General features: G+C 67.0%; 95 protein-coding genes and 3 tRNA genes (2 of these 98 running past the window's edge). 47 read left to right on the top strand and 51 right to left on the bottom strand.

The features are described 5' to 3' along the window. Positions 1–939: the 5' portion of an RsmB/NOP family class I SAM-dependent RNA methyltransferase gene (locus tag ACSJJU_RS04635; RefSeq protein ID WP_435914030.1), read on the bottom strand. 336 nt of this gene lie to the left of the window's left edge; the window shows 939 of its 1,275 coding nt (coding positions 1–939); it begins with the start codon at positions 937–939; its stop codon lies off the left edge, out of view. Between the two features lie 292 nt (positions 940–1,231). Then, a complete protein-coding gene (gene htpX / locus ACSJJU_RS04630; protein WP_435914029.1) occupies positions 1,232–2,197 on the bottom strand; it encodes a zinc metalloprotease HtpX in 966 nt (321 codons plus the stop codon). A gap of 172 nt (positions 2,198–2,369) precedes the next feature. Here htpX and ACSJJU_RS04625 point away from each other — a divergent pair, with 172 nt between their 5' ends. After that, positions 2,370–2,540, top strand: coding sequence for a DUF1674 domain-containing protein (locus ACSJJU_RS04625; RefSeq protein ID WP_435914028.1), 171 nt, complete (start codon positions 2,370–2,372; stop codon positions 2,538–2,540). An 80-nt stretch (positions 2,541–2,620) separates the two neighbouring features. On the opposite strand, the gene ACSJJU_RS04620 is transcribed toward ACSJJU_RS04625, so the two are convergent. Beyond that, entirely contained in the window at positions 2,621–3,787 is a 1,167-nt protein-coding gene (locus ACSJJU_RS04620; protein WP_435914027.1) for a trypsin-like serine protease, read from the bottom strand. 323 nt (positions 3,788–4,110) lie between these two features. Between ACSJJU_RS04620 and ACSJJU_RS04615 the strand changes: the two genes are divergently transcribed. Beyond that, positions 4,111–4,221: a DUF1674 domain-containing protein gene (locus tag ACSJJU_RS04615; protein WP_435914379.1), complete on the top strand. Its 111-nt coding sequence runs from the start codon at positions 4,111–4,113 to the stop codon at positions 4,219–4,221. Positions 4,222–4,301: 80 nt separating this feature from the next. Here the strand turns inward: ACSJJU_RS04615 and ACSJJU_RS04610 are convergent, their stop codons facing one another. Both ACSJJU_RS04610 and acs read right to left on the bottom strand, forming a co-directional pair. Further along, positions 4,302–5,468 (bottom strand): trypsin-like serine protease, encoded by a 1,167-nt coding sequence (locus tag ACSJJU_RS04610; protein WP_435914025.1) that lies wholly within the window; start codon positions 5,466–5,468, stop codon positions 4,302–4,304. 306 nt (positions 5,469–5,774) lie between these two features. Beyond that, on the bottom strand, positions 5,775–7,721 hold the full coding sequence (gene acs / locus ACSJJU_RS04605) for an acetate--CoA ligase (protein WP_435914024.1): 1,947 nt from the start codon (positions 7,719–7,721) through the stop codon (positions 5,775–5,777). Between the two features lie 260 nt (positions 7,722–7,981). Here acs and ACSJJU_RS04600 point away from each other — a divergent pair, with 260 nt between their 5' ends. Then, positions 7,982–8,929: a DMT family transporter gene (locus ACSJJU_RS04600; protein WP_435914023.1), complete on the top strand. Its 948-nt coding sequence runs from the start codon at positions 7,982–7,984 to the stop codon at positions 8,927–8,929. On the opposite strand, the gene ACSJJU_RS04595 is transcribed toward ACSJJU_RS04600, so the two are convergent. Continuing rightward, positions 8,883–9,239, bottom strand: a complete 357-nt coding sequence (locus ACSJJU_RS04595; RefSeq protein WP_435914022.1) for a Rieske (2Fe-2S) protein — start codon at positions 9,237–9,239, stop codon at positions 8,883–8,885. The genes ACSJJU_RS04600 and ACSJJU_RS04595 overlap by 47 nt on opposite strands. A 50-nt stretch (positions 9,240–9,289) precedes the next feature. Between ACSJJU_RS04595 and ACSJJU_RS04590 the strand changes: the two genes are divergently transcribed. Beyond that, positions 9,290–9,778: a hypothetical protein gene (locus ACSJJU_RS04590; protein ID WP_435914021.1), complete on the top strand. Its 489-nt coding sequence runs from the start codon at positions 9,290–9,292 to the stop codon at positions 9,776–9,778. Between the two features lie 15 nt (positions 9,779–9,793). Here the strand turns inward: ACSJJU_RS04590 and rraA are convergent, their stop codons facing one another. Continuing rightward, positions 9,794–10,273: a ribonuclease E activity regulator RraA gene (gene rraA, locus ACSJJU_RS04585; protein WP_435914019.1), complete on the bottom strand. Its 480-nt coding sequence runs from the start codon at positions 10,271–10,273 to the stop codon at positions 9,794–9,796. Positions 10,274–10,463: 190 nt separating this feature from the next. Beyond that, positions 10,464–11,753 (bottom strand): isocitrate lyase, encoded by a 1,290-nt coding sequence (gene aceA / locus ACSJJU_RS04580; RefSeq protein WP_435914018.1) that lies wholly within the window; start codon positions 11,751–11,753, stop codon positions 10,464–10,466. A gap of 238 nt (positions 11,754–11,991) precedes the next feature. On the opposite strand from aceA, the gene ACSJJU_RS04575 reads away from it, so the two are divergent. The 3 genes from ACSJJU_RS04575 to ACSJJU_RS04565 all read left to right on the top strand — a co-directional run bounded on the left by ACSJJU_RS04575 (position 11,992) and on the right by ACSJJU_RS04565 (position 16,686). Continuing rightward, entirely contained in the window at positions 11,992–13,458 is a 1,467-nt protein-coding gene (locus ACSJJU_RS04575; RefSeq protein WP_435914016.1) for a helix-turn-helix domain-containing protein, read from the top strand. A 62-nt stretch (positions 13,459–13,520) separates the two neighbouring features. Continuing rightward, positions 13,521–15,110 (top strand): malate synthase A, encoded by a 1,590-nt coding sequence (aceB, locus tag ACSJJU_RS04570; RefSeq protein ID WP_435914014.1) that lies wholly within the window; start codon positions 13,521–13,523, stop codon positions 15,108–15,110. Positions 15,111–15,420: 310 nt separating this feature from the next. Then, entirely contained in the window at positions 15,421–16,686 is a 1,266-nt protein-coding gene (locus ACSJJU_RS04565; RefSeq protein WP_435914013.1) for an MFS transporter, read from the top strand. Positions 16,687–16,898: 212 nt separating this feature from the next. Here the strand turns inward: ACSJJU_RS04565 and ACSJJU_RS04560 are convergent, their stop codons facing one another. From ACSJJU_RS04560 to ACSJJU_RS04540, 5 genes are all read right to left on the bottom strand, one after another. Continuing rightward, a complete protein-coding gene (locus tag ACSJJU_RS04560; protein WP_435914012.1) occupies positions 16,899–17,288 on the bottom strand; it encodes a DUF4870 family protein in 390 nt (129 codons plus the stop codon). A 42-nt stretch (positions 17,289–17,330) separates the two neighbouring features. Continuing rightward, positions 17,331–18,764, bottom strand: coding sequence for a M16 family metallopeptidase (locus ACSJJU_RS04555; protein ID WP_435914011.1), 1,434 nt, complete (start codon positions 18,762–18,764; stop codon positions 17,331–17,333). Beyond that, on the bottom strand, positions 18,761–20,248 hold the full coding sequence (locus ACSJJU_RS04550; RefSeq protein WP_435914010.1) for a M16 family metallopeptidase: 1,488 nt from the start codon (positions 20,246–20,248) through the stop codon (positions 18,761–18,763). Before ACSJJU_RS04550 ends, ACSJJU_RS04555 begins: the two co-directional genes overlap by 4 nt. 74 nt (positions 20,249–20,322) lie before the next feature. Beyond that, positions 20,323–21,411: a PepSY-associated TM helix domain-containing protein gene (locus tag ACSJJU_RS04545; RefSeq protein ID WP_435914009.1), complete on the bottom strand. Its 1,089-nt coding sequence runs from the start codon at positions 21,409–21,411 to the stop codon at positions 20,323–20,325. Then, positions 21,411–23,534 (bottom strand): TonB-dependent receptor, encoded by a 2,124-nt coding sequence (locus ACSJJU_RS04540; protein ID WP_435914008.1) that lies wholly within the window; start codon positions 23,532–23,534, stop codon positions 21,411–21,413. Before ACSJJU_RS04540 ends, ACSJJU_RS04545 begins: the two co-directional genes overlap by 1 nt. Before the next feature lie 306 nt (positions 23,535–23,840). Between ACSJJU_RS04540 and ACSJJU_RS04535 the strand changes: the two genes are divergently transcribed. Next, positions 23,841–24,170, top strand: coding sequence for an energy transducer TonB (locus tag ACSJJU_RS04535; protein ID WP_435914007.1), 330 nt, complete (start codon positions 23,841–23,843; stop codon positions 24,168–24,170). A gap of 150 nt (positions 24,171–24,320) precedes the next feature. On the opposite strand, the gene groL is transcribed toward ACSJJU_RS04535, so the two are convergent. Both groL and groES read right to left on the bottom strand, forming a co-directional pair. Beyond that, positions 24,321–25,949 (bottom strand): chaperonin GroEL, encoded by a 1,629-nt coding sequence (groL, locus tag ACSJJU_RS04530; RefSeq protein WP_435914006.1) that lies wholly within the window; start codon positions 25,947–25,949, stop codon positions 24,321–24,323. A 31-nt stretch (positions 25,950–25,980) separates the two neighbouring features. Beyond that, on the bottom strand, positions 25,981–26,298 hold the full coding sequence (gene groES, locus ACSJJU_RS04525) for a co-chaperone GroES (RefSeq protein ID WP_435914005.1): 318 nt from the start codon (positions 26,296–26,298) through the stop codon (positions 25,981–25,983). Positions 26,299–27,313: 1,015 nt separating this feature from the next. Between groES and ACSJJU_RS04520 the strand changes: the two genes are divergently transcribed. Next, positions 27,314–28,687 carry a sulfatase-like hydrolase/transferase gene (locus ACSJJU_RS04520; RefSeq protein WP_435914004.1) on the top strand — a complete coding sequence of 458 codons (1,374 nt, stop codon included), beginning with the start codon at positions 27,314–27,316 and terminating at the stop codon, positions 28,685–28,687. A gap of 145 nt (positions 28,688–28,832) precedes the next feature. On the opposite strand, the gene wecB is transcribed toward ACSJJU_RS04520, so the two are convergent. The 9 genes from wecB to ACSJJU_RS04475 form a co-directional block, all read right to left on the bottom strand. Further along, positions 28,833–29,963: a non-hydrolyzing UDP-N-acetylglucosamine 2-epimerase gene (gene wecB / locus ACSJJU_RS04515; RefSeq protein ID WP_435914003.1), complete on the bottom strand. Its 1,131-nt coding sequence runs from the start codon at positions 29,961–29,963 to the stop codon at positions 28,833–28,835. A gap of 323 nt (positions 29,964–30,286) precedes the next feature. Next, positions 30,287–31,411 (bottom strand): glycosyltransferase family 4 protein, encoded by a 1,125-nt coding sequence (locus tag ACSJJU_RS04510; RefSeq protein ID WP_435914002.1) that lies wholly within the window; start codon positions 31,409–31,411, stop codon positions 30,287–30,289. Next, on the bottom strand, positions 31,412–32,689 hold the full coding sequence (locus tag ACSJJU_RS04505; protein WP_435914001.1) for a hypothetical protein: 1,278 nt from the start codon (positions 32,687–32,689) through the stop codon (positions 31,412–31,414). Next, a complete protein-coding gene (locus ACSJJU_RS04500) occupies positions 32,686–33,720 on the bottom strand; it encodes a hypothetical protein (protein WP_435914000.1) in 1,035 nt (344 codons plus the stop codon). The genes ACSJJU_RS04505 and ACSJJU_RS04500 overlap by 4 nt, the downstream gene beginning before the upstream one ends. Positions 33,721–33,795: 75 nt before the next feature. Next, the gene (locus ACSJJU_RS04495) at positions 33,796–35,064 is read right to left on the bottom strand and encodes a hypothetical protein (RefSeq protein ID WP_435913999.1); all 1,269 of its coding nucleotides are present in this window, start codon (positions 35,062–35,064) and stop codon (positions 33,796–33,798) included. After that, positions 35,033–35,965, bottom strand: coding sequence for a Wzz/FepE/Etk N-terminal domain-containing protein (locus tag ACSJJU_RS04490; RefSeq protein WP_435913998.1), 933 nt, complete (start codon positions 35,963–35,965; stop codon positions 35,033–35,035). The genes ACSJJU_RS04495 and ACSJJU_RS04490 overlap by 32 nt, the downstream gene beginning before the upstream one ends. A 21-nt stretch (positions 35,966–35,986) precedes the next feature. Further along, positions 35,987–36,820: a glycosyltransferase gene (locus ACSJJU_RS04485; RefSeq protein ID WP_435913997.1), complete on the bottom strand. Its 834-nt coding sequence runs from the start codon at positions 36,818–36,820 to the stop codon at positions 35,987–35,989. A 491-nt stretch (positions 36,821–37,311) separates the two neighbouring features. After that, positions 37,312–37,387, bottom strand: a tRNA-Ala gene (locus ACSJJU_RS04480). Positions 37,388–37,488: 101 nt separating this feature from the next. Beyond that, positions 37,489–37,815 carry a TIGR02300 family protein gene (locus tag ACSJJU_RS04475; RefSeq protein ID WP_435913996.1) on the bottom strand — a complete coding sequence of 109 codons (327 nt, stop codon included), beginning with the start codon at positions 37,813–37,815 and terminating at the stop codon, positions 37,489–37,491. A gap of 177 nt (positions 37,816–37,992) precedes the next feature. Between ACSJJU_RS04475 and aroA the strand changes: the two genes are divergently transcribed. The 12 genes from aroA (at position 37,993) to ACSJJU_RS04415 (ending at position 49,655) form a co-directional block, all read left to right on the top strand. Next, positions 37,993–39,330 carry a 3-phosphoshikimate 1-carboxyvinyltransferase gene (aroA, locus tag ACSJJU_RS04470; protein WP_435913995.1) on the top strand — a complete coding sequence of 446 codons (1,338 nt, stop codon included), beginning with the start codon at positions 37,993–37,995 and terminating at the stop codon, positions 39,328–39,330. Positions 39,331–39,553: 223 nt separating this feature from the next. Then, on the top strand, positions 39,554–40,216 hold the full coding sequence (gene cmk / locus ACSJJU_RS04465) for a (d)CMP kinase (RefSeq protein WP_435913994.1): 663 nt from the start codon (positions 39,554–39,556) through the stop codon (positions 40,214–40,216). A gap of 215 nt (positions 40,217–40,431) precedes the next feature. Further along, positions 40,432–42,123 carry a 30S ribosomal protein S1 gene (gene rpsA, locus ACSJJU_RS04460; protein ID WP_435913993.1) on the top strand — a complete coding sequence of 564 codons (1,692 nt, stop codon included), beginning with the start codon at positions 40,432–40,434 and terminating at the stop codon, positions 42,121–42,123. A 299-nt stretch (positions 42,124–42,422) separates the two neighbouring features. Next, complete coding sequence (locus ACSJJU_RS04455; protein ID WP_435913992.1) at positions 42,423–42,704, top strand: integration host factor subunit beta; 282 nt, start codon at positions 42,423–42,425, stop codon at positions 42,702–42,704. Positions 42,705–42,887: 183 nt separating this feature from the next. After that, complete coding sequence (locus ACSJJU_RS04450) at positions 42,888–43,289, top strand: hypothetical protein (protein WP_435913990.1); 402 nt, start codon at positions 42,888–42,890, stop codon at positions 43,287–43,289. Between the two features lie 45 nt (positions 43,290–43,334). Further along, positions 43,335–44,045: an orotidine-5'-phosphate decarboxylase gene (gene pyrF, locus ACSJJU_RS04445; RefSeq protein ID WP_435913989.1), complete on the top strand. Its 711-nt coding sequence runs from the start codon at positions 43,335–43,337 to the stop codon at positions 44,043–44,045. A gap of 19 nt (positions 44,046–44,064) precedes the next feature. After that, complete coding sequence (locus ACSJJU_RS04440; protein ID WP_435913988.1) at positions 44,065–44,718, top strand: phosphoribosylanthranilate isomerase; 654 nt, start codon at positions 44,065–44,067, stop codon at positions 44,716–44,718. Further along, the gene (gene trpB / locus ACSJJU_RS04435; protein WP_435913987.1) at positions 44,715–45,950 is read left to right on the top strand and encodes a tryptophan synthase subunit beta; all 1,236 of its coding nucleotides are present in this window, start codon (positions 44,715–44,717) and stop codon (positions 45,948–45,950) included. The genes ACSJJU_RS04440 and trpB overlap by 4 nt, the downstream gene beginning before the upstream one ends. Beyond that, entirely contained in the window at positions 45,950–46,789 is an 840-nt protein-coding gene (gene trpA, locus ACSJJU_RS04430; protein WP_435913986.1) for a tryptophan synthase subunit alpha, read from the top strand. Before trpB ends, trpA begins: the two co-directional genes overlap by 1 nt. Next, the gene (gene accD, locus ACSJJU_RS04425) at positions 46,786–47,667 is read left to right on the top strand and encodes an acetyl-CoA carboxylase, carboxyltransferase subunit beta (RefSeq protein ID WP_435913985.1); all 882 of its coding nucleotides are present in this window, start codon (positions 46,786–46,788) and stop codon (positions 47,665–47,667) included. Before trpA ends, accD begins: the two co-directional genes overlap by 4 nt. A gap of 7 nt (positions 47,668–47,674) precedes the next feature. Then, positions 47,675–48,985 carry a bifunctional folylpolyglutamate synthase/dihydrofolate synthase gene (locus ACSJJU_RS04420; protein WP_435913983.1) on the top strand — a complete coding sequence of 437 codons (1,311 nt, stop codon included), beginning with the start codon at positions 47,675–47,677 and terminating at the stop codon, positions 48,983–48,985. 43 nt (positions 48,986–49,028) lie between these two features. Continuing rightward, positions 49,029–49,655: a DedA family protein gene (locus ACSJJU_RS04415; protein ID WP_435913982.1), complete on the top strand. Its 627-nt coding sequence runs from the start codon at positions 49,029–49,031 to the stop codon at positions 49,653–49,655. A gap of 70 nt (positions 49,656–49,725) precedes the next feature. Here ACSJJU_RS04415 and ACSJJU_RS04410 read toward each other — a convergent pair whose 3' ends face one another. Together ACSJJU_RS04410 and ACSJJU_RS04405 are read right to left on the bottom strand one after the other, a co-directional pair. Then, positions 49,726–50,589 carry a GNAT family N-acetyltransferase gene (locus tag ACSJJU_RS04410; RefSeq protein ID WP_435913981.1) on the bottom strand — a complete coding sequence of 288 codons (864 nt, stop codon included), beginning with the start codon at positions 50,587–50,589 and terminating at the stop codon, positions 49,726–49,728. A 180-nt stretch (positions 50,590–50,769) separates the two neighbouring features. Continuing rightward, positions 50,770–52,101, bottom strand: a complete 1,332-nt coding sequence (locus ACSJJU_RS04405; RefSeq protein WP_435913980.1) for an AmpG family muropeptide MFS transporter — start codon at positions 52,099–52,101, stop codon at positions 50,770–50,772. Positions 52,102–52,520: 419 nt separating this feature from the next. On the opposite strand from ACSJJU_RS04405, the gene ACSJJU_RS04400 reads away from it, so the two are divergent. After that, positions 52,521–53,720 (top strand): aromatic ring-hydroxylating oxygenase subunit alpha, encoded by a 1,200-nt coding sequence (locus tag ACSJJU_RS04400; RefSeq protein ID WP_435913979.1) that lies wholly within the window; start codon positions 52,521–52,523, stop codon positions 53,718–53,720. Between the two features lie 121 nt (positions 53,721–53,841). Here ACSJJU_RS04400 and ACSJJU_RS04395 read toward each other — a convergent pair whose 3' ends face one another. Then, positions 53,842–55,353: a YifB family Mg chelatase-like AAA ATPase gene (locus tag ACSJJU_RS04395; RefSeq protein ID WP_435913978.1), complete on the bottom strand. Its 1,512-nt coding sequence runs from the start codon at positions 55,351–55,353 to the stop codon at positions 53,842–53,844. 228 nt (positions 55,354–55,581) lie between these two features. Between ACSJJU_RS04395 and ACSJJU_RS04390 the strand changes: the two genes are divergently transcribed. Further along, entirely contained in the window at positions 55,582–56,247 is a 666-nt protein-coding gene (locus tag ACSJJU_RS04390) for an HAD hydrolase-like protein (RefSeq protein ID WP_435913977.1), read from the top strand. On the opposite strand, the gene ACSJJU_RS04385 is transcribed toward ACSJJU_RS04390, so the two are convergent. Further along, positions 56,225–58,312: a hypothetical protein gene (locus ACSJJU_RS04385; RefSeq protein WP_435913976.1), complete on the bottom strand. Its 2,088-nt coding sequence runs from the start codon at positions 58,310–58,312 to the stop codon at positions 56,225–56,227. The two genes, ACSJJU_RS04390 and ACSJJU_RS04385, sit on opposite strands and share 23 nt — an antisense overlap. 150 nt (positions 58,313–58,462) lie before the next feature. Between ACSJJU_RS04385 and ACSJJU_RS04380 the strand changes: the two genes are divergently transcribed. After that, on the top strand, positions 58,463–58,882 hold the full coding sequence (locus ACSJJU_RS04380) for a hypothetical protein (protein ID WP_435913975.1): 420 nt from the start codon (positions 58,463–58,465) through the stop codon (positions 58,880–58,882). A gap of 2 nt (positions 58,883–58,884) precedes the next feature. On the opposite strand, the gene ACSJJU_RS04375 is transcribed toward ACSJJU_RS04380, so the two are convergent. The 3 genes from ACSJJU_RS04375 to dapE all read right to left on the bottom strand — a co-directional run bounded on the left by ACSJJU_RS04375 (position 58,885) and on the right by dapE (position 61,692). Further along, on the bottom strand, positions 58,885–59,682 hold the full coding sequence (locus ACSJJU_RS04375) for an outer membrane lipoprotein-sorting protein (protein ID WP_435913974.1): 798 nt from the start codon (positions 59,680–59,682) through the stop codon (positions 58,885–58,887). 244 nt (positions 59,683–59,926) lie between these two features. Continuing rightward, the gene (locus ACSJJU_RS04370) at positions 59,927–60,499 is read right to left on the bottom strand and encodes a hypothetical protein (protein WP_435913973.1); all 573 of its coding nucleotides are present in this window, start codon (positions 60,497–60,499) and stop codon (positions 59,927–59,929) included. Beyond that, positions 60,496–61,692 carry a succinyl-diaminopimelate desuccinylase gene (gene dapE / locus ACSJJU_RS04365; RefSeq protein WP_435913972.1) on the bottom strand — a complete coding sequence of 399 codons (1,197 nt, stop codon included), beginning with the start codon at positions 61,690–61,692 and terminating at the stop codon, positions 60,496–60,498. The genes ACSJJU_RS04370 and dapE overlap by 4 nt, the downstream gene beginning before the upstream one ends. A 277-nt stretch (positions 61,693–61,969) precedes the next feature. On the opposite strand from dapE, the gene ACSJJU_RS04360 reads away from it, so the two are divergent. Continuing rightward, positions 61,970–62,437 (top strand): cupin domain-containing protein, encoded by a 468-nt coding sequence (locus ACSJJU_RS04360; protein ID WP_435913971.1) that lies wholly within the window; start codon positions 61,970–61,972, stop codon positions 62,435–62,437. A 99-nt stretch (positions 62,438–62,536) separates the two neighbouring features. Here ACSJJU_RS04360 and dapD read toward each other — a convergent pair whose 3' ends face one another. After that, entirely contained in the window at positions 62,537–63,376 is an 840-nt protein-coding gene (gene dapD, locus ACSJJU_RS04355) for a 2,3,4,5-tetrahydropyridine-2,6-dicarboxylate N-succinyltransferase (protein ID WP_435913970.1), read from the bottom strand. Between the two features lie 31 nt (positions 63,377–63,407). Then, positions 63,408–64,151, bottom strand: coding sequence for a pyrimidine 5'-nucleotidase (locus ACSJJU_RS04350; protein WP_435913969.1), 744 nt, complete (start codon positions 64,149–64,151; stop codon positions 63,408–63,410). Between the two features lie 227 nt (positions 64,152–64,378). On the opposite strand from ACSJJU_RS04350, the gene ACSJJU_RS04345 reads away from it, so the two are divergent. The 4 genes from ACSJJU_RS04345 (at position 64,379) to ACSJJU_RS04330 (ending at position 68,720) form a co-directional block, all read left to right on the top strand. Beyond that, complete coding sequence (locus ACSJJU_RS04345) at positions 64,379–65,974, top strand: diguanylate cyclase (protein WP_435913968.1); 1,596 nt, start codon at positions 64,379–64,381, stop codon at positions 65,972–65,974. Continuing rightward, complete coding sequence (locus ACSJJU_RS04340) at positions 65,967–67,301, top strand: DUF2336 domain-containing protein (protein WP_435913967.1); 1,335 nt, start codon at positions 65,967–65,969, stop codon at positions 67,299–67,301. Before ACSJJU_RS04345 ends, ACSJJU_RS04340 begins: the two co-directional genes overlap by 8 nt. A 102-nt stretch (positions 67,302–67,403) precedes the next feature. Then, the gene (locus tag ACSJJU_RS04335) at positions 67,404–67,820 is read left to right on the top strand and encodes a DUF350 domain-containing protein (RefSeq protein WP_435913966.1); all 417 of its coding nucleotides are present in this window, start codon (positions 67,404–67,406) and stop codon (positions 67,818–67,820) included. Between the two features lie 6 nt (positions 67,821–67,826). Then, a complete protein-coding gene (locus ACSJJU_RS04330; RefSeq protein WP_435913965.1) occupies positions 67,827–68,720 on the top strand; it encodes a S1 family peptidase in 894 nt (297 codons plus the stop codon). Between the two features lie 290 nt (positions 68,721–69,010). On the opposite strand, the gene argB is transcribed toward ACSJJU_RS04330, so the two are convergent. The 6 genes from argB to rpmH form a co-directional block, all read right to left on the bottom strand. Continuing rightward, positions 69,011–69,925 carry an acetylglutamate kinase gene (gene argB, locus ACSJJU_RS04325; protein ID WP_435913963.1) on the bottom strand — a complete coding sequence of 305 codons (915 nt, stop codon included), beginning with the start codon at positions 69,923–69,925 and terminating at the stop codon, positions 69,011–69,013. Between the two features lie 227 nt (positions 69,926–70,152). Continuing rightward, the gene (gene yihA / locus ACSJJU_RS04320) at positions 70,153–70,836 is read right to left on the bottom strand and encodes a ribosome biogenesis GTP-binding protein YihA/YsxC (protein ID WP_435913962.1); all 684 of its coding nucleotides are present in this window, start codon (positions 70,834–70,836) and stop codon (positions 70,153–70,155) included. Positions 70,837–70,886: 50 nt separating this feature from the next. Continuing rightward, the gene (gene yidC / locus ACSJJU_RS04315; RefSeq protein WP_435913961.1) at positions 70,887–72,623 is read right to left on the bottom strand and encodes a membrane protein insertase YidC; all 1,737 of its coding nucleotides are present in this window, start codon (positions 72,621–72,623) and stop codon (positions 70,887–70,889) included. Between the two features lie 4 nt (positions 72,624–72,627). After that, complete coding sequence (yidD, locus tag ACSJJU_RS04310; RefSeq protein ID WP_435913960.1) at positions 72,628–72,876, bottom strand: membrane protein insertion efficiency factor YidD; 249 nt, start codon at positions 72,874–72,876, stop codon at positions 72,628–72,630. A gap of 31 nt (positions 72,877–72,907) precedes the next feature. Continuing rightward, complete coding sequence (gene rnpA / locus ACSJJU_RS04305; protein ID WP_435913959.1) at positions 72,908–73,348, bottom strand: ribonuclease P protein component; 441 nt, start codon at positions 73,346–73,348, stop codon at positions 72,908–72,910. A 98-nt stretch (positions 73,349–73,446) separates the two neighbouring features. Beyond that, positions 73,447–73,581: a 50S ribosomal protein L34 gene (gene rpmH, locus ACSJJU_RS04300; RefSeq protein WP_435913958.1), complete on the bottom strand. Its 135-nt coding sequence runs from the start codon at positions 73,579–73,581 to the stop codon at positions 73,447–73,449. A gap of 427 nt (positions 73,582–74,008) precedes the next feature. Between rpmH and ACSJJU_RS04295 the strand changes: the two genes are divergently transcribed. The 3 genes from ACSJJU_RS04295 to ACSJJU_RS04285 all read left to right on the top strand — a co-directional run bounded on the left by ACSJJU_RS04295 (position 74,009) and on the right by ACSJJU_RS04285 (position 78,500). Next, the gene (locus tag ACSJJU_RS04295) at positions 74,009–76,198 is read left to right on the top strand and encodes a putative bifunctional diguanylate cyclase/phosphodiesterase (protein WP_435913957.1); all 2,190 of its coding nucleotides are present in this window, start codon (positions 74,009–74,011) and stop codon (positions 76,196–76,198) included. A gap of 167 nt (positions 76,199–76,365) precedes the next feature. Continuing rightward, positions 76,366–77,604: a multidrug effflux MFS transporter gene (locus ACSJJU_RS04290; protein ID WP_435913956.1), complete on the top strand. Its 1,239-nt coding sequence runs from the start codon at positions 76,366–76,368 to the stop codon at positions 77,602–77,604. A 14-nt stretch (positions 77,605–77,618) separates the two neighbouring features. After that, complete coding sequence (locus ACSJJU_RS04285) at positions 77,619–78,500, top strand: P1 family peptidase (protein WP_435913954.1); 882 nt, start codon at positions 77,619–77,621, stop codon at positions 78,498–78,500. Positions 78,501–78,555: 55 nt separating this feature from the next. Here ACSJJU_RS04285 and ACSJJU_RS04280 read toward each other — a convergent pair whose 3' ends face one another. Next, positions 78,556–79,158, bottom strand: coding sequence for a hypothetical protein (locus tag ACSJJU_RS04280; protein WP_435913953.1), 603 nt, complete (start codon positions 79,156–79,158; stop codon positions 78,556–78,558). A gap of 183 nt (positions 79,159–79,341) precedes the next feature. Between ACSJJU_RS04280 and ACSJJU_RS04275 the strand changes: the two genes are divergently transcribed. Further along, a tRNA-Arg gene (locus ACSJJU_RS04275) sits at positions 79,342–79,418 on the top strand. A 147-nt stretch (positions 79,419–79,565) separates the two neighbouring features. On the opposite strand, the gene ACSJJU_RS04270 is transcribed toward ACSJJU_RS04275, so the two are convergent. Further along, on the bottom strand, positions 79,566–80,180 hold the full coding sequence (locus tag ACSJJU_RS04270; protein WP_435913952.1) for a TetR family transcriptional regulator C-terminal domain-containing protein: 615 nt from the start codon (positions 80,178–80,180) through the stop codon (positions 79,566–79,568). Between the two features lie 664 nt (positions 80,181–80,844). Here ACSJJU_RS04270 and ACSJJU_RS04265 point away from each other — a divergent pair. Both ACSJJU_RS04265 and ACSJJU_RS04260 read left to right on the top strand, forming a co-directional pair. Continuing rightward, positions 80,845–82,830, top strand: a complete 1,986-nt coding sequence (locus ACSJJU_RS04265) for an FAD-dependent oxidoreductase (protein ID WP_435913951.1) — start codon at positions 80,845–80,847, stop codon at positions 82,828–82,830. A 93-nt stretch (positions 82,831–82,923) separates the two neighbouring features. Continuing rightward, a tRNA-Arg gene (locus ACSJJU_RS04260) sits at positions 82,924–83,000 on the top strand. Positions 83,001–83,176: 176 nt separating this feature from the next. Here ACSJJU_RS04260 and ACSJJU_RS04255 read toward each other — a convergent pair. The 5 genes from ACSJJU_RS04255 to ACSJJU_RS04235 all read right to left on the bottom strand — a co-directional run bounded on the left by ACSJJU_RS04255 (position 83,177) and on the right by ACSJJU_RS04235 (position 90,545). Continuing rightward, positions 83,177–85,273 carry a S8 family serine peptidase gene (locus tag ACSJJU_RS04255; RefSeq protein WP_435913950.1) on the bottom strand — a complete coding sequence of 699 codons (2,097 nt, stop codon included), beginning with the start codon at positions 85,271–85,273 and terminating at the stop codon, positions 83,177–83,179. A gap of 92 nt (positions 85,274–85,365) precedes the next feature. Beyond that, positions 85,366–85,677, bottom strand: a complete 312-nt coding sequence (locus tag ACSJJU_RS04250) for a hypothetical protein (RefSeq protein ID WP_435913949.1) — start codon at positions 85,675–85,677, stop codon at positions 85,366–85,368. A 105-nt stretch (positions 85,678–85,782) separates the two neighbouring features. After that, positions 85,783–87,015 carry a hypothetical protein gene (locus ACSJJU_RS04245; protein WP_435913948.1) on the bottom strand — a complete coding sequence of 411 codons (1,233 nt, stop codon included), beginning with the start codon at positions 87,013–87,015 and terminating at the stop codon, positions 85,783–85,785. 668 nt (positions 87,016–87,683) lie between these two features. Further along, a complete protein-coding gene (locus tag ACSJJU_RS04240; RefSeq protein WP_435913947.1) occupies positions 87,684–89,669 on the bottom strand; it encodes a putative bifunctional diguanylate cyclase/phosphodiesterase in 1,986 nt (661 codons plus the stop codon). A 348-nt stretch (positions 89,670–90,017) separates the two neighbouring features. Then, a complete protein-coding gene (locus tag ACSJJU_RS04235; RefSeq protein ID WP_435913946.1) occupies positions 90,018–90,545 on the bottom strand; it encodes an O-acetyl-ADP-ribose deacetylase in 528 nt (175 codons plus the stop codon). A gap of 128 nt (positions 90,546–90,673) precedes the next feature. Here ACSJJU_RS04235 and ACSJJU_RS04230 point away from each other — a divergent pair, with 128 nt between their 5' ends. Next, entirely contained in the window at positions 90,674–91,540 is an 867-nt protein-coding gene (locus tag ACSJJU_RS04230) for a dienelactone hydrolase family protein (RefSeq protein ID WP_435913945.1), read from the top strand. A gap of 152 nt (positions 91,541–91,692) precedes the next feature. Here the strand turns inward: ACSJJU_RS04230 and ACSJJU_RS04225 are convergent, their stop codons facing one another. Both ACSJJU_RS04225 and ACSJJU_RS04220 read right to left on the bottom strand, forming a co-directional pair. Further along, positions 91,693–92,829: a glycosyltransferase family 4 protein gene (locus tag ACSJJU_RS04225; RefSeq protein ID WP_435913944.1), complete on the bottom strand. Its 1,137-nt coding sequence runs from the start codon at positions 92,827–92,829 to the stop codon at positions 91,693–91,695. A gap of 7 nt (positions 92,830–92,836) precedes the next feature. Continuing rightward, positions 92,837–94,024: a class I SAM-dependent rRNA methyltransferase gene (locus tag ACSJJU_RS04220; RefSeq protein WP_435913943.1), complete on the bottom strand. Its 1,188-nt coding sequence runs from the start codon at positions 94,022–94,024 to the stop codon at positions 92,837–92,839. Between the two features lie 162 nt (positions 94,025–94,186). Here ACSJJU_RS04220 and ACSJJU_RS04215 point away from each other — a divergent pair, with 162 nt between their 5' ends. The 5 genes from ACSJJU_RS04215 to ACSJJU_RS04195 all read left to right on the top strand — a co-directional run bounded on the left by ACSJJU_RS04215 (position 94,187) and on the right by ACSJJU_RS04195 (position 102,555). Continuing rightward, the gene (locus ACSJJU_RS04215; protein ID WP_435913942.1) at positions 94,187–95,914 is read left to right on the top strand and encodes a hypothetical protein; all 1,728 of its coding nucleotides are present in this window, start codon (positions 94,187–94,189) and stop codon (positions 95,912–95,914) included. A gap of 154 nt (positions 95,915–96,068) precedes the next feature. Next, complete coding sequence (locus tag ACSJJU_RS04210; protein ID WP_435913941.1) at positions 96,069–97,610, top strand: leucyl aminopeptidase; 1,542 nt, start codon at positions 96,069–96,071, stop codon at positions 97,608–97,610. A 230-nt stretch (positions 97,611–97,840) separates the two neighbouring features. Further along, the gene (locus ACSJJU_RS04205; protein WP_435913940.1) at positions 97,841–98,959 is read left to right on the top strand and encodes a histidine kinase dimerization/phospho-acceptor domain-containing protein; all 1,119 of its coding nucleotides are present in this window, start codon (positions 97,841–97,843) and stop codon (positions 98,957–98,959) included. Positions 98,960–99,079: 120 nt separating this feature from the next. Further along, positions 99,080–100,294 (top strand): Na+/H+ antiporter NhaA, encoded by a 1,215-nt coding sequence (gene nhaA, locus ACSJJU_RS04200; RefSeq protein WP_435913939.1) that lies wholly within the window; start codon positions 99,080–99,082, stop codon positions 100,292–100,294. Positions 100,295–100,578: 284 nt separating this feature from the next. After that, a complete protein-coding gene (locus tag ACSJJU_RS04195) occupies positions 100,579–102,555 on the top strand; it encodes a putative bifunctional diguanylate cyclase/phosphodiesterase (protein ID WP_435913938.1) in 1,977 nt (658 codons plus the stop codon). 101 nt (positions 102,556–102,656) lie between these two features. On the opposite strand, the gene ACSJJU_RS04190 is transcribed toward ACSJJU_RS04195, so the two are convergent. Beyond that, positions 102,657–103,109, bottom strand: a complete 453-nt coding sequence (locus ACSJJU_RS04190) for an Lrp/AsnC ligand binding domain-containing protein (protein WP_435913937.1) — start codon at positions 103,107–103,109, stop codon at positions 102,657–102,659. Between the two features lie 117 nt (positions 103,110–103,226). Here ACSJJU_RS04190 and putA point away from each other — a divergent pair, with 117 nt between their 5' ends. The 4 genes from putA to ACSJJU_RS04170 all read left to right on the top strand — a co-directional run bounded on the left by putA (position 103,227) and on the right by ACSJJU_RS04170 (position 110,523). Beyond that, complete coding sequence (gene putA, locus ACSJJU_RS04185) at positions 103,227–106,373, top strand: bifunctional proline dehydrogenase/L-glutamate gamma-semialdehyde dehydrogenase PutA (RefSeq protein WP_435913936.1); 3,147 nt, start codon at positions 103,227–103,229, stop codon at positions 106,371–106,373. A gap of 224 nt (positions 106,374–106,597) precedes the next feature. Beyond that, positions 106,598–107,593, top strand: coding sequence for a sulfate adenylyltransferase subunit CysD (gene cysD, locus ACSJJU_RS04180; protein WP_435913935.1), 996 nt, complete (start codon positions 106,598–106,600; stop codon positions 107,591–107,593). After that, positions 107,593–109,473: a sulfate adenylyltransferase subunit CysN gene (gene cysN / locus ACSJJU_RS04175; protein WP_435913934.1), complete on the top strand. Its 1,881-nt coding sequence runs from the start codon at positions 107,593–107,595 to the stop codon at positions 109,471–109,473. The genes cysD and cysN overlap by 1 nt, the downstream gene beginning before the upstream one ends. Before the next feature lie 222 nt (positions 109,474–109,695). After that, the gene (locus ACSJJU_RS04170; protein ID WP_435913933.1) at positions 109,696–110,523 is read left to right on the top strand and encodes a 3'(2'),5'-bisphosphate nucleotidase CysQ family protein; all 828 of its coding nucleotides are present in this window, start codon (positions 109,696–109,698) and stop codon (positions 110,521–110,523) included. A gap of 192 nt (positions 110,524–110,715) precedes the next feature. Here the strand turns inward: ACSJJU_RS04170 and ACSJJU_RS04165 are convergent, their stop codons facing one another. Beyond that, entirely contained in the window at positions 110,716–111,177 is a 462-nt protein-coding gene (locus tag ACSJJU_RS04165; RefSeq protein ID WP_435913932.1) for an Lrp/AsnC family transcriptional regulator, read from the bottom strand. 143 nt (positions 111,178–111,320) lie between these two features. Between ACSJJU_RS04165 and ACSJJU_RS04160 the strand changes: the two genes are divergently transcribed. Both ACSJJU_RS04160 and ACSJJU_RS04155 read left to right on the top strand, forming a co-directional pair. After that, on the top strand, positions 111,321–112,112 hold the full coding sequence (locus tag ACSJJU_RS04160) for a tryptophan 2,3-dioxygenase family protein (protein WP_435913931.1): 792 nt from the start codon (positions 111,321–111,323) through the stop codon (positions 112,110–112,112). Between the two features lie 34 nt (positions 112,113–112,146). Continuing rightward, complete coding sequence (locus tag ACSJJU_RS04155) at positions 112,147–112,659, top strand: lipocalin family protein (protein WP_435913930.1); 513 nt, start codon at positions 112,147–112,149, stop codon at positions 112,657–112,659. A 77-nt stretch (positions 112,660–112,736) separates the two neighbouring features. On the opposite strand, the gene ACSJJU_RS04150 is transcribed toward ACSJJU_RS04155, so the two are convergent. Beyond that, positions 112,737–113,241: the final stretch of an ATP-binding protein gene (locus tag ACSJJU_RS04150; RefSeq protein WP_435913929.1), read on the bottom strand. It continues 1,169 nt past the right edge of the window; 505 of the gene's 1,674 nt are visible here — the last part of the coding sequence; its start codon lies off the right edge, out of view; it ends in the stop codon at positions 112,737–112,739.

Raw genomic sequence — 113,241 nt, 5'->3', positions numbered from 1 at the left:
GTGGCGGCGCAGGGTGCCGGTGGCGGAGCACGGCGCGTCGAGCACAAGGGCATCCAGCGGTGCCGGGGCCTTCCACTTGCGGGCGTCGCGGGCGATGGTCTCGGCTGCAAGGCCGGTGCGCTCCAGGTTCTCCGTCACCCGGCGCAGGCGCGCCTCGGACACGTCCACCGCCGTCACCCGCGCGCCGGCCGCCGCCAGTTGCAGCGTCTTGCCGCCGGGGGCGGCGCACAGGTCGGCAACCGTCTCGCCCGCCGCCACCTGCAGCAGGCGGGCGGGAAGCTGGGCCGCCAGATCCTGCACCCACCACGCGCCCTCGCCGTAGCCGGGCAGCGCCTCCACCTCCTGCCAGTCGGTCAGGCGCACCGTGCCGGGGGCAAGGCGCTCGCCGCCCAGCGCGGGGGCCCAGCGGGCCTCGTCCTCGGGGCTGCGGAACACGATGTCCAGCGGCGCTTCCGCAACGGCCGCCTGCGCAATCGCCGCCACCGCGTCGGCGCCGTAGGCCTCCCGCCAGCGGTCCGCATAGGGCGCGGGCAGCCGGGGCACGGCGGGCAGCGCATGATCTTCCCGAATGAGACGCCCCAGCACGCCATGGACCAGACGGCGCGGTCCCGCCTCCACCAGCGGCAGCGCGGTCGAGACCACCGCATGGGCCGGCGTCTTCAGCACCCACAACTGGGCCAGCGCCATGCGCAGCACCAGCCGCGCCCGGGCATCGTGCGGCAGCGGCTTGCGCGTGCAGGCGTCGATCGCCTGGTCGAAATCCACCATCCAGCGCAGCGTCTGGCTGGCAATGGCGCGGGCCAGCGCGCGGTCCGGCCCCTCCAGCCCCGACAGCGCACGGTCCAGCGCCATGTCGAGCGGGCGATGCTGCCACAGCACGGCAGCAAGCAACTTGAAGGCGCCCCGGCGGGCGGCAAGGCCTGGGATGTTCTCGGTCATTGGGGGGCTTTAGCGCATCGGCCCGGGAGTCGTAAGCCGAATTTCAGGCAAACCAGCCATGCAGGGCGGGGAAAGGGGTGAGCGGGTCTGTGATTTGATTTTATGCAGGAGGGTCGCGGACCCTCCTGCACCTCCCTGACGATTCATCGGGCCGCACCCGGTCATGCCGGACGCGGCCCTTTCAGATCGTCCTTGTGGCAGGGCGCGGGAAACACGGCCCGATCAAACGAAAGGGGGTGTGGGGGTCACAGACCCCCACAATAAAACCATTCCTGAAATGACCCGGACGCCCTCACCCCCACGGCCCGCGCTGCGATCGGTCGGTGGTGCCCAGCGGGTCGAGGGCGGAGCGGCTGCCCTGCGGCCGCGTTTCGTGCTGCCGGGCGGCGGCGGCGGACCAGGCCGCGCGGTCGCCCATGGTTCCGGCCATGGCCTGGAGTGCGGCGATGCGGTTGGCGGTGTTGGGGTGGGTGGAGAACAGGTTGTCCATGCCCCGCTTGGTGAGCGGGTTGATGATGAACAGGTGGGCGGTTGCCGGGTTGGCTTCGGCGGCCGGGTTGGGAATGCGGCTGGCGCCGTGCTGGATCTTGTTCAGCGCCGAGGCCAGCGCGTGCGGGTTGCCGCAGATTTGCGCGCCCATGCGGTCCGCCGCGTATTCGCGGGTGCGGGAGATGGCCATCTGCACCAGCATGGCGGCCAGCGGCGCAAGGATCATCAGCGCCAGCATGGCGATGGGGTTGGGCCGGTCCTCGCCGTCGCGGCTGCCGCCGAACAGGAAGGCGAAGTTGGCCAGCATGGAGATTGCGCCCGCGATGGTGGCGGTGATGGTCATGATGAGCGTGTCGCGGTTCTTGATGTGGCCCAGTTCGTGGGCCATCACGCCCGCCAGCTCCTCGCGGGTGAGCATCTGCATGATGCCGGTGGTGGCGGCGACGGCCGCGTTTTCCGGGTTGCGGCCGGTGGCAAAGGCGTTGGGCTGGGGCGTATCGATGATATAGACCTTGGGCATGGGCATGTTCGCCCGCTGCGCCAGCTCGCGCACCAGCTGGTAGAACTCGGGCGCGCTGCGCTCGTCCACGGGCCGCGCGCCGTGCATCTTCAGCACCATCTTGTCGGCGTTCCAGTAGGCGAAGGCGTTCATGCCCGCGGCGAACAGCAGCGCGATGAAGGCCCCCTGCCCGCCGCCGATCATGAAGCCCGCGGCCATGAACAGGGCCGTCATGGCCGCCAGAAGCATCGCGGTCTTGAAATAGTTCATCGCGTTTTACCCAACCTGAAGTGACGTTTCAGATGTGGCCCAGCTGCCGGATTGGATCAAGGGGCGGCGCGGGAGCTCCGGCCCGCTGCCGGGGCAGTCCGGCGAGCGCCGGGGTTTTGGGCGCGGGTGCGGCATGGTAAGGGGGGCGCACATCAGGGTTGAGGAGAGTGCCATGACCGACAAGCCGCGCGAACAGGAGACCACCCCGCCGCGCCCGGACGGCAGCGAGGCCAGCGAGGCGAAGCCGGAGGCGGTGTTGCCCAGGGAGATCGGCGGGCGCAAGGGGCCCGAGCCCACCCGCTATGGCGACTGGGAGAAGGGCGGCATCTGCACCGACTTCTGACGCCCCGTCTCTGACGCCCGAACGCAACCGGCCCGCGCCAGGGCGCGGGCCGGGGCAAGACGCAACAGGGGAAACGCCGGTCAGGCGCGGCGGCGCCGGCCGAGGCCAAGGCCCAGCAGGCCGAGGCCGAACAGGCCGAGCGTCGCCGGAGCGGGCACCTTGTGCGGGAAGATGAGGCGTTCCATCAGCCAGTCGTAGAAGAAGGCGATGCTGGTATCGCCGGCGATTTCACCGAACGAGGAGTCGCCGCCGCAGGTGACGTCCACCGGATTGACGATCTCCGGGTTGGAGGGGCTGGCGATGCCGTCGCACCAGAGGGTGCTGAGGGTCACGCCGAAGGAGTGCACGCCCGCCAGCAGGCCGTCGATGAAGGCGCCGCCGCCGGAATCGCCGCCGGCGATCAGCACCTCGTCGAGGCCGAGGCCGAGGTCCGGCGCCAGGCCCTGGTCCACCAGAATCTGGTAGAGGCCGTTGCCCAGATAGATTTCAGGGCTCAGCCACCAGGCGAAGGCGTTGTGCTCCGGCGTGCCGTCGTCGAAGTCGTACAGCAGGTGTGCGCCCGCGAGGCCGACGCCGAACAGGGTCTCCAGATCGAACTCGTACAGGTTCTTGCCGATGCGGCCGTTGGTCAGGTTGTCGAGGCCGAAGGTGTCGTTGGTGCCGTCGCCGTTGCCGGTGGTGCCGTAGCTGATGTGGGTGGCCACCTGGCCGATGGCGTTGCCGTTGTAGAGGCCGTAGATCTTGGTTCCCGCCGGCACCGGCTCGCTCAGGGTGATGATGGCGATGTCGCCGGTGGCGAAGGCGCCTTGCGCGGGCGATCCCACCACCGGGTCGAAGTAGAGCGGGTGGATTTCATAGCTGGCGGCGGTGATCGGTGATCCGCCAAAGCCGCCCAGATAGACCCGGGTCGGGTCCGTGGTGCCGTATTCGCCGCTGCGCGGATCATGGGTGTCCACGCAGTGGGCGGCGGTGATGATCTGGGTCGGCGAGACCACCGTGCCCGAACAGTAGTAGGCGAGGCTGGAGTCCTTGAGCGGGGTTTGCAGCACCACCGTGCCGTTGCGCTCGGCGGAACTGGGGAGATAGCGCGGATCAAGGTAATTGCCGGCCGTCTTGAGCAGCGGCTTGGCGCTGGCGGCGGCCAGCGGAAGCGCCTGGGCCTCGGGTGTGGAAACAACGGTGCTGCCGGCAATGGCGACAACACCCAGACTGACGCCAACGCAAAGGGAAGCGAGAACGTTTTTCATGAAAAACCCCCTGCGAAAGGAAACAGGCAGGCGGGCCTGCCCGGGAGGACCGCACCCCTGCGGCCTCTTCTGCAGGAAGGAATTCAAGAATCGCGCCAAAATTTAAGATTTTGTAATGAAACAATATATGGAGTCATGGTTTCCGAGTCTGTAAGTAATCTCGACGTATATTCGGGATGTATTCTATATATGTTTTATAGATTTCATGTTCTTTAAATGGATTATATATTGCCTGTGGCAATTTGTTCTGTGGATTGCGGTGTCCTTTCTTGATCTCCGGGGGCTGAAAAAGATCGCCGCTTCCGGGGGAGGAAGCGGCGGCCATCGAGGCGAAGCCGGAGGCGGTGTTGCCCAAGGCGATCGGCGGGCGCAAGGGGCCCGAGCCCACCCGCTATAGCGACTGGGAGAGGGGTGGCATCTGCACCGATTTCTGACGCCCCGTATCTGACGCCTGAACGCAACCGGCCCGCGCCAGGGCGTGGGCCGGGGCAAGACGCAACAGGGGAAACGCCGGTCAGGCGCGGCGGCGCCGGCCGAGGCCAAGGCCCAGCAGGCCGAAGCCGATCAGGCCGAGCGTGGCCGGAGCCGGGATCTCCACGGGGAAGATCAGCCGGGCCATCAGCCAGTCGTAGAAGAAGGCGATGCTGGTATCGCCGGCGAGCTCACCGAACGAGGAGTCGAGAGCGCAGGTCATGTCGGGCGCGTTGACGTATTCACCGTTCCTGGGGTCTCCGTCGCACCACTGTTCGGCCAGAGAGATGCCGAAGGAGTGAACGCCGGCGAGCAACCCGTCGATGAAGGCGCCGCCGCCGGAATCGTTGTGGGCCATCATCACCTCGTCGAGGCCGAAGCCGAGGTCCGGCGCCAGGCTCTGATCCACGATCACCTCGTAGAGACCGCCGCCAAGAGATCGCTCGAGCGGGCTCAGCCACCAGGCCAGGGCGTTGTGCTCCGGTGTGCCGTCATCGAAGTCATAGATCAGATGCGCGCCTTCGAGGCCGAACTCGAAGGCGTTGTACAGGTCGATCTCGTAGAGGTTCTGGCCGATGCGGCCCCGTGTCAGGCTGTCCTCGGGGGTGAAGCTTTCCTCGGTGCCGTCACCGTTGCCGGTGGTGCCATAGCTGATGTGCGTGGCCACCTTGCCGATGGGGTCGCCGTTGTAGAGGCCGTAGATCTTCGTGCCGGCGGGCACCGGTTCGCTCAGGGTGACGATGGCGATGTCGCCGGCGGCGAATGCACCCAACTTCGGAGTGCCGATTTCCGGGTCGAAGTAAAACGGGTGGATCTCGTAGCTCGCGGCCGTGATCATCTGGCCGCCGAGACCACCCAGATAGACGCGGGTGGTGCCCGTGAGGCCATAGTCGGGGCTGCGGGGATCCTGGCTTTCCACGCAGTGGGCTGCGGTGACGATCTGGGTCGGCGAGACCACAGTGCCTGAGCAATAGTGGGCCAGATCGGTGCCCAGGATGGGCGATTGCAGCACCACCGTGCCGTTGCGCTGCTGCTCGGTCGGAATGTAACGCGCGTTCTGATAGTGTCCCGCCGTCTTCAGAAGGAGCCGCGCGTTGGCGGCGCTGAGTGGAACTGCGTTCGCCTCGGACGTAAACACAACCGTACTGCCTGCGATGGCGGCAAGACCAAGGCTTGCTCCAGTGCAAAGGGAAACGAGAAGCTTCTTCATGTTCAATTTTCCCCTCCCCAGCTGTTCGGTGTTCCACATTTCCGGGCCGGGAGAGGCTGTCAGGCCTGATCAGCCGAACCGCATCTGCAGCGGCCCGCAGGGAGGGATTCAAGAATCGGACCAAAATTACATCATTAGAATTAAACGAAAAAATATAGAATGAATATCTAAAATGTAGGAAATTCCGACAATCCGGACGCAAATGAAGACCGCCGCCCGGAGTGCGGGCGGCGGTCCTGTGCGACGCAGATATGTGTCCTGTGCGACGCACGTCTGTGTCTTGTGAACGCGGTTTCCGGCCCGTCGTCAGGCGGCGGACGATCGTTTCCGGTCCGCCACCAGCGTGTCCACCACGCCGGGGTCGGCCAGCGTCGAGGTGTCGCCCAGGTTGGAGAGGTCATTCTCCGCGATCTTGCGCAGGATGCGGCGCATGATCTTGCCCGAGCGGGTCTTGGGCAGGCCGGGGGCGAACTGGAGCTGGTCGGGAACGGCAATGGCGCCGATCTCGCGGCGCACGTGGGCCTTGAGGTCGGCCAGCAGGGCGTCGGACGGCTCGACCCCCGCCACCAGCGTCACGTAGGCGTAGATGCCCTGGCCCTTGATGTCGTGCGGGAAGCCCACCACTGCCGCCTCCGCCACCTTGGGGTGGCTGACCAGGGCGGATTCGATCTCCGCCGTGCCCATGCGGTGGCCGGAGACATTGAGCACGTCATCGACGCGCCCGGTGATCCAGTAGTAGCCGTCCTCGTCGCGGCGGCAGCCGTCGCCGGTGAAGTAGACGCCCTTGTAGGTGCTGAAATAGGTCTGCTCGAAGCGGGCGTGGTCGCCATAGACCGTGCGCATCTGGCCGGGCCAGCTGTCGGTGAGGATGAGGTTGCCCGACACCGCCCCTTCCAGCACCTTGCCCTCTCCGTCCACCAGCGCGGGCTTCACGCCGAAGAAGGGCTTGGTCGCCGAGCCGGGCTTGAGCGCCATGGCGCCCGGCAGCGGCGTGATCATGGCGCCGCCGGTTTCGGTCTGCCACCAGGTATCGACGATGGGCAGCCGCCCCTCGCCCACCACGCGGTGGTACCACAGCCAGGCCTCCGGGTTGATGGGCTCGCCCACCGTGCCCAGCAGGCGCAGGGACTTGCGGCTGTGCCGCTTCACCGGCTCCTCTCCTTCGCGCATCAGGGCGCGAATGGCGGTGGGGGCGGTGTAGAAGATGTTGACCTTGTGCTTGTCCACCACCTGCCAGAAGCGGTCGCAGTCGGGATAGTTGGGCACACCCTCGAACATGAGCGTGGTCGCGCCGTTGGCGAGCGGCCCGTAGACCACGTAGCTGTGGCCGGTCACCCAGCCCACGTCCGCCGTGCACCAGAAGATCTCGCCCTCCCGGTAGTCGAACACGTAGAGGTGGGTCATGGCGGCCCACAGCAGATAGCCGCCCGTGGTGTGCAGCACGCCCTTCGGCTTGCCGGTGGAGCCGGAGGTGTAGAGGATGAACAGCGGGTCCTCCGCGTTCATCGGCTCGGGCGCGCAGGTGGCGGGCACGGTCTCGGCCATGTCGTGGAACCAGCGGTCCCGGGTCGTGTTCCAGGGGATCTGCCCGCCGGTGCGGCGCACCACCAGCACGTTCTTGACCTGCGGGCAGTGCTCCAGCGCCTTGTCCACATTGGCCTTGAGCGGGATCACCTTGCCGCCGCGCAGGCCTTCGTCCGCGGTGATGACAAGCTGGGAGTCGCAATCCTGGATGCGCCCGGCCAGCGCCTCGGGCGAGAAGCCGCCGAACACCACCGAGTGGATGGCCCCGATGCGGGCGCAGGCCAGCATGGCGTAGGCGGCCTCGGGGATCATGGGCATGTAGATGGTGACGCGGTCGCCCTTCTTCACGCCCAGCTCGCGGATGACGTTGGCCATGCGGCACACGTCGTCATGGAGCTGCTGATAGGTGATGCGGCGCTCCTCCTCCGGGCTGTCGCCTTCCCAGAGAATGGCCGTGTCCAGCGCCTTGCGCGGCAGGTGCCGGTCGATGCAGTTGGCGCTGACGTTGAGGACGCCGTCCTCGAACCATCTGATGGAGACATCCGGCGCGAACCGGGTGTTCTTGATGCGGGTGGGAAACGTCTCCCACGTGAGCATGCGGGCCTGCTCCGCCCAGAAGCCCTCGGGATCCTCGACGGAGCGGCGGTACATCGCCTCGTATTGCTCCGCCGTGCAGCGCGTCTGCGCCGCGACCCAGTCAGGTACAGGAAACACTTGCGACTCGCTCATTCTCTTTCTTCCCCCGCGTGGCGCGGCTCAGGCTGTTGTGGAACCCGCTCGGATGTTGTTGTGGAACCGCTCAGATGTAGTCTGAAACGCAGTGCTGTCCCCAGTTTCCCGCGAAAAAACACAGGGCGTCAACGGTTGATCTTGCGCCGGGCAGGGCCGCTCGCCATGAGGGGAAAGGTTCCCCGGCGCGGCGCGGCCGTATGCGCGCCGCCGCAAGGGGTCCGGGCCGAATTCAACACTGCGTCCCCGGAGGCTCGAAGGTGGCGGTACGTCTGGCATTTCCCGCATTGCTGCTCGGCAGCGCCATTCTCGCGCTGGCGCCGATGCTGGTCCGTCTCGCCCCGGTCGGCCCGTTGCAGTCCGCCTTCTGGCGGCTGGCCATTGCCGTTCTTCCGCTGCTGCTGCTGGCGCGGCTGATGTCCAACCCCGGCTCCAACGCCGGCTCGGGGGCCGGCTCGGGGGCTGGCGAATCCGGCACGTCCGGCGCGCCGGCGACGGCGGCCCTCACCCGGGCCATGCTGGGCGGCATGGCGGTGGCGGGCCTGTTCTTCGCGGCGGACCTCATCGTCTGGCACCTGGGCATCGTGCGCACCACCATCGCCAACGCCTCCCTGTTCGGCAACATGGCCAGCTTCATGATGATGGCCTATGGCATCGTCGTGCTCAGCCTGAAGCCGACGCGCCGGCAGGCGGCGGCCATGGCGCTGGCCGTGACCGGCGCGCTGTGCCTGTTCGGCGCCAGCGCCGAGCTTTCCCTGCGGCACCTGACGGGCGATCTGATGTGCCTGATGGCGGCGGTGTTCTACACCGGCTACCTCATCTCCATCGGCAAGGCGCGCGCCGCCCTCTCCGCCCCCGCCGTGCTGGCGGGCAGCTCGCTCGCGGGCACCCTTGTCATCCTGCCGGTGGTGATGCTGTCGCCCGAGCCGCTGGCCCCCGCCACCCTTGAGGGCTGGGTGCCGCTGCTGGTGCTGGGCCTTGGCGGCCAGGTGATCGGCCAGGGGCTCATCGTCTTTGCGCTGGCGCACCTGTCGCCCTCGGTCAGCGGCATCGGCCTTCTCTCCCAGCCGGTGCTGGCGGCGCTTATCGGCTGGCTGGCCTTCGGCGAGATCATGGGGCCGCTGGAGATGGTGGGCGCGGCCCTCATCCTGGTGGCGCTGCTCAGTCAGTCGCTTCCAGCCAGACCTGCCCGCCAGCCCGCCGAATAGGCACCGCCTTCAGGGACCGGCCCCGGCAGGGCCCGGCGGTGCACAGGCCGGTCGCCGGGTCGAACAGCGCGCCGTGGGTGGCGCAGATGAGATGCCGCCCATCGGTGGTGAACACCCGGCCTGGCACCAGATCGAGCGGCGTGCCCACATGGGGGCAGACGTTGCGGAAGGCGCGGATCTCTCCCTCCCAGCGGTAGAGCAGCACCGTACCCCCGGCGGTCGGCACCGGCAGGGCGCGCCCCTCGGGAATCTGTTCCTCCCGTGCGACGGGCGGGGGCTCTGCGACGTGATCGGGCTTGGGGTCGGTCATGCCATTGGTGTACCGTTCGGCTCTCTGCCCAACAAGCGAGGTTTGTCTCCGTGCGCGTCCACTGGCGGCTTTCGTCCCTGCTCCCGTCCCTGCCCCTGACGTTGTCCCTGCCGGTTGCCGGTCTGGCCCTGCTCGCCGGCTGCGAGCGCACGCCCGAGCCCGCGCCGGTGCGCTATGCGCTGGACGGCACCTGGGCCTGGGCGAGCGAGCTGAACTGCTATGGCAACGAGAACACCATCGTCTTTGCCGGGCAGCGCATCCAGGTGTTCGAGGACGGCGAGGCCAAGGTGGAGGTCACCAACGCCCGGCGGCAGGAGGAGGTGCAGGACGGCCGGCCGCTGCTCACCGTCCGGTACGAACTGGCGGGGCGGCATTTCGAGGAGCGCTACCTGGCGCTGGACGCCAACACCCTGCAACCGCTGGAGACGGCGGTGGACGGCAAGCCCCAGATCTCGGCGGGCAGCGACAAGCGGCTGCTGCGCTGCCCGGCCGCCGCGCTGGCGCCTGCCCCGGCCCCGGCTCCGGCTCCGGCTCCCTGAGGGCCCCGCGCCCGCTCAGGCGGTGACGACCACCACGCCGTCCTCGTCCGCCACCACATGGTCGCCGGGGCGGATGGTGACGCCGTTGATGTTCACCTCGGCGTTGAGGGTGCCCTCGCCCCGCTTGAGGGGCGGGCGCGGGCAGGTGCCGAGCGCCTTGATGCCCACGGCCTGGCTGGCCATCTCGACGGAATCGCGCACCACGCCGAACACAACCACACCGGCCCAGCCGTTGCGCGCGGCCAGGGCGGCGAGATTGCCGCCCACCATGGCGCAGCGGCGCCCGCCGCCGTTGTCCACCACCAGCACCCGCCCCTCGCCCGGCTGTTCGAGCTGGGCGCGCACAAGGCTGTTGTCATCGCGGGTGGCAACGGTCACCGCCGGGCCGGAGAAGCGCCGCAGCGCGCCATAGTCCCGCCAGTCGAGCGCCAGCACCAGCGCCCTGTCGCCAAGGGCGTCGCACAGGTCGGCGGTTATGCCGGGCAGTCGTTCCATCGCGCAGCTCCCCCTGATTTTTTATTGCGTTGCACAAAGGGTACCGCTGCCTCGGAGGGAAGGCAAAGGCGCCAGGCGCGAGACACCGGGGGAACAGGCGGGAAAAGACCCGAAAAAGACCGGCCGCGCGGGGGCGCGGCCGGCTTTGTCGTCCCTTTTCAGGGCCCTTTTCGGGGTCGGGGGTGTCCGGTTACTCGGCGGCGGGCTTGAACTGGGCCGCCTCGGTCGACTCTTTCAGTGCCGTGGTGGACGATTCGCCGCCCGCGATGGCGACGGCCACCTGATCGAAGTAGCCGGTGCCCACCTCGCGCTGGTGGCGGGTGGCGGTGTAGCCGTACTTCTCCGAGGCGAACTCGGCCTGTTGCAGCTCGGAATAGGCCGCCATGCCGCGGTCGCGGTAGCCGCGGGCCAGCTCGAACATGCTGTGGTTGAGGCTGTGGAAGCCCGCCAGCGTCACGAACTGGAACTTGTAGCCCATCGCGCCCAGCTCGCGCTGGAACTTCGCGATGGTGTCCTTGTCCAGATTCGCCTCCCAGTTGAACGAGGGCGAGCAGTTATAGGCCAGCAGCTTGTTCGGATATTCCTTCTTCACCGCCTCGGCGAACTGGCGCGCCTCATCGAGGTTCGGGTGGCTGGTCTCCCACCACAGCAGGTCCGCGTACTCGGCGAACGAGAGGCCGCGCTTGATGCAGTGCTGGAGGCCGGTGCCCTCCTTCAGGCGGAAGAAGCCCTCCGCCGTGCGCTCGCCGGTCAGGAACTCGCGGTCGCGCTCGTCCACGTCCGAGGTGATGAGCCGGGCCGATTCCGCATCGGTGCGGGCAATGATCACGGTCGGCACGCCGCAGATGTCCGCCGCCAGACGCGCCGCGTTCAGGTTGCGGATGTGCGCCTGGGTCGGGATCAGCACCTTGCCGCCCAGATGGCCGCACTTCTTCTCGGAGGCCAGCTGGTCCTCGAAGTGGACGCCCGCCGCGCCCGCCTCGATGAACGCCTTCATGATCTCGTGCGCGTTGAGCGGGCCGCCGAAGCCCGCTTCCGCATCGGCCACGATGGGGGCGAACCAGTCCCGCTTCGCGCCGCCCTCGGCGTGCTCGATCTGGTCGGCGCGCTGGAGCGTCCTGTTGATGCGGCGCACCAGCTCCGGCGCGGCGTTGGCCGGGTAGAGCGACTGGTCCGGGTACATCTGGCCGGCGGTGTTGTTGTCCGCCGCCACCTGCCAGCCGGAGAGGTAGATGGCCTTCAGCCCTGCGCGCACCATCTGCATCGCCTGGTTGCCGGAGAGGGCGCCCAGCGCGTTGATGTAATCCTCGGTGTGCAGCAGCTCCCACAGCTTGACCGAGGTGCGCTCGGCCAGGGTGTGGGCAATCCGCACCGAGCCGCGCAGCCGCTCCGCATCGGCGGGCGTGTAGTTGCGCTTGATGCCGTCAAACCGGCCCTTCGGGGCCGAGGGGACCAGTTCCTCGAAGCTGGTAGCAGTCATGTTGCGTCCCTTCCCTGCGTGTGTAAATTTTTACAAAATAGGCTTTCGACCCAAGTTGCGCGTCGAGTCTTTGACAGACTTCCTCAGCGCCGGGGCTGATGTTTGTGTGCCTGTCAAACAAGTTCTTGCCTTGGTTTGCGTGAGTCTGTATCGAATTACAAGCAGATGGGTCGCCGAAAAGTGTGACCTTGTATTCACGAGCGTGAGTTCAATTGGTCAAACTGTAAAGATTTGTAAAATGGCACTGGCGGTCTCAACGGAACGAAAACTCTTTGCTGGCCCGCGCCTGCGGCGGCTGCGCGCCCAGCTCGGCCTCACCCAAAGCCGCATGGCGGAAGAGCTGGGGGTCTCGGTCAGCTACCTGAACCTGATCGAGCGCAACCAGCGGCCCCTGACCGCCCAGTTCCTGCTGCGGCTGGCGGAGGTGTTCAATCTGGACCTGCGCCAGCTCACCGGCGACGCGGACGACCGCACCCTCGCGGACGTGGGCGAGGTGCTGGCGGACGGGCTGTTCCGCAATCTGGAGGTGAGCCGCAACGAGGTGAGCGACTTCGTGCAGAGCTTCCCCGCCATGGCGCAGGCGCTCACCCGCCTCTACGGCCTCTACCGCGACCGCGCCGACGCGGCGGTGGCGGATGCGGGCGGCGCGGGATCGGACGGGCGCGGCCAGGCGGATGCGGCCGGGCCGCTGGAGCGGGTGCGCGACATCATCCAGGAGCGGCGCAACCACTTCCCCGAGCTGGACGAGAAGGCGGAGGCCATCGCCGAGGAGCTGCGCCTCCACAGCGAGGACCTGTTCGCGGCGCTGCGGGACCGGCTGCGGACCAAGCACGGCATCAGCGTGCGGATCCTGCCGGTGGACGTGCTCCCCGAGTCGCTGCGCCGGTATGACTACCACCGCCGCCAGCTCCAGCTCTCCGAGCTGCTGGAGCCCGCCAGCCGGGCGTTCCACGCCGCCTACCAGCTGGCCTACGCCGAGGCGCGGCAGGACATGGACCGGATCATCGCCGGGGCCGGGCTGGAGGACGGCCCCGCCCAGCAACTGCTGCGGGTGAACCTCGCCAACTACTTCGCGGCGGCGGTGATGATGCCCTACGGGCGCTTCCTCGCGGCGGCGGAGCAGCTGAACTACGACCTGACCCTGCTGTGCGCCCGCTTCGGCACCAGCTACGAGCAGGTGTGCCACCGCCTCACCACCCTCCAGCGCCCGGGCGCGCGCGGCGTGCCGTTCTTCCTCATCCGGGTGGACCAGGCGGGCAACGTCTCCAAGCGCTACTCGGCGGGGCGGTTCCACTTCTCCAAGTTCGGCGGCACCTGCCCGCTGTGGTCGCTGCACGCCACCTTCCGCGCGCCGGGCCAGATCCTCACCGAAGTGGTGGAGATGCCCGACGGCACCCGCTACTTCTCCATCGCCCGCACGGTGCGCACCCACGTGAACGGCTGGGGCAACATCGAGCCCCAGTTCGCCATCGGCCTCGGCTGCGAGCTGAAATACGCCCGCCAGCTGGTCTACAGCCGGGGGATCGACCTCGATAACCCCAACGCCACGCCCATCGGCGTCAACTGCGCCCTGTGCGAGCGCGAAGCCTGCCGCCAGCGCAGCCAGCCGCCGCTGTCCAGAACCCTCATCATCGACGAGCGATCGCGGGGCGCGACCCCCTATCGCTTCGCCGAACCCGGAATGCCGGCGCCCCTGCCCCGCTGACGCTGATCGCCGATCGGGGGGCGCCGTCACCAGACCATGTACGGAAGAAGAAGGAGGCTTTGATGTCCGTGCCAGGCGTCCAGATCACCGGCCCCATGAAACCGGGCTATGAAACCATCCTGACGGACGAGGCCGTCGCCTTCCTCGCCGGTCTGCACCGCCGGTTCGAAGCGACGCGCCGGGAGCGGCTCGCCGCCCGCGCCGCCCTGCAGCAGCGGCTGGACGCGGGCGAGAAGCTCGGCTTCCTGCCGGAGACCGCCGCCGTGCGCGGCGCGCCCTGGAAGATCGGGGCCATTCCCGCCGATCTCACCGACCGCCGGGTGGAAATCACCGGGCCGGTGGACCGCAAGATGGTCATCAACGCGCTGAACTCGGGCGCGAAGTGCTACATGGCCTGCTTCGAGGATGCCTCGACCCCGGCGTGGGAGATCATGGTGGAGGGCCAGATCAACCTGCGCGACGCGGTCAACGGCACCATCCAGCTGACGGACGAGAACTCCGGCAAGGAATACCGGCTCAACACGGAAACGGCGACCCTCATCGCCCGCCCGCGCGGCTGGCACCTCCTCGAGAAACACGTCTACGTGGACGGGGAGCCCATCGCCGGCGCGCTGTTCGACTTCGGCCTCTACTTCTTTCACAACGCCCGGGCGCTGCTGGCCAAGGGCTCCGGCCCCTACTTCTACCTGCCCAAGCTCGAACACTATCTGGAAGCGCGGCTGTGGAACGACGTGTTCATCCACGCCCAGTCCGCGCTCGGCCTGCCGGCCGGCACCATCAAGGCGACCGTGCTCATCGAAACCCTGCCCGCCGCCTTCCAGACGGAAGAAATCCTGTGGGAGCTGCGCGAGCACATCGTCGCGCTCAACTGCGGCCGGTGGGACTACATCTTCAGCTACATCAAGCGCCAGCGCACTGACCCGGCCGCCGTGCTGCCGGACCGCGCCGCCGTCACCATGACCGTGCCGTTCATGCGCAACTACTCGCTGCACACCATCCGCACCTGCCACCTGCACGGGGCCTACGCCATGGGCGGCATGTCCGCCTTCATCCCCGTGAAGAACGACGAGGCGAAGAACGCGGCGGCCTTCGAGCAGGTGCGCAAGGACAAGGAACGCGAGGCGACGGACGGCCACGACGGCACCTGGGTCGCCCACCCCGGCCTCGTGCCGGTGGCGATGGAGGTGTTCGACCGCATCATGCCCGGCCCCAACCAGCTGGCGAAGATCCCGGACGTGAACGTGACAGCGGCTGACCTGCTGACGCCCTCCGAAGGGCCCAAGACGCTGCAAGGCCTCGCCATGAACATCAACGTGGGGCTGGGCTACATCGCCTCCTGGCTGCGAGGCCAGGGCGCGGCCCCGCTCCACAACCTGATGGAGGACGCCGCCACCGCCGAGATCAGCCGCACCCAGGTCTGGCAATGGCGCAAGACCAGAACCCGCCTCGACAGCGGCGAACTGGTGGACGACGCCCTCATCGAAACCGTGATCGAACAGCAGCTCGACGGCTGGCGACAGGCGGTGGGCGACAACTTCTTCGCCTCCGGCCGCTTCCTCGACGCCGCCGAACTGATGCGGGAGATGATCTTCGCCGAGGAATGCCCGGAATTCCTCACCTTGCCTGCCTACGACCGCTACTTCGCAGCCTGAGGGCAAACGCCCGGAGGGGGATGCCCTCCGGGCCTGTTTGTTCTGGATGTTCAAAAGGATGCGAGGGACTCAGTCCCTCGCGCTCCCTTTCGTTTCAACGGACGCACCCGGTCATGCGGCCGTGCCTGCTGGATTTCGAGGTCATAGGGACGTGTGTCCGAAGGGCTCTGGAAACACGGCCCGATGAAACGAACGGCACCAGTCCTGCCCGTCGCACGTCCCCGGAAAAACGAATGGGGGATTGTTAAGGGGGACTAGTCCCCCTTAACACTGGCCTGTGATTTCAAAAGGGGGCGTGGCGATGCCGCCGGTGACAGTTCGGCTTCTGGGGGCGCGGCGGTTTGCGCCGTTGTTTGCCACCCAGTTTTTGGGGGCGTTCAACGACAACCTCTATCGCACGGCGATGACGTTTCTCATCGTCTTTCACCTGAAGGCGAGCGATCCGGCGGCGGGTGCGGCGCTGGCGACGGTGGCGGCGGGTTTGTTCATCCTGCCCTACTTCCTGTTCTCGGCGCTGGCGGGGCAGTTGGCGGACGTGCGGGACAAGGCGTGGGTCGCCCGCATGGTGAAGGTGGCGGAGGTGGCCATCATGGCTGCGGGCGCGTTCGCGCTGACCCACGATTCCATCCCGCTCCTCCTGTTCATCCTGTTCCTGATGGGGGTGCACTCGGCCTTCTTCGGGCCGATGAAGTATTCCATCCTGCCCCAGCATCTGGTCGCGCGTGAGTTGCTGGCGGGCACCGGGCTGGTCGAGGCGGGCACGTTCCTTGCCATCCTGTTCGGGCAGATTCTGGGGGGCCTGTTCACGCCGGTGCAGGCGGCCTGGGGCGTGGTGGCGGTGGCGCTGCTGGGCCTTGCCGCCAGCTGGGCCATTCCCCCGGCCCCGCCGCTGGTGGCGAACGGCCGCCTCAGCTGGAATCTGGCGGCCGAGACGGTCAAGCTCATGAAGACCGCCCGCGCCAACCGCACGGTGTGGCGGTCCATCCTCGCCCTGTCGTGGTTCTGGGCGCTGGGCACGGTGATGACCGCCCAGCTTGGCCCGCTGGTAAAGGCGGAGCTTGGGGCGTCGCAGACGGTGGCGACGCTGTGCCTTGCCGCCTTCTCGGTGGGCATCGCCGTGGGCTCGGTGCTGATCGGCCGCCTGCTGCGCGGGCGGGTGACGGGCCGCTACTGCGCCGCCAGCATGGCGGTGGTGGCCCTGGCGCTGTTCGATCTGGTGCTGGCGGTGAACGCCTTCCGGCCCGCAGAGGCCGCCGGGGCGCTGTCGCCGCACGCTTTCCTCGCCAGCGCGGGGGCGTGGCGGGTGCTTGCGGACCTCACGATCCTCGCCGTGGCGGGCGGGGCCTACTCCGTGCCGCTCTACGCCCTGATGCAGACCGCCAGCGCGGAAGGCGCGCGCTCCCGCATGGTTGCGGCCAACAACGTGCTCAACGCCGTGTGGATGGTGGCGGCAACCGGGGTCAGCGCCGCCCTGCTGGGCGCGGGCCTGCGTGTCACCCACATCTGCCTGGTGCTTGCCGGGTTCAGCCTGGTGATGGCCGCCTACTGCTGGCGCGGCTTCCGCGCCGGGGAGTGAAAATTGGTGTGAAAATGAAGAGTCCAAGGGGGTCTGTAACCCCCTTGGGAACCCCCTTTCGGTTTATCGGGCCGTGCGCGGGAATGACCGGGAGCAATCCTTGCCAACTCCGGCAAAGCAAAGGGCCGCGCCCCTGGGGAGCGGCACGGCCCGAAAATCGAACAGGGTGCAGGGGACCGAGTCCCCTGCAATAAAATCCCTTCAGGAAACCCTCACCACAGCCAGGCGGCCGGGTTGGCGATCGGCTGCGGCTTCTGCGCCGCCATCAGGGCCTTGATGGTGCGCACGGCGGTCCACACCGCGATCCAGAAGAACCACGCGATCGCGACCGGGATCAGGATGATGGTGAGGCACAGCAGCCCGGCGACGATGCCCTGGAGCACCGCCAGCCAGAAGGTGCGGATGTGGTAGCGGTAGTGGCTGCGCTCCCACTCGGCCGGGCTGTCGCTGCTCCACACATAGGCGAGCACGAGGCCCACCAGCGCGGAGATGCCGGTGATGAAGCCACCCAGATACAGCAGGCTCACAATCGTCGGATTGTTGAGCAGGAAGCCGGAGGAGGGGTTGCGGCCCTCCGGGGAGTAGTTCGGGTTTTCTGCCATGGCGTGTGCCGGCCTTTCGCGTTGAGGTCGAATGCACTCAGATTACACTCCCGGAACGGCGGATGCTATCTCCGGCACTTCCAGCAGTTGGGGGCGCACCGTCTTGAGGTCTCCAACGACAACGAGCGTCATGACGTCAGGCTTCAGATACTGGCCGATCAGGCGGGAGACGTCCTGCGGCGCGACGGCCCGCACCTTGCCCACGTAGTGTTCCAGCTCGGTGCGCGGCAGGCCGAAGCTGTCGTAGTAGGCCAGGCTGGAGATGAGGCCGCTGCGCGTTGCCGTTCGCAGCACCCACATGCCCGCAAGGCCGTTCTGCTTGGCTTGCAGTTCCTCCTGCGCGGGCGGCTCGCCGGCCAGCTGGCGGATTTCCTTGAACACCTCGCGCAAGCTGTCTCCGGTGTGGGCGGAGGTGACGTCCGCCACCAGCACCCACTGGCCATATCCCGTGCCATAGGCGGCGCTGGACGAAGGCGAGTAGGTGTAGCCCTTGTCTTCCCGCAGGTTGAGCGTGATGCGGGAGGTGAAGCTGCCGCCCAGCACGTCGTTGGCGACGGTCATGGGGATGCGGCCCGCGAACTCGGCCGGACCCGGCAGGGGCATGCCCATGTAGATGGTGGACTGGGGCGCATCCGGCCGGTCGATCAGCACCACATTGATTTTCGACGCCGGGTCGGCGGGACGGATGATCGGCTCCGGCCCCTGCTGCCAGTCGCCGAAGGCCGCTTCGATGGCCTGGCGCATGGCGGCGGCATCGAACTGGCCGGCCACGTAAAGGTGGGCGCGCCGGGCTCCCAGCTTCTCGGCGTGGAAGCGGCGAATGTCCTCGATGGTGACCGCGTTGATCTCCTCCTCGGTCAGCATGCCGTGGCCGAAGGGATGCCCGGCGAGGAAGGTCTTGGTGAAGGCATCGCCCGCCAGCGATTGCGGGTTGGTTCTGGCGATGGCGAGGTTGCGGAGCGCATCCTGCTTGATGCGGGGCAACTCGCTTTCGGGCAGGTTCGGGCGGCGCACCACGTCAGCCAGCAGGGCCATCGCCTGCGGCCCGAACTCGGAGAGTACCGAAATCCCGGCGCTGAAGAACTCCTGCCCGCTGCCGACGCCGACCGAGCCGCCCATGTCTCCCGCCCGCTGGGCTATGGCGACGGCGGACTGCCCGGCCGCGCCCTCGTTCATCAGCGCGCCGGTGAAGTCGACGGTGCCGTACTTCTCCTGATCGAACACCCCGGCGCGGATCCGCAGGGAGAGCGTCACCTTGGGCACGGAGCCGAAGGGGATCATCGTCACCTGCATGCCGTTGGCGAGGCGATAGGTCTCGATGGCGGGCAGTTCCAGCTCGCGCGGCGTGCCCGGCGGTGGCGGGGTTTCCCGCGCCGGACTTGCTGCCTCCTGCGCCTGGGCAAGCGCCGGCGCTGCGGCGGTGGCGGAAAGCGCAACGGCAAGCGCTGCGGAACGGAGAAGGTGGCTCAGCATCATTGGGCCTCTCCCTTGGCGGGGACCGGTGAAGGGGCCGGAGCGGCCGCGCCGGGTTCGAGAATCAGCACCGTGCGCTGGGTGGGCGCCAGATACTTGCGGGCGGTCTCCTGAATGAGTTCGGGCGTGACCGCGGCAAAGCCCTGCTCGATGCGGTTCACCTGCGCCGGGTCGTCCTCGAACAGGGCAAAGGAGGCGAGCAGGTCCATGAGCGAGAACCGCGTGCTCGACCCTACCATGTCGTAAAGGCCGGAGCGCAGGCGGGTGCGGATGCGATCCAGTTCGGATTGCGGCACCGGCTGCTCCCGCAGCTGATTGATGACCGCATCCACGTCCTGCATGATCGTCTCAGGCGCGATGCTGGCGTCGTGCACCAGGCCGAAGGTCATCAGCATGGGGCCGTTGTAGGTGAACATGCCGCCCAGGAACGGGTTGATGCCACCCATCACGCCATCGGTGTAGCCCTTCTCCCGCACCAGTTTCTGGGTGAGGCGGGCGTCGTCCCCGCCTTGCAGCAGGCTCTCGATCATGCCGAAGGCATACCACTCCGGCGTGCCGCGCGGCGGCACCTTGTAGGCGAAGGCAAGACCCGGGCGCGGCGCGAGCGGGTCCGTGCGGCGCACGACCTTCTCTGCCGTCTGCTCCGGCTCGGAGATGTCGGGCATCTGGCCGGTGGGCCGGGCCTTGATGTCGCCGAAGTACTTCTGCACCCAGGCCCAGGTTTTCTCGACATCAATGTCGCCCGCCACCACCAGCGCCGCGTTGCCGGGGGCATAGTACTGCTGGCGGAAGGTCTCGGCCTCCTCCAGCGTGGCAGCTTGCAGGTGGTCGAGGTCGCCGTAGAAGTTGTGGGCGTTGTACCAGTTGGAGAAGGCCGCCTGCGGCATGTCCAGCCACATGAACCCGCCGTAGGGCTGGTTCAGCACGTTCACCTTCACCTCGTTGATCACCACATCCTGCTGGTTCTTCAGCATCTCGGGGGTGAGGGCGAGGCTTTTCATCCGGTCCGCCTCGGCCCACAGCACCGTCTCGGTCAGGTGGCTTGGCACCACCTCGTAGTAGTTGGTGTAGTCCCAGCGGGTGGAGCCGTTGAGCACGCCGCCGTTGCCCTCGATCAGCTTCAGGAACTCGCCCTTGCCCAGGTTGGCGGAGCCCTGGAACATCAGGTGCTCGAACAGGTGGGCATAGCCGGTGCGGTCCTTCGGCTCCACGCGCCAGCCGACGCCATAGTAGACGCCGATTGTGGTGGACGGCACGGACGGATCGGGCGCGAGCACCACCTTCAGCCCGTTCTCCAGCTTGCGATAAACCACGTCGACGAGCGGCTTGCTTGCCACCGCTGCGGGCGCGGTTGCGGCCGCCGGAGCCGCCGTCTGGGGGGCGGGCGCAGTTGCTGTGTTCGTGGCGGAGGATGCACAGCCTGCCAGGGCGGCAACGCTGGCAAGAAGGACGGCGCGGCCGCCCAACCGGAAGAGGCTTTTTCTCATGCGGCCAAGCCTAATATCCGAAATTTTCGCCGTCCAGTGGCGAGCAGGCGTAAACGCCCAACTGCGCTGCGGATTCAGGTTCGCGCCGATGATACGCGCACAGCCGGACGCGCGCGCGGTTTCGGCCGGCGGAACCAGAAGGTCCAGACCGACAGCGTGCCAAGCAAGCCCAGCCCCAGGCCGGAGAGGGTCATGACGACGCGATAGGCGATGCCGCCCACCTTGGCCGCGTGCAGGGGGTAGGCCGCATTGAACACTTGCGTGGCGGCGGGCATGGCCAGCGCATCCCGCGCCTCGACGAGGCGGCCGTCGGCGGGGTCGAACCACAGCAGGGTGCGGCCGTTGGGCAGCCATTCCTCCGGCTGCTTCATGCGGAGGGAGATCAGGTCGCCAGGCTTGCCGGGCAGGCGAAGCGAGCGGAACTCGGCCTCGGGAAAGCGGCGGTGCGCCTCGCCGAGAACGGTGGCCCAGTTAAGCTGGGGGTTGAGCGCGCCGCCCTTGATCTCGGGCGGGGCCATGGCGGCGCGAAAATCCTGCCCGCCGGAGAGGGGGCTGAGCAACAGGTTGGCGACCGGGCGCAGCGTCAGCATCACGCCGGTCAAGAGGGAGAGGAACAGCAGCGGCGCGACGATGACGCCAATGTCCCGATGCTGGCGCATGATGGCCGGGCGGCTCATCCGCGCCGGCCACAGGCGGAACTCAAATGTCTTGCGGGTGCGCCACCACAGGACGACGCCGGTGACGACAAAGCCGAGGCCGACAAGGCCCAGGCAGCCCGCCACAACGGAGCCGACCTCGCCCGACCACAGGTAATGATGCAGGTCGAACAGCCACAGCTCGACGCGATCCCACTTGCTGTCCCAGCGGGTGACGATCTCGCCCGCCTGGTTGGCATAGGCGCCCGCTTCCCCGCCGAAGCCCAGGCGATGGAGGCCGAAATTCCGGGTCGACAGCAGGATGGACTGCGGCCTTTCGGGCCCGGTCATCAGCCGGGTTACCGTGTCGGCAAGGACGGAGACCTCCTGCACCTGCGGGTCATCGGCGTGGGGCAGCAAAACCCAGGCGTCCTTGTGGACGAGAATCGCGCCCGACAGACCCAGCACCGCCAGCAGGAGGCCGATGAGACCGCCTGTCCAGCGGTGCAGGAGGTCGATAGCCTTCATCAGAACTGGTAATCCCAGCCCAGCGTCCAGACACGGCCGCGACCCGCGTAGAAGCGGAAGTTGTCGTCCGGGCGCTGCACCTGGCTGTTGTAGGTGATGTAGTGCTTGTCGAACAGGTTCTGCACGCTGAGCGAAATGCCGCCGAACCGGGTGACGTACCGCACGGTGGCGTCGGTCAGGGTGTAGCCGCCGAAGTCATTGCGCGGATCACTGCCCTCGAACGTGCGGGACAAGTAGACCTGCGTCTGCACCCGCGCCGTCACCGGCCCGTAGGCGTAGGCGGCGGCCAGGTTCAGGCGGTCCGGTGAGATGTTGGCGCCGTCCAGGTCGATGTCCACCTCCCCGTCCCCATCGCTGTCGGTGCGGCCCACGATATGGGCGTAGCCGGTGGAGAGGGTGAGGCCCGGCACGGGGGTGCGAACGGCAACGTTCAGCTCCAGCCCTTCGATCTCGACGCGCTGGCGCTGCACTTCATAGACGCCGCCCACCAGCGTGAGCAGCTGCCCCTTCTTGCTGGTGGACCAGAAGTAGGAAACGCTGGCATCAAGCGGCCCCTTGGCGATCTCGAACCCGACCTCGCGGTTGTTGGAGACGATGGGGCTGATATCAAGGAAGTCATCAATCCGCACGCCCTCTGCCGAGACCGCGCGGGTGATGCGGCCGACGTCCGGCACCGTATAGCCTTCGGCATAGCTGACGTAGGCGCGGATGCCCTCCACCGGCTCCACGATCACGCCGCCGTTGAACAGCGTGTCGCTGAACTTGGGCGCGCCGCCTTCCACGAAGCGCGAGCCATAGGCCGCGAGCGTGGTGTAGTCCTCCACCTTGATGCGCGCCATCTCGTGGCGCAGACCGCCCGCCAGGCGCAGCGTCTCGTCGAACAGGGCGAGGTTCAGCTGGGTGAACGGCGCAAGGCTGCGGAAATCGGTGGGCGGCACCCAAGTGCGGCCGGTGGCAATGAGCCGCTGCTCGGTCTTGTCGAACAGGGCATCGAAGCCGACCGTGGCGGTTAGCGCCTCGAAGCCGGGAACGGCGCGCTCATAGGTGAACTTGCCGCCCAGCTTGCGCGAGCGGTTCTGCGACTGGTCGAACAGCGTGCCGACAGGGGCAATCGCCGGATCCTGGAAGGTGGCGATGGGCGTCGGATCGCCGCCGAAGGTATCGCGGGAGCGGTTGAAGAACAGCTGGCTGACGAAGTCGCCGCCGGCAAGGTCGGTGTCGGTGAGGGACAGCGACAGGCTCTCGGTGCGGTTCGTCGCCGGCTGGCCCGGCGGGTTGCCCTTCGTCGCGCTGGCGGGCAGGCCGGTTAGGCGGTTGCCCTCTACAATGATATAATCGCCGTCGCCTTCCAGCTCGAAGCGGTTGGCGATGAGGTCCAGCCGCGCCGTGTCGTCCAGCTGGTAGCCGAAGCGACCGAACAGCGACCAGCTCTGCGAATCCTGCGTCTCGCCTTGGGTGCTATCGACGCCGATGCGCCGCCCCTCGCCGTCATAGAATGCGCCGCGCTTCTCATAGGCCGCGCCCACCGTGGCATCGAACCGGCCCGAGCGGTAGCCTACGAGGCCGGCGGTCTTGCCGCCCAGCCCATCGCTGGAGAAGCCGTCGTCCGCCGTGCCTTGGGCGAGGAAGCGGCCCGATACGCCATCGGTCTTCGGCGCGCCCACGGTTACCTGATTGACGATGCCGCCGGTGCCGCCGATACCCTGGAGGGCGTTGGAGCCGAAGATCACCTCCACCCGCTCGACGAAGAAGGGGTCGATGGTGAAGCCGTCGCGCGAGCCATCGCGCAGCGGCGTGGACTGGGGAATGCCGTTGATGGCGAACAGCGGCGAGCGGCCCCGCAGCGTCTCGCCCGAGCCGGAGAGTTTCTGCCGCGTGGGTGAGAAGGAGGGAATGAGCGTTGCAACCGCATCTACCACCGAGCCGCTGATGGCCGCCTGCTGGGCGAGGCTTTCCATATCGATGACGTCGATGGTCAGCGGCAGGGCGTTGGACGGCAGGGCCGACCGCGCCGCGGACACCACAATGGCATCTGCGGCAAAGGCTTCAGCTTCGGTGGCTTGAGCGGCCGGAGCGGCAACCCAGGCCGCGCCCGCCAGCAAATAAGAGTACTTGCAACGCATTATGATTCTTAACCCCTCTGTTTCGGGCGCTGTATCTAGCCTGAATACGTTGCATCTGCAACTCATTCTGAATAAGAAAATGGTCGAATCTCGGTTTTTTGTTAAGGCCGCCCGCCGGTTGGAGGGGGAACGGGCCGCCGCTCAGCTCTGCCCTGCAATGAAACTGCAATGCTCGGAGTCTATATAGCCGGCGCGGCTCGGCTGGGCGGCGTTGTTCACTCAGGCCCGGCCTGGCAGTCCTGTGCAGTCGCGCAAAGGTCTAGCGTCATGATGACGGTCCCTACGAAGCCTCTCCTGATTGGGCTGATGTTTCTTGCCCTCCACTCCGGCACGGCCCACGCAGCCGATGCGTGGGTGCGAGAGGCCGAGAACCGGCTTGCTTCAACCCGCACTTACCCGCGCTCGGCGCAGGTTCGAAAGGAGGCCGGCACGGCCGTGGTCTCCCTACAGGTGGATGGCAACGGGCTCATTACCGGCTATCAGATTGCCCGCTCTTCCGGCTCCGAGATTCTCGACCGGGAAGCGGAGCGGGCGCTGGACCGCATCGGTCAGTTCACGCCGACGCCGGACCGCAAGCCGCGCACTGTTGCCGTGCGCGTGACCTGGCCCGGCCCGCAGGACAAGCTGATCAATTAAGGCATCGTTGAGGGGGTTTCGCGCCCTGCGCCCTGCGTTCCAAGCGGGTGCGCGCGGGGTTTTCCGGCCCGCCTCGCCGAACCGGGGCAAAGAAAAAGCCGGCCCGGGTTGCCCCGGACCGGCTCTTTGTCTTGCGAGGAACCGAACTTCTTAGAAGTCCATGCCGCCGCCCGGCATGGCCGGAGCCGGCGTTTCCTTCTTCGGCGCCTCGGCGATCATGGCCTCGGTGGTGATGAGCAGGCCCGCCACCGACGCGGCGTCCTGCAGGGCCGAGCGGACCACCTTGGTCGGGTCGATCACGCCAGCCTTCACCAGGTTCTTGTACGAACCTTCCTGGGCGTCGAAGCCGTAGTCGAAGTCGTTCTGCTCCAGCAGCTTGCCGGCGATCACCGCGCCGTCGAAGCCGGCGTTCTCGGCGATCTGGCGCACCGGCGCCTGCAGCGCGCGGCGGATGATGTCGATGCCGACGCGCTGGTCGTCGTTGGCCGCCTTCAGGCGGTCCAGCGCCTTGGTGGCATAGAGCAGCGCGGTGCCGCCGCCCGGCACGATGCCTTCCTCAACCGCGGCGCGGGTGGCGTTGAGCGCGTCGTCCACGCGGTCCTTGCGCTCCTTCACCTCGACCTCGGTCGCGCCGCCCACCTTGATCACGGCCACGCCGCCCGACAGCTTGGCGAGGCGCTCCTGGAGCTTCTCGCGGTCATAGTCGGACGTGGTGGTCTCGATCTGGGCGCGGATCTGGTCGCAGCGGGCCGCCACATCGGCCTTCTTGCCAGCGCCGCCGACGATCGTGGTGTTGTCCTTGTCGATCGTGACCTTCTTGGCGCGGCCCAGCATGTCGACGGTGACGTTCTCCAGCTTGATGCCCAGCTCTTCGGAGACGACCTGGCCGTTGGTGAGGATGGCGATGTCCTCCAGCATGGCCTTGCGGCGATCGCCAAAGCCCGGCGCCTTGACGGCCGCAACCTTCAGGCCGCCGCGCAGACGGTTGACCACGAGGGTGGCCAGCGCCTCGCCCTCGACGTCCTCAGCGATGATGAGCAGCGGACGGCCCGACTGCACCACCTTCTCGAGCACCGGCACCAGCGCCTGGATGGAGGAGAGCTTCTTCTCGTGAATGAGGATGTAGGGATCCTCCAGCTCCACCTTCATCTTCTCGGTGTCGGTGATGAAGTAGGGGCTGAGGTAGCCGCGGTCGAACTGCATGCCCTCGACCACGTCCAGCTGGGACTCGAGGCTCTTGGCCTCCTCGACGGTGATGACGCCTTCCTTGCCCACCTTGTCCATGGCCTCGGCGATCATCTTGCCGATCTCGGCCTCGCCGTTGGCGGAGATGGTGCCGACCTGGGCGATCTCGGCGTTGTTCTTCACCGGGCGCGAGCGCTCCTTCAGGGTCTCGACCACCTTGGCCACGGCAAGATCGATGCCGCGCTTCAGGTCCATCGGGTTCATGCCGGCGGCCACGGCCTTCGCGCCCTCGCGGACAATGGCCTGGGCCAGCACGGTGGCGGTGGTGGTGCCGTCGCCGGCCAGGTCATTGGTGCGGGAGGCCACCTCGCGCAGCATCTGCGCGCCCATGTTCTCGAACTTGTCGGCGAGCTCGATTTCCTTGGCGACCGACACGCCGTCCTTGGTGGTGCGCGGCGCGCCGAAGGACTTCTCGATCACCACGTTGCGGCCCTTCGGGCCCAGGGTCACCTTCACGGCGTCGGCAAGGATATCAACACCCCGCAGCATCCGCTGCCGGGCTTCGGCCGAAAACTTTACTTCCTTAGCAGCCATGTGATTTCCTCCAAATCAATCGATCGGTTGATCAGGCCGCCTTGCGACGGCTGCCGGCCGAATTCTCCAGAATGCCGAGGATGTCGGATTCCTTCATGATCAGCAGCTCCTCGCCGTCGATCTTGACCTCGGTGCCGGACCATTTGCCGAAGAGAACCATGTCGCCCACCTGGACATCCAGGGGGATGAGCTCACCGGCTTCATTGCGCGCGCCCGGGCCGACGGCGATGACTTCGCCCTGCTGCGGCTTTTCCTTGGCGGTGTCGGGGATGATGATGCCGCCAGCCGTGCGCTCGTCCTGATCAACGCGCCGAACCACCACGCGATCGTGCAGCGGTTTGAAGCCCATTCTTGTCCTCCGCAAATTCAGAATTGTTCTTTGATGGTTTAGCACTCTCCTGCCGAGAGTGCTAACGGCCGGCGAGATAGGATGGCCGCGGAGGCGTTTCAAGAGGGGTGCGGGGCCCGGCCAGTGATTGGCAGGGGATTGATCGTTCCACTCGAATTCGCGGTGCCGGAGATGGTTAGAACTGTTACGTATCCCGGCTTTGCCGGTTGCCGATGGAGAAATGGTGCCTGGGCGACTACAACAGGGCCTGTCCAGGAACAGGCCACCCCTGCCTGGTACAAGTCTGCTCCCGTTCAGCCGCAGGTAACAGGCTCCCAAACATTTGACTCCTGAAATAATAACATAAATCTAGTCCAACAAGACCAGTCCTGAATTTGGTCTGGAAAGACCTGGGAATCGCCAATCTTTTGCCTCGCAGGGATTGGAGACTTTTTAGAAAGCTATCTTGCCCGTACATGTTACGCAGTTCCGAAGTTCGGGCCATTCCTTGAGCCCAAGACCGGCAAGTTTATGGTTACTAGGGGCATCGTCATGTTGCTAACTGGGCAATCGGTAACAAGATAAAATATGGTAGCTGACTCATCAGCCTGCTGCACGCGTTTCTGGCAAATGGCGCTGTTTCGCTGCCGGTGAGCCGTTTTGCCAAGAGGAATACTGCGTTTCAGACGATTGCGCTCGGTGCACTTTTCCTGGAAGGTGCGGTTGGGAACCTGCTCCCGGCGTGTGAGATTGGCGTTGTGTGCCTTAGGGTCGCAGTGGTCATCACTCGCATCACCGGTTATGGCTCCCTCTGCTTTGGTCTTCGCGCATGACCTGACGGCAGAGTCGGGGAGACACCCAGAAACGGTTCTGTTTCGTTGTGAGCACGGAAACGCTCTGACAGCAATGAGGCATGCCGCCACTTTTTGGGGACTTAACGGTGGGAGGATCGGAGCGAAGCGTGCCAATCGTGCTTGGTGCCAGTTGTCCTGGAGGCACTACTGGGCTGGTTGTGGAATTCGTAACGGAATAAATTATGATCAAGGCCGATACTGTTAAATCATTTATATTTGTATTTCTTTTGCCAAGTGTAGCGCTATACTTTGGTTTGCGCGCGCTTGGGAATTGGGTTCCGGCCTATTTTAATGTCGATTTTATTCTGATTCTTTTTGTTCTGGTCTTTATGTGCCGGTTCTGGGGTGTTTCCAGATGGCTGGCGGCTCTGCTTGGTGTCCTGGGGATATCGAGCGTTGTATTTTTCAGGGGTCTATTAGACATCGGTGGCTTTTATGTTCCCGATATTTGGTCACTCGTCGATTATTTTGGATTTATAGGTGAATGGCCTTGGAGGTTGTTCGCTCCAATAATTATGGCAGGCGTTGCCGCCCACGTCGGATATTTTGTCATATTGCGTGGAATTAACTATCGCGAGGTGCCTCTGTGGTTTCCTCTGGCACTTCTATTGATTGTCGTATGTTTGGATTTCTTTGGAGCTGTCAGCCCAATCAAGTTCAAGGCCAGCCCCATTCAGGGAAATATTGCCACAAGCACGGCATATGAAGTTCTTGGGCATTTGCCCAGGCTGCTGAAGCCGACACCCTGGGAGCCGGTGCCAACACAATCCGTGTTGAAACAGCATTTGCTGGAGCGTGCAGCGCCGGCGCACATCATGTCGGTTTCTGTCGAATCATGGGGCGTGATGAAGGACGACACGCTCAATCGTCAGATCACGGCCAACCTGAAAAGCGTTGAAGGGTTGTACACCGTTGAAACCCAGAGCCGGCCGTCGAGCGTTGGAACGATTGTTGGGGAATTTCGGGATCTGTGCGGCTTGACGCTCTTGGGTATGCCCTCGGCCGAACAAGCTTCGAGTGTACGCGAACATTGCCTTCCAAATATTCTAGCGGCTCGTGGTTGGAAGACCTACGGTTTGCATGGCAACTCTGGCCTATTCTATGATCGACGTCGCATTTATCCAGCGATTGGCTTTGAAAACGTCTGGTTCCGTGAAGAATTGGACAAGGCAGAAACTACGCCCTGTCGAGCAGTTGGTTTTCCTGGATGGTGTGATCGTGTCGTATTCCGGCGTGGTTTGGCTCAAATGGCAACGTCGCCGCGCAGCTTTGTGCATGTCATCTCTCTGGATACCCATTTGCCATTGAAGGCGACAAAAGAAGAAGAGGCTTACTGTAAGGAGCTGAACGCGGATTCATGCCTGTATGTTCTGCGGTTCGGTAAGGTTCTTCATGATCTCGCCCAAGTTATTAATGAGGCCCCCGTCAAGCCGGACATGGTTTTCGTTTGGGGTGATCATCCGCCGCCCTATATCGATAAGAATGCCCGCGATTTGTTTGTGGACGGGCAAGTGCCAATGGTGATCCTGAAGCTGAAGAACGGCGAATCCACGTAAGAGGTGCGGGCAGCCAGTATCTTGTTATGAAACGGTGATCTGTCTGCACTTGGTGAAAGAGCTGGAGTTAGCCGGAGGGAGCTTTTTGCTGAATGCGGAGAAGCTCCCTCCTTTTGAGTCAGCAGATCGAGATAATCGGGAATTCTTATCCGACTGTTTGTGTTTCCATAAGTTTTTTCACAATCCGCAGGGCGGCGCGCCCATCCCCAAAGGGGTTTCTCGCTTGAGCCATGGCGTCGTAGAGATCACGGCGATCCAAAAGTTCCTCGATTGCGGCCTGCAAGCCTTCACTCGACGTGCCGACCAACTTTGCCGTTCCTGCCTCGATCGCCTCGGGCCGCTCGGTGGTATCACGCGTGACCAGAACAGGTTTTCCCAGCCCCGGAGCCTCTTCCTGAATCCCGCCAGAGTCGGTGACGATCAGATAGGCGCGTTGCATCAGATAAACGAACGGAAGATAATCCAGTGGTTCGATCAGATGAACAGACTTGCAGCCACCAAGTACTTCAATGGCAGTGTTTTGCACATTGGGATTGAGATGCACCGGGTATACGAACTCGACATCTGTGCGAAGCCGACTAATCCGTGCTAATGTCTCGCATACCCGCCGAAGACCGCCGTCAAAATTCTCCCGGCGGTGACCCGTTACCAGAATGAGCTTTCTGGAGGGATCCAGATAGTTGAATTGTTCGGCCAATGCACCCTTCAGATCGGAATCGGTGTCGAGCTGGCGTGCGACCAGTTGCAGCGCATCAATAACCGTATTGCCGGTCACCAGCATGGCATTGGCAGGGATGTTCTCCCGACGCAGGTTGTCCGCCGCTTTTTGAGTTGGCGGAAAATGCAAGTTCGTAAGCTGACCGATCAGCTTTCGATTGCCCTCCTCCGGCCACGGGGAATACAAGTTTCCTGTACGCAGCCCTGCTTCGATATGAGCGACCCGGACTTTTCTGTAATAAGCCGCAAGGGCTCCGGCAAACGCCGTAGTGGTATCCCCCTGAACAACGACCCAGTCTGGCTGAAAGGCATCGATAACCTTGCCAACACCCTCGAGGATGGCGGACGTTGTATAAGTCAGATCCTGCCCAGGCTTCATGACATTGAGGTCATATGTAGGCTGGATCTTAAAAAGCTGAAGCACTGAATCAAGCATCTGACGATGCTGCCCCGTGACGCAGGCCGCATGTATCACGCCCGGCGTCGACTCCAAGGCCTGCACTAACGGCGCCATCTTAATGGCTTCAGGACGAGTTCCAAAAACTGTTAAAACTTTCATAACTGCTACTTGCCCCAAAAGCAGACCAGGTTGTTAGGGTAAGTTGGTAAAATGCAATCTGTATCGCAAAAAATACCCAGGAAAGCTGATGATTTTTGCTTCTCTTTGAAGCCTTGTTTTCAATAAACTATCTCTGCCTATTTATCTCTCGAGGTTAAGGTTGTCTAAGGTTTCCCGCTTAGGCAGTTTCTTTCAATATATAAACTCCCCCAACCTCAATGTATTCCCAGGCCTCCTAGAAAGGCCGTTTTATGTGTGTTCGCGCGTTGCCTTCCCTACCCTAGGGAAATTTTCAAATCCATATAGAAGACTGTACACACCCCTCAGGTACCAATTTCATCGTAGCAGTCCTGATACAGTTTCGACATCGTCGTCGCGCTTATCTGATGTAGGCCCTCCGGGTTGGGACAAGCCATTCCTTTGGAGGGGCTCCCTTCTGAAGAATAAAACTGCCGAAAAAGACTGGTAAGGGAGTCCGTGTGCTCGGTATTGAACAGGTCAACCTGTGCAGGGAAAAGATTTCTGACCAGCTGGTGAGCCTGAATATCTGACGCCAGAATTCTTGTGCCAGTTGCTGCGCCCTCGATGAGAGCCATGGGCAGGCCTTCTGAGACGGACGCGGAAACCAACGCATCCGATGCCTGGAGCAGCTTTGGCACATCACTTCGCGGCCCCAGAAAGCGAATTGACGGCATTCCACGGGCTGCAGCCTCGCACTCCTGGCGGAGCGGGCCATCCCCTACAAAGACAAGAAACGCGGAAGGTCCGAGATCTGCTGCCACGAAGCTTTTGATAACATCGAGTGGGCGTTTGCGCGGGATCAACACTCCCGTATGAAGAAAGATCGTGGCATCAACGGGAAAACCCAACGCCTCGCGTAGGTGTTTAACTTCCTCTCGGGAGGAAAGGGGCCTGAACAGTTCGGTGTCGATGCCATTCAGGATAATGTCTGCATGAACGTTTTCCCGGCCAAGCGCTTCGGCAACAGCGGGTGATACGGCGATCGGGCGGATGCCGCAGCGAAGTGATTTAATGTGCCGCGTCGCTAGAAATGTGCCGCGCAGAACCCCGTAGGCCATCCGATAATCAGTGCGCAGGTCTGCATGTATGGTGCTCAAGATGTGCCCGCGCACCCAGGGAATAGACGATGCAAGAATATCCGCCCTGGCGCCGTGTGTGTGGATTACGGACGGACCGATTTTCTCGATAAGTGTGGCAAGCTGCTGCTTCCCATCCAGCATCGAGCGCAGCCGAGACAAGTTCAGCTGGTGGATTTCGATACCTCTCGCCTGGAAATCCTTGAGCCGGCTCTGCTCTGGCTCCGGTGACAAGGTGGCAATAACCGCGCGATAACGCTGGGGGTCATAGTTGCTCGTGATGCCGTGCAACACATTGACCGGGCCAGTCCGAGCCAGGGTCGAGATAACAGAAAGAACAGTTTTGGCCATCTAACGCACCTGTGACCGCAGAAATATCGCCTTGTACAGAAGTCCGCCGGTAACAACCATGAGCATTGCAGACGCCGACCAGCGTGCCGCCTGAATGCCAGTACACCCGTGCTCCTTCCATAAAAGCGCCAATGCAACAAGAGCGGAGGCCCAGAACACATTAAGCAGACTGCCGGCCCGGAACCTGCCCAGCGCGTGCAACATGCTGCCTGTGAGAGCCAGCATCATTGCCATGCCTGCATTCAGAAGCATGAAACGAACGGCCCAGGTATCTAGAACGATGTTGTTTCCAAACAAAATCTCCAGACAGCGTGGAAATAGACCCAACAAAGCAGCGAAAACGGTTCCAGCTACCCCAATCAACATCACAATAATGAAGGTCTGACGTAAAAGATGCGGGTTGTTGTCCTTGTTCAGATGTCTGGAAAGCAGGGGGAGCAGTGCCTGGCTGACAATGCCAGAGACATAAACCGCAACGATGTGAACTTGCTCGAGCGCGTGGAACATGGCGAGCTCTTGCGCTCCACGCGGCCCACTGACGACAAGACTGCTGACAAAGAACGTTACCGGAATAACGCAAATATTGGCAAGCGTTGCCCACAGAGCCGGGCGAAACAATGAAGGATAATCAAATGCTTCGGGGGAAGGCGAACCATCCTTGCCTCGAGGCGGTGAATGGCGAATGACAAGAACGATTGCAAGTCCAAGGGCTGCCGCAGCACCGGCCGCCAGTCCGTTGACAGCACTCTGAGGTGTGCTGTTGACAAGAGCCCCGATCCCCATCCCCAGGCCTTGAAGCAGGCCTCCGAACGCCGTTATCAACGCGGCAGATCGGGTTGCATGCAATCCATTGCAGATACTGACTCCGACCATAGCGAGGGACCAGCAAGCGCCCGCGATAATGGCCGGAACGACCACTCTGGCATCAACGACGTTGCCGAAGAATGATGATGCGCGATCAGGGCCAACCAGAAACATCATGCAGGCAAGCGCCGTAACGGACAACAAAGCTGCAATAGCAGCTCGCCAAATCAAACGATACTGCAGCAGTGGTTGATCAGTGGCTGAGAGTCGCTGCGCGAGGACCTGCGCTAAGCCTCCGGTCGTGAGACTTGCTGCAACTGCCGTCCAGGCAAAGGCCGCGCTGACGGATGCGTAGCTATCGGCAGCTTGGGTGCGCCCAATTCCCAGTAACGCGAGAAGAGGAAGCAGGCGGCCAGTAATACTTCCTGCACCAAGGATCAGGGACCGACGGAACAGGGTGCTTGCGAAGGTCAAGCGACAGGCCTCAATCCGGTATTGCAGAAGAAATCAGCAATTGCAGGAATGTAAAGTTTCCGATCAAAATAGTTCTCGAACAGGTTTGTGTATTCCTGCAAAATGGCAGATGGCTCAAGGGCCCTGTTCTCGACTGCCAGAATGGCTTCGGCCACCATGCGAGGCTGCGGCTCGTCCACCATGACTACCGGAACAATTCCTGACAGTTTTTCGGCGTAATCCCGTACAGCTGTTGTCGTGATAGGAATGACACCTGCGGCCATGTAGCTGCTGACCTTAGTCGGTGTCGCCACGGCGTTTACAACATGATGTTCGCGTAGAACAAACCCATACTTGAAGTTTCTAAGTGTCGATTGCAATTGATGGGCTGGCACATAGTCATACGCTAAGTCGGAAAGCCCGACGTTTTCTGCCATTCGCCGGGCGGCCGCCTGGTCGCCAGTCAGAACCGTCAGGGTCGCATCAGGCCTTGCTTTTTTTATTTCTGCGAAGGTCTGGAGCGTCGCTTCGAAGCACTGCCATTTGTGCAGACTGCCGGCATAAACAAAACTGGGCCGTGAATATTTTCCTGGTATCAGAAATGCGCTCGCATCCAATGCCTGATTGACACACGGCATGATGAATACGGGAAGCTGGCGGAAACCATATTTCTGTTCGTAATGAGCCGACATGGCCTTGGAGACCATGAACACTCCATTGACGCGCGGCAGCACAATACGTTCGAAGATTGACCAGTAGAACTTGCGGAACTTACTGCCTCGTTGCAATTCCGCTTCTTCCGGAACGACGCCTTGAACCCAAAGCCAGATCGGTGACCCCCGACGCTGCATCATTGCAATGAGAGCGCGCTTGCAGTCCAGAACCAGGATGGGCTCTTGAGGGGGGGCCTGCTCGATTCGTGAGACATGGCGAAGGCTCCAGCCGATACGGGCCAAGGCAAGACCAATCGTCTCAACGTAGTAGTTGGTCGCATCATTAAGATCATGATGCGGTGCATAAAGCCACACAGAGGTATGCAGAGTATTTTTCATTGAAAGTCAGAAAGCCGCAATTGTCGGAATCCAGTTTGGGAAATGTTGAGCATCTCTGCGTCGTGACCCAACGTATCAGTCATTCTCGCGTAGCTTCCCCGAAGCATCCGCCTTGGTTGGCTTTTGGTTGAGATTATAAAGAAGCAAACCAAGGTAAATAGAAGTGTAGGGAATGCATACGGGGTTTGTTGAAACCGTGATCGTGATGGACAGGAAAGTAATAAAAAACGCCAGAAATACCGTTCGATGGTCCCAGCGCAAGGTGAGCGGCCACAGATATGGAGCCAAGAGAATCAGGAATCCCGGCAGACCGAATTGCAAGGAGCGCAATACGAATTCGGAGTCCACATATGCTTTTGGCGGAAGCTCTGTCAGGGAAAGACCTCCTATCAGCAGCCGCTCGGGACTCTTGAGCGCCCAATCGATCATGTTCAACCTGTGAAACACGGATTCGAAATCGCGCCAGCTAAGTCGCTTTTCGATCACAAAGGTATTAATGGTCCATCCCACAAGATTGGGATATGTCTTGGATGAGTCGGCCCAAGTCATGCAGGCCAGAAAAAGCATAAAAACACATAGTCCAGCGAAGGAAATGAGCAGTCCCTTGGCAAGGGAGTGGCCAATCAGAAAACGAATAATAAATTCAAAGAGGAAGAAAGCGAGCAAGCCCATGCGATGTCCGCCTAGCAGCAGGCCGACAAAGCCCAAGATCAGCCAGCGTTTCCTGGGATCGGAAAGATAAATGGTTCGGGCCATGAAATAGCAGAGCATTGCTGCATAGGTGGCGTTTCCAAATGTACCCGGAACCCGCCGACTCTCCGCTCCACTAATAAACCTCAGGGCCTGGTTGGTGTCGGCCGCTACGTTGGTTGCAAGCCACGTCCAGTAAGGTGATAATAAGTCAGTAATATTCAGAAAATTGACAGTCTGCGCTGCCATGAGAAGCAACTGCCCAATAAGCATGGCTTTCAATGAGCGAACAATAAAGTCATGTCCGTCATGTTCGAGAATGACCCAGACAAACAGGAAGCTAACAAATTGTTGGAAGACGATATAAGAATACGCGGCATCTTTGATTGAGCCACCCGCAGCAACATAGGTGCGCGCAGATAGCAACGTAACGAACAGAAGTGAAAATGCCCAGATGAGGGCCGGGGTGCGCGGTATTTTCTGAACCACCAACACCCCCAGGAGGCTGAAAAGCAGGAAGCTTGAGACCGGGAGGCCTCCGACCCGCTGAATTGGAGCGAGCACCAAGACTGTCAGGGCGATCCCTGCTAACAACTTGAGTGTAGCCGCAAGCGGCGTCTGCTCAGTGGGTGGCGCGGAGACGGACGAGATCATGTGCAACAATCAGTGCCGAGCTAATAAGAGCCCCCAGAATTAAGCCTAGAGCCGCGTTCAAAATCGGTTTGGGGTGCGTTGGGTGCTCAGTTGCACGGGCAGCCTGGAAGACCTGCCCGACCACAGGCGCTTTTGAACGGATATCGATTTCCGATGCTAAAAGGCGCTCGAGGTTAGCGGTCAAACCCTTGCGTACTTCCGAAATTGCTTCGGTTTCCAGCTGCTGCCGCACATAGTCAAGCTGTTGACCTATGACGATCTGGCGCTGCTCACGCGTTACCGCCAAAGCTGCCTGCATGACGGCGTTCAGGAGATCTTCGCCCAGTTTGGGATCAGGATGGACAATCTCGAGGGTGGCCAGGCCTGAATCCCGATCAGTTGTTACCTTGAGATTCTTGTCCAAATAGTTTGCCAACTGAGCCGGTGAAGGAGGAGTCCAGCCCCGTTTCTGGCCGAGCAGTTTCTGAATCCCGACCATTACCTTCCGGCTCATGGAAGGAGCGGGTTCCACCCATTCCTTTCTGCTGTCCAACACGGAACGGAATGCAGTTTTTGAGGCTGCGAGACGCGCGACAAGGGCGCGGTCCTGCATCACGCGGGCAGCCACATCGAAGGATGTCAACCGTGAAACCAGCTGGTTGAACTCGGTATTGCCACCTCCGATCAATCCACCGAGGTTCGGGAAGTCCAAACCAATCGAGGCCATGCGGCCATCAAATTGATTTTGGGAAACCGGCGCCAGGCGCGCCTCTACTGTGTAACGCGGCGTTGCTGTGTGATTGTAGATGACGGCAAGCAGCAATCCGCACAGAGAAGCTGCGATGACAATCCATTTTTGCCGCCATACATTTCCGACAACGGCATCTGCTGGAATAGAGGAAATTGGTGTGTCCGGCGTCATGCTCAAGCCATGTTGATAAAGCTAAGCTACGCTCTCTACGCGGCGCAGCCGGCTGGAATAAGCAAGCCGTTGTAGACTCGTGGGTGCCAAACGCAAGCAAAGACGAGCCAAGGGAAAAACAAATTCCCAACTCGGTCCGTGGAGCTCCCAAATGCCCCGCGTGTAAACGCGGAACTCTGACCATGCCTTCTTAAAGCTACGGCGTCCCCAAAAATTCGGGCTCACGGTGCACTCATAAAGAGGCTCGTGGATGTTGGCAAAGGCAAGGCCTGCCTTCAGGCATTCGAACCAGAATGCAATGTCCTCATTCAAGGGAACGGCCGGGTAGCCGCCCAGTCGATCGAACACCGTGCGCCGGAAGCAGGCTGTTGCGTGAGCAATGGGAACTCTTCTCCCGATATCACGTCGTGCCGCCTCAGGAGAGGGCGCGTAGCGTACAATCCTTCGGGCACCAGTCTCGGTGTCAACTTCCGTGATTGCTGTTCCAAGAATGTCTATCTCCGGATGGGTATCCATGAAGGCGATCTGTCGGGCGAACCGCAACGGATGCGAAACATCGTCGGTGTCCATCCGAAAGAGGTAGGTCTCGTCCTGCGCCATCCGGATAAGATCATTCAGAACATGCACGAGACCGCGATTGTGCTCAAACCAAGCGACGCGATGCAACCGCGGTTCCATCGTCTGAATTTCATGGGTCAACGCAATCGGAACGGGGCCATCTACACCCAGATAAACGCGCAATTCGATGTCTGATGGAAGCTCTTGGTTTAGAATCGACTCGATCGCTCGCCTGAAGAGCTTCGGATCTTCGGCGTGATACACAGATATCAATACACCGATTGCACGCGATACCATATCGAGCGTCCCGTTGGATGTCGGATTAACAGCTCTACGGGAACGTCAGCGTGTCCCGGTAGGGCACGGCTTTTACCAGCGGGCCTCCAATTCGGCAAACTGTGTTTCGCTATGTGGGGGGCAAAGGTTGGGACAACTGACCCGTTTCTTTCTCGGGTTATTGTATGTAAATGCAAATTTCTGGGGACCTCAACTATTAACGTCTGCATGCGGTAGGCAAGAGAGCGCAGTGCCTGTTTTTACGGGCGCTGGTCTCACCGATTCTGCTTCTTTTGAAATCTACTGTTGGCTTTCCCGCGGAACGGTTTGACAGCGTGGGATCGCCGAGGAGTCGACACCGTTAATTCCTATAAAGCGCGAAATCGCATTCGAAGAGAATCAGGCAACAACGATCGCGACCCACGGCTGGTTGGGTGGCCTTCTGCCGTGAGACCAGGTCGAAATGACAAAACCCCGGCTTGGCACTCGCCGAGCCGGGGTTTTGCGAAACCTGGTGGAGCCGAGGGGAGTCGAACCCCTGACCTCTACAATGCCATTGTAGCGCTCTCCCAACTGAGCTACGGCCCCGTTTTATTTCCAGTGCGAGGCGTTTGGGGGCGCCTCGCTGTGTGGTGGGCGGCTTCTAGCGGAAGCCGGAGAACCGTGCAAGTGTTTCTTGCACGATTTTTTTATTCTTCCTCCATGTCCGGGTCGACGACCTCGGCCAGGTCGGTATCGTCGTCCAGATCGGCGTCAGCCGCATCGTCCGCACCGTCCAGGTCGTCCGCCTCGAGCAGATCCTCATCATCCACCAGCTCGACGTCGTCGCCTTCGGCGCGCACCTTGGCCTTGGCGGTCTCTTCAAACGGCAGCGGCTGCTTGGACTTCAGAATCGGCTCGGGAACCCAGGTGACGCCGCAGCTGATGCAGGTCACGGGATCGTCATTGCCAAGATCGTAGAAGCGCGTGCTGCAGCGCGGGCACGTCCGCTTCGAACCCCACTCCGGCTTTACCACGCTTGGTTCTCCCCGAACGGTCGCCCAAGCTGGGCGACAAGGAACAAAAAAGGGCGCGGCCAGCGCACACTGGCCACGGGATGGCGGCGTGCTTGCCACAGCCCTTGGGCGCTGTCAAAAGGAAATTCCCCAGCGGAACCGCTTCGCTCCGACCAGTAGAAAGACCGAGCCCGTTTCATGTTGCCACTGACCGCACGATCAGCCTCCGCCCTCAAGGGACGCGTTCGAGTCCCGGGGGACAAGTCCATCTCCCACCGTGCCCTGATGCTGGGGTGTCTCGCCGTCGGCGAGACGCGCGTCGAGGGTATGCTGGAAGGCGAGGATGTGCTGGCCACCGCCGCGGCCATGCGGGCCTTCGGCGCCCGGGTGGAGCGCACCGGCGAAGGCGCGTGGACCATCCACGGCGTCGGCGTCGGCGGCCTGCTGGAGCCGGAGGACGTGCTCGACATGGGGAACTCCGGCACCTCCACCCGCCTCATCATGGGGCTGGTGGCAAGCCACCCCATCACCGCCGTTTTCACCGGCGACGCCTCGCTGCGCCGCCGCCCGATGCAGCGGGTGATCGACCCGCTCGGCCAGATGGGCGCCTCGTTTGTTTCCCGCAGCGGCGGGAGACTGCCGCTGACCATCACCGGCCGCGCCCCGGCGACGCCGATCACCTACACGCTGCCGGTTGCCTCGGCGCAGGTGAAGTCCGCCATTCTGCTGGCCGGCCTCAACACGCCGGGCATCACCACCGTCATCGAGAAGGAGCCCACCCGCGACCACAGCGAGCGGATGCTGAAAGGCTTCGGGGCGGATCTGTGGACCGAGACGACGCCGGAGGGCACCGCCATCCACGTGCGCGGCGAGGCCGAGCTGAAGCCGGGCCGGATCGTGGTGCCGGGCGACCCCTCCTCCGCCGCCTTCCCTGTCGTGGCCGCGGCGATTCTGCCGGGCTCGGACGTGCTGGTGGAGAATGTGGGCATCAACCCCACCCGCGCGGGGCTGTTCACCGTTCTCAAGGAGATGGGCGCGGACCTCGCCTACGAGAACGAGCGCGAGGTGGGCGGCGAGCCGGTGGCCGACATCCGGGTGCGCGGCAGCGCGCTCAAGGGCATCGAGGTGCCGCCGGAGATCGCCCCGAGCATGATCGACGAATACCCGATTCTCGCCGTGGCGGCGGCCTTCGCCGAAGGCACCACCATCATGCGCGGCATCGGCGAGCTGCGGGTGAAGGAATCGGACCGAATCGCCATGATGGCGGCAGGGCTTGCGGCCTGCGGCGTCCGCGTGACCGAGGAGCCCGAAGGCCTGATCGTCGAGGGCACCGGCGGCGCGCCCGTGCCGGGCGGCGCCACCGTCGCGGCAAAGCTCGACCACCGCATCGCCATGAGCTTCGCCGTGCTGGGCCAGCACGCCAAAGCTCCGGTGACAGTGGACGACGCCTCCCCCATCAACACCAGCTTCCCCGGCTTCGTGGCACTGATGACCGGCCTGGGCGCTGAGCTGGCCGTGGTGGAAGAACAGAAGTGATGTTTTTGCAGAGGGTCTCGGACCCTCTGCACTCCCTTCGTTTTTCGGGCCGCGTTTCCGATGCGCACGGGAAACACGGCCGCATAATCCTTGGCATATAAAAAGGGACGCGCCCGTCATCACGCGCACGTCCCTTTGAATCGAATGGCCTTTAGAATCGAACGGGAGGTGCAGGAGGGGCAAGCCCCTCCTGCAAGACACAAGAGACAAGTAAGGACTGGGAATGATTATCGCGGTTGATGGACCGTCCGCTTCGGGCAAGGGCACGCTCGCCCGCCGACTCGCGCAGCACTATGGTCTGCGCCATCTGGACACGGGCGCCCTCTACAGGATGGTGGGGCTGGCTGTCCTCCAGTCGGGTGGGGATCCGGCGGATGAGGCGGCGGCGCTGGCGGCGGCGCGGGCGCTTGATCTCAGCCTCATGGAGCATCCCGATCTGCGCTCGGAGGCGACCGGCAGCGCTGCGTCCAAGGTGGCGGCCCAGCCGGGCGTGCGGGCGGCCCTGCTCCAGTTCCAGCGGGATTTTGCCAGGGAAAACGGCGGCGCGGTGCTGGACGGGCGGGATATCGGCACGGTGGTTTGCCCCGAGGCGGAGGTGAAGCTGTTCGTGGTGGCCCGGGCGGATGTGCGGGCGCGCCGGCGCCATGCGGAGCTGGCCAGCTACGGTGTGGACGTGCCCTACGAGACGGTTCTGGCCGATATCGAGGCGCGCGACGCGCGGGACATGAACCGGGCTGTGGCGCCGCTGAAGCCTGCGCCGGACGCGCTCTTGCTCGACACCAGCGATTTGGATATAGACGCTGCGGTTCAGCAGGCCCGGAGTTTGGTTGACTCGCGTCTTGCCGAATTGAAACTTGGCTCCCACGCCGTTCGTAATCGCTCCTGATGCCTTGCTTTCCAAGGTATGGGCGACCCGGGAACTGGCGGAGTGCCAGCACCTGCAACCTTCCCGGCAGGCCCTTCGAGCCGCGCCGGTGTTCGTCGTTTGGGTGATGTAACAGGAGCCCAATGCCGGCGCAAGCGGATGGTCCGCGTGCGTACCGGAAGACCGCCGGAGCCAACCGGTTGGCCGGAAAGAACTTGCGAAAGGACGTAACTTATATGTCAGATACCCTCCCGAGCCGCGACGATTTCGCGGCCCTGCTCGAGAGCTCTCTCGGCGCCGCGCAGTCTTTTGAAGGTCGCGTTGTAAAGGGCACCGTTACCGCCATCGAAAACGACATGGTGGTGATCGATGTGGGCCTGAAGTCCGAAGGCCGCGTTCCCCTGAAGGAATTCGCCGCTCCGGGCCAGAAGCCGGAAATCAAGGTTGGCGACGAGGTCGACGTTTACGTTGACCGCATCGAAAATGCTTCGGGCGAAGCCATGCTGTCGCGCGACCGCGCTCGCCGCGAAGCCGCGTGGGACAAGCTGGAAGCCCAGTACGCCGAAGGCGTGCGCGTTGACGGCGTGATCTTCGGCCGCGTGAAGGGCGGCTTCACCGTCGACCTGTCGGGCGCCGTGGCGTTCCTGCCGGGTTCGCAGGTGGACATCCGTCCGATCCGCGACATCACCCCGCTGATGAACATCCCGCAGCCGTTCCAGATCCTGAAGATGGACCGCCGCCGCGGCAACATCGTGGTCTCCCGCCGCGCTGTTCTGGAAGAGACCCGCGCCGAGCAGCGTTCGGGCCTGATCCAGACCCTGACCGAAGGCCAGGTGATCGAGGGCGTGGTCAAGAACATCACCGACTACGGTGCGTTCATCGACCTGGGCGGCATCGACGGTCTGCTGCACGTGACCGACATGTCCTACCGCCGCGTCGGCCACCCGTCCGAGATCCTGAACATCGGCGACACCGTCCGCGTTCAGATCATCCGCATCAACCGCGACACCCAGCGCATCTCGCTGGGCATGAAGCAGCTTGAGTCCGATCCGTGGGAAGGCGCTGCCGCCAAGTACCCGGTTGGCGCCAAGTTCTCGGGCCGCGTGACCAACATCACCGACTACGGCGCCTTCGTGGAGCTGGAGCCGGGCGTCGAGGGTCTGGTGCACGTCTCCGAGATGAGCTGGGTGAAGAAGAACGTCCACCCGGGCAAGATCGTTTCGACCTCGCAGGAAGTCGAAGTGATGGTGCTCGAGGTCGACGAGGACAAGCGCCGCATCTCCCTCGGCCTGAAGCAGTGCATGGACAACCCGTGGGCGTCCTTTGCCGAGAAGCACCCGGTGGGTTCGGTCGTCGAGGGCGAGGTCAAGAACACCACCGAGTTCGGTCTGTTCATTGGTCTCGAGGGCGACGTGGACGGCATGGTTCACATGTCGGACATCGCCTGGGGCAAGTCGGGCGAAGAGGCTCTGTCCTCCTTCCGTCGCGGCGAGATGGTCAAGGCCGTCGTTCTCGATGTGGACATCGAGAAAGAGCGCATCTCCCTCGGCATCAAGCAGCTTGACCAGGCTGGTCAGGCCGCTGCCGACAAGCGCAAGGGCGACATCGTGACCGTCACCGTCCTCGAAGTGAAGGACGGCGGCATCGAGGTCGAGATCGGTGACGGCGGCCCGACCGCCTTCATCAAGCGCTCGGACCTGTCGCGCGACCGCGACGAGCAGCGTCCGGACCGCTTCCAGGTCGGCCAGAAGGTGGACGCCCTCGTGGTGGGCACCGATCGCCAGACCAAGAAGCTGAACCTGTCGATCAAGGCGCTCCAGATCGCCGAAGAGCAGCAGGCGGTTGCCCAGTACGGCTCGACCGACTCGGGCGCGTCGCTCGGCGACATTCTGGGTGCGGCCCTCTCGAAGGCCAAGGACAACCGCTAATCCGGTTGCTCCCCCGCCGGGACTGTCCGGCGGGACCAGACACAGGAAGGGCTCCGCGGCCACGCCGCGGGGCCCTTTTTGTTCAGGAAAGGCGGGCGGCAGAGGCCGGAGACCGGCTCCGGGGCGAAAAATGCCAGTCCAGTCCATGCGTTAAGGTCACGATTGCGAAAACTTCCATGGACCCGGACGCTTGACGGGCGTTATGTAGGTTTGGCACCACGGAATCTGATATAAGCTGTGGTACGACATGCTGATTTTTCGCGGCCGGGCAGGCCACAAACCAGCGAGAGGGAATGCCGATGATCAAGTCGGAGTTGGTCCAGAAACTGGCCGAAAAGAACCCGGGTCTGCAGCACAAGGTGGTTGAGCGGGTGGTCACGACCATCTTCAATGAAATCGTCGAGGCATTGGCGCACGGCAAGCGCGTGGAGCTGCGGGGATTTGGTGCCTTCTCGACCCGGGGGCGCATGGCGCGCACCGGGCGCAACCCGCGCACCGGCGAGGCCGTGGCGGTGGACGCCAAGCGCGTCCCCTACTTCAAGGCGGGCAAGGAGCTGCGCGAGCGGCTGAACCAGGAATAGGCCCGGCCGGGCCGGATCGGACCGCCCGGGCGGGGCCGGGTCCGGGGCCGGCTGTCCCCGCCGCGGACTTTCCGGGGCGCCCGTCTGCCTTCCGCCGCTCTCGCCTCCCATGGCTAACGATGCTGGCGTCGAGGCCCTGCCTTCGTTATTGATTGACCATCTTTCAGGAGTTCGAGGCGCGGAATGCGGTTCTTTCGTTGGTTCTTCTACTTCCTCATCGCGGCCGTGCTGGCCTGGTTCGCCGCCACGAACTGGTCGATGGTGACGATCAACCTGGTGCCGCCGACCCAGCTCGTGATGCCGCTGCCGCTTCTCGTCCTGATTTCCCTGGCGCTGGGCGCGCTGCCCCCGACGGTCGCCCACATGATCGATCGCTGGCGGTGGGGCCGCCGGGTGAAGCGGGCGGAGGCTGCCGCCACCCAGCGGGCGCTTGAACTGGCCGAGATCAAGGGCGAGCGCGAGCGCATGATGCAGCCGGAGGAAGCCGAGGCCGCGCTCAAGGCCCGCGTTGCGGCCGCAGGCGCCGCCTATGTGGACGACGAGCCGGTCACCAAGCGTTCCGTGCCGCTGCCGCCCGGCGTCTGAGGTGAGGCGTCCGGACCCTTTCATCCGCTGCGAAACGGCGAACTTATGACGCGTAATCCGATTTTCTGCGCCCTCGATGTGCCCGGGGTGGACGCGGCGCTGGCTCTTGGCCGCCGCATCGCCCCCCATGTGGGCGGCCTGAAGCTGGGGCTGGAGTTCTTCTGCGCCGTGGGGCCCGAGGGCATCCGCCGCGTGGCCGAGGAAGCCGGTCTGCCCGTGTTCCTCGACCTCAAGTTCCACGACATTCCTAACACGGTGGCGGGCGCGGTGCGCTCGGTCATGACCCTGAAGCCCGCCATTCTGACCGTGCACGCCGGCGGCGGCCGGGCGATGCTGGAGGCGGCGGGCAACGCCGCCCGCGAGGAAGCGGCGAAACTGGGCTGCGCGCCGCCGAAGGTGGTGGCCGTCACCGTGCTCACCAGCATGGACGCAAGCGACCTCAACGCCGTGGGTGTGCCGGTCGCGCCCGCCGATCAGGTGGTGCGCCTTGCCGAACTGGTGCGGGACAGCGGCCTTGACGGCACGGTCTGCTCGCCGAAGGAAGTGGCGCTGGTCAAGGAGGTGTGGCCCGAGGCGTTCACAGTGGTGCCGGGCATCCGCCCCGCCGGGAGCAACGTGGGCGACCAGAAGCGGGTGATGGGCCCGCGCGAGGCGCTGGAGGCGGGCGCAAGCGTTCTGGTGATCGGGCGGCCGATCACTGAAGCGGCGGATCCGGCCGGGGCCGCCGAAGCCATTGCCCGCTCGATCAACGGGTAGGATCCGGGACGGCAGCGACATGACGCCGGACGTCAAGATTTGCGGACTGACCACGCGGGAGAGCGTGACGGCTGCCGTTGCGGCCGGCGCGACTCATGTGGGCTTCGTGTTCTTCCCGAGGAGTCCGCGCAACATCAGCCTGGACGCGGCGGCCAGCCTCCGGGGGCTTCTGCCGTCGCGGGTGAAGGCGGTGGCGCTGCTGGTGGATGCGCCGGACGAGCAGATCGCCCGGGTGATGGCGGCCGTCCGCCCGGATGTGCTGCAAGTCCATGGCTCTGAAGACCCGGCGCGGGTGGCGGACATCCGCCGGCGCTTCGGCGTTGAAACCTGGAAGGCCATGGGCGTGCGCACATCGGCCGATGTGGCCGCCGCGCAAGGCTACGCCGGGGTGGCCGATCTCTTGCTGTTCGATGCGAAACCGCCTACACCGCCCGCAGGCGAGGCCTGCGTGCCCGGCGGCACCGGCCTTCGCTTCGACTGGCGGCTGGTGCAGAACCTTCGGCTCGACACCCGTTGGGGGCTGGCGGGCGGACTGGATGCACACAGCGTGGGCGAGGCCATCCGCCTCACCCGGCCGCATCTTGTGGATGTTTCATCAGGCGTCGAAGACGCGCCGGGAGTAAAATCGGTGGCCAAGATCGAAGCCTTTATCAAGGCAGCGCGCAACCCATGACCGCTCAGCTCAACAGCTACCGCGCCGGACCCGACGAGCGCGGCCATTTCGGCGAATTCGGCGGGCGTTACGTCGCCGAGACCCTGATGCCGCTGGTGCTCGACCTGGAGAAGGCCTACCGCGAGGCGAAGAACGACCCCGCCTTCAAGGCCCAGTTCGAGGGCCTGCTCAAGCACTATGTCGGCCGCCCCTCCCCGCTCTACTACGCCGAGCGCATGACCGAGCACCTGCGCGCGCAGGCGGGCGGCGACAAGGGCGCGCGGATCTTCTTCAAGCGCGAGGACCTGAACCACACCGGCGCGCACAAGATCAACAACTGCATCGGCCAGATCCTGCTCGCCCTGCGCATGGGCAAGACCCGCATCATCGCCGAGACCGGCGCGGGCCAGCATGGCGTGGCCACGGCCACCGTCGCCGCCCGCTTCGGCCTGCCCTGCGTGATCTACATGGGCGCGCGCGACATCGAGCGCCAGCAGCCCAACGTGTTCCGCATGCGCCTTCTCGGCGCGGAAGTGCGGGCCGTCACCTCCGGCAGCCAGACGCTGAAGGACGCCATGAACGAGGCGCTGCGCGACTGGGTGACCAACGTTCACAACACCTTCTACATCATCGGCACCGCGGCGGGCCCGCACCCCTACCCCGAGCTGGTGCGGGACTTCCAGACCGTCATCGGCAACGAGGTGCGCGAGCAGATCCTGGCGCAGGAAGGCCGTCTGCCGGATTCGCTGGTGGCGGCGGTGGGCGGCGGCTCCAATGCCATCGGTCTGTTCCACCCGTTCCTCGACGACCAGAACATCGAGATCTACGGCGTTGAAGCGGGCGGCCACGGCCTCGACACCGCCGAGCACGCCGCCTCGCTGGCGGGCGGCCGCCCGGGCGTGCTCCACGGCAACAAGACCTACCTGCTCCAGAACGCGGACGGGCAGATCACCGAGGCGCACTCGATCTCGGCCGGTCTCGACTACCCCGGCATCGGGCCCGAGCACGCCTGGCTCCATTCGGTCGGGCGGGTGCAGTACATGCCCATCACCGACTCCGAGGCGCTGGAGGCGTTCAAGCTGTGCTCCGTGCATGAGGGCATCATCCCGGCGCTGGAGAGCAGCCACGCGCTGGCGCTTGCCGCCAAGCTGGCCCCCACCAAGCCGCGCGATCACCTGATGGTGGTCAACCTCAGCGGCCGGGGCGACAAGGACATCAACACGGTCGCCAATGCCATGGGAGTGAAGCTGTAATGGCCGGGCCAGATCGCATCTCTGCGCGCTTCGAGGCGCTTCGGGCCGAGCGTCGCGCGGGCCTCGTCACCTTCGTGACGGCGGGCGACCCGAGCCCGGACACCTTCGCCGGGATTCTCGCCGCCCTGCCGGGTGCGGGCGCGGACGTGATCGAGGTGGGCATGCCCTTCACCGATCCCATGGCCGACGGCCCGGCGATCGAGGCGGCGAACCTGCGGGCGCTGGCGGCGGGGATGACGCTGCCCGGCGTGCTGGAGCTGGTGCGCGGCTTCCGCCAGAAGGACAACGACACCCCCATCGTGCTGATGGGCTACTTCAACCCCATTTTCGCCTACGGCACCGAGCGGTTCGTGCGCGACGCGCGCGCGGCGGGCGTTGATGGCCTCATCGTCGTCGATGTGCCGCCGGAGGAGGACGAGGAGCTGGGCGCGCCTGCGCGGGCGGCCGGGCTTCACATCATCCGCCTGGCGACGCCGACCACGGACGCCGGGCGCATGCCCGCCGTGCTGAACGGCGCTTCGGGCTTTCTCTACTACGTCTCCGTCGCCGGGATCACCGGCGGCAAGGCAGGCGATATCCAGACGGTGGGCGCCGCTGTCGAGCGGCTGCGGCAGGCCAGCGGCCTGCCCGTGGCCGTGGGCTTCGGCATCCGCACGCCGGAACAGGCCGCCGCCATGGCGCGGCAGGCCGATGGTGTCGTGGTCGGCTCCGCCATCGTCTCGCTGATCGGCGCGGCGGCGGAGCGGGGTGACACCAACATTGCAGAACAGGCCGCCACGCTGGTCCGATCCCTCGCCGAGGCGGTCCGGACGGCACGCGCCGAGGAGGAATTGGCATGAGCTGGATTACGCGGCTTCGCCCCAAGCTGAACAAGTTCCTTGAACGGCGGGATACGCCCGACAACCTCTGGCACAAGTGCCGGAGCTGCGGGAAGATGATCTACCGCAAGGATTTCCTGGCTGATCTCTCCGTGTGCCACAACTGCGGCTACCATGAGCGCCTCACCGCCGGCGAGCGCCTGACCCAGGTGTTCGACGACGGCGCGTTCGAGCGCCTGCCCCTGCCCGCGGTGCCGGAAGATCCGCTGAACTTCAAGGACCAGAAGAAGTACGTGGACCGGCTGAAGGCCGCCCGCGCCGCCACCGGCCAGGACGAGGCCGTCGCCGTGGCCGTCGGCAAGATCGGCGGGCTCGAAGCCGTGGTGTTCGTGCAGGACTTCTCCTTCATGGGCGGCTCCATGGGTCTGGCCGTGGGCGAGGCGTTCCTCACCGCCGCCCGCGCCGCCATCCAGCGCCGCTGCCCGATGATCGCCTTCACGGCTGCGGGCGGCGCCCGCATGCAGGAAGGCATTCTCTCGCTCATGCAGATGCCGCGCACCACCGTCGGCATCGAGGAGCTGAAGGAAGCCCGCCTGCCCTACATCGTGGTGCTGACCGACCCGACCACCGGCGGCGTCACCGCCTCCTACGCCATGCTGGGCGATATCCAGCTGGCCGAGCCGGGCGCGCTCATCGGCTTTGCGGGCCAGCGCGTGATCGAGCAGACCATCCGCGAGAAGCTGCCGGAGGGCTTCCAGCGCTCCGAGTACCTCTACGAGCACGGCATGGTGGACGCGGTGGTGCATCGCCGCGACATGCGCGCAACCCTCGCCCGGATCATCGGGCTTCTCATGCTGCCCAAGCCGGTTGGCCGCCAATCGGCCCTGGCCGCCTCGTAGGCGCTGAATGTCCAACACGGTCGTCGAGGCCCTGCTGTCGCAAGCGCGGACGCTCCATCCGCAGGAAATCGATCTGTCTCTGGATCGGCTGCGCCAGCTGCTGACCAAGCTCGGCGACCCGCAGGACCGGCTGCCGCCGGTGTTCCATGTGGCGGGCACCAACGGCAAGGGCTCGACGGTCGCCTTCCTGCGCGCCTGCCTGGAGGCGGCAGGCAAGCGGGTGCACGTGTTCACCTCCCCGCATCTGGTGCGCTACAACGAGCGCATCCGGCTGGCGGGCAAGCTGATCGACGACGATACGCTGGTCTCGACCCTGCGCGACGTGCTCCAGATCAACAACGGCGCGCCGATCACGGTGTTCGAGATCCTGACGGCCGCCGCCTTCCTCGCCTTCTCGCGCACGCCCGCCGATGCCTGCGTGCTGGAGGTGGGCATGGGCGGCCGGCTTGATGCCACCAACGTGGTGCGCCAGCCCGCCGCCTGCGGCATCGCCCAGCTGGGGCTGGACCACACCAGTTTCCTCGGCTCCACCATTCTCGACATCGCGGCGGAGAAGGCGGGCATCGCCAAGCCGGGGGTGCCGCTGGTGCTCTCCCGCTACCCGCGCACCGTCACCGCCCGCATCGGCGAGGTGGCAGGACCTCTCGGAGCGCGGCTGGTGCTGCGCGGGCAGGACTGGGACGCCACCCTCTACAACGAGACGTTCCACTACCGGGACAACCACGGCAAGCTGGATCTGACGCCGCCGCGCCTTGTCGGCGCGCACCAGATCGACAACGCCGGGCTCGCCATCGCCATGCTGCGGCACCAGAACCAGGTGGTGGTGCCCGAGGCCGCCTTCCGCGCCGGCATCGGCTGGGCGGACTGGCCCGCGCGCCTTCAGCGGATTGCGACCGGCCCCTTGTTCGACCTGCTGCCCAAGGGCAGCGAGCTGTGGCTGGACGGCGGGCACAACCCGCTCGCCGGGCGCATGCTGGCGGACCGGTTCCGCGGCCATAACCTTCAGGAGCGGCCGTTCTACCTGGTGGCGGGCATGCTCACCACCAAGGATGCGGCCGGTTTCCTGCGCCCCTTCGGCAGCCGGGCGACGGCCCTCTATGCCGTGCCGATCGAGGGCCACGAGCATTTCACCCCCACCGACCTTGCCGCCATGGCCGAGGCCATCGGCCTGCCCGGCCGCCCCGCCGACAGCGTGGCGGCGGCGCTCAAGGCCATCGCCAACGGGGCAGACCGCCAGCGCCCGCCCGTGGTGCTCATCTGCGGTTCGCTCTATGTTGCGGGCAGGGTGCTGGAAGAGTCCGGGCTGATTCCGGCCTGAGGACGCGCGTCGGACGCGCGGCGGCATCCGAAGGGGATGCCTGATGTTTGACTGGATGATCGAGCTGATCGAGCGCGGCGGCTACCTCGGCATCGTCGCGCTCATGTTCCTCGAAAACCTGTTCCCGCCGATCCCCTCCGAACTCATCATGCCCTCTGCCGGGTTTCAGGCGAGCCAGGGCAGCCTGAGCCTTGCGGGCGTGATGCTGGCGGGCACGGCCGGGTCGCTGTGCGGGGCGCTGTTCTGGTATGCGGTGGGCCGCTATGCCGGGGAGAACCGGCTGAAACGCTGGGCCAGCCGCCACGGCCGCTGGCTGACCCTGACCCCGGAGGACGTGGACCGGGCCGACGACTGGTTCGACCGCCACAACGCCGCCGCCGTGTTCTTCGGGCGGCTGCTGCCGACCATCCGCACCCTCATCTCGATCCCGGCCGGGTTGTTCGAGATGCCGCCCGGCCCGTTCCTGCTCTACTCGGCGCTGGGGACGGGGCTGTGGTCGGCGGCCCTTGCAACCGCAGGCTATCTGCTCGGCGACAACTACAAGGCAGTCGCCGGATACCTGAACCCGGTCGCCAACGTGATCCTCGGTGCGATGGTGCTGCTCTACCTCTACCGCGTCGTCACATGGGGGCGGGAGAGGGGGCGGCGGGAGAGAGGGCCGTCCGGCTGAGGCCGGCCGGCCCGTCAGGCTGTTCCCGTCAGGCTGTTCCTGTCAGGCGGCCCCGATCAGGCCGCCCCCATCAAGCCGCATCGTTCGCGCCCACGGCGTAGCGGGTCGAGTAGCGGCGGGTGATGCGCTCCACCGGCAGCAGGATGAACACGTCCACCGTGTTGAACTGGTGGTCGATGAACGCGCCGTCCCCGATGAGGCAGCCCAGCCGCAGGTACCCCTTGATGAGCGGCGGCAGCGCCCGCTGCGCCGCGCGGGGGTCGTAGCTGCCCAGCGGCACCCGGTCCATCGGCACGTAGTGCTCGGGCAGGGCGCGCACGTGCAGGTCCTCCGGCACCAGATGGTGGTGGTGCAGGTAGGAGAGGGCGAGCGCATGTTCCTCCGGGTCGGTGCCGTGGAGCGAGGCGCAGCCGAACATGTAGCCGATGTTGTGGGTCTGGAGGTAGGAGGCGATGCCGCGCCACAGCAGGTTGATGGTGGCGGGGTTGCGGTAGCGGGCATCCACGCACGAGCGGCCCAGCTCCAGCAGCTGGCGGCCCGCGCCGATGCGGTTGCGGAAGGTGCAGCCGAGCAGGGGCGACAGGTCGAACTCGCCGCTGGAGTAGAAGCCGCGGTGCTGCTCCGCCACCACCTGGCGCAGCAGCCGGTAGGTGCCCACCACATGGGGCGTGCCGTCCAGCCCGTGGTCGATCACCAGCAGGTGGTCGCAGATGCTGTCGTAGGCGTCGATATCGCGCCGGGCCGCGAGGATTTCCGGCGTCGGACGCGCACCCATCTCCTCGTAGAAGATCTGATATCGCAGCGCCTGGGCGGCCGCGATCTCCTCCTCGGAGGTGGCGAGCCGTACATCCAGCTGTCCTGCCTTGTGGATGTACGGGGAGGCAGCCAGCGTGGCCGGAGCCACCGCCGTCATGCCGAAGGCCTGGTAGGTCATGGAACCTCTTGCAATTGCCTGGTCGCCTAGTGTCGGTACGGCATTCTCATGGCGGCGGCCGGCGGTCCGGCTGCCGGAAAATGCAAGTCACGGGACCCGACCCGGGACCCTACGTGCGCGAATCTAAACACGAAACATGACAGTTCTGTCAAACCCCGCCGAAGCGAAGCGTGACCGGTGTCAGACAGACTGTGGACCAGTGTTGCTTCGCCGCCAGATCAGCCAGAGCAGGACCAGCCCCGGCAGGGCCACAAGGGTGGTGACGATGTAAAACCCGACCCAGCCAAGGTTTTCCGCCAGAATGCCCGAGGGGGCGGACAGCCAGGTGCGCCCCACCGCCGCCAGCGACGAGAGCAGGGCGAACTGGGTGGCGGTGTAGGCCACGTTCGACAGCCCGGAGAGATAGGTGACGAACACCGTCAGCCCGAGGCCGCTGGTGAAGTTCTCGAGGCCGATGACAAGCCCCAGCACCACCGGGTCGTTGCCCACCATCGCCAGGACCGCAAAGCCCAGGTTGGTCACCATCATCAGGACGCCGGTGATGATGAGAGCGCGCCCCATGCCGACAAGGCTGAGGAAGGGGGCGGCCAGCGCCGTGCCGGCGATGAGCGCCCAGAAGCCCACCAGCTTGTTGGCGGCGATGTACTGGTCGTCCGTGAAGCCCAGCTCCACGATGAGCGGGCTGAGCATGATGTTCGCCATGGCGTCGCCCAGCTTGTAGATGAGCACGAAGCCGAGGATGAGCAGCGCGCCGCTGACGCCGTTGCGCCGGAAGAACTCGGCGAAGGGGCCGACCAGCGTGTCGTTCAGCCAGCGGGCCAGACGGGCCGGCACCGGCTCGCCCGAGCGCGGCGCGTCGGCGACGGTTCTGCTGTGGGCGGTGTCCCCCGCCCACAGGGCAGCGACAAGGCCGCAGAGCACGAGCAGCCCGGTGAGGCTGTAGGCGGCGGCCCAGCCATGCTGGGTGGCCAGCCACACCGTCCCCGCGCCCGCCAGCAGGTTGCCGGTGCGATAGCCGAACTGGTTGAGCGCGGTGCCGTGGGCCAATTGCTCCGGCGGCAGGATCTCGATGCGGTAGGCGTCGATCACGATGTCCTGCGTGGCGCTGAGGAAGGCGACGATGATCGCCCAGGCAGCAAAGCGGCCCAGTTGCGTGACGGGGTCGCTGTGGCCCAGCTGCCAGATCGCCCCCATCAGCAGAAGCCCCACCAGGAACAGCCAGGCGCGCCGCTGGCCGAGCAGGCCATCCAGCACCGGCAGCCGCAGCCGGTCGATGAGCGGGGACCACAGGAACTTGAGGGTGTAGGGCGTCGTCAGCCCCACCGCGAAGCCGATGGTCTTCTTGTCCACCCCCACCTTGCTCAGCCAGTAGGTCATGGTGGCAAGCAGCAGGGTGAGCGGAAAGCCGCTCGATATGCCGAGCAGGAACGCGGCAAGCGGGCGGGGGCGCAGGTAAAGCCCAAGCGCACGGGCGGCGGCAACGGGCGAGAAGGACACGGCACGGGATGTCATGGGCCGCCATCCTAGCGACTCCGCCACCCGGGGGAAGAGGCCGCGACGCGCTTCGCCGCAAATGGGCGGGGAAGGGGGCGAAAGAAGGGGGCTGGAAATTCAGGTCTCAGGATTGCGAGGGTCTCGGACCCTCGCGCTCCCCTTCGTTTGACCGGCCGCGCTGTCCGTGCGCGCTCGGGAACCGCGGCCGGATCAATCTCTTTTCGAACGGACGTGTTTCCCGGGGGCGCTGGAGACGCCTTCGGAAAAACGAATGGGGTGCAGGGGTCCAAGACCCCTGCATAAACAAACCCCGCATAAGAAATCCCGGCCGGTTGTGTCTCAGGCCCCCCATTTGGGGAGCAGGGCTTGCGGGGCGGGTCGGACCGGGTGAAACTGGCGGCTGTTCTCAGCAGGGGGTGCAGGCAGGAGGGCAAGGCATGGCCGTGTCTGCGTGTTCTCATCCGCACCGGCCCACGGCCGGGCAGCTGGCGCTCGCGCGCAGGATCGCCCGGCGCGAGGAGGAGGAGGCGCCTGCGCTCGCCACCCTTGAGGCGGGGGTGTACCTTGATGCCGCCCGCTTCGAGAAGGAGGTGCGCCTGTTCCGCCGGTTGCCGGTGCCGCTGGCGCCGTCGGCGCTGCTGCCGGAGCCCGGCATGGCGGCGGCGCACGATGGCTATGGCGTGCCGCTGCTCCTCACCCGCGACAAGGCGGGGGAGGCGCGGGTGTTCCTCAATGTCTGCCGTCATCGCGGCACCCGGCTGGTGGAGGCGGAGGGCGTGCTGACGGCCCCCCGCATCGTCTGCCCCTATCATGCCTGGACCTACGGCCTCGACGGGCGGCTGGTCGGCCTGCCGCGCCCCGAGACCTTCCCCGGCCTCGACAAGGCGGACTACGGCCTCAAGGCGCTGCCCGCCACGGAGCGGGGCGGCCTGATCTGGGCGGTTCTGGACAGCGCCGCAGCGCAGGAAGGGACTGAGGCGGATGGGACTCGGGCGGATTTCGACGGTTTCCTCGGCGAGGTGGCGGCGGATCTGGACGCGCTGGGGCTGGGCGCGCACCACCTCTATGCCCGGCGCACCCATGACGTGGCCGCCAACTGGAAGCTCATCATGGACGCCTTCCTTGAGGCCTATCACGTCCAGCGGCTGCACCGGAACACCATCGCCCCCTTCTTCGCCGACGCGGTGGCGGCGACGGACCGGATCGGCCCACACTTCCGCAACGCGGTGGGGCGGGTGGACTTCGTCGACTCGGTGGACGCGGAGGACTTCAGCCATTTGCGCCACCTGCTCACCTTTTCCTACAGCCTGCTGCCCGGCGCGGTGGTGGTGGCCAGCCCGGACTACATCAACGTGATGCTGCTCTACCCCCGCGCGGTCGATCGCACGCTGGTGGAGGACTTCATGCTCATCCCCGAGCCGCCCGAGGACGAGAAGGCGGAGGATCACTGGCGCCGCTCGTTCGAGCTGCTGGACAGCGGCGTGTTCGGCGCGGAGGACTTCCGCGCCGCCGCCCTCAGCCAGCAGGGGCTGGCGGCGGGCATCGACCGGGTGACTCTCGGCGGGCTGGAGCTGAATGTGGCCCGCTTCCACGAGACGCTGGAGGGTCTTTTGGGCAACAGCCTGGAGTTGAAGTGATTTTGTGCGAGGGCCTCAGGCCCTCGCGCTCCCGTTCGTTTGCTACGGCCGCGCCTGTTCCTGCGGCGGTGCGAGCCTGGCTGATCCAGTCGACTCTTCGGCTGCCGCAGGGCGCGGCCTCCTAACCCGCCCGCTGCAAGGCAGGGCGATAGCCCAGCGCCTCGGCGATGTGGCTGCGGGAGATGGTTTCGGCACCCGCCAGATCCGCCAGCGTGCGGGCCACCCGCAGCACCCGGTGGTAGCCCCGGGCGGTCAGGCCGAAGCGCTCGGCGGCCTGCATCAGCAGCCGCCGCCCGGCGTCATCGGGCGTGGCCACCTGTTCCAGCAGCAGGCCATCGGCTTCGGCGTTGGTGCGGATGCCATGGTCCCGGTAGCGCTCCCGCTGGAGGGCGCGGGCGGCGGCGACCCGCGCGGCCACCTCCGCCGAGCTTTCGGCGGCGGGCGGCAGGGTGAGATCATGCACCGAAACCGGGGCGACCTCGATGTGCAGATCAATGCGGTCGAGCAGCGGGCCGGAGATGCGGGCCTGGTAGTCCTCCGCGCAGCGGGGCGCGCGGCGGCAGGCCCGTCCCGCGTCACCCAGATGCCCGCAGCGGCAGGGGTTCATCGCTGCCACCAGCTGCACCCGCGCCGGGTAGGTGACGTGGGCCTGGGCGCGGGCCACGGTGATGCGCCCGGTCTCCAGCGGCTGGCGCAGGGCGTCGAGCACGGCGCGGTGGAACTCGGGCAGCTCGTCGAGGAACAGCACGCCGAGGTGGGCGAGGCTCACCTCGCCCGGCCGGGCCCGGGAGCCGCCGCCGGTCAGCGCCGCCATGGAGGCAGCGTGGTGCGGGGCGCGGAAGGGCCGGGCGCGGCGGATGCGCCCGCCGTCGAGCGTTCCGGCGGCGGAGGCGACCATGGACACCTCCAGCGCCTCAAGCGGGTCGAGCGGCGGCAGGATGCCGGGCAGGCAGGCGGCGAGCAGCGACTTGCCCGCGCCGGGCGGCCCGCACATCAGCAGGTTGTGGCTGCCGGCGGCCGCCACTTCCAGCGCGCGCTTGGCGCTCTCCTGCCCCTTGATCTGCCGCAGGTCCGGCCCGCCTGGGGCGTCGTCGGCCTCGCCGGGCGGCGGGGGCGGCAGCAGGCAGGTGCCCTTCAGGTGATTGAGGAGCGCCAGCAGGTGGGGGGCGGCGAGCACCTCCACGTCCCCCGCCCATGCGGCCTCGCTGCCCTGGGCGAGCGGGCAGATGAGGCCGAGATCGCTGGCCGAGGCGTGGAGCGCCGCCAGCAGCACGCCGGGGACCGGGGCGATGCCGCCGTCCAGCCCCAGCTCGCCGATGATGACGTGGTGGGCGATCGACTCCGCGTCCAGCAGCCCCATGCCGGCCAGCAGGGCGCAGGCGATGGCCAGATCGAAGTGGCTGCCTTCCTTCCGCAGGTCGGCGGGGGAGAGGTTCACGGTGATGCGCTTGGGCGGCAGGGCGAGGCCGATGGCGGTGAGGGCGGCGCGCACCCGCTCCCGGCTCTCGTTGACTGCCTTGTCCGGCAGGCCGACGATCGAGAAGGCGGGCAGTCCCGGGGCGATCTGCACCTGAACGTCAACCGTCCGCGCCTCCAGTCCCAGAAACGCAACCGTCGTCGCATGTGCAACCATGCCGACCCCCGTGCAGGCTTGTTCGTGCCGGGGCCGACTGTGCAAGGCTGGATTCGTTCAAGCAACGACCTCATGGTCGAATATGCGGGGCGAGCGGCCGATTGCGGGCGGCCGGGCGGACTGCGACCGGTTCATATCTTCTCTGCAACGAACCTTTCCGGTAACGAGACGGGCAAACGTGCCCGGGTGCGGCGGCGCGATGCCCGGACTTTTCCCTTCAGGAGCCTTATGGCCTGTCAGCTTGTCATCTTCGATTTCGACGGCACCCTGGCCGATACGTTCAGCTGGTTTGCCGCTGCGCTCAACAAGGCGGCGCTGCGGTTCGGGTTCCGCACCCTGTCCGACGCCGACGTGACCATGCTGCGCGGGTGCAGCAACCGCGAGATCATCCGGTTTCTGGGCGTTCCCCTGTGGAAGGTGCCGCTGATCGCCAACCATCTCCGTCATCTGGCGGCGGCGGAGGCCGCCTCGATCCGGCTGTTCCCCGGCACCGGGGAGATGCTGCACCGCCTGCATGGGGCCGGGGTGCGCCTGGCGATCGTCAGCTCGAACGCCGAGGCGACGATCCGGCAGGCGCTGGGGGAGGAGCTCGCGGCCCGCATCGACGTGTACGAGTGCGGCGCCTCCCTGTTCGGCAAGGCGGCCCGGTTCCGGCGGGTGCTGCGCCGCACCGGCATCCCTGCGTCGGCCGCCATCGCCATCGGCGACGAGGGGCGGGATGTGGACGCCGCCCGCCGCACCGGCATTGCCGCGGGCGCGGTGACGTGGGGCTATGCCACGCCGGACTTTCTCCTGAGCTGCCAGCCGGATGCGCTGTTCCGCTCCATGGCGGATCTGGCGGATGAAATTACGGGCCGGTCCCCGGCACGCGTCAGAAGTGCCACTGGAGCTTGAGCTGGATGAAGTCGTCGTCGCCCAGCGGATAGAGCACGTCGCGGGAGGAGACGCTGGTGAAGAAGCGCCCGTCCAGGCTGATCCGCAGGTTGGAGCCGAGGCGGCGCGACGCCTCCACGATGAACGCCTTGGATTTGGTGTCCAGATCCAGAATGGCCCCGGCTAGAATCTCCGTGGTGGCGATGTCGTTGCCGCTCCAGCGCAGGCCGAGGAACAGGTCGTCGTCATAGGGCGAGACGTTGGAGAAGGGCGGAACGCCGGGGGCCGGCCGCCGGCCCTTGCCGCGCTCGTCGTAGAGGTATTCGGCCAGAATGCCCAGATCCGCGCCGCCCGCGCTGACGCCGTAGAGGGTGTATTCGAACCCCGCCGCAAACGCCGCGTAGTTGCGCACCGGGTTCCACTGGTGGATGCCCTCGAACTTGAGCAGCAGCGCGCCGAAGGTGGCTTGCAGGTCGACGCCGGTCTGGTCGATCAGGTCGTAGCGCGGCACCAGGAAAGGCTGGCCGCGCTCGTCCACGTTGAGCAGCAGCCGCGGCTCGCGGGCAAAGCCGGAGAAGTGGGAAATGCCGAGGTCGATCGGCCCCCGGCGCAGCGACCAGCGCACGGCCCAGTCCGCATGCCAGTTGTTGTCCCCGGATTCATACTGGGTGAGGCCGCGCTCCACCCGCACCGGCAGGTTGGGGCGGTCCTTGCCCACCGGGAACCGCCGCTCGCGGAAATAGGGCATGAAGAAGCTGCTGAAGGTGCCGAAGCGGGTCGTGTAGGCGGCGGAGATCAGCGGCTGGCCGAGGAAGTTCTCGAAGTCCACATCCTCGAGCGTGTCCACCTGGTTGATGATGTTGACGAGGTGCACCGACTCCGTGACGCCCCAGAAGCGCCGGTCAACGCCCACCGTCAGCTCCAGCGGGCCGAACACGCCCACCCACTTGGCCTCGCGCACGTCGGCGTGGGTGCGGCTCTCGGTCACCGTATCGACCCGGGCAAAGCCGGTGAAGCGCAGGAACTGGCTGCCGTCCGCCCAGGAATATTCGATGGTGGGCTCCATCGCCATGGAGCCGATCAGGTGTTCGGAGACGCCGTCCCGGCTGTCCTGCGGAAACCAGCGCCCCTCCGCCTCGAAGTAACCCCAGAGCGTCAGGGGCGAATTGCCCGTGGGCGGCGGCGGGAACCGGTCATCCACCCCCAGCGGCGAGGACCGGGCGGACTCCGTGCGGGCGCCCGGCGCCGCCTGCCCGCTCTCGCCCGGGCGCGCCTGCGGCTTGGTGTCAAACACGCCGGGTTCGAACACGCCGGGCTCGGTCCCTGACGGGGTGCCCGGCTGGCCCTGAGTCTGGCTCTGGGGTTGTGGCTGAGATTGAGGCTGAGGCTGAGGCTGAGGCTGAGCCTGTGCCTGATTCCCGGCCGTCAGGCTCTGGGAGGCCGGCGCATGGGCGCGCGGCTGCGCCTGGGCGGCCAGTTGCGCCGTCTCGGCCACGGGCGGGTCTTTCCGGTGCGTGTCGGCCCGGTGCGCGTCCGGGCCCGGCGCACCCACGGGGGCGCGTTTCGCCTCCGCCGCTGTCTGGGCGACCGCCGTCAGGGCCGGGGCAGAATCGGGCACAAAGTCGAGCACAAGTCGCTCCTGCTGGCCGCGAAGGCCGGGAAGGACAAACTGTCGAGCCAGCACGGACGGCCGCTTGAACCGCACCGTGAGCACGGGCGGAGCGCCCGCGCCAGACTGATATAGATCGATTTCCACGCCGGAAAGGCGGCTGGACAGGGAGCGGATCTGGGCTTCGGCGCGGCCGGACAGGGGCACGTTCAGATGCACCGTCCACGCCCGCCCCGCCTCGCCCGCAACCGGTTCGACGCGGACCATCCGTGCCGTGCCCGGCCGGGGGGCGGCGAGATCGAAGACGATGCGGTTGCGCTCGACGGTCCCGGCCGTGCCCTCGCCCGCATCCTGATGCACGGCGGCCCGGACCTGGAGAACCTCCGCCGCGCTGTCGGCAGCGGCGGGACGGCCAAGCCCCAGCAGGAGCAGCACAGCGAGTCCCGCGCAGGTTCTCAGCAAGCGATGAGTCGCCATGTCCCCTTGCCCCCAAAATGCCTTCGTGTGGGTCTAGCTTGGCTTCATATCACTTGAAAGTTGGTAAAGCCCCAAGATTACACGTCGTGGCACTTGCAAAGGCCACAACGTATTCGCATGTCAGATGCTCCAGCACGTGAAGGGACACAGGTGACGAAGCTGCTCCTGGTCGAAATCTGGCGTTGGGCCCAGCTGTGCGCGGGCTGGCTCCTCCTGATTCTCGGCCCTCTGGTGGGCGGCCCGCTGCCCGGTCCGTTCGGCATCATCGGCTTTGCTGCCGGTCTCGTCCTCGTGCTGCGGAATTCGCGCTGGGCGCGGCGCTTTTTCATCCGCCTGAAGCGGCGGCATCCCCAAACGGTCGGCCCCGTGCGCCATGCCCTGAAGCGTGGCGTCAACCTGTCCACCGTGATCGGCCATGCCTGGAGCGCCGTGCGCGCGCACCTGCCCGGTCTGCGCCGCCGCGGTGGGCCGGAGCAGCCGGCGGCGGGCGCGTCTTCCGCGGAGATCACGCCCGAAGCCGCCGGTCCCGGCCCCGACTCCGCTGCCGGCCTCAAGGGCGGCGACCGCTAGGGCTACTCCCGGGCGAGGGCGGAGGGCGTGAACAGGGAGGCGTTCAGCCCCGTGTTCATGGTGACGGGGCCCCACACCAGCCGGGTGGTCTTGCCGGTCTGGTGATTGACCATCATCATGTCGTGCGACCGCCAGAACTTGTTGGCGTACTTCTTCCACGCGGTGGCGGTGAGGGTTTTCAGCAGCTTGTCGCGCCGGTCGTAGTAGTCGATGCGCTGCACCCGCAGCTCCTGCGTGTCGAACCAGGCCACCTGCCGCGCGTAGCCGGAGTTCTCGTAGGTCGGCACGCGCTCGATGACATGGCAGGTCAGCTGGCCGCAGGGCTCGTCCTTCAGCCACTTGTAGGTGAACTTCTCGATCTCGGCGGCGGTGAAGTCCTCGTAGGCGAACTCGGAGCCCATGAACGGGCCGGAGCGGTTGGCCGAGGCGATGCGCTTTACCCGCTTGAGCGCGGGCAGGTAGATCCACTGGTCGTCGTTGCCGGTGACGTGGTTGTAGGTGAGCAGCGCCGTGTTCTGCACGTCCTTGGGCGCGCGGAAGACGATGAGGCTCTTGTCGCCGTCCGTCTCCTTCGTGCGCTCCTGCGCCATGCTGTCCAGCTCGCGCACGGCGCGCTGCTCGCCCGATTGGGTGCCGAGAATCATCCGCAGGGAGGCACGGCTGTCGACCCAGCCGGTGTCGCGCTTGTCCGCCTCCACCGCGATGGCCCGGCCCTTCTCCTCGGCGGTCTGGGAAAGGGCGGGCGCGGCGGCGACGGTAACAACGGTGGCGGTCAGCGCCATCATGGCATGACGAAACATGGGGGCTTCCTTTCCGAGAGATCGAACCGTTCGGGACGCGCCGGGGCTCCTCAGTCGCGATATGCCGCCCAGAATAGGCGCGCACCGTTAAACATCGCCTTAACCCCAGCGGCAGCGCGCCTGCCCCCGGATGCCACCCCTGGGAGGCAGCGCGATTGCGCGTGCGATACCCGAATAAGCCTGTATCTGGCCTGAACGTTCCCCGGCGCCCTTGCAACCGCCCGGCGGCAGCGGCGCGGGCGGCTCAGCGCAGCAGCAGCTGGAAGCCGTGCACCAGCAGGCGGCTGACCAGCTCGTCGAGAACGACGAAGCCGAGGGCCTGCACCAGGGTTGCCCCCAGCGCCCGGCGCAGGATGAAGATCTCGACGCTGATGAGGTAGAGGCCCAGCGCCAGATAGAGCACGGTGAACAGCCCGGGCGGCAGGGCACCGCCCGTTGCCAGCGCCAGCAGCGGCAGGGCGGCCAGCTGCTTGAACAGCCGCAGCCAGTTCAGCACCATCAGCGTTGCCAGCGTGCCGCGCTGGAGCAGGAGGAAGCGGGCAACCCCCAGGAACAGCGCCACATAGGCCATCCAGCCCGCCGCGAACACCAGAATGGCGTTCCACAGGCTGATGCTCTGGGCCCCCTGACCCATGGCCAGAATGGCGAACATGCGGGCGTTGATGGCGAACGGGGCCGCCGCGAACGGCAAGGCCGCCCAGGACTGCCAGAAGCCATGCCAGCTGTAGTCGAACCGGGCCAGACCCTCGCGGCGGAAGCGGCACAGGTCGGCAATCCCGAGGAGGGGCTGGGCGACGGCCTGGTAGACGCTGGTCACGGCGCCGGAGCCCTCCCGGGCGCTGCCGGCGCGAAATAGCGCTCCAGCAGGGTCTGGTAGATGGCGGTGAGGCGGTGGAGGTCGTCCACCGCCACCTTCTCGTCGGCCTTGTGCATGGACTCGCCGACAAGGCCGAACTCGATGACCGGGCACAGGCGGCGGATGAAGCGGGCGTCCGACGTGCCGCCGGTGGTCGAGAGGTCCGGCGAGAGGCCGGTGTGCTGGCGGATCGCCTCGACCGTCAGCTCGGTGAGCCGCCCCGGCGGCGTGAAGAAGCTCTCGCCCGAGACGCGGATGGCGATGTCGTGCCGAGGCGCTTCCTCGGCGACGACGGCGCGCAGCCAGTCGGAGAGGGACTGGCCGGTATGCCGGTCGTTGAAGCGGATGTTGAGCCGGGCGGTCGCCCGCGCCGGAATGAGGTTCTCCGTGGGGTTGCCCACGTCGAGGTTGGTGACCTCCAGGTTGGAGGGGTCGAAGAATTCGGTGCCGGTGTCGAGCGGCTCGGCCTTCAGCCGGTCGAGAATCCGCACGAGGCGGGTGATGGGGTTGTCTGCCCGGTGCGGGTAGGCCACGTGGCCCTGAATGCCGTGCACGGTAATGGTGGCGTTGAGGCTGCCGCGCCGCCCCACCTTGAGCATGTCGCCGAGCCGGCGGGCGCTGGTGGGCTCGCCCACGAGGCAGTGGTCGGGGCGGTGGCCGTTCGCCTCCATCCAGTCGAGCACCTGGTTGGTGCCGTGGCGGGCCGGGCCTTCCTCATCCCCGGTGATGAGCAGCGAGATGGACCCCTTGAAGCCGCCCGCGGTGTCGGCGGCGGCCAGATACCGGCGCAGCGCCACCAGGAAGGCGGCGATGCCGCCCTTCATGTCCGCCGCGCCGCGGCCGATGAGAAAGCCCTGGTCCACAACCCCGGCGAAGGGGTCCACCGTCCAGCCGTTGCTGTCTCCGGCCGGGACCACGTCGGTGTGGCCGGCGTAGCAGAAATGGGGCCCTTCGGCGCCAAGGCGGGCGTAGAGGTTGTCCACCGGCCCGTCCGGCGCTTCGCCGAACGGCAGCCGCCAGGTGGAAAAGCCCAGCGATTTCAGCTCTCGCTCGACGATATCGAGCGCGCCCGCGTCAAGCGGCGTGACGGACGGACAGCGAATCAGCTCCTGGGCGAGAGCGACGGGGTCTTGGGACTGGGCATACTCAGACATAGCAGAAGCAAGTGGTAACGGGGCGGCGGCCCGGCGTCAAAGGCTGAGGTGGGTTCGGGTGCACGGAAGGGCCCGCGCGGGCGGAATGTGCGGCGGACGCCCCGGCGGGGGAGGGGGCACGCCTGCCCGGCCGGGCGGGACGCGGCGCGGGGCGCGCGCATGTCCGTTGCCTTGCGCCGGGATGTCGATCAAGCTGCGGCCGGGATGTCGGGCGTCTCCGGGCAAGACGGCCGGAGAGGGCCCGGGAGGGCCGGAAGCCGGGAAGGGGGGTATTCCCATGGCAAAGATCGATCTGGCGAGTGCACCGATGCGGGAGGGGTCCGGTTACCCCGCACCGTTTCATGAACGGGCGGCCGGGCGCACCAAGTGGCAGCTGGGCGACGCGGGCGACCTCAGCGACTTCGGGGTCAATCTGGTGGAGCTGCCGCCCGGCGGCTGGTCGAGCCAGCGCCACTGGCACGAGGAGGAGGACGAGTTCGTCTACATCCTGGCGGGGGAGCTGGTGCTCGTCACCGACGAGGGCGAGACGCTGCTCAGGGCGGGCGATTGCGCCGCCTTCCCCAAGGGGGTCGCCAACGGCCACCACATGATCAACCGCAGCACCGCGCCCGCCATCTATCTGGAGGTGGGCACGCGGAACCCGGCAGGGGTGTGCCACTACCCGGATGTGGACCTGCATTACGACCCGGCCCGGGGCGGCTACCTGCGCAAGGACGGCACGCCCTATCCGAAGCGGACGGGGTGAAGGACGGGGTGAGGGGCGCACACGCCCCGCGAAAAAGCCCGCCGGTGAGCGCACCGGCGGGCCATTTCCGGGTCGGCGCGGGCGGCGCCGACGCCGCGCTCAGTCGCGCAGCAGATCGTTGATGCTGGTCTTGGAGCGGGTCTGGGCGTCCACGCGCTTCACGATGACGGCGCAGTAGAGGTTGGGGCCGGGCGTTCCGTCCGGCAGCGGCTTGCCCGGGAGCGTGCCCGGCACCACCACCGAATAGGCGGGCACGCGGCCGGTGAACACCTCGCCCGTCGCGCGGTCGATGATCTTGGTGGACGCGCCTAGATACACGCCCATGGAGAGCACCGCGCCTTCCTCCACGATCACGCCCTCGGCCACTTCCGAGCGCGCGCCGATGAAGCAGTTGTCCTCGATGATGACCGGGTTGGCCTGAAGCGGCTCCAGCACGCCGCCGATGCCGACGCCGCCCGAGAGGTGCACGTTCCGGCCGATCTGGGCGCAGGAGCCCACGGTCGCCCAGGTGTCCACCATGGTGCCCTCGCCCACGTAGGAACCCAGGTTGACGAAGCTGGGCATCAGCACCACGCCGGGGGCGATGTGCGCGCCGCGGCGCACCAGCGCGCCGGGAACCGCGCGGAAGCCGGCGGCCTTGAACTCGGCCTCGCCCCAGCCCGCGAACTTGGAGGGCACCTTGTCCCACCAGGGCGTCGCATCGCCCGGGCCGCCGGGGATCAGCGCCATGTCGTTGAGGCGGAAGGAGAGCAGCACCGCCTTCTTCAGCCACTGGTTGACCACCCACTGGCCGTCCACCTTCTCGGCCACGCGGCGCTTGCCGGAGTCCAGGTCGTTGAGGGCGGCCTCGACGGCATCGCGCACCTCGCCTCTGGTCGCGGCGCTCACGCTGGCGCGATCTTCCCAGGCGGCCTCGATGATGGATTGAATGTCGCTCACGTGCATAGTCTCCTGTCAGAAATGAAGCGGATCACGGCGCGGCGGGCGGGCCATCGGGCACAACGCCGGACAGCCAGGCGGTCACGTCGCCGATCTCCAGGTCGATGAACTCGGCGCTGGCGTCGAAGCCGCCTTTCTCCGAGCCGTTGTTGACCCACACGGTCGCCATGCCCCGCGCCTTGGCGGGGGCAAGGTTGCGGGCCATGTCCTCCACGAACACGGCGCGGCGGGGGTCGACGCCATGGTCGGCCAGCAGCTGGTCGTAGGCGGCTTCCTGGGGCTTGGGCACGAAGCCGGTGGCGATGATGTCGTGAATGGCCGTGAAATGGCGGGCAATGCCGAGGCGGGTGAGCACCCGCTCCGCGTAGGGCGCGTCGCCGTTGGTGAAGATGAGCTTGCGCCCCGGCAGGGCGGCGAGCGCCGCGTCCAGCGCCGCGTCCGCCGCGATCACCGTCAGGTCGATGTCGTGCACGAAGTCGAGAAAGGCGCGCGGCTCCACGCCATGGTGGTGCATCAGTCCGCGCAGGGTGGTGCCGTATTCCAGGAAGTAGCGCTTCTGAAGCGCCCGCGCGGCGGCGAAATCCAGCGACAGCAGCCGCATGATGAACGCGGTCATGCGCTGGTCGATCTGGCCGAACAGGTTGGCGCGCGGATGGTAGAGGGTGTTGTCCAGATCGAACACCCAGGTGGTGATATGGCCGAGATCCAGCGCCGCGGCGGGCACGAGCGAGGGAGCGGGGGCGTGCAGGGAAACAGGGCCTGGGGCGGCAGTCATGGGTTTGGGTTCTTCCATCCGTCCTGATTCTGCCGGTCGCGCCGCCATGGGGCGGGTTCGCCCGCCCGGACGCCCCGGAGACCTGCGGCGCTGCGCCAGGGTCTGCCTGCCGCCGCCTTGCCGCCCGTTTAGCAGGGGGGGAGCGGGCTGTTAAGTGCGAGCATCTTCTTTGTTCCAGTTTGGAGAGCTTAGCGACCTGTTAAGACGGATGGGACTAAAAGCGATTCATGATCGAAACGGTCCCCCTTGTCGCCTTCAAGGCCGGTTGCTCGCCTTGCGGAGCTGCCGCGGCGCTGCCGTTGGCGGTTCTGTTGACATTGGTGGACGATCCGCTGGGCCCGTCGTGGGCGGTGGACGAGCGCGGCCGGCTCCTGATGCGCAACGATGCCTCCTCGCTCCTGCTGGGCGACGCGGAGGCGATCCCGCAGCTGGAGCGCCTGACGGCGGATGTGTTCGCCACCGGCCGGTCGGGGCAGACGCAGGTGACGGCGGGCCGGGAGCCCCGGCGCTACTTCGCCGTGCGGGCGCGGCTTCTCGCGCTGGACAGCGGGGAGCAGGCCGTGTGGATGCAGGCGCTGGAGACCACGGTCAAGGATCAGCTGATCGAGGCGCTGCGCGAATCCCGCGCCATGTTCAAGAGCCTCACCGAGGTGGTGGGCGATTTTGCCTGGGTGGTGGATGCGGAGGGGCGCTTCGCCTACGTGAGCGGCGGCGTCCCCTCCGCGGGGCTTGCGGCTTGGGATCTGACCGGGCGGCTGGTCAGCGATCTGGGCGATGAGGCGGCGGCCTGCTTCATGGCCCGCGCGCCCACGCCGCTGCGCGACGTGAACATCCGCACGCCGCTGGGCCGCACGGTGTGCCTGTCGGTGGCGGCGGTGCCGATCATGAACGGCAGCCAGTGGGTCGGCGCCCGGGGCGTCGCCCGCAACGTGACGGAGGAACGCCGGGCCGAGCGTATGCTGGAGGAAGCGCGCCGGCGCGACCGCCTGCTGCGCCAGGTGCTGGACGGCATCCACACCGGCACCGGCCCCGCCGCGATGCTGGAGAACGCCGCCCGTGTCACCCGGGCCGCCTTCAAGGCCGACGCCTGCCGGATTCGCTACGGGGCGGAGACGGTGGAAGACGTGGACCCCTCCCGGCCGCGCAAGGGCACGATCCATCGCCTGTGCTCGGAGTGCCGGTTCCAGGGCGAGAGCGTGGGCCTGCTCGAAGTGGAGCGGCGCAGCGCCAGCTGGGACAAGGACGACCAGATTCTCCTCGGGCAGGTGGCCGTCCATGTGGCCATGGCCATCGCCCAGGCCAATCACCTGCGCATGCTGGAACAGCTCGCCCGCACCGACGGGCTCACCGGCCTGCTCAACCGCCGCGCCTTCGAGGAAGTGATGAGCCAGCGCCTCGGCGCGGCGGGCAAGGGCGACGGCGTGCTGATGCTCATCGACCTCGACCACTTCAAGCAGCTCAACGATACGGGCGGCCATGCGGCGGGCGACGCGGCCCTGTGCCAGGTGGCGGACCTGCTGCGGCGGCTCGCGCGGCCGCAGGATCTGGTGGGCCGCTTCGGCGGTGACGAGTTCATCCTGTGGCTGGACGGGGCGGATCTGGCGGCCAGCGAGGCCACGGCCCGCGCCGTGCAGGCGGGCATGGAAGAGATCCGGCAACTGGTCGGCGCGCCGCAGCTCAGCGCCTCCGTCGGCTACGCGGCCAGCCGGGGGCGCGGCGAAACGCTCCACGTGCTGATGCTGCGCGCGGACGACGCCCTCTACAAGGTGAAGGGCCGGGGCCGGGGCGGTTATGCCGCAGCCAGGGAGGGTGAGGATGGCTAACCCGGCGCCCCGGGTGTTTCGGTTCCTTGCTGCAACGGTTGCGAAGAAGAAGGCGACGGAGGCGGGGGACGAGAGCGCTCGCCCGGCGCCTGCCGCGCCGGCGGAAGACCCGCTCACCCGGCAGGCGATCCGCGTTCTCACCGAAGGCGACGAGGCCGCGCACGAGCGTCTGGCCGCCGGGGCGGCGACCCCGCCGGAGGTGCTCTATTATCTGGCGGAGCGCGGCAGCCCGCGCGTGCGGGAGAAGGTGGCGGCCAACAGGGCGACGCCCCATCTCGCCAACCGGCTGCTGGTCCACGACCGGGCCGACTCCGTGCGCGCCCAGCTTGCCCGCAAGGTGGCGCACCTGCTGCCCGAGGCGAGCCAGGCCGACAGCCGCCGCGCGCAGGAGCATGTGACGGCGGTGCTCGAAGCGCTGGCACAGGATCAGGCGCCGCGCGTGCGGATGATTCTGGCGGAGGAGCTCAAGTCCAACCCCAACGTGCCCCACCACGTGGCGCTGCGGCTGGCGCAGGACGTGGAGCTGGCGGTGAGCGGCCCCATGCTGGCCTGCTCCCCCGTGCTCACCGAGGAAGATCTGCTGGCGATCGTCGCCACCTGCCCGGCGCCGGGCGCGCGGGCGGAAATCGCCAGGCGCCAGACGGTCAGCGAGCGCCTCTCCCACGCCATCGTGCAGTCCGCCGACGCGGCGGCGGTGGCGGCGCTGCTGGCCAACCCCAACGCCCAGATCCGCGAGGACACGCTGGACGCCATTCTGGACGCCGCGCCCGCTCAGGAGAGCTGGCACCAGCCGCTGGCGCTGCGGGCGGAACTGCCGGTGCCGGCCATGCGGCGCATCGCCGGGTTCGTCGCGGCGACGCTGGTCGAGAAGATGATCGCCCGTCATGGCGTCGAGCCGTCCGTCGCCAGCGACCTGCTCAAGCGGGTGCAGCGGCGGCTGGACCACGCCGGGGCCCTCAGCGAGGCGGAGGACATGGCGGTGCAGGCGGCGGCAGTGCTCCATGCCGGGTGCCTCAGCGACGCCTGGGTGCGCCGCATGGTGGTGGAGGGCCGGCTGGGGCTGGTGACCGCCGTCCTGGGCCTCGCCTCCGAGGTGGGGATCCCGGCGGCGCAGCGCATCATGGCCAGCGGCTCCGCCCAGGCGGTGATGGCGCTGTGCTGGGCCGCCCAGCTCTCCGCCGACACGGCGGAGGGGCTGCAACGGCTGGTCGCCCGCATCCCCGAGAAGGACCAGATCGCCAAGACAAGCAGCGGATTCTATCCGTTGCCCGCCACCCGGATGGCCGAAATCCTCGCCAGCTTCCAGCAAACCGACACCGCTGCCTGACGCACCCCCGGGGCCTCGGGCCGCCTTCACGCGTTCTAGTCACGGAACCGTTCCCCACGCGGGAGCCGGACCGCGACGGACCAAGCGGGAAGGGGAGGCGCGATGACGCCCGTGGTCGAGAGCCTGCTGCACGGCGTGCCGATTCTGCTGCTGCACCTCGGCGTCGCGCTGGCCGTGCTGGCGGTGGCGCTCATGATCTACATCGCCATCACCCCGCACAAGGAAATCACCCTCATCCGGGCGGGCAACACGGCAGCGGCGGTGCTGCTGGGCGGAACCGCGCTCAGCCTCGCCATTCCGCTGGCCTTCTGCCTCGCCGGTGCGGTCAACGCCTGGGACATCCTGCTGTGGGGCCTCCTGATCCTGACGGTGCAGATCGTCACCGTCGTCATCGTCGATATCGTCATCCTGCCCAACCTGCCGCGCCGCATCGCGCGGGGGGACATGGCGGCGGCGGCGCTGCTGGCGGGCATCAAGCTATCCGTGGCGGCGCTGCTGGCCGCCGCCGTTGCTGTGTGAGTGGGTATGGCCGAGGTTCTGGGCCGTCTGGTGGGCGGCATCTTGCGGTTGGTGGTGTTCTTCCTGGTCCTCGTGGTGGCCCTCCATCACCTTGCGCCCGGCGTCATGTCGGAGATGCGGCACCTCGCCCCCCGGGGCGCGGCGGGGGAGCTGATGGACGACGACGCCTCGCCCCGCCGGCCATCGCGCCGGGAGGAGAACGGCCTCGACCAGCCCGGCGTGCTGTTCGAGGTGGCAGACCCCCGGCCGGGCAACGCGCTGGGCACCGCCTTCAAGGTGGGCGGCGGCACCCTGTGGCTGACCGCCAACCACGTGGTGAGCCAGTGCGACCGGGTGGGCGTGGAGATGGGGCCGTTCCACGCGGCCGAGGTCGAGCGCGGCCACAGCCTGCCGGAGGCGGACGTGGCCGCCATCCGCCTGCCCGCGCACGTGCCCCAGTCGCTGGCGCTGGCGACTGGCCTGCCGGCGGAGGGCGAAGCCGGTTACCACATGGGCTTCCCGCGCGGGCATCGCGCCGTCGTCGTCAGCGACTACATGGGCGAGGGCGAAGTGACCGTGGGCGCACGCCAGCGCACGCCGGTGCTGGTGTGGGCGGAGGCGCGCCGCCTGCCGCCGTTCAGCGGCTCGCTCGCCGGCATCAGCGGCGGCCCGGCGCTCAACGGGCGCGGCGAACTGGTGGGAATCAACATCGCCGTCAGCGAACGACGCGGGCGCATCATCACCGCCCACCCGGACGCCATCGCCGCCCTTCTGGAGGCGGAACGCGCCGTCACCTTCAGCACGGCCGCCGGTCAGGCAGCGCCGGTCGGAACCACCCTCACGCCCGCCACCGCCCTGCGTATGGCCCGGGCACTGGAGACCGCAGGCACCCTGCGGCGGGTGCGCTGCCAGGTGGGGTAGGGTTAACTTGTGGGATCTTAAGTAATTTTTTCGAAGGTCATTTTTTTGCAGGAGGGTCTTGGACCCTCCTGCACCTCCCTTGAGTTTATCCGGCCGCGTTTCAGGAGCGCACTGGAAACACGGCCGTATTTCGTTCTGACAAGAAAAGGGCCGCGCCCTTCTGGAAGGACACGGCCCGTTGAACGAATGGGAGGTGCAGGAGGGGCAAGCCCCTCCTGCAATCAAACAAAACTTCGCGTCAGAAACCCCGCGTCAGAACCCCCGCGTCGGAATCCTCGCGGCGGGGCCCTTCAGCTCCGGCGGACGAGCGTACCGGCGCCGCGGCGGGTGAAGATTTCCAGCAGCATGGCATGGGGCACGCGGCCGTTCAGGATGACGGCGGCGTCCACGCCCTTGCGCAGGGCGTCGATGCAGGTTTCGATCTTGGGGATCATGCCGCCCTGGATGGTGCCGTCGGCGATGAGGTCGTCGATCTTGGCCGGGGTGAGGTCGGTAAGGAGGTTCTTTTCCTTGTCGAGCACGCCCGGCACGTCCGTCAGCAGGAACAGGCGCGCTGCCTTCAGCGCCCCGGCGATGGCGCCCGCCATGGTGTCGGCGTTGATGTTGTAGGTGTTGCCTTCGTGATCGACGCCGATGGGTGCGATCACCGGAATGACGTTGGATTGGCGGAACACGTCGAGCACGGTCACGTCCACCACGTCCGGCTCGCCGACGAAGCCGAGGTCGATCACCTTCTCGATGTTGGAGTCGGGGTCGCGCTTGGTGCGGGTGACCTTGCGCGCGGTGACTAGGTTGGCGTCCTTGCCCGACAGGCCGACGGCGGTGCCGCCTGCCCGGTTGATGTGGTGCACCACTTCCTTGTTGATGGAACCGGCCAGCACCATCTCGGCGATGGCGGCGGTTTCGGCGTCGGTGACGCGCAGGCCGTCGATGAAGTTGGAGCGGATGCCCAGCCGTTCCAGCATCTTGCCGATCTGCGGCCCGCCGCCGTGCACGACCACCGGGTGGATGCCCACCTTCTTCAGGAGCACGATGTCCTTGGCGAAGGCAGCGGCGAGGTGCGATTCGCCCATGGCATGGCCGCCGTACTTCACCACGAACGTCTTGCCGGCGTATTTGCGGAGATAGGGCAGGGCCTCGATAAGGGTTTCGACCTTGCCGAGATCCACCGGATCGGGGGTGTGATTGCTGGTGTTATCCGTCAACGCTGCTCTCCTGGCACCGCGGCCTGTCCTGAATGGCCCAACAGCCCTTCGGCCAACGGCCTCCCGGCTTTGCGTGCGCCATAGCGCCGAAATGTCCCCCACGCCAGCAGTTCCGTAAGCTGCGCGCGTTTGGCCGCCTGTCTTCGTGGCGTCAGGGCGACAGTGGATCGAACCGGAGGCGAATCGGAGTCACCGGCAGAGGGCGCGCGGGCCCGGCGCACAGCCCCTCAGATGCCGGACTGGGCCAGGCTGGCGATGACGGCGCGGACCCCCTCGATGCCCCAGCCCTTGGCCGAGCTGGTGGCCAGCAGCTCCGGGTGGCAGGCGGTGTGCTTGCGGGCGACGGTCTCGACGGCGGCGATGGCCTTTTCGGCCTCGTTCTTGTTCAGCTTGTCCAGCTTGGTGAGCACCAGCTGGTAGGAGACGGCCGATTCGTCCAGCAGCTTCATGATCGGCAGGTCGGCGTCCTTCACGCCGTGGCGCGCGTCGATCAGCACGAACACCCGCTTCAGCACGGTGCGGCCGCGCAGGTAGGTGCGAATCTGGCGCTGCCAGGATTCGACCACGGGCCTGGGCGCTTCGGCATAGCCGTAGCCGGGCATGTCGACGAGGCGCAGCTGCGGCCCTGCCGGGTCGCCCACGTCGAAGAAGTTCAGCTCCTGCGTGCGCCCCGGCGTCGTCGAGGTGCGGGCAAGGCCGTTGCGGTTGGTCACGGCGTTGATGAGGCTGGACTTGCCCACGTTGGAGCGCCCGGCGAAGGCGATCTCCGGGCAGATGGCCTCGGGCAGGAATTCCACCTTCGGCGCGGACAGCAGGAAGGTGACCGGCCCCGCAAACAGCCGCCGTCCGGCCTCGATCATCTCGGGGTCGTTCTGCGCGCTCAGCGGCATGTCTGCGGTGGTCTCGGTCATGATTTTTCCTGTCTGTTGTGCGGATCGGGCGCCGGGTGGACCCTGCTTCCTCAGTCCTTCCGGCGCTTCTGGGCCTTGGCCTGCGCCTTGGCGGCCTGCGCGGCTGCCCGCTCCTTGTCGTGGCGCTTCAGGAGCACCCACTGCTGGAGGATGGAGAGCAGGTTGTTCACGGTCCAGTACAGCACCAGGCCCGCCGCGAACGGCGCGAGGATGAAGGTGAAGATGATCGGCATGAAGCCGAAGACCTTCTGCTGCACCGGATCGACCGGCTGCGGGTTCAGCTTCTGCTGGAGGTACATGGTCACGCCCATGATGATCGGCAGGATGCCGATGGCGATCATCGGCGGCGGCGTGAACGGCAGCAGGCCGAACAGGTTCACCGGCGTCAGCGGATCGGGCGCGGAGAGGTCCTTGATCCACAGCACGAACGGCTGGTGGCGCATTTCAATGGTGACGAACAGCACCTTGTAGAGCGCGAAGAACACCGGGATCTGGAGCAGGATCGGCAGGCACCCGCCCAGCGGGTTCACCTTTTCCTTCTGGTACAGCTCCATGATGGCGCGCTGCTGCTGCTGCTTGTCGTCCTTGTAGCGCTCCTGCAGCTCCTTCATCTTCGGCTGCAGCTCGCGCAGGCGGTTCATGCTGGCGTAGGACTTGTTGGCCAGCGGGAACATCACCGCCTTGACGATGACGGTCAGGCCGATGATGGCGACGCCGAAGTTGCCGAACAGCTTGTAGAGCCAGTCGAGCACCCGGAAGATCGGGCGGGTGAGGAAGTAGAACCAGCCCCAGTCGATGGCGCGGTCGAACAGCGGAATGTTGTATTCCGCCTCATACTTGTCGATCAGCGCCACTTCCTTGGCGCCCGCGAACAGGCGGATGGTCTGGGACTGGGTTTCTCCGGCGGCGATGTTGACGGGGTTGGTCATGTAGTCCGCCTGGAAGCTGCTGGGGCCGAAGCTGCGGAAGGCGCCGTTGAACGGCAGCTTCTGGTCCGGCACCATGGCGGCGAGCCAGTACTTGTCGGTGATGCCGAGCCAGCCGCCGGTGGACTGGAACTGCTGCGGGCCGTCTTCCACCAGATCCTCGTAGTCGGCTTCCTCCAGCGTGCCGTTGAACACGCCGAGCGGGCCTTCGTGCAGCACGTAGAAGCTCTTGCCGTGCGGCAGATTGGCGCGGGTGATGCGGCCATAGCCGTTCAGCGCCACCGGGGCGCCCGCCTGGTTCTCCACGCTCTGGGTGACGGAGAACAGGAAGTGTTCGTCCACCTCGAAGCGCAGGCGGAAGATCAGGCCCGCGCCGTTGTCCCACGACAGGGTGACCGGCTGGCCGGGGCGCAGCTGGTCGCCATCGGCGGTCCAGACCGTGTCCTTGGTGGGCAGCGGCACGCCGCCCGCGGCCGCCCAGCCGAATTCGGCATAGTAGGGATGGGCCGAGCCGGAGGGCGAGAACAGGGTGATGTTGGCCGAATCCTTGTCCACCGTCTCGCGGTACTGGGTCAGCACCAGGTCGTCGATGCGCGCGCCCTTGAGCGAGATCGAGCCGCGCAGCTCGGGCGTCTCGATGGTGACGCGGGGCACGCCCGCGATCACGGCCTCGCGCGGCCTCACCTGCGGCGAGGGCGATTCGGACCCGTCGGCCTGCGGCGACGCGGGGATGACGCCTTCCTGCTCGACAACAGCCGCCCGCTGTTGCTCAACCTGGGGTTTGACAAAGAAATGGTCCCAGCCGACCAGAATCAGGACGGACAGCACCATTGCCAGGATCAGGTTCTTTTGATCGCCCACGTCACTACCTTTGTACGGGTGGATGATGGATGTCTTCGCGCGGCGGCACCGGGTCAAACCCGTGTCCGCCCCAGGGGTGGCAGCGGCTCAAGCGCTTGACCGCCAGCCAGCTGCCGCGCCAGGGCCCGTGCAGCCGCAGGGCTTCCAGCGCATAGTCGGAGCAGGAGGGGTGATAACGGCACGACGGCGGCATCACGGCCGAGAACGACCATTGCCAGAGCCGGACAATCATGCCGAGAAAGCGCGTGACCATAGGCTGGCTATCCTCGCGCCCGCCCCCGATGTCAATGCCGCGCCAGTTTTCGCAAGGCGCGCTCCAGGTCCGAGACCAGGTCGGCGTAGGGCCGGGTCAGGCCGCCGCTGCGGCCGATCAGCACATAGTCCGTCCCCTCTGCCGCCCGGGGGGCAAGCACCTCGCGGGCCAGGGCGCGCAGACGCCGTTTCAAACGATTGCGAACGACCGCGGTGCCGATCCTCTTGGTCACGGTAAAGCCCACCCGGGGCGGACCCGCGTCCAGACCCGGCCTCGCGGCCGACGGATCGACCGGCGACGGGGCGGGGGATCGTTCCTCGGGGCCCCGGTTGGCGGAATCCTGGATGGCGGAACCCTGGGGGACAGGCTTCCGGCGTTCGCGCACCAGCAAAACGAAACCGGGCGCCGACCAGCGACGCCCTCCGTTCGCCGCCAGGAAATCCTGGCGCTTGCGTAGCTTTTCCAGCTTCAAGGTCTTGGCCCCCCTTGCCGGTACGACCCTTGCCAGTACCGCCCTTGCCGTCACCGAAATGTCAGCAGCCGGGCGTCAGCATGGGGGGACAGGCCCCCTCAGGCCGACAGCTTCTTGCGGCCCTTGGCCCGGCGCGCAGCCAGAACCTTGCGACCACCGGCAGTGGCCATACGGGCACGGAAACCATGACGGCGCTTGCGCACCAGACGGCTCGGTTGATAAGTCCGCTTCATAACACGTCCTCAAGGACAAATAGCTTCGGTTCGCGAATGAGCGCTGGGCTATACCGGCGGCCGGCAGAGGAGTCAACGCTTATGGGCCGCCGCCGGCCGCAGCGCCGGCGAGGGAGCCTGTCCCGCAGTCCATCACCGCATTGCCAACGGTATCGCCCATGGCATCGCCTATGGCATCGCCCACGGCATCTCAACGCCGCCCCCGGAACGAGTCTCCGCTAGGCCTGGGCGCGTTTGGGGGGGCTGCGACAGCCTGGCCGCCGCTACCCTATGGCTAAATTTTGATTAACCCATTATTTTTATGCTCCCAGCGACATCGATTCGGGGTAAAAACGAGTAGCCGCCATCCTTGGCGACTGACATATGACTGTGGGGGGCGGCTTTGCTGGAAAGCGTGCAGGCCGGCGTAAGGGGGCGTTCGAGACGGATGGCGAGGAAGCCTCTCCGTGGAGCCTCCTATACCCCTGCGCTGTTCCGCCGCCACTTCACCGCGCCGATCGTCGGCTTGCTGGTCCTCGCGCTGGCCGGCTTCGTCGTGCTGTTCATGTGGTCGGTGACCACACAAAACGAGCAGGCCCGCCGGTCTTCCATCACCATGGTGAAGACCGGCATCGAGCTGGAACGCGATAACCTTCTCAGCAACCTGCGCCTCCAGACCTACTGGGACGACGCCTACGAAAACGTCACCACCCGCTACAATCCGGCCTGGATCGAGACCAACTGGGGGCTGTGGATGGCGGAAGCGGGCAAGCCGTTCGTCTTCCTCATCGGGCCGGACAATGCCCCGCTCTATTCCATCACCTCGGGCGAGATCGGCCGGGAGGACCCGTTCGCGCACTTCTCCCCGGCGTTTGCCGGCCTGATCGACGCCGCGCGGCGCGCGCCCAACGGGCTGACCGTGACCGACTGCATGCTGCTCGACGGGCAGCCCGCCATGGTGGCGGCCGGGCGCATCACGCGGGAAATGGAGGGGGAGGCCACTCCTGACGCCCAGCATATCCTCATCATCGCGGTGCCGTTCGATGGCGTCATGCTCAAGCGCCTCGCAGCCACCTATCACCTCCAGTCCCTGGGCTTCGAGAAGCCGGAGACGGATGCCGCCTACAACACCATCAGCCTTCGCTCGAACGGGGGCGAGGTGCTGGGCCAGATCCACTGGCCGGCGGAAAGCCCGGGGCAGGATCTGCCGCCCATGTTCTGGGCGCTGGCGGCCGTGCTGCTGGTCGGCCTCATGGTGCTCACCGGTTTCATTCTGCGGAACAGCCGCGCCATCGTGCAGCAGGTGGCGGCCAGCGAGGCCCGCGCCCTGCGGATGGCCCAGCGCGACGCCCTGACCGGGCTGGTGAACCGCGCGCGCTTCCGGGCCCTGCTGCTGGAGGCGCACCAGCGTCTGCACCCGAGCGATCCGCCCATCGGCGTGCTGTTCATCGACCTGGACGGCTTCAAGCCGGTCAACGACAAGCTGGGCCACACGGTGGGCGACGAGCTGCTGCGCCAGGTGGCCGGCGTGCTGAAGCGGGTGACGAAAGGCCTCGCCGTTGCGGCGCGGCTGGGCGGCGACGAGTTCGCCATTCTGATTCACGGCAGGCCCCAGCCCGAAACGGCGGAGGACATCTGCGAGGCGCTGCGCGAGGCGCTGGCCGAGCCGCTGCCCGCCGCGGGCATGGAGGTGAACGTCGGCGCGAGCATCGGTATTGCCTTCCTTGGGCCGGAGGAGGGTGACGCCGCCGACGTGCTGCGCCGCGCCGACATCGCCATGTACGAGGCCAAGAAGATCCGGGGCGGCCACTGCTTCTACTCGGACGAGCTGGAGGAGCTGAGCCGCCGCCGCCGCGACCAGATGGCGGCGTTCCGCGCGGACGTGGAGAACAAGGCGCTCAGCCTGGTCTATCAGCCGCAGGTGTCGCTGCGGGATGGCCACATGATCGCGGTCGAGGCGCAGGTTTTCTGGGATCAGCCCGGCCATTTGCGCCTTTCCTCCGACGAGTTGATGGCGCTGGCGGAGGAGAGCGGCTGCCTTGGCCAGCTCACGGAATGGATGCTGGAGGAAGCCTGCCGCCAGGCGAAGGACTGGGCCGAGGTGCCGGTGGGCGTGAACGTGTCGCTTTCCGAGATTCGCAAGCCCGGCTTCGTCGCGCTGGTGGAAGGGGTGCTGAACCGCACCGGCCTGCCCGCCCGGCGGCTGGAGCTGGAGCTGCCCGAGGCGGTGTTCAGCGGCCAGTGCGGCCAGGCCGGGGGCGCGCTGGCCGTGCTCTCGGGGCTGGGCGTGCGGCTGGTGCTGGACGGCTTCGGGGGCGAGCGCGACGGCATCTCCTCCCTCAAGAATCAGCATTTCGTGAAGATCAAGCTGGACCCCGACCTGCTGCAACACGCCGGCTGGAACGACAACGCCCGCGCCGTGCTCTCGGCACTCGGCACCCTCGGGCGCAGCCTCGGCGTCCCCGTGGTCGCCGAAGGGGTGGAGACCGAAAGCAACGCCCTGATGGTGACGGTGTGCGGCTGCACCGCCGGTCAGGGCTATTTCTTCAGCGGGCCGCTCGCCGCCGAGGAGGTGGTGCGGCTGAGTCAGGACCGCGAGCGTCTGCCGCTGCCCGCGCCCCGCTGGGTGGTCGCCTGAGCGGTTCCTTGCCGCCTCCCTGACAAACCAGACATTGCCATTTCGGGGGACCGGCGCCACTAAGGCGCAGGGGGGAATGTTCTGCGACTCCGAATCATGCGTTTCCCCCGGAGCGGCGGCCCGATCCTCTGCCGCGCCAAGGTTCTCCTCGTACCCGGTGCGTGTTCATGTCTGATTCTTCCTCCCGCCTTGCCGCCGACAACCGGTCGGACGCAAACGGCCTGCCCGCCATGACCATCGTGCTGCTCGGCGTGCTGACGGCCGTCACGCCCATGGCGATCGACATGTATCTGCCGAGCCTGCCCGCCATGAGCCGCGACATGGGCGCGCCCGCCTCGGCCGGTCAGCTCACGCTCGCCAGCTTCTTTGCCGGGCTCGCCATCGGCCAGCTTATCTATGGTCCGGTGTCGGACCGGCTCGGCCGGCGGCCGCCGCTGCTGGCGGGTGCCGTCCTTTATGTGCTCGCCTCGGTGGGCTGCGCCTTTGCCGCCAGCATGGATATCCTGATCGTGCTGCGGTTCGTGCAGGCGCTGGGGGCCGCGGCCGCGCCGCTCATCTCCCGCGCGGTGGTGGCGGACCGCTGCAAGGGAATCGAGGCGGCGCGCACCTTCTCGTTCCTCATGCTGGTCATGGGCCTCGCCCCCATCCTCGCGCCGACGCTCGGGGGCTTCGTGCTGCTGGCGGGCGGCTGGCGGGCGGTCTTCTGGGTTCTGGCCGGGTTCGGCGCGCTGGCGCTGGTGTGGGCCGTGTTCGCCCTGCCCGAAAGCCTGCCCGCCAGCGTCCGCAAGAGCCGCCCGCACGAGCCGGCGCTCGCTGCCTACCGGCAGGTCATCACCAACCGGGCGGTCATCGCCTATGCTCTGGTCGCCGCCTTCGGCAGCGCGGCGCTGTTCTCCTACATCAGCAACGCCGCCGGGCTCATCATCGAGACCTACGGCATTTCGCCCGCCCATTTCGGCTGGGTGTTCGGCCTCAACGCCGCCGCGCTCATCGGCGCCACCCAGGTCAACCGGGTGCTGCTGGGGCGATTCGGCCCGCTCGCCCTCGTGCGCCGGGCCAATGCGGCCATGCTGGTGCTGGGCGTTCTCATGGCGATCTCCGCCGTCACCGGCTGGGGCGGCATGTGGGGCGTGCTGGTGCCCATGTTCTTCGTGATGGCCACCCTCGGCTTCACCACGCCCAACGCCTCCGCCCTGGCGATGGAGGTGGACCGCACCCGCGCGGGCACGGTCTCGTCGGTGGTGGGGTGCCTCCAGTTCACCGTGGGCGCGCTGTTCGCCGCCGCCACCGGCGCGGCCTACAACGGCACGGCGCTGCCGATGGCGCTGGGCATTCTGGTGGCGGCGGCCGCCGCCGCCTGGCTGCTGCGCCGGGTGGTCCCGCGGTTGCGCGCCGTGGCGCACTAGGCAAGGATGCGGCCATGGCGGAGGATCGTTTCACCGACGTTGCCGGGCTGAAGGTGGGCCACGCCCACGACGACCGGGTGCGCACGGGCGTCACCGTCATCCTGCCGGACGCGCCGGTGGTGATTGGCGTTGACGTGCGCGGCGGCGGCCCCGGCACGCGGGAGACCGACGCGCTTGCCCCGCACACGCTGGTGGAGCGCTTCCACGGCCTTGTGCTCTCGGGCGGGTCGGCCTTCGGCCTCGGCGCGGCGGACATGGTGGCGGCGTGGCTGTCCGAGAAGGGAATCGGCCTGCCGGTCGGCGGCCGGCCGGTGCCGGTGGTGCCCGCCGCGATTCTGTTCGACCTCTCCAACGGCGGCGACAAGAACTGGGGCCTGGAGCCGCCCTATCGGCGGCTGGCGCTGACGGCGTGCGAATCGGCGGGCGCCGGGTGTCCGCACGGACCGGTCGGGGCCGGGTTCGGCGCCCGGGCGGGCTCGCGCCCCGGCGGCATCGGCTCGGCGAGCGTCGTCTGCCCCCGCACCGGCTGGCGCGTCGCGGCGCTCATCGCGGTGAACAGTTTCGGCGAGGTCTACGCGGGCGAGCCGCCGGTGGAGGCGGCCGTCGCCCTGCCCAAGGTGCCCATTCCGGGCACCAACACCACCATCGGCGCGGTGGCGACGGATGCGCCCCTCACCAAGGCGCAGGCGCAGAAGCTGGCGCAGATGGCGCAGGACGGCCTCGCCCGCGCCATTCGCCCGATTCACACGCCGTTCGACGGGGACACCCTGTTCGCCCTCTCCACCGCCGGGCCGGAGCAGGCGGCGGTTGCGCCGCTCGATCTGGCGGTGCTGGGCACGCTGGCGGCGGACTGCGTGGTGCGCGCCGTGCGCCGTGCGGCGGGACTGGCGGCGTGAGCCTGGCGCGCGGGGCGCGTTTCCACCTCCCGCACGCCTTCAGCACATCACCCCGTCAGCGCGGCATGCTGGCCTGAAGCGGCGTCACCGTGGCCTGATGCGTGGCGGCCGATTCGTCGATCCGGGCGAGCAGGCGGCCCGCTTCCGCCAGCGGCGCCGAGACGTCCGCGCCGTCTGCGGCGAGGCGGGCCAGATCCCCGGTCAGGAGGGCGACCCGCTCGCGAATCTGGTCGAACCGGGCGGCGGCCTGGTTGAGGCGGGTCAGCTCCAGCTGCGCCGTTGCCCACGCTTCGGAGGCGGGCGCGGCGGTGCGCGCGGCGTTCACCGCCGCCTCGGTGGCGGTGCGCTGGCTGGACCAGGTGGTCTGCGCGGCCTGGAAATCCCGGATTTCCTCGGCCAGCCGGGCAGCGACGGCGGCGGCGTCCACGGCGGGCGCGGCCGCGCCCTGCGGCGCCTGGGGCGGCTGCGCCCCGCCTGCCTGTTGCAGGGCAGCGACGCTGCGGGGGTCGGCCATGGCCACCTGAAGGTTGTCACAGGTGCCGGCGCGTTGCTCGGCGGGCGTTTTCAGGCTGGGCCAGTCCCCATCCATGTTGGCGCAGGCGGAGAGCGGCATGAAGCACGCCACGGCGGCAAGAAGCGAAGGGAAGCGGTTCATCATGGCGCGCACCCTAATGCATTTGGCCACCGCGTGAAAACGGGCTTTGAGCAGGAAAGCGCCGGAAGGGCGGCACGCATCGGAAAAAAGGGCGGGCGGAAAAAAGTGCAGGAAGGCTGAACAAAAGTCCTTGCATGGCGGGGGCGATCTGGATAGTTTCCGCCCCCGTCAGCCGATGAGGCTTGCGCGCCCGTAGCTCAGCTGGATAGAGCATCAGACTACGAATCTGAGGGTCGGACGTTCGAATCGTTCCGGGCGCGCCATTTCTCCCCCGCATTTCCGAACAGTCCCGCAAGCCCCGAAAATCCGGGCAAGCCTGGACAATTCCCGCATGCACAGACCGTTTGCGCCTTGTGCGCCGGGTCATGCCCCTGTCTGCGATGCTGCCGCGTGCCGCGCGGCGGCGCGGATCAGGCGGCGGCGGGGGTTCCGATTTCCTTGGGGATGTAGCCGAGGCGGCGGATGTGCTGCACCAGCACCTCGCGCTGTCTGCGGGCGGGCCAGGCTTCCCGGTCCTGCGCCACCAGCGTGGCAATGCCGTTGACGGCGATTTGCAGGTGCAGGGCCGTCTCCTCCGGGTCGCAGGCGGGGTCGAACTCGCCCTCCTCCTGCGCCTTGCGCACCAGCATCGCCAGGATGCCGTGGCTCACGTCCTTGCCCTCGCGCCAGGCGGCCTTCACGGCCTTTTCCTTGTGCGACAGGCCCCAGAACGCCAGCCAGCAGTGCCAGTCCTCCCACCGTTTGGGCGTATTGGGCAGGCACATCTCCAGGCACCCGAGCAGGTCCTTGCCCGCCGTGCTGGCCTTCACCACGTTGTTCAGCCCGTTCTGCCAGGCGAGACGCTGGGTATAGGTCAGCATCTCCACCTTGGAGGCGAAGTAGTGGCAGATCACGGTGGTGCTGTAGCCGCACAGTTCCGCCACCCGCCGCAGGGTGACAGCTTCCGTCCCGCCTTCCAGGACCAGCTTCGAGACAACCTTTGCGATGTCCTGGCGCCGACGTTCGTGATCAACAATTCTGGGCACAGTCGCCTCTCAGTAACGGGGAGCCCCTACCTATACTTTCGTTGCTTCTAGGTAAATTTGCTGATTCATCTAGAAGCAATTCCATAGGTGCCGTTCCCGGGGCGGGCTCCAGCGAAAAGCGGGGAAAAGCCGGGCATAAAATAAAAAAGGGGAGCGCCGCAGCGGCCCTCCCCTTCAGGTGCTCTCTGGAGAAGTCCTGACGTCAGCAACCGGCGCTGAGAGAGGTGCCGGTTACCGGAGGCAGGGAGACATTGATCCTTTCCAAAGGCCCGGGGTTCAGCGGGCGGTTCAGACGCTTGCGCAAGACCAGCGTTTTGTTCACGCTCCTCACTCCTTCAGGCCCTTCTCTGTCGAGCAAAGCCGTGGATGTCGCGGCGGTCAGCGTTAATCGCTTAATTTATACGATATTCAAAAAAAACGATTCGGCAAGAGCCCGCACGGGGAGGCGGTGTTTTTGGTTTTTGTCTCGCAAAATCATCCCGTTGTGCGGCTGATCGCAGCAGGAACACGCGGGCCGGACCCCTGTCAGAAAGATCAGGTCATTTGTAACAGTGTTCGACATTAGCCTTCTGCCTGCCCCGATGCGAAAACCGGCCGAAAAACAGAAATCCCGGAGAAGCCACAGAAGGCGCGCGGGCCGCACGGGGGCGGGGGAGGAAGAAACATGCCGGACCAGAAGGTGCCGTCCGCCTATCGCCATGTGATGAGTCCTTTGCAGGTGGGGCCTGTGGAGCTGCCCAATCGCGTCGTGCGCACGGGCCACGGCACAGGGCTTGGCGGCGGCACCATGAGCGACGCGCTCATCGCCTACCATGTGGAGCGGGCCAGGGGCGGCGTCGGCCTGACGATCCTGGAGGCGCTGGGCGTCGGCACCTCGGCCTATCCGTTTTTCGTCGCGGGCGCGCCGGGGCTGAAGGAGGGCTACCGCCGCCTGGTCGAGGCGGTCCGGCCCTATGGCATGAAGGTATTCCAGCAGATCGGCCACCTGGGCAACGAGATTCCCGAGCTGGATGGCTCGCCGCCGTGGTCGTCCTCGGACACGGTGGGCGCGCTTCTCGGGATTCAGGCGCGGCCGATGACGCTGGCCCAGATCGATGCGCTGGTCGATGCCTATGTAGCGGCCGCCCGCGATTGCGCGGAGGCCGGGCTGCACGGAATCGAGCTGCACATGGCCCACGGCTATCTGGTGCAGCAGTTCCTCTCGCCCCTCCACAACCACCGGACGGACGACTACGGCGGCTCTTTCGAGAACCGGGCGCGCCTTGCCTTCCGGCTGCTGGAGGCGGTGCGGGCGGTGCTGCCCGACACCATGGCGCTGGGCGTCCGCCTCGGCACCGAGCTGCTCCCGGGCGGATTCGGCCCCGCCGACGTGGCGCGGCTGGTCGCCGCCTTCGAGGAACGCGGGCTGATCGACTTCGTCAACCTCACCACCGGCACCGACTACAACCCGCACAAGATCATCGGCCCCATGTCCGAGCCCATGGGCTACGAGCTGCCCTATGCCCGGGAGACGCGGCGCATCACCCGCCTGCCCCTCCTGGTGACGGGCCGTATCCGCACGCTGGCGGAGGCCGAGCAGATCATCCGCAGCGGGGAGGCCGATCTGGTGGGCATGACCCGCGCCCACATCGCCGACCCCCATATCGTGCGCAAGACCCTGGAGGGCGACCCGGATGACGTGCGGCCCTGCATCGGCTGCAACCATGGCTGCATCGGCGGCCTGCTGACGCTGGGCCGGATCGGCTGCACCGTCAATCCGGCGGTCGGCCTGGAGGCCACCCTGTCGGAGGATCTGATCGAACCGGCGGCCGCTCCCAAATCCGTGCTGGTGGTGGGTGGCGGTCCGGCCGGGCTGGAGGCCGCCCGTATCGCCGCCAGGCGGGGGCACAGGGTCACCCTCGCCGAGGCCATGCCCCATGTGGGCGGCGGCGCCGTCGTGGCCGCCCTGGCGCCGCGCCGGACGGGCATCGGCGACATCGTCCACTGGCTGGAGCGGGAGGTGCGCCGTCTCGGCGTCGATGTCCGGCTGAACACCTACATCGAGGCGGAGGACGTGCACAGCCTGAACCCGGATGTGGTGATCGTTGCCACCGGGTCCCTGCCGCGCGTGGATGGCCGGCAGCACCTGCGGCCGGGCTTGCAGCCCACGGGCATGGACCTGCCCCATGTGGTCTCCAGCATCGACGTGCTGACGCAGGGGCGGGGCCGGAACTGGGGGCAGACAGCCCTCGTCTTCGACGACGCCGGCCATTACGAGGCGATCGCGGCGGCGGAATACCTGGTGGAGCTGGGCGTTCATGTGCACTTCGCCACCTCCCTTGCCAGCTTTGCGCCGAAGCTCGACCCCAGCCTCTCGGCCGAGCCCGCGTTGGAGCGGCTGGCGGCGAGCGGCCGGTTTGCCTTCTCTCCCTATGCCAGCCTGCTGGCGGTGGAGCCGGGCGAGGCCCGTCTCGCCTACCGCTACGGCGGAGAGTTCGCGGTGAAGGCCGATACGGTTGTCTGGGTGTCGCACAACAGGACCAACGACGCGCTGGCCGCCGCCCTGTCGGATTGGGCGGGCCAGGTGGTGGTGGTGGGCGATGCCCTCAGCCCCCGCTACCTGCAAACCGCCATCCGCGAGGGGCACATGGCCGCGCGGGCGCTGGCGTGAGGAAGCGGGCCTGAGGAAGCGGGCGTGAGGAAGGGAAGCGGCAAGTTTTCTGTTTACAGCGGCGGGGAGTCCGTATAGGGCCACACGCAGGTTGCGCCCGTAGCTCAGCTGGATAGAGCATCAGACTACGAATCTGAGGGTCGGACGTTCGAATCGTTCCGGGCGCGCCACCCTTCTTCCCCCTTCAACAGACGGAAATCCTTCGCAAACTCCCGCCTCGGGAGCAGGGCTTCGGCTGCCTGCCGCCCGTCTTTCGGGCTGTGGCGGCGCGAGAAAAAAAGCAGCCTGCCGACGGGCCGGCAGGCTGCAAGGGACGGGAAGATGGAGGATCGGCTGGCAACCGTGCCTAGATCAGCCCGGCGGCCCGCATCTGGGAGATCAGGCGGAAGGCGGCCGGATCGGCGAGCAGATTTGCCAGCGGGATCTGCGGTATGCCGCCGACGCCATAGGGCAGCTGCGGCAGCGGCATGTAGCCAACCGGCGGAATGCCGCTGAACTGCGCGCCCGGATAGGCGCCTGCGCCGTAGCTGCCCCGGTTGGCGAGCTGGCCCGGCATGTTGTCCAGGACGCCCGGAGCCCGGCGCGCGTCGCCCGTCTCATCCAGGCGGGCCTGCGGCGGTTGCAGGATCGGGGACGAGGCGGCCGTCGAGAGGCTGAGCAGCGGTTGCAGGGTCGGCAATCCCGCGCCGCCGCGCTGGATATCGGCCACCAGCGGCACCGCACTTGCCTTGATGAGCTGGTAGAGCGCCGCCACCCGTTCCGCCGAGCGGGCTTTGAGCGGTCCCTGGAACAGCGGGTGATGTGCCAGCAGGAGCGCGGCGAGGCCCGTGACGTGGGGCGTTGCCATGGAGGTGCCATCCCAGGCGGCATAGCCGCCGCCCGCCACGCAGGAGAGGATCGCCACCCCCGGCGCGGACACGTCGAGGGCCGGTCCGTAGCAGCTGAACTTGGCCGGGAAGATGCCGTTGTTCACCGGCAGGCCGGGGTCCAGCGTCTGGGCATGGTAGGAGTCCTCCGGGAATTCGCCGGTCTTGCCGATGGCTCCCACCGTCAGCACGCCCGGCAGGTTGCCGGGGAACTGCACCGGCCCGCCCGAGTTGCCCGCGGCCACGATGCAGGCGACGCCCTTGCTCTGGGCTTCCAGAATCTTCTGCGTGACCAGCTCCGACACCTCGTCGCTGCCGAGGCTGAGGTTGACCACGTCGATTCCGTGCTCGATGCACAGGTCCAGCGCCTCGATCAGCGCGCTGAAGCGCCCGCCGGGGAACACCTTGAGGGCATGGATCTCCGCCTCGGGCGCAAAGCCGCGGATGCCTGCCCCGTCGGGCCCGGGTGCCGCGCCGATGATGCCCGCGCAGTGGGTGCCATGGGAAATCTGGTCTCGGGTCCAGCCGTTGGTGTCGCCGTCCTCGGTGGTCAGGTCCATGCCCTGCCGCACGTGGCCGAGTTGCGGGTGGCTGTTGTCGCAACCGGAATCGATGATCGCCACCTTCACGCCGCGCCCGGTCATGCCCTTGGCCAGCTGGTCGAGGCCCATGAGCCGCTGCCCCCAGCCGACCATGCCGGTGGTCTCCAGATCCGGGTAGGTCTCGTCGAGCCGGCGCAGCGCGATGGTGTTGACGCCCTGCTCGCTGAGCGAGGGCCGGAGGATGAACTTCTCCCAGTAGTTCGCCTCCGGCTTCACGTAGATCGCCTGCACCGACTCCGGCCCGCCGCCCATGAGCGTGAGCGTGGCGACGCCGTTGTCATCGCTGGTGCATTGCGCCGGGAAGCCGCGCCCGTAGGCGCAGAGGCTGGCCTTGCCCACCGGCTCCCCGTCCGGCCCGACCACCCGCACCGACAGGCTGACCGAGGCGGTGGGGGAAAGGGGCGAGACCGCCGCCTCGACCGCCGAGCGGGTCAGCTCCAGGCTGGCGCCGTAGCCGAAGTGCTTCAGCAGCGCGTCGTGCTCGACGATCATGTGGGACGCGGCGGAGAGGCGCAGCTGCTCGCCCTTCTCCGGCTCCAGTTCGGCGACCACGATGCCGGGCGTGGTCACGGGCGCCCGCCCGGCCTCCGTGGCGAACATGCCAAGGTTCGGGGCGCGGGAGTGGATTTCCTTGACGATGTCCGCGCCGAGACTGCGCAGTTCGTCCTGGATCTGCTGGGTGCTCATCGGCTGGAAGCCGGCGGCCATGGGCTGCATCCCCGGAGGAAGGGGACGCTGGGCGATCAGATAGCGCCGCTTGCGCGGGCCGACGGGGCCGCGCTCGCCGCGCTCGCCGCGTTCGCCGTTGCTGAACTGGGATTGTTGCGCGGAGGCGCCGCGCGGGGAAGGCCCGGCGGATTGCTGGGGCGCGGCGGACTGCTCCTGCTGGGCGTTGCCCTGCCCGCTGCGGGGCTGGTCTTCCCGCCCGGCCTTTTTCTTGTGGCCTTCGGGATCTGGATTCTTCTGTTCCGGCATCATGACCTCCATGAAAAACGGGGAAAAAAGAAAGGCGTGAATGTCCGGCCCCGGGGACCGGCGGATGACGCGAAGGACGGCGACAGGAAGGATCAGAACTTGAGGTCCGGCTTGACCCTCGGGTCCGGCAGGGGACTGTCCTTCTCGATGACGAGACGGTCCGCGAACTCCCGCCGGAGCTGTTGGGCAAGGGGCGAGGGAAGCCAGGCTTTCAGAAGTCCGCGGGCCTCCGAGACCTGCGCCGAGGGCGACCGCTCGATGGCCTCCCGGCACCGCTGGAGGTCCTGCCGCTGGGCCTCGTCGCGGGCGTCGCGCGGGGCGATGATGTAGGGCTCCGCGTTTTCGTCCCGCAGTCCGCCGCCGGGGGCGGCGGCTCCGGTGTCGCTGCGGCGATCGTCAGACATATCCCTGCTCCTTGTGCGGACGGGCTCCCTGTGCGGAAGGGAACAGCCGGGACCCGGCTCGAACCGGGTCCCGGCCCCTCGGGTCAAAGCGCTGGCGGCCGCCCGTCAGCAGATGCCCGGCTGTTGGGCAAACTGGATGGGGTAGTAGCCGGCCGGGGTCGGCTGCTGGAACGGCTGCTGCATCTGCGGCGCGGCCTGGAACGGCAGGAAGCTGCCGAGCTGCCCGGCAAGTCCGCCGAGGGTCTGGCCCAGCCCCTGATTGCCGAAGGCGCCGCCGATCGCCCCGCCCACCGGCGCGCCGTACTGCTTGAGCAGGTCACCGAAGAAGCCCTGCGGCGCGAACTGCTGGCCCGCGAATGGCTGCTGATACGGCTGCTGGAACTGTTGCTGGAACGGCTGCTGGAAGGGCTGCTGCATCTGGGGCGCAGCCTGGAACGGCAGGAAGCTGCCGAGCTGCCCGGCAAGCCCGCCGAGGGTCTGGCCCAACCCCTGATTGCCGAAGGCGCTGCCGATCGTGCTGCCCACCGGCGCGCCGTACTGCTTGAGCAGGTCACCGAAGAATCCCTGCGGTGCGAACTGCTGCTGATACGGCTGCTGGAACTGTTGCTGGAAGGGCTGTTGGAACGGCTGCTGCATCTGGGGTGCGGACTGGAAGGGCAGGAGGTTGCCAAGCTGCCCGGCAAGGCCGCCGATGGTCTGGCCCAGCCCCTGATTGCCGAAGGCCCCGCCGATCGCCCCGCCGATGGGCGCGCCGACCTGCCGCAGCAGATTGCCGAAGAAGCCCTGCGGCGCGAACTGCTGCTGATACGGTTGTTGATACGGCTGCTGGAACTGTTGCTGGAAGGGCTGCTGGAACGGCTGCTGCATCTGGGGTGCGGACTGGAAGGGCAGGAGGTTGCCCAGCTGTCCGGCAAGGCCGCCGATGGTCTGGCCCAGCCCCTGATTGCCGAAGGCCCCACCGATCGCCCCGCCGATGGGCGCGCCGACCTGCCGCAGAAGATTGCCGAAGAAGCCCTGCGGCGCGAACTGCTGCTCATACGGCGTGGCGAATTGCGGCTGGTAGGGTTGCTGGAACTGTTGCTGGAACGGCTGCTGTATCTGGGGCGCGGCCTGGAACGGCAGAAGGCCGCCGAGCACGCCGCCCAGGGTGCTGCCGACGGTCTGGCCCGTGCCCTGATTGCCGAAGATCCCGCCGATGGCGCGGCCGGCGAGGCCGCCGAGGGTGCCGCCGAGGAAGCCGCCGCCCAGACCCTGCGGCGCGAATTGCCCCGCGCCGTCCAGAATGCCGTAGGGGTACTGGCCATAATAGGGGGCAGAACTTGCTGTCACGTCGATCATATTGACCTCTTTGTTGGTAAAATAAATTGAATGAATAAGGGTGTGAAAAGCGGGAAAAGGAACGCGACGGACGAAAGAAAAGTTCAGGATGGAGGAAGTGTACAGGTTGCGAACGCGACGAACAGGGCGGCTCTGTAATCTATATTAATTTATTATATTTATCTCGTGGGGCCGGTGATGGCCTCATTTATTTGAATCGGAACGTGTGGAGGTGATTTTATACTTGGGCAAAGGGACCTCTATCAATAATACGCTTCCGTCCCAAAGTGCCACAGGAACTCTCGGGAGACCCGTGGGAAACCCGCGGCCCTGCCTCCATCCGCCTCAACACCGGAGGGGAGATTTTGGTCCGGTTGTCCGGATATATTTCTACCATTTCGTTTGTATGACGCCGCTGGATGACGCGGCGCGGCCCGGGCGGCCGCCGCAAGCCGGGGCCTGCGCCCCGGGGCGTTTCTGGTCTGTCTCTGAAAGAGAGAGGGGGGTGGCGCGTGGCTACCGGACCCTGTGGGAGGAGGCGGAACCGGCAGCACTTCGGGGGGGAGACGCGCCGGGGCCTGTAATACGCCTCCAGATCGTTTCGAATACCCCTTAATTTGGCAACTCACAATTGGCGTAATGCGAACAAACGAGCCGGAGTTGCGGAAAACTGCGGGTTTTCGCGCAGATCAGCGGGCGGTGGCGGCCACGGCGGTGTTGCTGATGAACGGCACGAGGGCGTCGGGCGGCAGCGGCCGGCCGATGAGATAGCCCTGCACGGTCTCGCACTGGTGATGGCGCAGGATTTCCAGCTGGTCGCTGGTCTCCACCCCTTCGGCGGTGACGGCCAGCCCCAGGGACTGGGCCAGCTCCAGAATGGCCGCGATGATGGCGTCGCCGCCCTGGTCGTTGCCCAGATCCTGCACGAAGGAGCGGTCGATCTTCAGTTTGCTGACCGGCAGGTGCCGCAGCACCGCCAGCGAGGAATAGCCGGTGCCGAAGTCGTCGATCGCCACATGCACCCCGAGCGCGCGCAGGCGGCGCAGCCGGTCGCTGATCGCCTGGGGGTTCTGCATGATGAGGGACTCGGTGACCTCCAGCTCCAGGCAGTCCGCCGCGAGGCCGGTCTCGGTCAGCACCCGGTCCACCTCATCGACGAAGCTGTCGCTTTCCATCTGCCGGGGCGACACGTTGACGGCCATGCGCAGCTGCCGGCGCAGGGTGCTGTTCCAGGCGGCCGCCTGCGCGCAGGCCGTATGCAGGACGAAGCGGCCCAGTTCGCCGATCAGGTCCGTCGCCTCCGCCAGCGGGATGAAGACGGAGGGCGGCACCACGCCCAGCTTGGGGTGCGACCACCGCGCCAGTGCCTCGAAGCCCACCAGGCTGTGGTCGCTGGCCTTCACGATGGGCTGGTAGACGAGGGAAAGGCCGCCGTCCCGCAGCGCCGCGCGCAGCTCCTGCTCCATGAACGCCCGTTCGCGGAACGCCTCGTTCATGCCCGTCTCGTAGAAGCCGAGCGGCGCGCCGTCGCGGCGGGCGCGCACCATGGCCAGCTCGGCGTTGGAGATCAGCGTCTCGGCGTCGTCGCCGTCGTTCGGGGCGACGCTTGCCCCGAGGGCGATGCTGAGGGACAGGGTCTCGCCCCGCAGCTCGATCGGCACGTTCAGCGTCTGGACCAGCTCCTCCGCCAGCTCCTGCGCCGCCTCCAGACTCTCGATGCTGGAGATGGCGACGGCGAAGTCATCCCCGGCGAAGCGCGCCGCCAGGCTGGACGGCGGGCAGGCATCCTCCAGCCGGTGGCCCAGAATGGCCAGCACCTCGTCGCCCGCCTGCGTGCCGAGCATGCTGTTGATGTCCTGGAAGCGGTTGATGTCGAGCCGCGCCACCAGCAGCACGCTGTTCGAGGCCCGCCGCTGCTCGATCCGGCCCTCCAGCAGCCGCATGAACTGCGCCCGGTTGGGAAGGCCGGTGAGGGTGTCGTAATAGGTCAGCCGCTCGATGTGGCGGTCCATTTCCTTGGTGCGGGTGATGTCCGTGAGGACGCCGACCACCCGCATCGGCTGGCCCTGGTCGTCGGCCAGCAGGCGCCCGCGCGCCTCGAACCAGGCAGCCGAGCCGTCGTCCCGCACGATGCGGTACTGGCTGGAGTGCTCCACGTCCGGCTGCTGCATGCAGTTCTTCACCACATTGCCGAAGATGCTCCGGTCATCGGGGTGGATGCGCGCCGCCAGATCGGCCCAGGTGCCGATCGAGTCGGCCCGCGCGCCGATCAGGTCCGTCATGTCCGCGGACATGTGGAAGGTCCGGGTGGGGATGTGCCATTCCCACACGCCGCTGCGGGTCGCGGCGAGCGCAATGCTCAGGCGCTCCGAATTCTGCTGGGCGCGGGCCTGCTGGCTGAGCGTGCGCCGGGTGACCTGCCGCAGCAGCACATAAAGCAGCAGCGCGCTGACGATGATGAAGGCAAAGCCCTTGAGGGTCTGGATCTTGGCGAGCTGCACCGGATCGTCGGCCAACAGCTCGACAACCACGTCCGAGCCCAGAATCCACAAGGCGCTGCACACGCCGAAGGTGAGGCTCGCGATTCGGGGCATGCGGGTCAGGAATCCGGTGCCGCTGTCCTGGTCGTGGCGCAGAATGACGAGGGTTTCGGGGGTGGGGAGGAGCAACTGCATGTCCACCAGCCCTGCCCGGGACCGCTCGCCATCACCAGGGCGCAAGTCGTGTTGGCTACCAGATGCAACCGACATGCTGGATACTGAACTCCCGAATTTGCCGCGGAACCCCAGGGAACGCGCTATGAGGCCGTGCTCTTGTGCGGAACAACTTGCTACAATGCTGAATGCTAAGGTTACCTTAACATCTTCAGCAACAACAACCTTGCCAATCGGACAATCCAGCCCCGAAATTCCGGCTCCTCAACGAGCGGAACGGGTACTCAACTTTCTGAATATTAGGTATTTTCCCCGGCGTATCAATTTCAAATCGAAGGAATTAGCGCCGCAGCCGGGCGGCGGGCGGCGTCAGGCGGGGCCGTCCAGCGCCGCCACCGCCTCCCGATAGGCCGCCGCCGAGGGCGCGCTGAAGCAGACGAAGATCACCCGGTCGAGGGCGCCGGGGTGGGCGGCGAGCCAGTCGCGCGTCGCGCGGGCGGCGACGCGGGCCGCCGCGTCCGCCGGATAGCCGTAGACGCCGGTGGAGATGGCGGGAAAGGCGATGGTGCGCAGGCCGTGTTGCAAGGCGAGGTCCAGGCTGTTGCGGTAGCAGTTGGCCAGCAGCGCGGGCTCGCCCCGGTCGCCGCCGCGCCAGACCGGGCCGACGGTGTGGATCACATGGCGGGCGGGCAGGCGATAGCCTCCGGTGATGCGCGCCTCGCCCGTCGGGCAGCCGCCCAGCGTGCGGCATTCCGCCAGCAGCTCGGGTCCGGCGGCGCGGTGGATCGCCCCGTCCACCCCGCCGCCGCCCAGGAGGGATTCGTTGGCGGCGTTGACGATGGCATCGACCGCAAGGGTCGTGATGTCGCCGATGATGACCTCCAGACGATCTGACATGTTTCCTCCCTGTGCGGTTGCGGCTAATCTCATCGCTGCTTTTAACGGTCTGAAACGTTTCGATTAAACGTTTCAATTGCCGCCGAAGCGATGCTGAAGGACAGGCCAAGAGGCAGAAAGATCCGATCATGACTCGCCGATTGCCCGAGGATCAAAACTGGATTTCCACCACCCAATGGTCCCGCCGTCAGGCCCTTGGCGCGGCGGCTGCCGCCGGGTTCGCCGTGGCGGCCGGGCCGGTTGCGGCCACCGCCATCACCACCGACAGCGAGGGGCTGGACGCCGGCTGGGTGAAGGTGCCGGTGCACGACCGCGCCCTTCCTGCCTACCGGGCAAAGCCGGCGGGCGGCGGGCCGCGCCCGGTGATCCTCGTGGTGCAGGAGGTGTTCGGCCTCCACGCCTGGCTTCAGGACATCGTGCGCCGCTTCGCCAAGGCGGGCTACTACGCCATCGCGCCCGATCTCTACGTGCGGCAGGGTGACCCCACCAAGGTGACGGACATCCCGACGCTCATCCGCACCATCGTCTCGAAGGTGCCGGACGCGCAGGTGATGAGCGACCTCGACGCCACCCTCGCCTTCGCGGGCCGGGATGGCGGCAACGCGGACCTGCCCGGCGTCACCGGCTTCTGCTGGGGCGGGCGCATCGTCTGGCTCTACGCGGCGCACAACCCGAAGCTGAAGGCGGGCGTCGCCTGGTACGGCCGCCTGCTCGGCGATGCCAACAGCCTGCAACCCACCCATCCGGTGGATCTGGCGGGCCAGCTCAAGGCGCCGGTGCTCGGCCTCTACGGCGGGCAGGACCGGGGCATTCCGCTGGAGGATGTGGAGGCGATGCGCGTGGCGCTGGCCCAGGCCCATTCGCCCTCGCAGATCATCGTCTACCCGGAGGCGGACCACGGCTTCCTGGCGGACTACCGGCCCAGCTACCACCGCGAGGCGGCGGTCGAGGCATGGAAGGAAACCCTCAGCTGGTTCGGCAGGCATCTGCGATAGGGGCGATCCTTTCATCCATACCGGCCAGGGGCAGGGCTCGCTGGACGGCAAGGCGTTCGAGACCATCGGTTTTACCATCGACGGCCCCGGTCTTGCCGGTGTGGGCATGGCCCGGCGGCGCCGGCCCGCGCAGGGGCCGCTTCCGAAAGACGCTAGAACGCCCGCCCTTGCGCTTCGGCGTAGAGGCGGGCGTAGGCGCTGACCATCTTCTCCTGCGTGAACTCGGCCTCGACGCGCGCCCGGTTGGCGGCGCCGATGCGGGCGCGCAAGGTGCTGTCGTCCAGCAGGGTGGCGAGGGCGGCGGCGAAGGCGGCCTCATCCGGGGCGGGCACCACGAAGGGCGCGTTCTCTGGCGCGATGATCCGGGCGATGTCGCCCACGTCCGTGCAGACGGCGGGCAGGCGCGCGGCCATGGCCTCGACGAGGCTGATGGGGAACTGCTCGGTGTCCGACGAGATGGCGTACACATCGAACAGCCCGACGTAGCGGGCGGGGTCCTTGAGATAGCCGGGCATGACGAGCCGGCCGGCGATGCCGCAGGCGGCGGCCTCGGCCCGGATGGCCGCTTCCTCCGGCCCCTGCCCGCCGATGACAAGCCAGCAGTTCTCGCGGCCCCGCGCGGCGGCGGCGAAGGCGCGCACCAGCCGCGGCAGGTTCTTCACGTCGCGCAGGCCCGCCAGCGTTCCGACCACCCGGTCGCCCGGTTTTTTCACGAAGCCCGGAATGGCGTCGGGCGCGGGCGGGGTGTCGAAGGGGGCGATCTCGACGCCATTGGGGATGAAGCGCACGCGGGCGCGCGGCTGCCCCCACTGGTTCAGCGCCAGGCTTTCGATGCGGCGGGAGCAGGCGACCACCGCGTGCGCCCCCGGCAGGGCGAGGCGGCGGAAATGGTCGCGGCGGGGGAGGGTGGTGTGCGCCTCCTCCGGCCCGAAGCCGTCCTCATGATGCACGAGGGGGCGGCGGGCGAACAGCCGGTTGGCCATGGCCACCTCGATGGCACCCCAGTTGTAGGTGAGCACCAGATCGAACGGCCCCGACCGCAGGAAGCGGCCGATCTCCCACAGGCGCACCGGCAGCGGCGGCCCCTTGAAGCGGCAGGGGGCGTCCGGGAAGGTCACCGGCACCCCCGGCTCCAGCAGTTTTTGCGCGGCGGTCTGGCCCGGCAGGGTCGGCACCACCACATGCTCCACCCGGTCCCCGAAGGCGTTCATCAACCGGGCGGTGCGGGTTTCCGCCCCGCCCAGGTTGAAGGTGGGCATGATGTGGAGCCAGCGGGGCCGCGTCCGCATTCCGCCGTCAGTCCAGTGCGTAGACGAGGAACTTGAGGTACGCGGTCTGCGGCAGCAGCGGGTGGACCGGATGGTCCGGCCCGGCGGCGGCCGAATGGATCAGCCGCGCCGCGCGCCCGCCGGTGCGGATGCCCGCGCTGGTCGCCTCCTGGAACGCCTCCGCCGAGACGTGATGGCTGCACGAGGCGATGCACAGCAGGCCATCGGGCGCGACCCGCTGCACCGCCAGCCGCGCCAGCTTCTCGTACCCCTTCAGGGCGGAGGGGATGTCCTTGCGGCTCTTGGCGAAGGCGGGCGGGTCGGCCACCACCACGCCGTAGTGGCGGGTGTCGTTCTGGAGATGCTCGAACACGTCCGCCGCCACGGTGGTCACGCGGTCCGCAAGGCCGTTGGCCTCGGCGGCCCGGGCGGCGAGCTGGAGCGCGCCTTCCGAGCGGTCAACCGCCGTCACGCTGGCCGCGCCGCCCGAGGCCGCCGCCAGCGCGAACGCCCCGGCGTAGGTGTAGAGGTCGAGCACGTCCTGCCCCTTGGCGAGGCGGGAGACAAAGGCGCGGTTGAGGCGGTGGTCGAAGAACCAGCCGGTCTTCTGGCCGCCGGTCAGGTCGGCGAAGTAGGTGAGGCCGTTTTCCTCCAGCGGCACCGCGCCGTCGAGGGTGCCCACCGGCACCTCGTTCAGCGGCGGCAGGCCCTCCAGCACCCGGGCCGCGCCGCTGGAGACGAGCGCGATGGTGCGGGGCTTCAGCACCGCCTGCACGGCTTCGAGGATAAGGTCCCTGTGCGCGTCCATGCCCGCCGTGTTGGGCTGCACGACCACCGCGTCGCCGTAGCGGTCGATGACAAGGCCGGGCAGGAAGTCGCCCTCGCCGTGGACCAGCCGGTAGAACGGCCGCTCGAACAGCCGCTCGCGCAGCAGGAGCGCCTTCTCGATCCGCTCGCGGAAGAAGCGGGCGTCGATGGCGCGGCTGTGGTTGCGGGTGAGCAGGCGCGCCGCGATCAGCGAGTGCGGGTTGAAGTGGTAGAGGCCGAGCAGGCGGCCGTCCGGTTCGGCAAGGCGCACCACCGTGCCGGGCGCGATGGCGCGCACGTCCGCCGAGAACTGGATCTGGTTGGAGAACACCCAGGGCCGCCCGCGAACGCTTGCAGGCTTGATGTTGCGGGCGAGGAAGATTTTTGGTTCGTTTTCATCGGAAGTCATGGGGAGGACGTAGCCCTACCGGACAGGAGTTGCAATCCATCCTGCAACATTGCCTCCTGCGGCGGATTGGCAACGCCTGGCGGATCGCGCAGCCGAGGTAGGCAGGACGGCCCCCGCCCTCTATATGAGGATGGCAGAAACGCCGGGGGGGCGAGGGGGGTTATGGGCGGCTGGTACGTTTGCCGGAAGAATGACGCGGCCGAAGCGCGGCTGACAGCGGCGGAGTCGCAACTCGCGGCCCACGGCTTCAGGGACGTGCGCCGGTTCGAGACCGCCACCCATGCCGGGCTGCTGGCGGGGCACATCCACCCCGGCCCGGCGGCGACCTTCGCGGCGCAAGGCGAGGACTTCATCGCCGTGGCGGGCACCCTGTTCTACGACGGGGAGGCAAGCGCAGCGGCGCTCCTGCGCCTGCTGGCGGACCTTGCCCTGCCGTTCGACGGGTGGGACCGCGTCACCGGCCACTTCGCCCTGCTGGCGTGCAAGGGCGGCCGGCTGTTCGTCCTCAACGATTATTTCGGCGCGTTTCACGTCTATGCGACGCCAGGGCAGGAGGTGGTCACCACCTCGTTCCTCGCCGCCGCCCGGTCCCTGCCGCGGGTGACGTTCGACCCGCAGGGGCTCTACGAGTTCGTGTTCAACGCAACGCCGCTTGGCGAGTCCACCGTGCTCGGCGAGATCCGCAAGCTCTCTGCCTTCGAGCAGTGGACGCTGGGCGAGGGCGTGACGGTGCATCCCGTCCGCAAGGGGCTGGACGCCCGCTTCGACCCCGAAGCCGCCGACGCGAAGCAGATGGCGGACCGGCTGCGCGCGCTCGCCGCCGGGCCGGTCCGCACCTTCGGCGACGCCATCCAGTGCCCGCTCTCGGGCGGGTTCGACAGCCGCCTGGTCCTGGCGCTGCTGCTGGACGCGGGGGTGAAGCCCCACGTCTATGTTTACGGCGCGCCGGGGGACGAGGACGTGGCGGTCGCCACCGCCATCGGCAAGGCCGAGGGCTTCGCGGTCGAGGTGTTCGACAAGGCCGCCTACGCCCGGGTGGACCCGGACCAGTTCGCCGAGATCGTCGCCCACAACTTCCACGAGATGGACGGCGTGCCCATCGACGGCGGCCTGTTCGACAACGGCGGCAACTCGGCCGCCCGCCACAACCGGGCGAGGGGCGGTGCGCTCGCCGTCTCCGGCGCGGCGGGGGAGATCTTCCGCAACTACTTCTACCTGCGCGACCGGCCCTTCCGGAGCCGGGACATCCTCTACGCCTTCTATTCCGGCTTCGATCCCCGCGACTGCACGGACGCATTCGACGAGGCCGCCTACTTCGACGCCATGGACGCCAAGCTGCGCCGGGCGCTGGGCAACGCCTCCGGCACCCTTACCCGCGCCGAGGTGGAAAGCGCCTACCCCCTGTTCCGCTGCCCGGCCTTCTTCGGGCGGGAGATCAGCATGGTCGGCCGCTTCGGGGCCTACTTCATGCCCTTCTTCGAATACCGGATGGTGCGGGAGAGCATCCGCCTGCCGGTCTCGGCCCGCAACCACGGCGCGTTCCAGAGCCAGCTTCTCGCCACCATCCATCCGCGCCTGGCAGGCTACATGTCCGCCTACGGCCACAGCTTCCTGGAGCCCGCCAGCCTGTCCCACCGCCTGTCGGAGGCGGTCAGCCTCTACCGCCCGCCGTGGCTGCGCCGCTACGGCTGGCGCATGAAGCAGGCGGTCAGGGGCCGGCCCGCGCTCACCCCCACCGGCTTCATGGCCCCCGAATACCTCGGGCGGGTGATCGACCTCACCTTCCCGGTGATGCGCCGCTACTTCCGCATGGACCGGCTGGCCGATCTCACCCACTACCGCCGCATCGCGACGCTGGAGCACCTCGCCGCCCGGCTGGGGATTTCGTGAACGTCGCAAAACACCCTGTCGCTAATCTCCCCAGCTTGACAGTTTCCCTCATGTCCGGTCTGTTTCGGCAACAATCTTGCGCTCCGTAGGCGGGCCGGGCGACGGTGCGGTGTTGTGGTGTGTGTTCATCCCGGCCAGGGGGGAGATGCCTCAAATGTCCATGTTCCGCATGGCGGCCCTGTCGGTTGCGGCTGCCTTTGCCTTGAGCGCCGCGCCGGTTTCGGCCGCGCCGCTTGCTGTGGAGTTCGCCGGTCCCGATCTGCCGCGCGATGAGACGGTTGCCCTGCCGGTGGCCGAGGGCGGCCTCACCGGCCCCGTCGCCGCCATCAACGCCGAGGCGCAAGGGGCGGTTGAGCAGGCCATGCAGGCGGCCGGTTTCAAGGGCAAGGCGGGCGAGGTTCTGCCGCTTTATGGCGTCGCCGGCTATCGGGCGCTGCTGCTGGTGGGCGTTGGCCGCGACGCGCTGACCCGCGTGGCGCTGGAGGACTACGGCGCGCGGGCCGCGACCCGGGCGACCGGCGAGCGGGTGCACGTGGTGGTGCCCGAGAGCGCGGAGGCCGATGCACCGTCCCATGTGGCCAACGGCGCGCTGCTGGGCAGCTACAGCTTCGACAAGTACCGCACGAAGGAACCCGCGGCGGCCCGCACGCTGGTGGTGCACACCGCCGCGCCGGATGCGGCCGCGCAGCGCTATCGCCAGTCGTGGCAGCCGGTGGCAGAGGGCGTGGCTTTCGCCCGCACGCTGGTCAACGAACCGGCCAACGCCCTGTGGCCCGAGGAGTTCGTGGAGCGCACCCGCGCCGCGTTCAAGGGCGTGAAGGGCGTCACCATCGAGGCGCTGGACGTGCCGGCGATGGAGAAGCTGGGCATGGGGGCGCTGCTGGGCGTCGGCCAGGGCAGCAAGCGCCCGCCGCGCCTTCTGGTGGTGCGCTATCAGGGCGCGGGCGCGGACGACGCGCCGGTGGTGTTCGCGGGCAAGGGCATCACCTTTGATTCCGGCGGCATTTCGCTGAAGCCGGGCGCGGGCATGGGCCAGATGAAGTACGACATGACCGGCGCGGCCTCCGCCACCGGCGCCGTGCTGGCGCTGGCCAAGCGCGAGGCGAAGGTGAACGCCGTCGCCATCGCCGCGCTGGCGGAGAACATGCCGGACGGCAACGCCATTCGCCCGGGCGACGTGCTCAAGACCATGTCCGGCAAGACCATCGAGGTCATCAGCACGGACGCGGAGGGCCGCCTGGTGCTGGCGGATGCCGTCACCTACGCGCAGGCCCGCTTCCGGCCGCGCCTGCTGGTGGATCTGGCCACGCTGACCGGCGCGGTGCGGAGCGCGCTGGGCGACGACTATGCGGGTCTGTTCACCCGTCACGACGCGCTGGCCGAGCAAGTCTCGAGCGCGGGCAAGAAGGCGGGCGAGGACGTGTGGCGTCTGCCGCTGCACCCGGACTACGCCAAGGGCATCGCCTCCACCATCGCCGACCTCAAGGGCGGCGCGGACGGCCGCGCCTATCCGGGCGCGGGCATTGGCGCGCAGGTGATCGGCACCTTCGTCGCCGAGGAGACGCCCTGGGTGCATCTGGACATCGCCAGCGTCGCCTGGCTGGACATCGCCCAGCCCACCAAGCCGGCCGGCGCCACTGCCTTCGGCGTGCGCCTGCTCGACCAGCTGGTGCGGGACCACTACGAGGCCCGCTGACGGGCGCTCGCCGGCCCTCGCCGGCAAGACGCGAAAAACCCCGGTTCGGCCCGCCCGAGCCGGGGTTTTTTTCATGGTCCGGGGCAAGCGAGTCTGTGGCCGCGCGGCCGCGCCCTGCGCCTTTCCCGCCATTTTGTGCCGCATCCGGGCCGCCCGCGTGCGGCAACTGGCCGGGACAAGCGTTGAGGGGAAGGAAGCGATTGATTGTTCCGTCAGGAAAGCGCCCGGGCATGACCCTGTTCACGCTGAGCCCCGTCTTCCTGCGCGGCCTTGCCTGCGCCGTCTGGCTGGCCGTGCTCATCGCGCTGGCGATCCGCCGCCCGGTCTGGCGCGCCTCGCCCCGAGGGATGCGGCTGATGCTGGCCGGCGTTGCGGTCCTCGGCGCGGGCTTTCTCATCGGCGCGGCGCTCACCGCCCTGCACCGGGGCGCGCTCTCGCCCGACCGCATCGCCATCGAGACGGTGGGCCTCATCGCCGGCGGCTTCGTGCTGGCCGGGGTGCTGCGCTACCGCCCCGCCCTGCCGGTGCCGGAGGCGCCGCCTGCGGTCGAGGCGGCGTTCGCAGCCTCTGTCGAGGCGGAGGAGGCCGCGCTCGAGCCGTTGCAGCCCGGCAGCGAGGCGGCCGCCACCCGGCTGGCGGCGGGGCTCGCCCACGATTTCAGCAATGTGCTGACCGTCATTCTCACCGCCAGCGAGGTGCTGCTGATGGATGAGACCCTGCCGCCGCCCTTGCGCCGCCGCATCGAGCGCATGCACGGCGCGGCCGAGCGCGGCGCCGATCTCACCGAGCAGCTGCGCGCCTTCGCCGGTCGGCTCGACCTGGTGGAGGAGGTGGTGGACCTCCACAACCTGCTGCGGGACAGCGCCGTTGCGTTCAAGACCATCCTCGGGCCCGCGGTGGAGCTGCACTACGATCTGGCGGACGGCGATTGCCCGGTCATGCTCGACGCGGAGCGGATGCAGGCGGCGCTGCGGACCGTGCTCACCTATTACCGGGGCGTGCTGCCCGACGGGGGACGGGTGGAGCTGGGCACCCGCTTCCTGCGCCTCTCCCGCGCCGAAGGCGCGCCGCCCGATACGGTGGTGCTCGCCATGACCCGGTCCGGCGTGCCGCTGCCGCTGGAGGACGCCCGGCGGCTGCTGGAGCAGCCCTACAGCGCGGGCACCTCCTCGGTTGCTGGCGGCGGGTTCGGCCTCAGCCTCGTGGCCAGTTTCGTCCGCCAGTCCGGGGGGCAGGCCCGCTTCGTCGGCGCGCCCGGCGGGGCCCGCCCCGTGCTCGAAATCGAGCTGCCGCTGGTCGCGCCCGGCCCGCTTGCCGCCGGGCCCGACCAGCCGCCGCCCGCGCCCTGAGGCACCGCGTCTCGTCCTTTTCCGTCCCGCCGGTAACCGGTTTCTGTTGTCGCCCGGGAAAGCGGTTTCTATGCTGCCCGCCGCTTTCAGGACGTTCGGTTTGTTCCGTGGAGATGTTGAATGGCGCACCCGGCGCACAGAAGTCCGGCGCAGATGCTGGTGAATTTCTTCCGTCTCGAGTTCGCTGGCGGGTTGCTGCTGCTGGTGGCGGCAGCCATCGCCATTCTCATGCGGAATTCGGATTTCGCCCCGATGTACGAGGGCTTCCGGCACTTCCCCGTCACGGTGGGCCTCAGCCCCTACAGCCTCACCAAGCCGCTGGAGCTGTGGATCAACGACGCGCTGATGGCTGTGTTCTTCCTGCTGGTGGGGCTCGAGATCAAGCGGGAGATCCTGGAAGGCCAGCTCTCCAGCCGCGATCAGATCACCCTGCCGGTGGTGGCCGCCATCGCCGGCATGGCCGCGCCGGCGCTGGTCTACATCGGGTTCAACCTGCACACGCCGGAGACCCTGCGCGGCTGGGCCATTCCCTCCGCCACCGACATCGCCTTCGCCATCTGCCTGTTCTCGCTGGTGGGCCGGCGCGCGCCCTTGTCGCTCAAGGTGCTGCTCACCGCCATCGCGGTGGTGGACGACATGGGGGCGATCGTCATCATCGCCCTGTTCTATACGGCAGAGCTGAGCCTGATGTACCTGGCCGGCGCGGCGGTGTCGCTCGCCATCCTGCTGGTGCTCAACCGCTCGGGCCAGCTGCGGCTGTGGCCCTACCTGCTGGTCGGCGCCTTCCTGTGGTTCTTCGTGTTCAAGTCCGGCCTGCACGCCACCATCGCGGGCGTGCTGACCGCGCTCACCATCCCGCTGCGCACCCGCACCGAGACGGCGGGCTCGCCGCTCAAGCGGCTGGAGCATCTCCTGCATCCGTGGGTGGCGTTCGGCATCCTGCCTGTCTTCGCCTTCGCCAACGCGGGCGTTGACCTCCAGGGCCTGTCGCTCGCCATGCTGCTCGACCCCATTCCCCTCGGCATCGCCGCCGGTCTGTTCCTCGGCAAGCAGGTCGGCATCTTCGGCAGCTGCTGGCTGCTGATCAAGATGAAGTGGGTGCGCATGCCCTACGGCGCGGGGTGGATGAGCCTCTACGGCATGGCGATCCTGTGCGGCGTCGGCTTCACCATGAGCCTGTTTATCGGGGGGCTGGCGTTCTCGACGGACTTTTACCAGAACGAGGTGCGGCTGGGCATTCTGACCGGCTCGCTCATCTCCTCGCTCGTCGGCCTTGTGGTGCTGGCGCTCGCCCCGCAGGCGCGGAAAACGGACGCGCGCGCGGCCGCGGAGTGACCAGAGGACGGCAGCGGCCCCTGTCCAACCGAGCGGGGGCCCCCTGTCCGAATGAATAGTCTGGATCAGGAATTGTACACATTTGCACCACACTGGCGAAATCTGGTGCACCCTGCATGTCATTTCTCTATTTCGTTAACGTTTTCCTTAAATTATACTGATATTTAATGCGTTTGATTTGCCCAGAGAGAGTCCCTGCCCGTTGAGTTCGGATGTGGTCTCTGGCGCAAGCAGGGAGTTCGCCAGGGCATATGGGGGGGGATCGCCTGAATAGCATCAGTAGCTTGAGCGTTCGAAAAGCCACGCGGACCGCGCGCCGCATGGTGCTGTTCGCCTTTTGCGGACTGATGTTTGTCATTGGTTTTCTGCTGACCGAGCGGGCGCTGTTTCACTACCGCTACCCGGTCCTGCTCATCGACACCCGCGCGGCCATCGACCTGGCGGCGGAGGTGGGGAAGCTCGATACGCGGCTGGTCACCACCACCCACCTTGCCGCCGCCACCGGCGCGCAGCAGTGGATCGCCCTGCACGACGAGATTCAGGAAAAGGTGGTCCCGATGGTGCGGGACGCCTTCTACCGGCTGCCCCCGGAGATCCGGGATGTGGATCAGGGGCGGCTTGCCGCCATCTGCGAGGCGCGCCGGCTGGCGGACCAGAAGGTGCTGGCGCTGGTGCGCGCCGGCGACCGTCAGGCCGCGCTGGACCTGGTGGCGTCCGATGCCTACCGCAACATCAGCCTGTCGCTGTCGCAGGCGCTGACGGCCCTGCGCGACAGTGCGCGCCGCTACATGGACCAGCGCGTCGCCGAGGCGCAGCGGCGCTCGTGGATCATGTTCTCCTGCCTTGCCATCGGGGGCATCCTGTCGTTTGCCATGATCTGGCGGCGACTCAACCGGGATATGGTGGAATCGGAGGCGGCCTTCGCCCTGACGGAGGCCAGGCTGGAGCATCTGGTCAGCTTCGACCCGCTCACGGGCCTGCCCAACCGCCAGCGCCTGATCGAGGAATTGCAGCAGATGATGGTCCGGGCGGAGCGCTCGGACCACTGTATTGCCGTCATCGCCCTGGACATCGACGGCTTCCGTGCCCTCAACGACCAGTTCGGCCACGATCTCGGCGACCGGGTGCTGCGGGAGGCCGGCCGGCGAATCGCCGCGTCCGTGCGCAAGGACGAGATCGCCGCGCGGCTGGGCGACGACGAGTTCGTCATCGCCATCACCTGCCGCAACACCCACGAGGCGCCCCTGCGGGTGGCGCGGCGAATCATCGAGGCGCTCCAGCAGCCGTTCTGCTTCGACGGGCTGACCGTCACCGTGGGGGCGACGGCGGGCATCTCGCTGTGGCCGGAGGATTCGGCGCTGGTGGATGAGCTGCTCCGCAAGGCGGACGTGGCGCTGGCCCGGGCCAAGGCGGAGAGCCGGGGCGATGTGCGCTTCTTCCAGCCGGTGATGGACGCGGACCTGCGCGAGCGCTCGCTCCTCCAGAACGAGCTGAAGCAGGCCATCGCCAACGACCAGATCGTGCCCTACTTCCAGCCGGTGGTCGATCTGGCCACGGGCAACATTCGCGGCTTCGAGGTGTTGGCCCGCTGGCATCATCCGACGCGCGGCGTCATTCCGCCGGTCACCTTCATCTCCTTTGCCGAGGACAGCGGCCTGATCGGCGATCTCACCTTCGCCATCGTCCGCTCCGCCCTCCAGACGGCGCGCAACTGGTCGGGCGATCCCACCATCGCGGTCAACATCTCGCAGAAGCAGCTGGTCGATCCCCAGCTGGCGGACAAGCTCCTGAACCTCCTCGCCGAAACCGGCTTCCCGCCGCACCGCTTCGAGGTGGAGGTGACCGAGAACGCGCTGGCGTCGGACATCCGCACGGCAAAGTACATCCTGCACCGCCTCAAGAGCCGGGGCGTGTGCGTCTCCCTCGACGACTTCGGCACCGGCTACTCGTGCCTCGGGCACCTGGCGCACCTGCCGGTGGACAAGATCAAGATCGACAGCTCCTTCACCCGCACCATGCAGGAGCGCGGACAGAGCGCCACCATCGTCAAGTCGATCATCGGCCTCGGGCGCAGCCTCGGCCTCCCCGTCATCGCCGAGGGCATCGAGACCGCCGCCGAGGCCCGCACGCTGCTCAAGCTGGGCTGCGCGACCGCCCAGGGCTACTACTTCTCCCCGCCCGTGCCTGCCGGCGCCGCGCGCCAGCTGCTCGGCCGGCGACTCGGCCCGGACATCGAGGCCCCTCAGGCCTCCACCCACTGAGAGTCCCCCGGGCGTTTGCGCGCCGGGGCCGACTTGGCTTCATGCAGGAGGGGCCGGGGCCCTCCCGCATGACAGGAACCGAATCAAAAGAACCGACTTCTCTAGAGCGGAATCGCGAGGGAGCTTTTCACTTCCTCCAGCACCGCATAGGTGCGGGTCTCGCGCACGCCGGGCAGGCGCACCAGCGTGTCGCCGAGGAAGCGGCGGTAGGCCTCCATGTCCGCCACCCGCGCCTTGACCAGATAATCGAAACCGCCCGCCACCATGTGGCACTCCAGCACGTCGGGCATGCGGCGGATGGCGGCGGCGAAGTCGTCGAACACGTCCGCCGTCGTGCGGTCGAGATGGATCTCGACGAAGATCAGCAGGGACCGGTCCAGCTTGTGCGGGTCCAGAATCGCCGCGTAACCCTTGATGTAGCCTTGCTCTTTCAGACGGCGCACCCGCTCGTGGCAGGCCGCCGGCGACAGGCTGTTGCGCTGCGCCAGCTCCTGATTCGTGATGCGGCCGTTGGCCTGCAAATCACGCAAAAGCCTTCTGTCGATCTCGTCCATGCGCTCCTCCCATTCCCTCGCCGAATTTTCTGTCAGAAACGGGTCATTCTGTCGATGATTGATCGGCTGAACCCCGAAAAATTAAAAGCACATTTGTCAGTTTTTCGATGATAACCGATGATATTTCGTATCGAGAATGCGGACACAATGAAAAACACAACTGCATCCCTAGCCGCGATACGGTCCCGCATGCCGGATCTCTATCGCGCGCCCGAGCCCGACGTTCTTGCCGGTCTCGTGTCACAGGCCTCGCCCAGTGCGAGCGAGCGGGCAGCCGTGCTGGAAAAGGGCCGTCAGCTGATTGGTCACGTGCGCGGCCGCGGCCGCGGCGGGATGATCGACAGCTTCCTGCACGAGTACCGGCTCAACACGGCCGAGGGCCTGGCGCTGCTGACGCTCGCCGAGGCCTACCTGCGCGTGCCTGACGTCACGACGGCCGATGCCCTCATCCGGGACAAGCTGACGTCGGCCGACTGGGAGGCCCACAAGGGCAAGGCCAGCTCCATGCTGGTCAACAGCGCGACGCTGGGCCTGGTGCTGACCAAGGCGCTGGTGAAGAACGACGAGACCGCCAGCGTTCTCAAGAAGCTGATCGCCCGCATGGGCGAGCCCTTCATCCGCACCGGCGTTGCTGCCGCCATGCGCGTGATGGGCGAGCAGTTCGTGATGGGGCGCACCATCGAGGAAGCGCTCGCCCGCGCCGCCAAGCCGGGCTACAAGCTGTTCCGCTACTCGTTCGACATGCTGGGCGAGGCCGCCCGCACCGCCGCGGACGCCCAGCGCTACTTCAAGTCCTACACGGATGCCATCCGCGCGGTGGGCGCGGACGCCGCCCGCGAGCCGGACTTCTGGGAGCGCAACACCGTCTCAGTGAAGCTGTCGGCCCTGCATCCGCGCTATGAGGTGGCCCACGCCGACCGCTGCGTGCCCGAGCTGACCGACATGATGATCCGCCTCTGCGTCGAGGCGCGGCAGGCCGGCATCGGCCTCACCATCGACGCCGAGGAAGCGGACCGCCTGGAGATGTCGCTCGACATCATCGAGGCCATCGCCCGCGCCCCCGAGCTGAAGGGCTGGGACGGCCTCGGCATGGCGGTGCAGGCCTACCAGAAGCGCGCCCGCGCCGTCATCGACTGGGCCGACACGCTCGCCGCCGAGACCGGGCGCAAGCTCACCGTGCGTCTGGTGAAGGGCGCCTACTGGGACGCCGAGATCAAGCGCGCCCAGGAGCAGGGCCTGAAGGGCTATCCGGTCTACACCCGCAAGGTGGCGACGGACGTGAGCTATCTCGCCTGCGCCAAGGCCATGCTGGAGAAGAAGAACCTCTACCCGGCCTTCGCCAGCCACAACGCCCACACCGTGGCGACCATCCTCACCTGGGCGGGCGCGCGGCGCGACTTCGAGCTGCAGCGCCTGCACGGCATGGGCAACGGCATGCACGACCCGCTGGTGGAGAACGAGGGCTACCACTGCCGCGTCTACGCGCCGGTGGGCGGTCACAGCGACCTGCTCGCCTATCTGGTCCGCCGCCTGCTGGAGAACGGGGCGAACTCCAGCTTCGTGCACCAGCTGGCCGATCCCACGGTGGACGCGGATGAACTGCTGAAGGATCCCGCCGCCGCGATCGAACGGCTCAACCGGACGCCGCACCCGGCGATCCCGCTGCCCCTCGACATCTATGGCGACGAGCGCCGCAATTCGGAAGGAATCGACATGTCTGACGAGGCTACCAACGCCGCGTTGCTTGAAGAAATGCAGAAGGTCTGGGCACAGACCCACACCGCCGCCCCGCTGATCGGCGGCCAGCTCGTCACGGGCGAGGCCCGGCCCGTCACCGACCCGGCGGACCGCACCCGCACCGTGGGCACCGTGGTCGAGGCGACCCCGGCGGACGTGGCCCGCGCCATTGGCCTGGCGGCCACGGCGGCCAAGCGCTGGAGCGCTACCGACGTGGAAGTGCGCGCCCAGTGCCTCGAGAAGCTCGGCGACCTGCTGGAGCGCGACCGCTCCATCCTGATGGCGCTGGCGGTGCGCGAGGCGGGCAAGACCATCCCCGACGCCCTCGCCGAAGTGCGCGAGGCGGTGGACTTCTGCCGCTACTACGCCGTCCAGGCCCGCAAGCTGTTCCAGGACATGCCGCTGCCCGGACCCACCGGCGAGAGCAACGTGCTGCGCCTCACCGGCCGCGGCGTCTTTGCCTGCATCGCGCCGTGGAACTTCCCGCTGGCCATTTTCCTCGGCCAGATCACGGCGGCGCTGGTGGCGGGCAACGCGGTTGTCGCCAAGCCCGCGCCGCAGACGCCGCTCATCGGCGCCTACGCCTCCCGCCTCATTCTGGAAGCGGGCATCCCGGCGGACGTGTTCCACCTGCTGCCGGGCGGCCCGGAGGTGGGCGCGGCCATGACCGCCGATCCGCGCGTGATGGGCGTGGCCTTCACCGGCTCCACCGGCACCGCCAAGCGCATCGCCCGCACCCTGCTTGAGGACGATACCCGCCCGATCGTGCCGCTCATCGCCGAGACCGGCGGCCTCAACGCCATGATCGTCGACTCGACCGCCCTGCCGGAGCAGGTGGTGCGCGACCTCATCATCTCCGCCTTCCAGAGCGCGGGCCAGCGCTGCTCGGCGGCGCGCCTGCTCTGCGTGCAGGAAGACGTGGCCCCGCGCATCCTCGAGATGCTCCAGGGCGCCATGAAGGAGCTGCGTCTGGGTGATCCGGGCGACCTGTCCACCGACGTCGGCCCGGTGATCGACGAGGCGGCGCGCGCCCGCATCGAGGCGCACCTCGCGCGCTACGCGGACCGCGTTCTCTACCGCCTCGACGTGCCGGCGCACCTGTCGAACGGCACCTTCGTCGGCCCGGCCATCGTGCGGCTCGACCAGCCGGAGGACCTCAAGGAGGAAATCTTCGGCCCGGTCCTGCATGTCACCACCTGGAAGGCGGGCGAGCTGACCCAGCTCGTCGAGCGCATCAATGCCTCCGGCTACGGCCTCACCATGGGCCTGCACAGCCGCCTTGGCGAGGCCGCCCAGGCGGTGGCCCAGACGGCGCACGTGGGCAACCTCTACGTCAACCGCTCCATGATCGGCGCGGTGGTCGGCGTGCAGCCGTTCGGCGGCGAGGGCCTGTCGGGCACCGGTCCGAAGGCGGGCGGTCCGCACTACCTGCTGCGGTTCGCGGCGGAGCGCACCGTCTCCATCGACACCACCTCGGCCGGCGGCAACACGTCGCTGCTGGCTCTGGCGGACGACCTGGCGGTCTGACGCCAGGCCATGCCGCCCCGGCTTGGGGCGCAAGGGTCAATCCCCTCCTGACCCTGCGCCCCTGATGGCGATGGGAGCCGGGCTCCCCCTGCAATTCCGGCTCCCATCCCATGTCCCGCTATCGTTAATTCAAGAAAAACTGCTTTGTCTCGGCCTGAACCGATGGGGCATTACCGTGCGTGCCCTTGCGCTGAATTTGAGCGCCATTTCGAGTTCAGGAAGCCATGTCCGAGACTTTTGCCGCCGCGTCTTCCGTTGCCATCGCCGATGCACATGATGCCGCGCTGAACCGCGCGCGCTCGTCCGCCGGCGCCCGTGCCGGCCTCTCCGAACATCTGCGGCGTCTGGAGGCGGAATCCATCGCCATCATGCGCGAAGTGGCCGCCGAGTTCGAAAACCCGGTGATGCTCTATTCCATCGGCAAGGATTCGGGCGTGATGCTGCATCTGGCCCGCAAGGCCTTTTATCCCTCGCGCCCGCCGTTCCCCCTGCTGCACGTGGACACCGGCTGGAAATTCGCCGACATGATCCGCCACCGCGACACGGTGGGCACCCGGTACGGCATGGAGCTGCTGGTGTACCGCAACGAGGAGGGCGTGCGCCGGGGCATCAACCCCGTCACCTCGGGCTCGTCGCTGCACACCCAGGTGATGAAGACCGAGGCGCTCAAGCAGGCGCTCGACAAATACGGCTTCGACGCGGCCTTCGGCGGCGCGCGGCGCGACGAGGAAAAATCCCGCGCCAAGGAGCGGGTGTTCTCGTTCCGCTCGGCGGGACACGTCTGGGATCCGCGCAACCAGCGCCCCGAGCTCTGGCAGCTCTACAACACGAAAATCCGGCAGGGCGAGACCATCCGCGTCTTCCCGCTCTCCAACTGGACCGAGCTGGACATCTGGGAATACACCCGCGCCGAGAACATCCCCGTGGTGCCGCTCTATTTCGCCGCGCCCCGCCCGGTGGTCCGGCGCAACGGCATGCTCATCATGCGCGACGACGAGCGGCTGCCGCTGCTGCCCGGCGAGACGGAAGAAATCCGCATGGTGCGCTTCCGCTCGCTCGGCTGCTACCCGTTGAGCGCGGCCATCGAATCCGACGCCGCCACCATCGACGACATCATCGCCGAGATGCGCGCCTCGCGCACCTCCGAGCGTCAGGGCCGCCTCATCGACAGCGACGAGGCCGCCTCCATGGAAAAGAAGAAGCGCGAGGGATATTTCTGATGCGCCCCGAGTTGCACACCCTGCCCTCCGGCGACGCCGCGCCGAAAAGCCTGCTGCGGTTCCTCACCTGCGGCTCGGTGGACGACGGCAAGTCCACCCTCATCGGCCGCCTGCTGTATGATTCCAAGCTGATCCTCGAGGACCAGCTTGCCGCCCTCGAACGCGATTCGAAAAAGCACGGCACCGCGGGCGAGCACATCGACTTCGCCCTGCTGGTGGACGGCCTCGAGGCCGAGCGCGAGCAGGGCATCACCATCGATGTGGCCTACCGCTTCTTCAGCACCCAGCGCCGCTCCTTCATCGTGGCGGACACGCCCGGCCACGAGCAGTACACCCGCAACATGGCGACCGGCGCCTCCAACTCGGACGCCGCCATCATCCTGGTGGATGCCCGCAAGGGCGTGCTGACCCAGACCCGCCGCCACAGCTTCATCTGCTCGCTGCTGGGCATCCGGCACGTGGTCGTCGCCATCAACAAGATCGACCTCGTCGGCTTCTCGCAGGAGACGTTCGAGCGGATCGTCGCCGACTACCGGGCGTTCGCCGACCAGCTCGGCTTCGAGAGCATCACGCCGATTCCGCTCTCCGCCCGCTATGGCGACAACGTGACGGTGCGCTCCGCCAACATGCCCTGGTATGAGGGGCCGAGCCTGATCGAGTGGCTGGAGACGGTGGATGTGGACTCCAGCCTCGCCGCCCGGCCGTTCCGCTTCTACGTGCAGTGGGTCAACCGCCCGAATCTCGATTTCCGCGGCTTCTCCGGCACCGTCGCCTCCGGCCGGGTGCGGGTGGGCGACCGCGTCGTCGTCGCCGCCTCCGCCAAGGAGTCGACCATCGCGCGCATCGTCACCGCCGACGGCGATATGGACGAGGCGGCGGCCGGCGATGCCGTCACCCTCGTGCTGGCGGACGAGATCGACATCGCCCGCGGCGACGTGCTGGCGCTGGCCACCGCGCGTCCCGAGGTGACGGACCAGTTCGCCGCCCACATCCTGTGGATGGGCGAGGAGGCGCTGCTGCCCGAGCGGCAGTATCTGCTGCGCATCGGCACCCGCTACGTTCCCGCCCGCATCACCGAGCTGAAGCACAAGGTCTGCGTCAACACCCTCCAGCACCTGGCGGGCAAGACGCTGGAGCTGAACGGCATCGGCTTCTGCAACGTGGCGACCGCCGCGCCCGTCGCCATCGACCCCTACGCGGAGAACCGGGAGACCGGCGCGTTCATCCTCATCGACCGCTTCACCAACGCGACGGTGGGGGCGGGGCTCATCAGCTTCGGCCTGCGCCGCGCCACCAACATCCACCGCCAGGACCTGCTGGTGGACCGGGAGGCCCGCGCGCGCATCAAGGGCCATCGCGCCGCCGTGCTGTGGTTCACCGGGCTCTCGGGCGCGGGCAAGTCCACCATCGCCAACATCGTCGAGCAGCGGCTGAACCAGCGCGGCATCCACACCTACCTGCTGGACGGCGACAACGTGCGCCACGGCCTCAATGGCGACCTCGGCTTCACCGACGCCGACCGGGTGGAGAACATCCGCCGCGTCGGCGAGGTGGCGCGGCTGTTCGTTGACGCGGGGCTGGTGGTGCTGTGCAGCTTCATCTCGCCGTTCAAGGCGGAGCGCCAGATGGTGCGCGAGCGCCTGGGCGAGGGCGAATTCCTCGAAATCTACGTGGATACGCCCCTTGAGGAGTGCATGAAGCGCGACCCCAAGGGCCTCTACGCCAAGGCGAAGGCCGGGCAGATCAAGAACTTCACCGGCATCGACAGCCCCTACGAGGCGCCGGACGCGGCCGAGGTGGTGGTGCGCCCGTCCAATGGCGGGCCGGACGCCGCCGCCGGGCGGATCGTCGAGGAACTGGAGAAGCGCGGCATCCTCTAGCGCGTTCTCTCATCTGCCGGAGCGCCACGCATCCCGTGGCACTGCGGCGGATGAGGGACGCGGCCCTGTCAAACGAACGGGAGCACGGGGGTCATGGACCCTCGCCTCTCCTCGATGGCACGCCTGCGCGTGCGGGTCTCTTCCAGAACAGGAACAAAACGCTCTAAAATCCGGTGCATCATGACGGCAGGAAGCGGCAAGACGGGAGCAGGGGGCCTGAACATGCCCGGTTTTCGCCTTGACCTTCTGGAAGCGCTCATCGCCCCCGTCCGCGCGGCGGCTGACGCCATCGAGGCGGTGCGCAAGGGCGGCATCAGCGCCCGCGAGAAGGCGGACAAGTCCCCCGTCACCGCCGCCGACGAAGCCGCCGAGGACATCCTCACCGCCGCGCTCCGGAAGCTGACGCCCCACATCCCCATCGTCGGCGAGGAAGCCTACGCGGCGGGCGTCGCGCCCCGGGACGTGGCGGGCGGCACGGGCAGCGGCACCTTCTGGCTCATCGACCCCGTCGACGGCACCCGCGATTTCGTGCGCGGCGGGCGGGACTACACCGTCAACGTCGGCCTCATCGTCGATTTCGAGGCGGTGCTGGGGGTCATCATGTCCCCGCCGGAGGGTACGCTGTGGGCTGGCGCGGCGGGCGTCGGCGCCTTCCGGCTGGACGCGGACGGCACGCGCCGGGCCATCACCACCCGGCCCCTCGGCCAGCGCCCGCTGATCGTGCTGGCCAGCTACCGCAACCGCGACGCCGAGACCCGGCGCTATCTCGAAACCCTGCCCGAGGCGAAGGTCACCGGGCGCGGCAGCAGCATCAAGTTCGCCCTGCTCGCCGAAGGCGCGGCGGACCTCTACCCCCGCTGGTTCGCCTGCTCCGAATGGGACACCGCCGCCGGCCACGGCCTCCTCGTCGGCGCGGGCGGGCAGGTGTTCGACGCCTCCACAGGCGCGCCCCTGCGCTACGCCAAGCCCGGCTTCGAGAACATCCCCTTCATCGCCGTGGGCGACGCCGAAGCCGCCCTCGCCCGGGGCCTGATGCCCTGGCAGCGGTAGGGGCGGGGGCCGGATTTTTGATTTTTTGAATTGCAGGGGGTCGCGGACCCCCTGCACCCCCTTCCTTGCGAGGCTGTGCGCGTGGCGGGGCGAGGTGCGATCTGAAACGGCCGCGTCTCAGGTGCGCACCGGAACCACGGCCCAAAAAACGAAGGGGGTGTGGGGGTCACAGACCCCCACGAAAAACACCAGTCACCCCGCCGTCACCCCCATCACGCTTCCGTGGGCCTTGATGGTTTTCATGCCGATGGTGGTGGAGAAGCGTTTGACGCCGGGGAGCATGCACAGCTCCTGCCGCAGCAGCTGGTCGAGGTCGGACATGGTGCGGGCGCGCACCTCCAGCACGTAGTCGGCGTCGCCCGCGGTGGCGTAGCAGGCGAGCACGGCCGGGTGGCGTCTCACGGCGGCCTCGAAGGCGTCGTGCCGCTCGAACGCCACCTCCACCTGCACGAAGGCGTGGATCTCCAGCCCCACCGCCTGCGGGTTCACCAGCGCCCGGTAGCCCTCGATCACGCCCGCCGCCTCCAGCGCCTGCACCCGCTTCCAGGCTGGCGTCTTGGACAGGCCCACCGTCTCCCCAAGCTGGGCGAAGGACTGGCGGGCGTCCCGCTCCAGTTCGGTCAGCAGGGCGCGGTCGATGCGGTCGAGGGGCACGTCTGTTCTCCCAAGGGCGATTAGAGAAGAACATTGTCCTGAATTTTGGCGAAGGATGCAATGCGCAGGGGACAATGTTTCCGACTGCTCCGGCTACCATGGAGGCTCATGACACCGCTTGGACAATGGGGAGCGTGAGGCCGATGAACCGCGAGCAGTTCTACGCGCAGATGCAGAGCGACGAGTCGCTGGATTACGAGGCGTATCTCAGCTGCGCCCGGCTGCTCAGCTGCCAGAAGCCGTTCGACCAGCTCTCCAACCGCGACGAGCTTCAGTTCCAGATCGTCCACCAGGTGGAAGAGTTGTGGATGAAGCTGGCGGCCTACACCCTCCTCGAAATCGACGAGCAGATGGCCGCCCGGCAGAGCTTCCGCGTGCTCACCCTGTTCGAGCGGGTCAACCGCATCCTCACGCTGATGACCGAGCAGCTGAGCCTGCTCGAGACCATGTCGCCCAAGGATTACCAGACCATCCGCCTCCAGCTGGGCAACGGCAGCGGGCAGGAAAGCCCGGGCTTTCGCGTGCTGCTGCGGATGGCCCCGCACCTGTGGCGCACCTTCAAGACCCACTACCTGGAGGCGGAGGGCCGCACGGTCGAGAGCATCTACGACAGCCAGTACGCCCACGACGAAGCCTACGCCGTGGCGGAAGGCCTGGTGGAGTTCGACGAGCGCTTCCAGACGTTCCGCGCCCGCCACATCCTTCTCATCCACCGCTCGATCGGCATGGGCGCGGCCTCGCTCAAGGGCCGCCCGGTCGAGCTGCTGGAAGCGGGCGCGCGGCACCAGTTCTTCCCCGAGCTGTGGTCCATCCGCTCGCAGATGACCGACCGCTGGGGCGCCGCCTACGGCCGCGTGCGCGACAGCATCGCCCGTCCCAACGCCGCCGGCGGCGGCGCGGGCAGCGCCTGCCCGTTCAACCATCGCGGCGCCTGATCGTTCTCTCCCTGAACACTCAGGGAGAGACGACATGGACGCAGCGCAGGACACCGGACTGGCAACGGTCGAGCACGTGGACATCCGGCGCTATCTCGGCACCTGGTACGAGATCGCCCGCCTGCCGTTCGAGCATGAAGACCCGGGCGCGCGCAACGTCACCGCCCACTACGCGCTGAACGAGGACGGCTCCCTGCGCGTCGTCAACCGCAACATCAACGAAAAGGGCGAGGCGGAGGAAGCCGTCGGCGAGGCGCGGCCGGTCGATGCCACCAACGCCCGACTGAAAGTCAGCTTCCTGCCCGCCGGACTGCGCTGGATCCCCTTCACCAAGGGCGACTACTGGGTCCTCCGCCTCGACCCGGACTACACCACCTCCCTCGTCGGCACGCCCGACCGCAAATACCTCTGGCTGCTCTCCCGCACGCCGACCATGCCAGCCGCCAAACGCACCGAATGGCTCGGCTTCGCCCACCAGCGCGGCTTCGACACGTCGAAAATCATCTTCACCCCGCAGGCAGAGGCCGAGTTCCCCTCCGCGAAGTAGGGGGAAGGGACTTTAAGGGAGTCTTTGCAGGGGGGTCCGAGACCCCTGCAAAAAACCTCCCGTCAGAATAACCCCCCCTACCGCCGCTGGCTGCGCCAGCGGGTGACGGTGGGCTCGATGGTGGCGAGGCCGAGGCCGGGCGTGCTCCAGCTGGCGGAGAACACCGGGTCGTCGGAGGCGGGGCGGTGTTCGGGCGCGAGGGTGTCGATCTGCACGCGCATGGGCACGGCGGCGCCTTCGCCGCAGATGATGCATTCCCGGTTGCGCAGGGCGGGGATGGTGTCGAGCAGGCCGCGTCCGCCTTCCGACATGGCGGAGCGCACGAAGGTCTGGTCGCGCTCGTTGTTGAGGCGCATGGAGATGATGGTGCCGCACTGGGAGAGCACGGCCTCGGAGAGGTCGGACGGCCGCTGCGAGATCAGCCCGAGCGCGACGCCGTACTTGCGGCCCTCCTTGGCGATGCGCTCCAGGTTCTTGCGGGCAGAGCCGAAGGTGTCGAGCCGTTCGGCGGGCACGTAGCGGTGGGCTTCCTCGCAGACGAGCAGGATCGGGCGGCGGTCCGTCTGGGGCGTCCACACGGCG

The organism is Pedomonas sp. V897, from assembly GCF_051304405.1.
Taxonomy (GTDB): Bacteria; Pseudomonadota; Alphaproteobacteria; order Sphingomonadales; family Sphingomonadaceae; genus Pedomonas.
This window is presented reverse-complemented; position numbering and strand designations above follow the sequence as displayed.

What these genes read in the sequence shown, in the direction of transcription:
- htpX (WP_435914029.1), bottom strand. Translation starts at nt 2,197, where the DNA reads ATGAACTATTTCAAGACCGCGATGCTTCTGGCGGCCATGACGGCCCTG.
- ACSJJU_RS04625 (WP_435914028.1), top strand. Translation starts at nt 2,370, where the DNA reads ATGACCGACAAGCCGCGCGAACAGGAGACCACCCCGCCGCGCCCGGAC.
- ACSJJU_RS04620 (WP_435914027.1), bottom strand. Translation starts at nt 3,787, where the DNA reads ATGAAAAACGTTCTCGCTTCCCTTTGCGTTGGCGTCAGTCTGGGTGTT.
- ACSJJU_RS04610 (WP_435914025.1), bottom strand. Translation starts at nt 5,468, where the DNA reads ATGAAGAAGCTTCTCGTTTCCCTTTGCACTGGAGCAAGCCTTGGTCTT.
- acs (WP_435914024.1), bottom strand. Translation starts at nt 7,721, where the DNA reads ATGAGCGAGTCGCAAGTGTTTCCTGTACCTGACTGGGTCGCGGCGCAG.
- ACSJJU_RS04595 (WP_435914022.1), bottom strand. Translation starts at nt 9,239, where the DNA reads ATGACCGACCCCAAGCCCGATCACGTCGCAGAGCCCCCGCCCGTCGCA.
- rraA (WP_435914019.1), bottom strand. Translation starts at nt 10,273, where the DNA reads ATGGAACGACTGCCCGGCATAACCGCCGACCTGTGCGACGCCCTTGGC.
- aceA (WP_435914018.1), bottom strand. Translation starts at nt 11,753, where the DNA reads ATGACTGCTACCAGCTTCGAGGAACTGGTCCCCTCGGCCCCGAAGGGC.
- ACSJJU_RS04575 (WP_435914016.1), top strand. Translation starts at nt 11,992, where the DNA reads ATGGCACTGGCGGTCTCAACGGAACGAAAACTCTTTGCTGGCCCGCGC.
- aceB (WP_435914014.1), top strand. Translation starts at nt 13,521, where the DNA reads ATGTCCGTGCCAGGCGTCCAGATCACCGGCCCCATGAAACCGGGCTAT.
- ACSJJU_RS04560 (WP_435914012.1), bottom strand. Translation starts at nt 17,288, where the DNA reads ATGGCAGAAAACCCGAACTACTCCCCGGAGGGCCGCAACCCCTCCTCC.
- ACSJJU_RS04555 (WP_435914011.1), bottom strand. Translation starts at nt 18,764, where the DNA reads ATGATGCTGAGCCACCTTCTCCGTTCCGCAGCGCTTGCCGTTGCGCTT.
- ACSJJU_RS04550 (WP_435914010.1), bottom strand. Translation starts at nt 20,248, where the DNA reads ATGAGAAAAAGCCTCTTCCGGTTGGGCGGCCGCGCCGTCCTTCTTGCC.
- ACSJJU_RS04545 (WP_435914009.1), bottom strand. Translation starts at nt 21,411, where the DNA reads ATGAAGGCTATCGACCTCCTGCACCGCTGGACAGGCGGTCTCATCGGC.
- ACSJJU_RS04540 (WP_435914008.1), bottom strand. Translation starts at nt 23,534, where the DNA reads ATGCGTTGCAAGTACTCTTATTTGCTGGCGGGCGCGGCCTGGGTTGCC.
- ACSJJU_RS04535 (WP_435914007.1), top strand. Translation starts at nt 23,841, where the DNA reads ATGTTTCTTGCCCTCCACTCCGGCACGGCCCACGCAGCCGATGCGTGG.
- groL (WP_435914006.1), bottom strand. Translation starts at nt 25,949, where the DNA reads ATGGCTGCTAAGGAAGTAAAGTTTTCGGCCGAAGCCCGGCAGCGGATG.
- groES (WP_435914005.1), bottom strand. Translation starts at nt 26,298, where the DNA reads ATGGGCTTCAAACCGCTGCACGATCGCGTGGTGGTTCGGCGCGTTGAT.
- ACSJJU_RS04520 (WP_435914004.1), top strand. Translation starts at nt 27,314, where the DNA reads ATGATCAAGGCCGATACTGTTAAATCATTTATATTTGTATTTCTTTTG.
- wecB (WP_435914003.1), bottom strand. Translation starts at nt 29,963, where the DNA reads ATGAAAGTTTTAACAGTTTTTGGAACTCGTCCTGAAGCCATTAAGATG.
- ACSJJU_RS04510 (WP_435914002.1), bottom strand. Translation starts at nt 31,411, where the DNA reads ATGGCCAAAACTGTTCTTTCTGTTATCTCGACCCTGGCTCGGACTGGC.
- ACSJJU_RS04500 (WP_435914000.1), bottom strand. Translation starts at nt 33,720, where the DNA reads ATGAAAAATACTCTGCATACCTCTGTGTGGCTTTATGCACCGCATCAT.
- ACSJJU_RS04495 (WP_435913999.1), bottom strand. Translation starts at nt 35,064, where the DNA reads ATGATCTCGTCCGTCTCCGCGCCACCCACTGAGCAGACGCCGCTTGCG.
- ACSJJU_RS04490 (WP_435913998.1), bottom strand. Translation starts at nt 35,965, where the DNA reads ATGACGCCGGACACACCAATTTCCTCTATTCCAGCAGATGCCGTTGTC.
- ACSJJU_RS04485 (WP_435913997.1), bottom strand. Translation starts at nt 36,820, where the DNA reads ATGGTATCGCGTGCAATCGGTGTATTGATATCTGTGTATCACGCCGAA.
- aroA (WP_435913995.1), top strand. Translation starts at nt 37,993, where the DNA reads ATGTTGCCACTGACCGCACGATCAGCCTCCGCCCTCAAGGGACGCGTT.
- cmk (WP_435913994.1), top strand. Translation starts at nt 39,554, where the DNA reads ATGATTATCGCGGTTGATGGACCGTCCGCTTCGGGCAAGGGCACGCTC.
- rpsA (WP_435913993.1), top strand. Translation starts at nt 40,432, where the DNA reads ATGTCAGATACCCTCCCGAGCCGCGACGATTTCGCGGCCCTGCTCGAG.
- ACSJJU_RS04455 (WP_435913992.1), top strand. Translation starts at nt 42,423, where the DNA reads ATGATCAAGTCGGAGTTGGTCCAGAAACTGGCCGAAAAGAACCCGGGT.
- ACSJJU_RS04450 (WP_435913990.1), top strand. Translation starts at nt 42,888, where the DNA reads ATGCGGTTCTTTCGTTGGTTCTTCTACTTCCTCATCGCGGCCGTGCTG.
- pyrF (WP_435913989.1), top strand. Translation starts at nt 43,335, where the DNA reads ATGACGCGTAATCCGATTTTCTGCGCCCTCGATGTGCCCGGGGTGGAC.
- ACSJJU_RS04440 (WP_435913988.1), top strand. Translation starts at nt 44,065, where the DNA reads ATGACGCCGGACGTCAAGATTTGCGGACTGACCACGCGGGAGAGCGTG.
- trpB (WP_435913987.1), top strand. Translation starts at nt 44,715, where the DNA reads ATGACCGCTCAGCTCAACAGCTACCGCGCCGGACCCGACGAGCGCGGC.
- trpA (WP_435913986.1), top strand. Translation starts at nt 45,950, where the DNA reads ATGGCCGGGCCAGATCGCATCTCTGCGCGCTTCGAGGCGCTTCGGGCC.
- accD (WP_435913985.1), top strand. Translation starts at nt 46,786, where the DNA reads ATGAGCTGGATTACGCGGCTTCGCCCCAAGCTGAACAAGTTCCTTGAA.
- ACSJJU_RS04420 (WP_435913983.1), top strand. Translation starts at nt 47,675, where the DNA reads ATGTCCAACACGGTCGTCGAGGCCCTGCTGTCGCAAGCGCGGACGCTC.
- ACSJJU_RS04415 (WP_435913982.1), top strand. Translation starts at nt 49,029, where the DNA reads ATGTTTGACTGGATGATCGAGCTGATCGAGCGCGGCGGCTACCTCGGC.
- ACSJJU_RS04410 (WP_435913981.1), bottom strand. Translation starts at nt 50,589, where the DNA reads ATGACCTACCAGGCCTTCGGCATGACGGCGGTGGCTCCGGCCACGCTG.
- ACSJJU_RS04405 (WP_435913980.1), bottom strand. Translation starts at nt 52,101, where the DNA reads ATGACATCCCGTGCCGTGTCCTTCTCGCCCGTTGCCGCCGCCCGTGCG.
- ACSJJU_RS04400 (WP_435913979.1), top strand. Translation starts at nt 52,521, where the DNA reads ATGGCCGTGTCTGCGTGTTCTCATCCGCACCGGCCCACGGCCGGGCAG.
- ACSJJU_RS04395 (WP_435913978.1), bottom strand. Translation starts at nt 55,353, where the DNA reads ATGGTTGCACATGCGACGACGGTTGCGTTTCTGGGACTGGAGGCGCGG.
- ACSJJU_RS04390 (WP_435913977.1), top strand. Translation starts at nt 55,582, where the DNA reads ATGGCCTGTCAGCTTGTCATCTTCGATTTCGACGGCACCCTGGCCGAT.
- ACSJJU_RS04385 (WP_435913976.1), bottom strand. Translation starts at nt 58,312, where the DNA reads ATGGCGACTCATCGCTTGCTGAGAACCTGCGCGGGACTCGCTGTGCTG.
- ACSJJU_RS04375 (WP_435913974.1), bottom strand. Translation starts at nt 59,682, where the DNA reads ATGTTTCGTCATGCCATGATGGCGCTGACCGCCACCGTTGTTACCGTC.
- dapE (WP_435913972.1), bottom strand. Translation starts at nt 61,692, where the DNA reads ATGTCTGAGTATGCCCAGTCCCAAGACCCCGTCGCTCTCGCCCAGGAG.
- ACSJJU_RS04360 (WP_435913971.1), top strand. Translation starts at nt 61,970, where the DNA reads ATGGCAAAGATCGATCTGGCGAGTGCACCGATGCGGGAGGGGTCCGGT.
- ACSJJU_RS04350 (WP_435913969.1), bottom strand. Translation starts at nt 64,151, where the DNA reads ATGACTGCCGCCCCAGGCCCTGTTTCCCTGCACGCCCCCGCTCCCTCG.
- ACSJJU_RS04345 (WP_435913968.1), top strand. Translation starts at nt 64,379, where the DNA reads ATGATCGAAACGGTCCCCCTTGTCGCCTTCAAGGCCGGTTGCTCGCCT.
- ACSJJU_RS04340 (WP_435913967.1), top strand. Translation starts at nt 65,967, where the DNA reads ATGGCTAACCCGGCGCCCCGGGTGTTTCGGTTCCTTGCTGCAACGGTT.
- ACSJJU_RS04335 (WP_435913966.1), top strand. Translation starts at nt 67,404, where the DNA reads ATGACGCCCGTGGTCGAGAGCCTGCTGCACGGCGTGCCGATTCTGCTG.
- ACSJJU_RS04330 (WP_435913965.1), top strand. Translation starts at nt 67,827, where the DNA reads ATGGCCGAGGTTCTGGGCCGTCTGGTGGGCGGCATCTTGCGGTTGGTG.
- yihA (WP_435913962.1), bottom strand. Translation starts at nt 70,836, where the DNA reads ATGACCGAGACCACCGCAGACATGCCGCTGAGCGCGCAGAACGACCCC.
- yidD (WP_435913960.1), bottom strand. Translation starts at nt 72,876, where the DNA reads ATGGTCACGCGCTTTCTCGGCATGATTGTCCGGCTCTGGCAATGGTCG.
- rpmH (WP_435913958.1), bottom strand. Translation starts at nt 73,581, where the DNA reads ATGAAGCGGACTTATCAACCGAGCCGTCTGGTGCGCAAGCGCCGTCAT.
- ACSJJU_RS04295 (WP_435913957.1), top strand. Translation starts at nt 74,009, where the DNA reads ATGGCGAGGAAGCCTCTCCGTGGAGCCTCCTATACCCCTGCGCTGTTC.
- ACSJJU_RS04290 (WP_435913956.1), top strand. Translation starts at nt 76,366, where the DNA reads ATGTCTGATTCTTCCTCCCGCCTTGCCGCCGACAACCGGTCGGACGCA.
- ACSJJU_RS04285 (WP_435913954.1), top strand. Translation starts at nt 77,619, where the DNA reads ATGGCGGAGGATCGTTTCACCGACGTTGCCGGGCTGAAGGTGGGCCAC.
- ACSJJU_RS04280 (WP_435913953.1), bottom strand. Translation starts at nt 79,158, where the DNA reads ATGATGAACCGCTTCCCTTCGCTTCTTGCCGCCGTGGCGTGCTTCATG.
- ACSJJU_RS04265 (WP_435913951.1), top strand. Translation starts at nt 80,845, where the DNA reads ATGCCGGACCAGAAGGTGCCGTCCGCCTATCGCCATGTGATGAGTCCT.
- ACSJJU_RS04255 (WP_435913950.1), bottom strand. Translation starts at nt 85,273, where the DNA reads ATGCCGGAACAGAAGAATCCAGATCCCGAAGGCCACAAGAAAAAGGCC.
- ACSJJU_RS04250 (WP_435913949.1), bottom strand. Translation starts at nt 85,677, where the DNA reads ATGTCTGACGATCGCCGCAGCGACACCGGAGCCGCCGCCCCCGGCGGC.
- ACSJJU_RS04245 (WP_435913948.1), bottom strand. Translation starts at nt 87,015, where the DNA reads ATGATCGACGTGACAGCAAGTTCTGCCCCCTATTATGGCCAGTACCCC.
- ACSJJU_RS04240 (WP_435913947.1), bottom strand. Translation starts at nt 89,669, where the DNA reads ATGCAGTTGCTCCTCCCCACCCCCGAAACCCTCGTCATTCTGCGCCAC.
- ACSJJU_RS04235 (WP_435913946.1), bottom strand. Translation starts at nt 90,545, where the DNA reads ATGTCAGATCGTCTGGAGGTCATCATCGGCGACATCACGACCCTTGCG.
- ACSJJU_RS04230 (WP_435913945.1), top strand. Translation starts at nt 90,674, where the DNA reads ATGACTCGCCGATTGCCCGAGGATCAAAACTGGATTTCCACCACCCAA.
- ACSJJU_RS04225 (WP_435913944.1), bottom strand. Translation starts at nt 92,829, where the DNA reads ATGCGGACGCGGCCCCGCTGGCTCCACATCATGCCCACCTTCAACCTG.
- ACSJJU_RS04220 (WP_435913943.1), bottom strand. Translation starts at nt 94,024, where the DNA reads ATGACTTCCGATGAAAACGAACCAAAAATCTTCCTCGCCCGCAACATC.
- ACSJJU_RS04215 (WP_435913942.1), top strand. Translation starts at nt 94,187, where the DNA reads ATGGGCGGCTGGTACGTTTGCCGGAAGAATGACGCGGCCGAAGCGCGG.
- ACSJJU_RS04210 (WP_435913941.1), top strand. Translation starts at nt 96,069, where the DNA reads ATGTCCATGTTCCGCATGGCGGCCCTGTCGGTTGCGGCTGCCTTTGCC.
- ACSJJU_RS04205 (WP_435913940.1), top strand. Translation starts at nt 97,841, where the DNA reads ATGACCCTGTTCACGCTGAGCCCCGTCTTCCTGCGCGGCCTTGCCTGC.
- nhaA (WP_435913939.1), top strand. Translation starts at nt 99,080, where the DNA reads ATGGCGCACCCGGCGCACAGAAGTCCGGCGCAGATGCTGGTGAATTTC.
- ACSJJU_RS04190 (WP_435913937.1), bottom strand. Translation starts at nt 103,109, where the DNA reads ATGGACGAGATCGACAGAAGGCTTTTGCGTGATTTGCAGGCCAACGGC.
- putA (WP_435913936.1), top strand. Translation starts at nt 103,227, where the DNA reads ATGATATTTCGTATCGAGAATGCGGACACAATGAAAAACACAACTGCA.
- cysD (WP_435913935.1), top strand. Translation starts at nt 106,598, where the DNA reads ATGTCCGAGACTTTTGCCGCCGCGTCTTCCGTTGCCATCGCCGATGCA.
- cysN (WP_435913934.1), top strand. Translation starts at nt 107,593, where the DNA reads ATGCGCCCCGAGTTGCACACCCTGCCCTCCGGCGACGCCGCGCCGAAA.
- ACSJJU_RS04170 (WP_435913933.1), top strand. Translation starts at nt 109,696, where the DNA reads ATGCCCGGTTTTCGCCTTGACCTTCTGGAAGCGCTCATCGCCCCCGTC.
- ACSJJU_RS04160 (WP_435913931.1), top strand. Translation starts at nt 111,321, where the DNA reads ATGAACCGCGAGCAGTTCTACGCGCAGATGCAGAGCGACGAGTCGCTG.
- ACSJJU_RS04155 (WP_435913930.1), top strand. Translation starts at nt 112,147, where the DNA reads ATGGACGCAGCGCAGGACACCGGACTGGCAACGGTCGAGCACGTGGAC.